The following is a 114,311-nucleotide window of genomic DNA, read 5'->3' as shown; positions in this document are numbered from 1 at the left end:
GCTAATTCTTGCACTCGCTTCACATTGAACACCTCGTTCATGCTATAATTTAGGTGTTCATTTAACTGTTTTTGCTGGGCTATTGCCCGGCCTTTTTTTATGTTCTGATTTCGAAACCTCTTTGGATTTTTCTTTTTCTATATCCTTTAGTTTCATGACAGCTTTATAAAGTACCCCCATCGCTAGGCACCTATCTTCGATTCTTTTTGATCACAGATGATTTCATTATCTCGGACGATGATTGCTTGGTCGAAACGATTGTATAAGTCTCCTGATGTATGTAGACGTTTTATAGCTTGCGTCTCTTCCGCCTCTGAATAGCAGATTGTTTTTGCATGCTGATTTCCGTTTAGAATCCAAATAATAACCGCGTATGGCTTTGGGCCATTAAACCCTACTAGACTAGTCATTGTTTCGCCCCTTTCTTTAATCGCCAGTCTTGGCCTTCCACGTCGCTTATAAATTCTTCGGCTTGCCCTATTAATCTACTAGCTGCAGCATGACCAATCTTATCCGCCAGAGTCCCACGATCTTCGTTAGAATTAAATACTATGGGCTTTTGCTTACGATAACGCTCGTTTATGATGGTGTAATACATTCGCTCTCTTGCCTCTGTCCAATTCATTTTCCCTATGTCATCCCATATGAGAACATCTGCATTAAGAGCGCTTTGAAGGAGTTTATTATAGGTTTCCCCATCATCTTTCATCATTTTGGCTTGCATTAGCTCTTCGACAAAGATGACATCAGAAACTACAAGGACCTTAAACCCGTCTTTAATCAACCGTTTGGCGAGAGATATTTGTAAGTGTGTTTTTCCAACTCCGTAATTGTTGTGCTTTACTTTTACCGTGGATCGTTCTGACATTGGCAGTTCTTTTATTCTCTGTTCTCCAAATACCGCAAGTAAACCAAAATTTTGATAAGGTATTTTCTTTTCCACTTTCCCGTTTTGATCCTTCACAATTTTGAAGTTCTTTAGATAATCGAATGTAAGTTGATACATATCCTCTTGGCTTCGATTATTTCGCTGAAAATTCTCAAAATTAGCATTTGTAAATTCATCCGGAATCATTGCCTTCTTAAACCTTCTTTTCCACGCTTTGCGCTCACGACAGTCACAGACTTTCCCAAATTCGTATGGATATCCATTTGGACCTTCTACCACATAGGAGATAAATTCTGTGTCTTTACACTTAGGACACTCATACTTGATCCCTTCATCCTCCCCATGCTCTCCTGGATGCTTCTGCTTCTCTGATAGCTTGTTCTGCACTTTTTCCTGCAGATGGGCTAATACCTGGTCTATACTTGTGAATCTTTGTTCCGTTTTCACTGTTACCCTCCTCAATGTTCTGCTTCTCAAGATATTTATCTAATATAAAACCTACACAGTAACTTAAACTGTTGATAGTATCTCTAGAATGCTTGGGTACAAAAAAGTCAAAGCGTTGTTCTAAAAGAGAAACTGCATCAGTTAACGGTACTTGCGAAAGAATTTCTTCGGCAGCCTCTTCATCTTTCGGCGAATGTACAAATCCACGTCCTCGAAGTGATATAAATTTTTCAATCAATTCGAATCGTTCAGCAGCTTTCTTTTCTTCTTCTGCTTCTGCTTCTTCTTCTTTTTCTTCTTCTTTTTCTTCTTCTTTTTCTTCTTCTTTTTCTTCTTCTTGTGCCCGTATCGTTGACGTATCGTCAAAATGTTGATTTGTAGGGGTTTCACATTTTTTAACATTTTCAGAGCGAATCGTGAACGAGTCGTATATTTTTTTGATCTCTACCTTTTCGATACGTTCCCCAACAAAGGAGATAAGGTCAATATCTTTAACATTTTTCAGCTCAGATTTCACACAATCTAGTACAGGTTTTCCACCTTTGTTAAAGTTGTACTTACCCCAGTTTTTGATGGCCAATTCCCTTGTTTCATTGTTGTATCGAATTAGACCATGGTGGGTAATAAAACGATCTAGTAAGGCATTGACGCTTTCAATGGAATACCCCATATCAAACGCCATTTGTTTTTTCGTAATTTGATAGATTCCTATTTGAGTCGTGTTAGAGTTCGTTAGTAAGTACAGAAAGAAGTATTTATCTTCCGGTGTCATTTCTTCCACCACTTTTGGATCATCCCAAAAATCGGTGTGAATCATTCTAAATTTTGCCATTTAGTTTCTCCTCCCTTTGGATTTCACAGATTGCTAGGCCTCCAATAACTCCTTTTAAAACATAACCTGGATAACGGTCCAAATATCGTTGAACATTATATTGAAACTGACTTGCCTCCAAGCTCTTACTTTGGTTTAGTAACCAGATAGGAAGAACTACTTTAGATTGTTGGTTATTAAACATCTTCTATGCTCCTATGAAATACAAGATAGGAAGATCAGTTGTCTTTTGTAAAAGAGCCTTAATGCGTTCTGCTTCTTCCTTACAATCTGATACAGACAGAGCCGGGATGATTTCTTGATGAATAACTTTAAAATCTTCCTCATGCTTTACTGTAAAATCAACTTCATATAACATAACTTGTCCACCATCTTCATATACTTTTAGCAGATAATCTTTTGTTGTCTTTTCCGAAAGTAAACAATCTTGTTGTAAACTGACTGTGGATGCCTATTTAACTTTTTAGCTAAGTGATCTGTTGGGTATAAGTCCATATGATGCAATAGGTAGAGTTCTTCCTCTTCATTCCATCTGCCCTTATGAACATCTTCAGGACGTTTATTCTTCTTTCGCTGTAATCGATAATCGTCGCCTATTAGATTGGATGCCAACAACTGTAACTCTTCTCCTACTGGACACAAGGAATTACACATTTGCGCTTGCTCGTGGTATCTTATTGGGCATCCCTTACAATCCTTCTCAATGACCTGATGTATCTTAATGCGTATTTCTCGCTTCTCCTCACGAGTCATCTAAGGTATTCTCCTTTCATGAAAATTCGGTGCGCACCGTAATGACTAGGAACAAAGGGTAGAGGAAAAATGGATACAATTGACGGGGGAAACAAGTGTATCTCTCCTAGTCATTACGGCAAGACCAAATCTTGCCGTATCACAGATAAAGTGATATTCTATTAGTGAATTGATATTTATTTTTAGGCAGTGAGTGTTCCCGCACTTGCTGCTTTTTCTTTGGTTATTTTTGGACCATTTGTCCGTTGAAATTGGATTCGAATACACTCGACCTCTTGAGCCAGTTGGCGATATATTTGAGCTTCTCTATATTTGCCAGATGAACTTAGTACTTTTCCACATTTATTTAGCGCTTGGGCTATATAGATCATTTCCATTCCATCTAACTCAATTTGATTATTCATGGATAATACTTTTTTATAAGCAATATCGAATAATCTTTGGCCGATTCCTTCTAATCCAAGGCGATAGCTTCTCATTGCTGTCTTTATTAGCTCCCTCTGAGCAGGGATTAAGTAGATTGATTGCTTCATAACCTAGTTCCTCCTTTTATTCATACCTAAATCGAATTTTGATTGCTTCAAATGCTAATTTCTTATTGTTATCATCCAATGAGTCCATATCAGACAAGTTAAACTTGTTTCTCTCGTTAAATAAGTGCAGTGCTAGGTTTAGCATGGCTTTTTCAGATGTAGACCAAGGTCCTGCTTTCCGTTTTAATGACTGGATTTTCACTTCTCCGGTCTCTAGATTGAAAAATTGAGTGGTTAATACACTTTTTAACTTTGGCTGTTTCAAAAAAAGATGAAGCATAGACCTCCAGTAGCGATCTTCCATTAGTAGCGCTGGAATCGTATTTGTACTCATGTGCCTTCCCTTCCTTCAACTTCAATTTCAATTAATAATGCTTGTCCTTTTCAGGAAGGCTAAATTCAGCCTGCCTTTTCCTCCTTATTTTCTTTTTCCTTTTGCTTGCGCTCATTCGCCAACCTCTTGGCATCTTCATAAAAACACATTAAGAATTTTCTTGTCTGTTCTGCATTTAACTGAATCTTCTTCATTTGGCACTCCCCCTTATGTGGGATGTATATGCTGCTATAAAAGCTAATATTGATAGACTAGTAACCTACTTCTTCATCTTTTGATGTAGTTTGCTTTATAACGTATATTCTTCTAATTTCTGATTTTCGCGGTAATAAATGACCAGGTTAAATTCGTCTATCTCGTGGGTGTTGTTTCCTTCTAGATCAGCCCTTACATTACCGGGGGCATATTTTTTATTTCCCTTGCGATAACAAAAATGTTTAAATCCGATTTCTGTATCAATGGAGATTTTCATGAATTTTTCCCAATTCCAATTCTCAGTTTGAAAATCCATGCTGTTAAGTTTGTTAAAGTGATGTGTTGATAGAATGATGGAAGATGCTAAGTCTATAAACTTTTTATTACCTTTGAAAAATTTCTTTATTGCTTCTATGGCATCCTCTTTGGTCATTGAGACACTATCTTCAAATTCGATTTTTTCATCTTTGTACATATGAATCTCCTTTACATTGTTTTGCCCTATCTCTTATACCTCCGAGCCTTTAAGCTAACTTGCCAAGTTAAAAACAAATCCTTCATCGAAAATCTATGTTTCTTACAAATGGTTGCTACAAGATTCACCATCGATGCAGCTGCATCTAACGTTTCAAGTAAAGCTTTCCTCAATTGCTCCCTATCATCATCAGAATAGGCTTCAATTGGCTTCGACCAAGTAACCTGTTTTAAGTGATCTAATGCCTCTTGTGTTTCGCTTCTGACTAGGATCAACATGCTCGCTGGATGACGGTCAATGTGTTCTCCGTCAAAATAAGGAATGCTCACATATCCTGTTGTTTCTCCCCATGTTTCAAAATAAAATTCCGGATCATCAATCTTCTGCGTGACAGTTGAATACATTTCTCTTGGCAGTTTCCTTGCTCCGGTTTCGTATTTTGCAATGGATTCGCGTGAGTAGTTGACCTCTTGGCTTAGATCGTGCTGAGTTAACCCCTGGCGTTTTCTTGCCTCGGCCATCGCTTCTCCAATTGCCATCTTCCTCTCCCCTTTCCTGTACCAATGAACTTCTAGGATTGTGACACAAGCTATATTATTCTTGTTTTAACAGCTCAATTAACTCATCAAGCTGTTCTCCTACATTAAGCAAATCAGTAGCTCCTTCTTCTCTCGAATAAGAAGAATCCTGTTGAAGATTAAGAGCAACCAAATATACCTTTGCCAACAACTCGTGACACATGCTTACTTCTGGAAGGTTTTTCACATACTCACCTCCCCAAGTTCGCATTTAGTTAACTCATTACTTAAAAAAATATGGTCAGGGCTAACATTAAATACTTTTGCAATTTTAACCGCATGCTCGTAAGTTAACCGGCGCTTACCATTTTCTATCATCCAGTAGTACTCTTTTGAAATTCCAACTAGATCTGCTACTTGCTTATAAGTTAAATTATCTTTCGTTCTCATTCTCTTGAGTTTTTCTAACTCCATTAAAATTCTCCCCTCCCTGTTAACTTGAAGTTAACTTTATTATAATTAACCACTTGTTAACTTTCAAGTTTTTTTTGAAAAATAATTTCTATTTAGTTAACTCGATGTTTAATCTATTTAAGTTATCTATTTGTTAACTTATAATTTTTATATAAGAAACGAGGTGATTAAAGTGTTGGGGCGACGAATTCTTGAATTAAGAAAGAAGAGTAAAATCACTCAAGAAGAATTGGGAAAAAGAATCAACGTAACTAAAGTCTCTATTTCTGGATATGAGAATGGGAATCGTACACCCGATACTGAAACACTTCAAAAATTAGCAGATTTTTTTGAAGTAACAACAGATTACCTTCTCGGTAGAACAGACAAACCTAATCAAGTGGACTCAGAAGAAGAACTAATGGATCCAAAACTTAATATTTTCTTCAAAGAAATAAAAGAAGATACTCCAGAGAGACAAGAGCAGCTGCGGAAGATCTGGGAGATTATTAAGAACGAAGGAAAGTAATGCACGCTATAATGCGTGTTTTTATTTACATTATCACTGTTAAAATATAACAAAAATGTAAATTTAATTAAGGAGGAGAGGTCTTTGAGAAAACACTATGAGGAAGTCGAAGAATACAGAGTTTACGGCTCAAAAGCCGAAGTCCATAAAGCTGTTAACTCCCTATTGGGAATAATTAGTGGTATAAAGTTTGATGGAGTAGTCACTACAGAGGAGCTTGAGGAAATTACAAATTGGTGCAATCTACATAGACATTTAAAGAAAAAATCCCCATTCTCAGAAATCATTCCCATGATCGATGATGCTTTATTTGATAATGAATTAACAAGTGAAGAGATGGAGGACATACTATGGTTATGTCAACGAGTAATTAAAAGTGATGAATTTGACGATTATTACAACATGATTACTTCATCTATTCAACAACTTGAAGGAATTCTACATGGAATGCTTGCAGATAATGTATTATCTGATGAAGAAATTAGCCAATTATCCAAGTGGATGGAAGATCGCGAATTCTTAAAAGGTTCATACCCTTTTGATGAAATTGACAGTTTACTTGTTAGTGCTAGAAGTGATGGGATTATTAGTCAAGATGAGAGAAACATGCTAACAGCATTTTTTGCTAACTTCATAGATACGAGGATTTCCTACAATATCAATGAATTCGAAATGAAAGCCTTACAAAGTAAATATTCGGTAAACGGAATCTGCGCTGTGTGTCCTGAGATTGCTTTTACGGACAAGACATTCTGTTTTACTGGTACCTCCACTCGAGCAAAACGGAATGAAATCGCACGCATCATTGAGGATATGGGTGGAAGCTTTACGAATACTGTTACCAAAAAGACCGATTACCTAATCGTAGGTGGAGACGGAAACCCTTGCTGGGCCTTCTCATGCTATGGCCGTAAAGTTGAAAAGGCAGTTCAAATGAGAAAAGAAGGCTCTCAAATAATCATTATTCATGAGAATGATTTTTGGGATGAAATTAATTAAATTCTATACAGTAAACTTTTTCGGGAGGAAGTAAAAATGGCTACTACTATTCAGTTTTTCAATTGTTTTTTGACTAGAAACGGCAACAGAACAAATGTATCGATTTCCGATTTTTTGGATGGCGTTATTTCTCTTGATGAGGGTATTAGGTTCATAAATAACAGTTATGGAGCATATTCATTGCTTGAGATGCTTATGCCTAATTTAAATCCCAATAATAACTCTTTAGATAGAATAGTTGGATTTGCAAATTATAGGGATAAAAAGCCCTATCTTGGAAGTAGAGGAACTGACCAACGCAATGAAATTACAGGTGATATTTTGGAATTGACAACTGGTCTTTTTATTCCTACCTATCACTTAGCTATTCTAGAATATAATCATTTTGGGGCAAGACCCAAACATATTGAAAGGTATCTAAACACATTTCTTCCTTCGAACGGAAGAGAGAGTTGGCAATTTGAACTCATTCCAATTGAAACACCTGCTTCTTTTAATGATATCCGGATGTCGGGTGATATAAGGTCAATAGAGTTAAAACTAGATCTTTTATCAAGTGATTCACAACTATTCACAGAACTTCCAGAAGGGCCAGAATCAATTGCATATAGGATGTTAAGTGATTCCCAAGAGGCATACCGTGAAATCGGTGCAAATGTCGCTACTGTTACTTTAGGTCAAGGAAGGTATCGTTCCAATCCAATGGATTTCGATATGTTGATAAATTTATTACAGGTTCTAGATATGGAGAACGACACCTTTGCATCAGCAAAAGTAAAGTATTATAGTCCTACCCAACGTAGGGTAACGACCGCTGATTTAAAAAATGATGGTATACTTAAGAAGGTAATAATGGAGGATAATTCCTATACCGCATTCGAATCCATTGGTATTGGTATTTCTAATTATTATTATGAAGAGTCCAACAGGGTAGCCAACCAAGAATGGAGAAGACATGTAGAACAGCTGGAGAGTGCAGAATTACCAGTTATTGAATTAAATTATCCTACTGAAAATCAATAACTGTTATAATTTTACCTTAAGTTGGATAAAATTATTTTAATAAGGAGGGCGAGCTGTCATTGATAATTCTAAGGAAAATTTAATATGGGATAAGATATTTTATTTTCTCGAAAATAAATTGATCTCAATTGTTATGACAACCCTACTCCTATTAATTACTGTTTTGCAGATTTTATCTTTTACTACTTGGGGCAACGATATATCTCTAATAATCAAACTTAATACATTTTTAATAAAAGATGTTACAACAGTATTTCTTGAAAGAGATAGCACATTAATAACACTTGCTGCAGTTTTTATTGGGATTTATTTCACTGCTTTTACTCTATTGGCAACTATTTCAGTCAAATCTGCGTTCTCTATATTAAAGCGAAAGCAGTTTGAAGCTCTATTGAAATATACAAGAAACGCCTTCCTTGTTTCTTTTTCATATTTGTTAGTTTCATTACTATCTCCTATTTTAAAAATGGTTCCTTGGTTGTACACATCGATTTGCATATTACTACTAACGTATATGTTACTAAGTGCACTTAGATTTGGTCTGCTTATTTACCTAATCCTAAATAGGGACATTGCTTCATACTTAAACAAAGTAAACGATGAAAAACTGGATGGAATAAGAAAAGAGCGTATATTTAATGAATTAGAGAAGTTTTTAGAAGAGCAATCCAACAAAAATGCTCTTACTAAAGCTGATGAAATTAGTAAAATGCTTAAAGAAAGAAAAAATAGGAAACAGAATAATCAATAGTGCCCATTTATTGGGCATTTTCTTTTTATTGTAAAACGGAACATATGTTTGTATAATGGATACGAGGTGAGAAAATTGACATATACTTACACTCCATTAGAGGATTTTGTCAGAGATTTGTACCATAAGCTAAATATGTTTGTTCCTACAGATATTGATATGGTGTACATAGCTGAACAATTTAAAGTGAAATTGCATTTTTATGATGATGGTAGTACAGCCGTCGAAAACGGCGAAGAACTTCACATGTTTATTGATGAACGGCTTACACCGCAAGAGCAGTGGCAAGATTTTGCTCATGAATTATGTCATTTGATTAGACATAACGGAAACCAGTTGTGGTTATCCACAAAATTATCCACAGATTATATTAAGTTACAAGAATCTCAAGCAGAGAATTTTATGTATCACTTCTGTGTTCCTTCTTTCATGTTATTAGACTATCAAGTTATTGATTTTCACACTCTGAATGAAGGTGTCCCTTTTGTAAGCAATGTTTTTAATGTTACAGATGAATTTGCAAAAAAACGTTTAATCATGTTCCTGAATCAAATACAACAAGCTCAGTTAGATGAATTACATCGCAAACAAATGGAGGCTCTTTATCCAAAGGCTCCTCCCTACTCTGCTGAAACCAATCAAATTCTTGCCAAACTATATCATCAGTTAGCAAATAAACATAAGGAGGCACCTGTATATGCCCCAGCAAAGACTATATCATGATTATGTAAATGAACAACTAGTCCCTTATCTTTATGTTTTGACCTTCAAACCCTGTGAGATTAAATGGGACAAGCCAGTCTTTTATTTTGATGTCACAGCCCCTTTTGAACACTTTAACATGGATGAATTCGATGATTCCTTAATCAGCATATCCATTTCCATTAGTGATATCGTTAATAATGCTGCTGTTCCAAACAAACTTGGGATTTGCTTAGAAAGTGTAAAGAATAGAATTTTAAGACATAATGTAGATCCGTATGTGGTTACTCAGTTTGTTGTTCCTACCGGATACATTGGAGAAGTCTTGCAGCTGCTTCCCAATAAAAGAGAAACAAAGTGTTTAATTAACTGCTAGTTTTAGACAAGCTTTCATGGATTTTTGCATAAATTCAAGTAAGGGGTGATTTTATCATGAGATGTGCCATTTATCGACGAGTAAGTACAGATATGCAGGTAGAGGATGGTGTATCCCTAGATAATCAGCTACACCGTTTACACGCCTTTGCTGAATCTCAAGGCTGGTCTATTGTTGGCGAATATGTGGATGAAGGGATTTCTGCTAAAAACATAGAAAATCGTCCTGGCATTCAAACACTTATGAAGGATATTGAAAAGAAGAAATTCGATGTTCTCTTGGTATATAAATTAGATCGCTTAGTACGTCGGGTAAAAGATCTGCATGAGCTCCTTCAACATATGGAACAATATGAGGTCATGTTTAAATCAGCTACTGAACCTTTTGACACAACGACTCCAGCAGGGAAACTGTTTATCACGATGATTGCAGCCATGGCTGAATGGGAAAGAGAAACGATTGCTGAACGTGTGTATGACAATATGAAACATCGGGCTGAGGGTGGATACCGAAATGGAGGCCCCTCTCCTTTCGGCTATGATTATGATGAAAACGGAGACCTCATTATTAATGAAGAAGAAGCTAAATGGGTCCGTTTTATCTTTAAGAAGTATGAAACAAATGGATCTCAAAACATCGCGAAACTATTGAATAAATATGGGGTTAAAACGAAAAAAGGAGTTATGTGGAGTGACTTTTCAGTACGCTTTGTGTTGAAAAATCCCATCTATGCAGGTAAAAACCGTTGGAATTATCGTTCTCCAGTAAAAGGGAAAGCATACACAGGAAATGAAATAATTCAGGATATTAAACAAGATAACTTTGAAGCCATCGTTCCTTATGAACAATTCAAAGAGACTCAATCGATTATTAAACAGCGTAGCAGCATGGCATTCCGTTCAGATAACCACTATCCCTTCTCAGGTATTGCCAAATGTGCAAAGTGCGGAAATAGCCTAACAGGAGCGTATAAAAAGCGTAAGTCTGGTGGAGTCTATCGATACTATAAATGTGCTGGACGTTTTAAATATGGAGTGTGTGACGTACAAACTATTGCAGAAGAAGCCATTGAAGAGTCGTTCTTGAATATGATCTCGTTTGAAGATGTAAATTTAACTTTTGACCAGCAACAATCAGATCTGCTTGAACTTTCCTTTGAAGATGTTCAAAAGCAATTGGAAAAGTTGAATCTGAAAAAGGTACGAATGAAGGAATTGTATATCGATGGTGACTTATGCAAAGATGACTACCAGAAAAGAATGTTAGCGATTCAAGAAGAAGAAAAAGAATTATCAATGTATCTAGAGGAGTATGAACAAGAGGCATCTGTCGAAGAAATAAAGGCAATCATTTTAAACGTAAAAAAGGAATGGCCAAACTTAAGCTTTGAAGCAAAGAAGAAAGCCATTCAATTCTTATTTGAAAGCTTTACAGTAGAGGTTATCAAACCAACAAAACATGGAAAATACCCCGAACCACCTGTATTAGAAACAAAAGACTACCGAATTCGGTAGTCTTCATTTTGAGGGTTACTTATCATATGTACGCATCTTCATGCATCGGACACCCTTTAATACCATATACAGCTCCCCTGTCTGTATGAGAGTATGCTTCAAGCCCTCTCTTCAGCATAGTGACTAGTGTTGACTTTCCTCCGCTTACAGGGCCCATTAATAGGAGAATTCGCTTTCGAACATCTAATCGTTTAGCTGAAGGATGAAAGTATTCCTCTACTAAACGCTCTAATGCTTCCTCTAAACCAAATAGCTGGTTACTAAAAAACTGATATCGTTTTTTGCCATCTACTTCATCAACACCAGCGTCTTTAATCATATTATATACTCGAGAATGTGCGGATTGGGCAATCCATGGTCTTTCTTTGATCATTTCTAAATACTCGCCAAAGGTTCCTACCCATTTTAAATGTTCCTCTTCTTGCCTTTGCATCTCAATTCGTCTTAGGATATCCATATATGTCCTCCCCCTGTCGCAATTTCAGAGACGATTAATATACTCTATGCCCATATTTAGGTGAACATGCGTAAACAAGTGTCAGTTAGGTTGTCCTTTTTTCTTCAAAAAATTGAGCGTACATATCAAAATGAACCATATCATCTGTAAAAAAATATCCACACTTTTCATTCACACAATTTATGATATAGGCTATAATAAGCTTATATCGCTATGAACATTTACTTATGAATTAAGGGAGGTCTACATATAATGGGTACATTACTTATTATCGGTGTTATGGTTGCATTCTTAGCTGCTATTTTCACTGCAGGTTACGAAGATAAGCCAGGTGTGAATAAATAATAAAAAGCTGCTCATTGCAGCTTTTTATTTTTTGTTCAATTTCTTTTCTTCTATAAATTCCTTCATATACATTCTTGCTTGCTTCTCAAGCAACTTCGCCATTTGTCCTGTCCATGATTCTTTCCGGTTTCCGTTTGTTCGCTCCTGATAATAAGAAGAAACGACTTCATTAAATTCAACTAGCTCCTGCTTATACCTTTCCTCATTTTGCTCGTATTCATTTTCATGGTAAATGTGGTTCAAAGAGAGTCTTGGCTTTTGATCTGGCAGCTGATTTGGGTAACCTACGACAAGCCCGAATATCGGAATGACCCGTTCTGGCGTTTTGATGATATCACACACTTCCTTAAGATGATTGCGAATACCCCCGATGTAGCATATACCAAGACCCATTGACTCAGCAGCAATTGCTGCATTTTGTGCAGCTAGCGTGGCATCAATTATTGCAACCATAAATTTCTCCGTACTCTCGATACTCGTTATTACATCCGCCTTCTCCATCCTACCAATTTGATCATGACGGTAAAGATCTGCACAGAAAATAAAGAAATGACCATTCCTTTCAACATACGGCTGATTCCCAGCTAATTCAGCAAGCCTCTTTTTCTTTGATGGATCTGTAACACCAACAATTGAATAGGCTTGTATGTAACTTGAAGTAGAAGCAGCCTGAGCGCTCCTTACAATTAATTCAATTTGTTCCTGTGTTAAAGCTTTGTCTTCAAAACTTCGAATCGAGCGATGGTTTATTAACGTTTCAATAACCTGGTTCATTTTGTATCACCTCATTAGTAGTTTAGCAAAAAGAATAGTCAGCTTTACAACATAATAGACTCCCTTGATAAATACCCACGGGCAAAATCCCCCCTTTTTAATCAAAGAGATAAGGAAAAAACACATAAAAAAAAGACCTAATAGTACTATTAGGCCTAATGGGGCTTACCCTAAACCCGGATAATTCTGCTGACGAAGTGCTTCATAAATTAAGATCGCAGCAGTATTTGATAAATTTAAAGAACGTACATTATCATTCATAGGAATTCGCAAGCTAACCTCTTTATTCTTTTCTATGACATCCTTCGGTAATCCAGTTGTCTCTTTTCCAAAAATAAAATAATGATCTTTCTTAAGGTCACTATAGTCAAATGAAGAATGGGACTTCTGCCCGAACTTGGTTAAATAAAAGAATTCTCCACCCTCATTTTTTTCATAAAATTCATCTAATGAATCGTAATACACTACATTTACATACTCCCAATAATCCAACCCAGCTCTTTTCAGCATTTTATCATCAGTCGAAAAGCCTAACGGACGAATTAAATGAAGGGTTGTGCCTGTTGCTGCACATGTACGTGCAATGTTTCCCGTATTTGCTGGGATTTCTGGTTGATATAAAACGATATGCAATGCCACTAATATTCACCTCTAAAATAAGCTCTATCAGCTATTATACCATTCTTCTTTTATCAAGCAAGATTTCTACAATCTCGGTTATTCATCATCCACTATCGTAAAGAACTTATATTTAATTTGATCTGTGTAGGCTGTCGAGTCTTCGTACGCCCAATACCTCATTCGGCTATTATACGTATGGCTATTGACTAAAGGCATTCCATCTTGGTCCTTTTTCGTAACTATTGTCGTATGATCGAATCGTCCATCTCCTTGAAAGTCATAGCATATTACATCACCAAGCTGCAGCTCTTCAGGATGATCGACCTCTCTTGCCCTTAATCCACTCTTAGCTCCTGGTAAATACCATCTCATCGAATTTGCCACCGTCCAACTAAAACTCCAATTGTGCTGCTTCATCCACCATCCTTTTGCCCGATTTGATGAAATACTCATAGGAGCACCTCCGGCATGTAAGCATTGTGAAATATAATTCGTACAATCCACATCAAATTTTTCATAAGCTGGATTGTAATCATTCCACCATCTTTCCGCGTATTGTACAGCCTTTAAACGATCGTATTTGAATAATTGGCGCTCTTCAATGAAGGAATCATCACCTACTTGAATTGCTTTACTCTCTGCCTGTCTGTCACTATATGGGTTGATCTCGATATCTTCGACAAGAATCCCCTTATAAAATTCAGCCTCTCTCATCTCGATCTCTTCTTCCACATATAAACCTGACTTGTGCTTTATCAAATACTGTGAGTGAACTTGGTAGCGGACCTTCCCCATTTCCTTATCCTCGATCGTATCGATAATCTTTCCTAGTCCTTTCACTTTTACAATTTCTCTCGATGATTTTTGAAGTCCTTCTATTTTTCGCTTTATTTTTGGACAAGTAATATGGGATGAACGCTCATTGGATACACATTGATGTATTCTTTTCTCTAAATGCTGATGTAGTTGATTTCTCATTTATGCCACTCCCTTCATATCATACATATGAGAAAAGCGGTAATTCAAAACAAAAAAGAGGAGAATTTTCTCCTCTTTCACTTAAAAAAACCTAAGCCCTTTTCAATTTCTAATTGTACCGATTCATCCTTTTCCGACCTTTGAGCTTTTAATAATGCATCTTTAGCTGAATTGCCACCAATCTTACCTAAAGCCCATGCTGCTGTTCCGCGAATAACTGGTCTTGGATCATCTATTAAAACGAATTTCAATTCATCAATGGCAGTATCATCTTTATAATGAGCAAGAGCAATTATAGCATTGCGCTGAATCGGTTTTTTCCCTCTCCATGAACCGGATATATGACCGAATTTTTCTTTAAACTCACGGTTGCTCATCCTTAATAAAGGCTTTAGCAAAGGCTTTGCAATCTCAGGGTCAGGCTCCATTTCTACATGAAGGTGATAATCCATTCCCTTATTTTTAGGGCAGACCGTTTGACATGTATCACATCCATAAATACGATTCCCTAGCTTTCCGCGAAATTCATCTGGAAGAAACCCTTTCGTTTGTGTCAAAAAAGCGATGCACTTTTGCGCATTTAACTGTCCACCTTGCACGAGCGCACCGGTTGGACAAATGTCCACACACTTATTACAAGTACCACAGAGATCTTCCATTGGAGTATCTGGTTCAAATGGTATATTCGTAATCATTTCTCCTAAGTAAACGTAAGAACCAAATTCAGGTGTAATAATGGAACAATTCTTTCCGCTCCAGCCAATTCCAGCTCGCTGGGCAACCGCCCGATCAACAAGCTCTCCAGTATCTACCATGGATTTCAATGTGGCATTAGGGATACGTGAAAGAATATATTTCTCAAGCTTTTTCAATCGGTCCCTTAATATGACATGATAATCAGTTCCCCAAGAGGCTCTACAAAAAATCCCTCTTCGTTCTCCCTTTTTACTCACGACGCGGACTTTCATTTTTGAGGGATAGGCTAATGCAATAGATATAATCGACCTAGGCTCATCCATTAAAAGCGAAGGGTCAACCCGCTTGTCGATATCCGGTTCTTCAAAACCAGAATGATACTGCAACCTCTGCTGATGAAGTAATCTTATTTTCATTTCATCAAATGTCGTAGAAGTCGTAAACCCTATTTTGTCTATTCCAATTGTCTTACTATATTCAATTACATCCAGCTTAAATTTCTGCCAATTCACCCCTAATCCCTCCTTTCTTATCTGCTAATAATAATCTATCTCCAATCATTCATCTATTCCAACATGTTCGTCCTTCTAACAAGTTTATGATAAACTATTTCCAATCATATTTGGAGGTGAAAGAAATGGATTTGACGATTCATCCTACTATTTGTTCACTTATCCCAGATTTTAAAATCGGGATGATTACTTACAGTGGTATTCAAGTATCAGACTCTCCTCAAATGCTCAAAGGGCGTTTACAAATGTTTCAAGAATCTATATTCTTTGATCTTGAATCAAAGAATGTAACAGATTTTCCTGGAATTGATGAATGGCGTGGAATCTTTAAAAAAATCGGCAAAGACCCTAATCGATATCGCCATTCTGCAGAAGCGCTATACCGAAGAGTGAAAAAAAATAACTTTGTTCCATCCGTTCACAGCGCTACAGACCTGAACAATTTCTTTTCTCTTCAATACAGGGTTCCCATTGGCATATATGACCTAGACAAACTCAGTGGTACAATCGAGATGCGTATAGGAGCTACAGGAGAAGTGTACGAAGGATTAAATGGAAGAGAAAATTCATTGGAACATCTCTTGATTACAGCTGATGAATCCGGCCCGTTTGGAACACCTTTTGTAGATTCACAAAGGTCAGCCGTCACAGTAGAAACGACCAACGCACTTCAAATTGTATATTTAAGACCTTCCTTGACCTCCGAAGAAAGTACTAAGCTAATAGAGTCCCTAATGAATATGTTTACCCAAATTCATGGAGGAGAAAGTCAATTTCAAGTAAAAGGATGCTAAGGAGCATCCTTTTTTTGTATTCATTAGGTCAGAACAAAGAAAAAACGCAATACCACGTTATGTTTCAAACGAGATACTGCGTTGTGACCTAATATGTATGGAGCGGGTGATGGGAATCGAACCCACGACATCAGCTTGGAAGGCTGAGGTTTTACCATTAAACTACACCCGCGTTGCAAAATTACTCAGAATTTGTCGAAGCTTATGCAAAAAATAAAACAGGAAAACCTGTTATGAGAGATACCGGTGGTCGGGGTCGAACCGACACTCCAGAAGGAACACGATTTTGAGTCGTGCGCGTCTGCCAATTCCGCCACACCGGCATATCAAGTTACTATTAAGTGGTGCCGAGGACCGGAATCGAACCGGTACGGTAGTCACCTACCGCAGGATTTTAAGTCCTGTGCGTCTGCCAGTTCCGCCACCCCGGCATTTATCGTAAGGCTTGTCCAAGTGTGTAAAAAAAAGATGGAGGCGGCAACCGGATTCGAACCGGTGGTAAAGGTTTTGCAGACCTCTGCCTTACCACTTGGCTATGCCGCCGAAAAAATATGGAGCGGAAGACGGGATTCGAACCCGCGACCCCCACCTTGGCAAGGTGGTGTTCTACCACTGAACTACTTCCGCAAATGGCTGGGCTAGCAGGATTCGAACCTACGCATGACGGAGTCAAAGTCCGTTGCCTTACCGCTTGGCTATAGCCCAATGAATGAACGATCACTATTTTTTAATTTTTATGATGACAATACTTAATATATGCAATTGAATATGAGATGTTACTAAAAATGGGGCGACTGATGGGAATCGAACCCACGAGTGTCGGAGCCACAATCCGATGCGTTAACCACTTCGCCACAGCCGCCATAATGAATATTAAGTTTGGTTGGCAGGGGCAGTAGGAATCGAACCCACACCGGAGGTTTTGGAGACCTCTGTTCTACCGTTAAACTATGCCCCTATTTAATGGTGGAGGGGGACGGATTCGAACCGCCGAACCCGAAGGAGCGGATTTACAGTCCGCCGCGTTTAGCCACTTCGCTACCCCTCCAGTAATATGAATGATTATAACATATAAATAACACTTATAGTATTCCTATAGTGTCATAATAGTACATAAAATGGTGGCTCAGGACGGAATCGAACCGCCGACACAAGGATTTTCAGTCCTTTGCTCTACCAACTGAGCTACTGAGCCAAATGAAATGGCGGTCCGGACGGGACTCGAACCCGCGACCTCCTGCGTGACAGGCAGGCATTCTAACCAACTGAACTACCGGACCAAATTGCGGGGACAGGATTTGAACCTGCGACCTTCGGGTTATGAGCCCGACGAGCTACCAGACTGCTCCACCCCGCGATAATAGTATATAATGGTGGAGGATGACGGGATCGAACCGCCGACCCCCTGCTTGTAAGGCAGGTGCTCTCCCAGCTGAGCTAATCCTCCATATTAAAGTGGTGACCCGTACGGGATTCGAACCCGTGTTACCGCCGTGAAAGGGCGGTGTCTTAACCGCTTGACCAACGGGCCAGTATATAATGGCGGAGAGCAAGGGATTTGAACCCTTGAGACAGGTTTTGCCCGCCTACACGATTTCCAATCGTGCTCCTTCGGCCACTCGGACAGCTCTCCTAAATGGCTCCGCAGGTAGGACTCGAACCTACGACCGTTCGGTTAACAGCCGAATGCTCTACCACTGAGCTACTGCGGAATAATAATTATAACAGCTTGGCGACGTCCTACTCTCACAAGGGGACAGCCCCTAACTACCATCGGCGCTGAGAAGCTTAACTTCCGTGTTCGGCATGGGAACGGGTGTGACCTTCTCGCTATCGCCACCAAACTATTTAGAAAGACAAATAGTATTATATAAAATATACTAATGTTTTTCAAGAGGTTTTTAATATTTGATCCCTCAAAACTAGATAATGTATAGAAGAAGAAAGAATATCGGTAATGCCATTTTCATAACTAGTCCAGCTACGGCTCCTACCTTCTATCGAAGTTGTACAGTCGCCTTCGCTTTCTTATTTGGTTAAGTCCTCGATCGATTAGTATCAGTCAGCTCCACATGTCACCATGCTTCCACCTCTGACCTATCAACCTGATCATCTTTCAGGGATCTTACTAGCTTGCGCTATGGGAAATCTCATCTTGAGGGGGGCTTCATGCTTAGATGCTTTCAGCACTTATCCCTTCCGCACATAGCTACCCAGCGATGCCTTTGGCAAGACAACTGGTACACCAGCGGTGCGTCCATCCCGGTCCTCTCGTACTAAGGACAGCTCCTCTCAAATTTCCTACGCCCACGACGGATAGGGACCGAACTGTCTCACGACGTTCTGAACCCAGCTCGCGTACCGCTTTAATGGGCGAACAGCCCAACCCTTGGGACCGACTACAGCCCCAGGATGCGATGAGCCGACATCGAGGTGCCAAACCTCCCCGTCGATGTGGACTCTTGGGGGAGATAAGCCTGTTATCCCCGGGGTAGCTTTTATCCGTTGAGCGATGGCCCTTCCATGCGGAACCACCGGATCACTAAGCCCGACTTTCGTCCCTGCTCGACTTGTAGGTCTCGCAGTCAAGCTCCCTTGTGCCTTTACACTCTACGAATGATTTCCAACCATTCTGAGGGAACCTTTGGGCGCCTCCGTTACTCTTTAGGAGGCGACCGCCCCAGTCAAACTGCCCACCTGACACTGTCTCCCGCCCCGATCAGGGGCGTGGGTTAGAATTTCAATACAGCCAGGGTAGTATCCCACCAATGCCTCCACCGAAGCTGGCGCTCCGGCTTCCAAGGCTCCTACCTATCCTGTACAAGCTGTACCAAAATTCAATATCAGGCTACAGTAAAGCTCCACGGGGTCTTTCCGTCCTGTCGCGGGTAACCTGCATCTTCACAGGTACTATAATTTCACCGAGTCTCTCGTTGAGACAGTGCCCAGATCGTTACGCCTTTCGTGCGGGTCGGAACTTACCCGACAAGGAATTTCGCTACCTTAGGACCGTTATAGTTACGGCCGCCGTTTACTGGGGCTTCGATTCAGAGCTTCGCTTACGCTAACCCCTCCTCTTAACCTTCCAGCACCGGGCAGGCGTCAGCCCCTATACTTCGCCTTGCGGCTTTGCAGAGACCTGTGTTTTTGCTAAACAGTCGCCTGGGCCTATTCACTGCGGCTTTTCAGGGCTATTCACCCTAAAAAGCACCCCTTCTCCCGAAGTTACGGGGTCATTTTGCCGAGTTCCTTAACGAGAGTTCTCTCGCTCACCTTAGGATTCTCTCCTCGCCTACCTGTGTCGGTTTGCGGTACGGGCACCTTTTTCCTCGCTAGAGGCTTTTCTTGGCAGTGTGGAATCAGGAACTTCGGTACTTTATTTCCCTCGCCATCACAGCTCCGCCTTATGGTAACGGGATTTGCCTCGTTACCGGCCTAACTGCTTGGACGCGCATATCCAACAGCGCGCTTACCCTATCCTCCTGCGTCCCCCCATTGCTCAAACGGAAAAGAGGTGGTACAGGAATATCAACCTGTTGTCCATCGCCTACGCTTTTCAGCCTCGGCTTAGGTCCCGACTAACCCTGAGCGGACGAGCCTTCCTCAGGAAACCTTAGGCATTCGGTGGATGGGATTCTCACCCATCTTTCGCTACTCATACCGGCATTCTCACTTCTAAGCGCTCCACCAGTCCTTGCGGTCTAGCTTCAACGCCCTTAGAACGCTCTCCTACCACTGACATCGTAGATGTCAATCCACAGCTTCGGTGATACGTTTAGCCCCGGTACATTTTCGGCGCGGAGTCACTCGACCAGTGAGCTATTACGCACTCTTTAAATGGTGGCTGCTTCTAAGCCAACATCCTGGTTGTCTAAGCAACTCCACATCCTTTTCCACTTAACGTATACTTTGGGACCTTAGCTGGTGGTCTGGGCTGTTTCCCTTTCGACTACGGATCTTATCACTCGCAGTCTGACTCCCATGGATAAGTCTTTGGCATTCGGAGTTTATCTGAATTCGGTAACCCGATGGGGGCCCCTAGTCCAAACAGTGCTCTACCTCCAAGACTCTTACTACATGAGGCTAGCCCTAAAGCTATTTCGGAGAGAACCAGCTATCTCCAAGTTCGATTGGAATTTCTCCGCTACCCACACCTCATCCCCGCACTTTTCAACGTGCGTGGGTTCGGGCCTCCATCCAGTGTTACCTGGACTTCACCCTGGACATGGGTAGATCACCTGGTTTCGGGTCTACGACCACATACTCATTCGCCCTATTCAGACTCGCTTTCGCTACGGCTCCGTCTATCCAACTTAACCTTGCATGTAATCGTAACTCGCCGGTTCATTCTACAAAAGGCACGCTATCACCCATTAACGGGCTCTAACTACTTGTAGGCACACGGTTTCAGGATCTTTTTCACTCCCCTTCCGGGGTGCTTTTCACCTTTCCCTCACGGTACTGGTTCACTATCGGTCACTAGGGAGTATTTAGCCTTGGGAGATGGTCCTCCCAGCTTCCGACGGGATTTCACGTGTCCCGCCGTACTCAGGATCCACTCAAGAGGGAACGAAGTTTCAACTACAGGGTTGTTACCTTCTCTGACCAGCCTTTCCAGGCTTGTTCGTTTACTCCGTTCCTTTGTAACTCCGTATAGAGTGTCCTACAACCCCAAGAGGCAAGCCTCTTGGTTTGGGCTAATCCCGTTTCGCTCGCCGCTACTCAGGGAATCGCATTTGCTTTCTCTTCCTCCGGGTACTTAGATGTTTCAGTTCCCCGGGTCTGCCTTCCATATCCTATGTATTCAGATAAGGATTCCATCCCATTACGGATAGAGGGTTTCCCCATTCGGAAATCTCCGGATCAAAGCTTACTTACAGCTCCCCGAAGCATATCGGTGTTAGTACCGTCCTTCATCGGCTCCTAGTGCCAAGGCATTCACCGTGCGCCCTTTCTAACTTAACCTATAAGCTTTCAATACACATCGCATCTCTTCGTCAGCTTCCTTCGCTCCGCTCCTCATGTACGTAAGTACATTCCGGTGCTCACTCAGTTGCTTCCTCGACCTGCTCGCGTCTTGAAACCTTCTAATTTCTTGTTTAGAGAAAATCTTAAGATTGGCGATTACTCGGTAATTCTTTTTTCTTCTATATTTCATTATCTAGTTTTCAAGGAACAAGTTCACTTTCTTCTATAATAAGAAGAGAGTTTGTTATAGAGAGATTGCTCTCTCAAAACTAAACGAACCATAAGCGTCAACTTTCATGTAAATATCCTTAGAAAGGAGGTGATCCAGCCGCACCTTCCGATACGGCTACCTTGTTACGACTTCACCCCAATCATCTGTCCCACCTTAGGCGGCTGGCTCCAAAAGGTTACCCCACCGACTTCGGGTGTTACAAACTCTCGTGGTGTGACGGGCGGTGTGTACAAGGCCCGGGAACGTATTCACCGCGGCATGCTGATCCGCGATTACTAGCGATTCCGGCTTCATGCAGGCGAGTTGCAGCCTGCAATCCGAACTGAGAATGGTTTTATGGGATTGGCTAAACCTCGCGGTCTTGCAGCCCTTTGTACCATCCATTGTAGCACGTGTGTAGCCCAGGTCATAAGGGGCATGATGATTTGACGTCATCCCCACCTTCCTCCGGTTTGTCACCGGCAGTCACCTTAGAGTGCCCAACTGAATGCTGGCAACTAAGATCAAGGGTTGCGCTCGTTGCGGGACTTAACCCAACATCTCACGACACGAGCTGACGACAACCATGCACCACCTGTCATCCTGTCCCCCGAAGGGGAACGCCCTATCTCTAGGGTTGTCAGGAGATGTCAAGACCTGGTAAGGTTCTTCGCGTTGCTTCGAATTAAACCACATGCTCCACCGCTTGTGCGGGCCCCCGTCAATTCCTTTGAGTTTCAGTCTTGCGACCGTACTCCCCAGGCGGAGTGCTTAATGCGTTAGCTGCAGCACTAAAGGGCGGAAACCCTCTAACACTTAGCACTCATCGTTTACGGCGTGGACTACCAGGGTATCTAATCCTGTTCGCTCCCCACGCTTTCGCGCCTCAGCGTCAGTTACAGACCAGAGAGTCGCCTTCGCCACTGGTGTTCCTCCACATCTCTACGCATTTCACCGCTACACGTGGAATTCCACTCTCCTCTTCTGCACTCAAGTTCCCCAGTTTCCAATGACCCTCCACGGTTGAGCCGTGGGCTTTCACATCAGACTTAAGGAACCGCCTGCGCGCGCTTTACGCCCAATAATTCCGGACAACGCTTGCCACCTACGTATTACCGCGGCTGCTGGCACGTAGTTAGCCGTGGCTTTCTGGTTAGGTACCGTCAAGGTACCGCCCTATTCGAACGGTACTTGTTCTTCCCTAACAACAGAGTTTTACGATCCGAAAACCTTCATCACTCACGCGGCGTTGCTCCGTCAGACTTTCGTCCATTGCGGAAGATTCCCTACTGCTGCCTCCCGTAGGAGTCTGGGCCGTGTCTCAGTCCCAGTGTGGCCGATCACCCTCTCAGGTCGGCTACGCATCGTTGCCTTGGTGAGCCGTTACCTCACCAACTAGCTAATGCGCCGCGGGCCCATCTATAAGTGATAGCCGAAGCCATCTTTCAGAATCCTAACATGTGTTAGGAGCCATTATCCGGTATTAGCCCCGGTTTCCCGGAGTTATCCCAGTCTTATAGGCAGGTTGCCCACGTGTTACTCACCCGTCCGCCGCTAATCTTTAAAAGCAAGCTTTTAAAGATCCGCTCGACTTGCATGTATTAGGCACGCCGCCAGCGTTCGTCCTGAGCCAGGATCAAACTCTCCATTAAAGAGTATTGATTAGCTCAATAGTTAAAACAAATTAAAACGTTGACGTTATGGTTCGTTTAGTTTTCAAAGAACAATCATCGTCGCCGAGAAGCGACTTTATTAATATAACATTTATCAGTTGTTATTGTCAACAACTTTTTTAATTTTTAATCCGTCAGCTGCAAGCCTTAAAGCAACTGTTTCGCAGCGACGGATATAAATATAACAAGTATTTTTTAAATGGTCAATACTTTTTCAAAAAAATTATTCTATCGCTCTATAATATCTATGATAAATTCCTTGACCCTTTGTTTCTACTTCTACAACACCTATTACTTTTTTATCAATCAGATATTCTACTAACATTCCTAGATCAACCGAATAATAGCTTAATTCGGGATGAAGCATCATCTCATTGAAGGTCCATTGTTCTTTTTCCTTTAGGACATCAATTAAATGAACAATGGCTGATTTCGTTCTCGAATGAATTAAAAATTCACTTGCTAAAAACAATAATTCTAATCTCTTTTCAATTTCTTCCTCACTATTAACTAGTTCCTCATAAAATTTGAAGATTTCAGGCTCAATTTGCTTCACTTGATTCCAAACTGTTACTTCTGGATGGAATCCATTTTCAATCACAGCTAATCTAGCTAAATGATGAAGTGAATGAACCACATGGTTATAAGCATCTAAATTATTCCCGTTCTCAAAAAAGGCTTTCCCATCCATATATCGTCTAATTAGTTTAGCAAACTCTAGCCCCATTTTGATTTTTCTTCCATAGAAAGGGAAATCACGTAGTTCAACCTTCAGCTCACTAATGTATTCATTTCGATCAAATACAATCTTCCCATTGTAAATCCAATCAATGATTCTACGGTTCGTACCTAATAGGAGCCACTCTTTTAATTGCGTTTCAGAGACAATTTGTAAAGCAGCTTTCTTTTCTTTGTACGTATAATGCTTAACAAAAACCGGCTGCTCTAGCTCTTTAACGATAATTAACAATACAACATCAAATGTATCCGTAAGCGAAATCGCTTTTTCTCTTTTTTCTATAATTAGAACACCTAGAGTATTAGGTTGACTTGCCCGTTCCTGGTATAAGGGACGAAGAATGTCCTCCATAATCATTCCTCCATTTTATTGATAGGTTATTACCTTCGACAATTATAATAAAAATCCTGCTAAAACATAAGACAATTTTCGACAAACACAAGCATTATCTTATAACAATTTTTATGATATAGTAATGCTTTAGGAGGGAATTTAAATGGCTAAATATTCAAGTAAAATAAATAAAATTCGTAGCTTTGCATTAAGTTTGATATTTATTGGCTTTATCGTTATGTATGGAGGAATATTCTTTAAGAATTCCCCCATATTAATGGTCATATTTATGATCTTAGGTTTACTATTTATTGTCGCAAGCACGGTCGTTTACTTTTGGATTGGAATGCTTTCGACGAAAACTGTCCAAGTTGAGTGTCCGAATTGCGGAAGACACACAAAAATGCTAGGTCGAGTGGATATGTGTATGTATTGTAACGAGCCATTAACTCTAGACCGCAACTTAGAAGGTAAAGAGTTTGATGAAAAATACAATCGAAAAAAGGAAATTTAGATAGGCTTGGCATAACCGCCAGGCTTTTTTACTTAATTCATACGTTTCCACATCACACACATACAAGTTATGAGCGATTTTCTATACTTAATCTTCGAAAGTTTGCCATATCCGAGCGATTTCTTATTATTTTGGAGCGAAAATTAAAAAATGAGAGCGAAAACCGAAGCATTTAGAGCGAACGCTCAAAAAAGGAGCGTTCGCTCACAAACTCCCCTCAACAGAAGCAGCCATACTTCAAACATCTGCAGTTCCTATTATTATAGCCTTGACTTCCCTAGAAATATCCATATTCCCTCACCCTCACATACTTATGGGCGTGTTCCTTTTAACAACAAAAAAACCGATAGTTATTTAACTATCAGTTTCATACGCTTTAGTGCGTTTCTTTGACGGTACAATTCGGACATGTTCCATAGATCTCCATGCGATGATGACTTACTTTAAACCCTGTAACATGGGAAGCTAGATGCTCTACTTCGTCTAGACCTGGGTAATGGAAGTCGACAATCTTCCCGCAATCTTCACATATCACATGATAATGATCGGTAGTGATGAGATCAAATCGGCTAGAAGCATCCCCGTATGTTAATTCCTTTACAAGGCCAACTTCACGGAATACTCTTAAATTATTGTAAACTGTTGCCACACTCATATTCGGGAACTTCCCTTCAAGAGCCTTATAAATATCATCTGCGGTTGGATGTGACATTGAGTTTATTAAAAATTCAAGTATCGCATGACGTTGCGGGGTAATCCGGACGCCCGTCTGTTTCAAGGTATCTAAAGCTTCTTTCAAGTTCACTTGCGACACCGCCATGCACCTCTTTTCTTCTAAAAAGAATTCTTACTTTATAATCTTTATAAATAGTGTACTAATTTCTTACTACTTTTGTCAATATAACAAACTCCGTAATAGCAACAAAGCCACTGATTTATTCGTGAAGTGTCTTCTCCTCTGCGCCAAGATGCAAATTAACAAACCTTGCTGCTACAAACAATAGATCAGATAATCTATTTAAGTATGACAACACAAGGGGATTAACATCCTCCCCTAATGCTACCGCACATCTTTCCGCTCTCCGTACAATGGTCCTAGCTAGATGAAAGGATGCCCCCGATGGATGACCTCCTGGCAAAATAAAATTCGTTAGAGCAGGGAGTGCACTCTCCCACTTATCAATTGTCTGTTCAAGCATTTCAATTTCCTTTTCCTCTAACATCCACTTCACCTGCTTCCCCTTCGGTGTAGCAAGTTCTGCTCCTACATGGAATAAAGTCGTCTGCACTTTATGGAACACTTCGTCTACCGAGTCCTTCCCATCAAAGAATTCGCCTTTTAAATACCCTAAAGCAAGACCAATCATAGAATTAGCTTCATCACATGTACCGTAAGCTTCCACCTTGAGATCATTTTTTACAACACGTTCACCATAGATCAAGGAAGTTGTCCCTTTATCACCTGTTTTTGTATAGATTTTCATCCTTAATACCCCCTTTTATAGTCAATTACATTTTGGTATCCATCTTTATTATTCATATATATATGCAGGTTATGTTTAAAAATATCAAAGGATCTAGGTAAGTATTCCTTTGTAATACTAGAAAGATGGGGTGTAACCGTTACTTCGTCCATCTTCCAAAATGGACTACCCTCGCTCAGAGGCTCTTGGTTAAAAACATCTAAATACGCATGTGCAATGAGCTTTTGTTCAAACACTTGCAAAAGAACCTCTTCTTCCACAAGATCTCCTCGGCCAATATTAATAAATACTGCTGACCTTTTCATTTGCTCAAAATCAGCAAGCTTCAGCAAGTGCTTTGTCTCCTTTGTACTTGGCAGAACCGATACAATAAAATCCGCTTTTGGAAGTGCCACTGTGAGATCATCTATTTTATAAAGCTCATCTACGTAGTCCACTTTACCACCACTTCGGTTAATCCCAATTGTATTCATGCGGAATGCTTTCCCCAAACGAGCAATTTCTCCACCGATTGCCCCTGCTCCAACAATTAATAGAGTCTTTCCGCACAATTCACCCATTGGCAACTTTCGATTCCAAAAATATTTCTGTTCGTTATTCCTTAAAGCATTTACTTGTTTTACATGCTGCAGCATACAACTTAAAGTGAATTCAGCCATTGGAATTTTATGTACTCCGCGAGCATTTGTGACAAGAATTTCTTTTTCTTCACAGATAGTTAAAGGCATTTGGTCCAGTCCAGCTGACATCACCATAATCCATTTTAACTGACTAGCTTTTTCAATATCCTTCTCATTAAGATCTTCTCCGTATGTAATGAAAACCTCTGCCTCGTAAAATGCTTCTTTTGCTGCCTCAAAACCTTTAAAAAATTGAAAGTTCACTCCAGGGAACTGCTCTTGAACCTCATTTTGAATAAAATCTGGCGGCATAATCGATGACACAATTCTCATATCCCTTTCCCTCCCGTTATATGCTACTTAATAAAGTATATATTCTAATAATTCTCTCGGCAATCAAGTGAGTATTCGTATGGTTTCTATAATTGAGCTTTACAAAAAAAGAAGCAGGCCACTATTGACCTGCGGAAAAATTTATCTGAGGAGGTATGCCCTAATAAAATGATATTCAATCCTTGTTTAAACGAATGGACACATGCCTTGTGTTTAGAAAAATAGGCTTAAAGATTTTCTTTAATATAAGTGAGAGCTTCCTCCACATGGCCTTTCACTTTGACCTTGCGCCATTCTTTAATTAGCTTCCCATCCCTGTCGATTAGAAAGGTGGATCGCTCAATCCCCATATATTCTTTACCAAAGTTTTTCTTTAACTTCCAAACATCATATGCTTCTGCGAGTTGATGGTCCTCATCTGAAAGTAGTAAAAACGGAAGACCATGCTTTTCAATAAATTTATCATGACGGTTTAACGGATCTGGGCTAACCCCAAGGATGACTGCATTCACTTCTTTAAAGCTTTCATGCTGATCACGAAAGTCACAAGCCTGTGTAGTGCACCCTGGCGTCATATCTTTTGGATAGAAATACAACACGACATTTTTTCCGCGAAAATCAGATAATTTAACCTTTTCTCCATTGCTAGCTTCCACCTCGAAATCTGGTGCTAATTCTCCGATATCAAAAGCCATCATAATCCCTCCAGCTAAACAGTATTCTACTGTAAGCCTATCCAATTTCTCAAAAAAAGACAAATACTAATGCTTATTTTCCATATCAAACACCGCTCTTGCGACAAAAGCAGCCGGTATGGTATACCCTATTAGGGCCTCAAGAACAGCTATTAACCTCCCAATGCCAATGGGAGAAATATCCCCATAGCCTACAGAAAACAAGGTGATAGCGCTAAAATATAGTCCCGTTTCTAATCTATTCAAAAAGCTTCCCACCATATTTTGCCCACCTTCAATTAAAACGACATACCCGTATAACTCTAGGATGATATAAATTAATCCAAACCCAATAAGTACAGTTAAGTAGACAAAAGCAAGAAAGATAAAATTCTCAAAAGAAACTCGTTTACCTTTAATTTTATGAGGAATAAATAACATCCGTAGACTCATCCCAATGCAAAGACAAATAAATAATAAAATGATCAACAATGCCATTTACTTCCCTCTTCCATCAAAAGCTATACCCCATTATACGCTTGTACGATGTTGAGTATGTCAGGTAGACATGAGAAAAACCCAAGCATAGATATAGGCGCTTGGGTTTCTTCCTATTCTTTTATACCGTTGAGTGTTGATTTTTAATTACCTGCTCCTCGGTATCTTTTTACACCTTCATTCCATAGGAGGACAGCTGCTACAAAGAAAATTATGCCAATAAAAGGAGTTAAAAAAGCATATATATACCACTCTTCTTTTCCTAGGAAATAGGCAGAGGGGTACACTCCAACAAAAGCAAAAGGAAGAATCCACGTGAGCACAAACCGAATGATTTTATTATAAATATCAACTGGGTATCGACCATAATTTCCGATGTTATACATCATCGGCATAATTGATGTTCTTGCATCTGCCCAAAAGCTGACACAAGCAAGCATAATAAAGATTCCCGCATACACTAGCACCCCACCTAAAACAAAGATAAGAAATATCAACGGATCATACCAATGAAGTTCTAACCCTAAAAGGCTACCAGCATAGGCCATAACAGCAATTCCTGTAATCGTTCCAAACAAGGATTCAAGTTCCATACGTTCTAATATCACTTGAAACAAGCTATGAACGGGGCGCGTAAGGATCCGGTCAAGTTCTCCTTTTACAATATATCTCTCGTTAAAATCCCATATATTAAAGAATGAAGTAAATACCGCATAGGGGACTAGGAAAAAACCGTAGATAAATATGATTTCTTCTCTGTTCCATCCACTCAGAAAATTGGTATGACCAAAGACAACGAGGATAAATATCAAGTTCACGGCTTGAAATAATAAATCTGAAATCACTTCGACAAACAAATCCGCTCGGTATTGAAGGCGGGTTTTCATATATTGGGCGACATAGTGAAAAAAGATATGAACATAAAACATACTCGTCACCCTCCTTGTATAACCAGTTGTTTTTTAGCGATATTCCAAAGAAATTGAATCGGGATAAAGAGGATAATAACCCAAACCCCTTGCAATATAATGGCTTCCAGCGCTTCAGCTTCAGAAAATCCATTAGTAAAAATCATACTCGGCACATAGCTGATCCCTTGAAATGGCAAAAAGCGAAATACTTCCTGAGCCCATAAAGGAAAGAAGCTAATTGGAAGCAGTAACCCTGAAAATAGATCAATGACCATTCGCTTCGCACGGATCAGCCCGGTATTATTATATAAGAAGAAAGTTGTAATCCCAGTAAGTAAATTAATCTGTGTATTAATTAAGAAGCTAAGCAAAATCGATAAGCTAAACAATCCCCATGTGGACAAATCGGACGAAATCCTTAGCGGGAAAAGGAATGAAACAATGACCATACCAGGAACAGAGAAGAAAAGCAGTCTGAAAACCCCTTCCCCCAGACCCTGCATCGTTTTCATTCCCAAATAATTATAGGGACGAATCAATTCAACAGCCACTTTTCCTTCCTTAATTTCCGCCGCCATCTCACGATCAATATTATTAAAATAAAAAGCCCTTGCCATCCACGCAACGGCAACATATGTTGTCATTTGAATAACGGACAGCCCTTCGATTTCTTCCTTCCCGCCATATATGGCTTTCCATAAAAAATAGTACGCACCAATGTTAATACTATAAATAAGAATGCCTGTATAATAATTGGTTCGGTAAGCAAGCATCATTAAGAAGCGAATCCGAATCATTTCAATATATTTTTCCAATAGATTTCACCTCTTACACAGCACCTTTATCATAAATATTGCGAATGATTTCTTCCGTTGACGTTTCTTTGATTTTGATGTCCTTGATTTTAAATGCTGCTACTACCTTCGCAATTAACGTCGATATCGTTTCATCATCATCCTCTGTCAATGCTTGATATACTTGCCCTTTTTCTCCTTTTTCCCATTTCACATCAAGACCCTTTGTAAGAGCTATAAGACCTAGTAATTCGACAGGTTCTAAAAATTCAAATTGAATGGCTTTTCCTTCTCCCCACTTTTCCTTCAAGCTTTGTAAAGCGCCATCGTAAATGATTTTCCCTTCATCTAGCATGACCACCCGCTCACAAAGGGCTTCAATATCGGAAAGATCATGTGTGGTAAGTAAAATAGTTGTGTTGTACTTCGCGTTAATTTCTTTTAAAAATTCTCTAATTTTCAGCTTTACCAATACATCCAACCCAATAGTAGGTTCATCTAGAAACAATAATGGTGGATTATGAATAAGTGACGCCGCCAGCTCGCAGCGCATCCGTTGCCCTAATGATAGCTTTCGAACGGGCTTATCCAATAATGGCTCAATATCTAACGTTCGAATGACATGACCCATATGTTCGTTATACTGTTCATCAGACACTTTATACACTTTTTTTAATAATCGGAATGACTCTTGAACAGCAATGTCCCACCATAGCTGCGATCGCTGACCGAATACAACACCAATCGTCTGAACAAAGCGCTCTCTGTCTTGATGCGGATTCATTCCGTTAACCGTAACTTCACCAGCTGTAGGTGTGAGAATACCCGTGAGCATTTTAATCGTCGTCGATTTTCCTGCTCCATTTTCACCTATATAGCCAACCATTTCTCCCTGCTTCACTTGAAAGCTAATATCATTAACCGCAGGTACAATTTTATAATTACGCGTAAAGAGGTCACGAAAAGCACCCTTCAATCCTTCTCTACTTGAATAGGACTGAAACTCCTTACGTAAGTCCTTTACAACTATTGCATCCTCCATGTTGTTCTCCTCCTAGTTTCCATGCACTAACAAATTAGTTTATCGAAACAATTAGCACAACTCAACTTTGATGCACCCATCTTAAAAAATTCGTACAATAGGCTTCTTCTCTGAAAACATGATAGAATAATACTTGCAATTAATCCTAAGGAGGATCGTTATGCAATTCACTAATTCTGAACGATTACATACAGAAGCATCAGAACATATTGTAGGGGGAGTAAACAGCCCTTCGAGATCTTATAAAGCTGTTGGCGGGGGAGCCCCTGTCGTCATGGAGCGAGCACAAGGAGCCTATTTTTGGGATGTAGATGGCAATCAATACATTGATTATTTAGCAGCCTATGGTCCAATTATAACAGGTCATGCTCACCCACATATTACAGAAGCCATTAAGAAAGCAGCTGAAACAGGTATTCTTTATGGTACACCCACTCCACATGAAGTGAAATTTGCCAAAATGTTAAAAGATGCAATGCCAGGCCTTGAAAAGGTACGCTTTGTAAACTCTGGAACAGAAGCGGTCATGACAACGATTCGTGTCGCACGTGCCTATACAGGAAGAGATAAAATCATTAAATTCGCTGGATGTTACCACGGTCATTCAGACCTCGTTCTTGTTGCGGCCGGTTCAGGGCCCTCTACATTAGGTACACCAGACTCAGCTGGCGTCCCAAAGAGCATCGCTCAAGAAGTGATTACTGTACCATTTAACGATATCGAACCATTTAAAGAAGCACTTGAAAAATGGGGAGATCAAATTGCGGCTGTACTCGTTGAACCGATTGTTGGAAACTTTGGGATTGTTGAGCCATTTTCAGGGTTTCTAGAACAGGTAAACGAGCTTACCCACCAAGCAGGTGCCCTCGTTATTTATGACGAGGTTATTACCGCCTTCCGGTTTATGTATGGCGGAGCACAGGATATGCTTGGAATCCAACCCGATTTAACCGCTATGGGGAAAATCATTGGTGGCGGCCTTCCAATTGGTGCCTATGGCGGCAAAAAAGAAATCATGGAGAAAGTCGCACCCCTCGGTCCAGCATATCAAGCAGGAACAATGGCAGGGAACCCCGCTTCCATCTTAGCAGGAATAGCTTGTTTAGAAGTATTAAAACAAGATGGTGTTTATGATTATTTAGATCGATTAGGAGCTATGCTTGAAGAAGGAATTTCTCAATCTGCTCTAAAGCATCAAATCCCTATTACGATCAATCGTCTAAAAGGTGCACTGACCATCTACTTTACTACTGAAAAGGTAGTCAATTACGAACAAGCAGAGAATACAGACGGAGACATGTTTGCTAAATTCTTTAAACTCATGCTACACCAAGGTATTAACTTAGCACCTTCTAAATATGAAGCATGGTTTGTGACGATTGCTCATACTCAAGAAGACATTGAATCCACCCTCCAAGCAGTTGACCATGCATTTGAAGCACTGAAAACAGAATAAATATTCATTTTTTATACAACCTGAGTCACTTGCATAGACTCAGGTTTTTATATCATCACTTATGAAAACGTTTACATTATAGGTTTTATTAGAGATAGAAACAAACTCTCACCCCAATTACCCATCCAACTTTTTGTATATTTAATTGATTTCAGAAAATTCTTATGATATGATGTAACTACTACTTTTGAAAAAAATCCATATATTCATTACACATCAATAGTAAACCATTCGTCTTTCCACATTATTTTCTTAAATCCATTCTTTTCGAATTTTATATAGGAGGTGAAACGGCTGAGAGGGAATTCCCCTTGTTGAAGCCGATCGTTATGACACAACCTTGGAGTCCTTCAAAGTTTTCAGAGTTTTACCGCGAGGAACATGATGCTTGCGGAATTGTTTCGTGTATGGAGAAAAAGAACATCCCCACTCGAGAGAATATTTTCAGCTGTATTGATGCGCTTGTCACGATGAACCACCGTGCTGGTTTTATTAATGGAGAAGGGGATGGAGTTGGTATTCACATCGATATCCCTAAAGCATTATGGAGAGAAAAATTAACACAGGTAGGAGTTAATCCTGCATTCGTTGATCAATCTGGCTTTGTTGTCGGTCATGTATTTATCTCTCGTAAAGCAAATGTCTCAGAGATCCAAACAGATATCCTCTCCATGCTTGAAGCTGCTGGTCTAGCTGTTCAATTTCAGGCAACTGATGTAACGAACTCTTCTGCCCTTGGTCCAATTGCTATTCAGGAGAATCCAGTATTTTGGCAGTTCGCTTGTGTATCCTCTGAAGAATCACAAGTCCTTTCAAAAAAACTATTTGAATTGACGATTGAGTTCGAAAAAAATCTAGCTGTTCATGTCGCTTCTCTTAGCTCCCATCACGCAGTTTATAAAGTAATGGGTGCTGGTGATATTCTACCAAAATATTATCACGACTTAGCGAGCCCACTCGTAGCATCAACGATGACACTTGGGCATAACCGCTATTCTACAAATACATTATCGAGTTTTTTCCGTGTACAACCTTTTAGTATCCTTGGGCACAATGGGGAAATTAATACGATCGCCAAGCTTCGCGATGAGGCTAAGATGCTTGGTGTACCACTTGTAAAAGATGGAAGCGATTCACAGGACCTTAGCCGTACACTTGAGACGTTTATTTGTCGAGACGGTTTATCTTTGTTCGAAGCAATGGATATTATGTTCCCGCCAATTATTAATGAAATCAAGTCCTACTCGGAACATTTACAAGACTTATATACTTATATGCGTGAGGCTTGGGGGCATTTTGCCCAAGGACCAGCCGGGATCATCTCCCGTTTCGGTGACGAAGCCGTATTTAGCGTGGATGCCCTCGGTTTAAGACCATTATGGATGCTTGAAACTGAAAGCTCTTATTTATTTTCCTCTGAGCCTGGAATCATTCCATCTACTGAATATATCAATGATCCAAAGCCTTTAGCTCCTGGAGAAAAGGTTGGCTTAAAGTGGAATAACGATACTCTTGAAGTGTTCGAGCATTCTAGCTACCAGCAAGAAGTTTACAGTCGTTTTTCACAACGAGTAGACGTGACAAATACGCGAAAAAACCTCGTTGCACCAGCATTAGACAAGATTATCACGATGACATACCCTACTAAAATTCATAATGGACAATATAAATCCTTTGGCTGGGAACGAGACCATGTTCAGCTCGTTGAACAAATGGCGGACAAAGGAATCGAGCCGATTCGATCCCTTGGCCATGATGCACCGTTAGCCGCTTTAAATACAGAACGAAAGAACATTGCTGATTTCATAAAAGAAAGTGTAGCAGTCGTTACCAACCCTGCGATTGACCGAGATCGAGAAACCGAGCACTTCTCTACAAGAACGATTATTGGGAAACGCCCTTCCCTTTTGGAGAATAAAGAAACGAACTCACCGATTCTTGAACTCACGTCTCCTATCCTACTAGAAGGCAAGCATGGCTATGATTCTTCATTACAGCTTGCTCAGCCAAGCTACGATCAAGTACTACAAGTGTTCCAAGCAGATAATCTAGTAAGCTATATTTCTAGTACATTTAAACAAAACGAATCCATCAAAGATGCATTAACGCGCATTTCAAATCAAACGATTGAGGAAGTGAAAGCTGGTAAAACGCTCATCGTATTAGATGATGGAAAAGCTCATCAGCACGATCATTTCTTTATTGATCCGCATCTGGTAATTTCAGCTGTAGATCAAGCACTTGTTGAGGAGGAACTTAGAAGAGAATGTTCCCTATTATTACGTTCAGCTGCGATTAGATCTCTCCATGATTTGATTGTCGCATTTGGATTAGGTGCAGATATCCTAAGCCCTTATTATATGTTCACAACCGTATTAGACGAATCTACCGAGCCATTAGTGAACCTCTATAGTGCTTTAACAAAAGGATTAGAGAAGGTCATTTCCACAATTGGGATTCATGAGCTTAGAGGGTACGGCCGTCTCTTCTCTTCTATCGGATTAAATGAAGAAGTTGCTGATTATGTAAAAACTGTAAACTTCTTTGGTTCAAAAGAGCTCAAATATAATTTTCAAATGATGAAGGAAGATGCCTTTTTGCGTGCAGAGGATTTCCACAACGAGAAAGAACGCATTGGGAAAACCTTTCACCTCTTCCCGCGTATCTGGAAGGCCATCGGAGAGGTTGCCCAATCAGGAGATTATGCTGGTTATCGTGAAAAAATTACTGAGCAGGAAGACCAAAATCCTACAACCATTCGCCATTTAACCGGTATTCGCAAAGCCAACCGTGCTCTTTCACCAGATGATGTGAATTTATCAGTTGGCGAACATAGTTATCCATTTGTTATTGCTTCGATGTCATTCGGTTCACAGAATGAAATTGCTTTTAGAGCATATGCTGAAGGAGCTAATCGTCTGAATATGATTAGCTTAAATGGCGAAGGTGGAGAAATGAAGGATATGCTCGGAAAATATCCAAAAACAAGAGGCCAACAAATTGCGTCCGGCCGTTTTGGTGTAAATGCTGAGCTGTTGAACTCTTCCAACCTATTAGAGATCAAAATTGGGCAAGGGGCAAAGCCAGGGGAAGGCGGACACCTACCAGGATCAAAGGTAACTGCCAAAATAGCAGAAGCTCGAAATGCTACGATTGGTTCCGATTTAATTTCGCCATCTAATAACCATGATATCTATTCAATTGAAGACTTAGCCCAAATGATCCATGAATTGAAAACAGCTAATGATAAAGCAAAAGTAGCGGTTAAGGTACCTGTCGTTCCGAACATCGGTACGATCGCTGTCGGAATTGCCAAAGCTGGAGCAGATATTATAACATTAAGTGGATTTGATGGCGGAACTGGTGCCGCACGAATTCACGCAATCCAAAACGTCGGACTCCCTGTTGAAATAGGAATTAAAGCCGCACACAATGCATTATTGGAAGCAGGTCTTCGCGATGGGGTTGAGCTTTGGGCTGACGGCGGAATTAAGAGTGTATCAGATGTATTAAAAGTGATGTTACTTGGTGCAAACCGAATTGGGTTTGGAACCCTATCTATGCTTGCCATTGGATGTACTACCTGCAGGGGCTGTCATTTAGATACATGTCATGTTGGTATCGCTACACAAATTGATTCAGAAGCTCAAGCAAAAGAACATGGGTTACGACGATTTGTTCCGCGTCAATATGATCTTGCCGTACAAGGGATCGTTAATCTATTCACTGCCTTCGCTAACGAACTGAAGCAATTAGCAGCGGAAGCGGGTATTAAGAATCTTCAACAAGCAGTTGGGCGCTCCGACCTTCTTGAGCAAATAAAAGGCAACGATCAATTAGACCTGTCCTATCTATTAAAAACACTCGACATCGGTCAATTGCATCAACAGGATGCTACTGCTTCCATTCATGAAGCGAAATTGCAGCTTGCTGTAGGAGCAGAATATTTAGACTCTGAAGTGGAAACTTTACACGAATCTCGCGAATTCCACCGCATTACTTCGGAACAGCGTGTATTAGGGAGTCGCGTCTCTTGCCACCGTGTGCGCGGTCGTCTAGACGGATCTTATCAATCATTAGCACCTGTTGAATTAAAATATATGAACGGGTCTATTCCTGGAAACGGACTAGGAGCTTATAATAGCAGAGGAATTGATATAGAAGTAAGCGGTGGTGCCCAAGATGGTGTTGGAAAAACAGCATTTGGCGGCAAAATTGCTATCTTTAAATCTCCTGGAAAGGATGGAAAGCTCTATAATGGTTCTGTCGGAAAAGGCTTTGGCTATGGGGCACAACAAGGCTTGCTAATCGCTCAAGGAAATGCGGATGCACGAGCAGGAATTCGACTTTCTGGAGCTGATATGATAATCGGTGGTCAACTAAAGAAACCACTTCCTAACGCAGAGCATGGCAATATTGGTGCGAATGCCAATATTAAAGGTTTCGCTTTTGAATATATGACCAACGGACGAGGACTTGTTCTTGGAGATCCAGGCCCATGGATTTGCGCAGGAATGACAGGAGGTACTGTCTATCTTCGCCACCAGCCTGAAATGGGCTTAACAAAGGAAGCCTTGCAGCGAAGAATCGCAAAAGGAGCTAAGGTATCGGTAAATCCTCTTTCAGAGAAAGGAATCGCGGATATTACAGAGCTTCTTGAAAGCTATATCCAGCTTCTAGAACTTCAACAGCAACAAACGGAAGCGGCTGAATTAAGGTCCTTGCTAGTGGCTCCTGAAAAGAACTTCCTTCAAGTCGTCCCAGTTAAAGAACAAGCAGATCCTTCCGTTTCAACGGAGTGAGAAGTTTTAACACTAAGAGAGGCATCGGTTATTGCAACCGGTGCCTTATATTTTGAACAAAAGGGACCAGGAACACTCTTAGGTCCTTTTATCATTCTATTAATTAATAAGAATGGATGAGAGAATGGTGATTTCCGCTCCAAGCACTTGCTTCACGGGGGTCCTCGTCCATGGCCTGGGGTCTTATCTGTAACAATATTCCCCAAGAGTCACTTCCATCACCTAATTTGGCTTTTAAAATTTAATTATAAAAAATCGTTTCGTATAGCTGAGAAAAAAATCAACAGCTACTTTAATCCTACCTTGAAGAATATATTAATGTACTAATTGATAGATTTTCATTTTTCACAATGGGAAAGTGTCTCATTGTTACTTTCATCACTTCCACCCTATGAAGTAACGAAAAATAGCTCTTGAACTTCCCAATTAATCCATGTATAGTACAATATTGTTTAACAAATACTCAATCGGTTAAAAGTATGTATAATAGTGAACACGTATATGAATATAATAGTTTAGAAAACCTTTGTCATTAGTTATTTATTTGTAGGAAAGGATTATATCCGTATGAAGCTTGGTGCCCGCATTTTAAAAACGGGAGTCGCAATTATGTTAGCCTTGTTTTTGGCTAAACTCTTTCAATTACCAACCCCTGTCTTTGCTGGAATTGCTGCGATTTTCGCTTTACAACCAACTATTTATCGCTCCTATCTTTCCATAATCGAGCAGATTCAAGGGAATATCTTTGGAGCAATTATTGCAGTTGTGTTTGTCCTGTTATTAGGGAACAGTGTCATTACCATTGGTGTTGCAGCTATCGTTCTCATTATCTTAAATCTTAAGCTAAAAATTGAAAACACCATTCCCCTATCACTTGTAACGCTAATTGCCATAATGGAAACACCTGGAGATACATTTATCCAATTTGCGTTAATTCGCTTTTCAACCATTATTCTAGGTGTATTGTCTGCTTTTATTGTCAATCTCGTCTTTTTACCACCTAAATATGAAACAAAATTATTTTATAAAATATCGGACGTTACCGAAGAGATTACGAAATGGATAAGGTTAAATACAAGACATGCCTCTGAACATATGCTATTGAAAAATGATATTGAAAAACTAAAAGATAGTCTGATTAAAGTAGAACAGCTATATCTTATGTACAAGGAAGAACGGAACTACTTTAAGAGAAATGATTCTGTTAAAGCTCGAAAGCTCGTGATCTACCGCCAGATGATTTCTACTTCAAAGAAAGCTCTAGATACATTGAAGAGACTCCATAGGTATGAGCATGAGCTAAGCCATACATCAGATGAGTTTCAACAGACCATTCAACATCAATTAGATGGTTTAATTAGCCACCATGAACAGGTCATGCTTGTATTTGTTGGAAAAATCAAACCAAAGACTCCTATAGAAGAACAAAGTCAGTGTATAAACAGAGAGAATTTGTTCAACTTATTCTTAACACAACAAAATCAATTAAATGAAGAAGATGAAACATGCTTGTATCACAGCATGCAGGTTGTATCTGCCATCATTGAATACGACGAGCACGTAGAACATTTAGACCTTCTTGTTAATAGCTTTCACTCCTATCACCAAGAAGAAAACGAAGTCGTGTTGGAAGAAGAAGAATAACCATATCCATACTAGGAGTTGGGACATAACTATACGACTCCTTCTCAAAGACGAACAATGACTTTTTTTAAATAGTTAGGTTGTAAAAACAAGTTCGTTCCACTGCGCTGCAGACACGTGCTTTCCGCAGGGAGGAAGCTGAGCCTCCTCCCTGCGCTTTGGTGTCTCAGCCCTTCCTCTATTTCCCTTAGAAGTAGAGTGTCTTCCGCTCCATTCCACTATTTTTATAAATTTGTTTTCCAAACAAACAAAAATACCCAAACTAGTAAAAGGAGATTACTCCTGATTGTTCTGAAATATCATTGACTGATACACTTATGTCCCAGCCTCTATTCATATTTTTATACAAGAAGATCCTTCCCAATTAGTCAGATATCCCCCACATTTAATATAGATACCGACCTTCTTTTTTCCTGCTTCTAAAGAACTAATATTCACATTCTTTTACACTCTATTAACCTTTTTCAGGAACAAAAATGGTAAGATGAGTTGTAACTACTTTCTACAATTTACGACAAAAACCAACAAAGTTAGGGGAAAAAGGAATGATAAAAAAGGGGAATAAAAGTAAGTCAACTGGCACGAATAGCTTACTGGTTAAGATGCTTTCTGCTTTCGTGCCTCTTACTCTAATCGCCATGCTTTCAGTTTCAACTATAAGCCTATATGTTGCCTATCAAAATATTGCAACAGATTCTAAGGTTTGGCTAAAGACCTATGCAGAAGAAATGTTAAAGGAGATTCAAAGGGAATTTATCGGACATCAACGGTTAGCAGAAACGATTAGTGAAACGGTTGGGGTCAATGGGTTATCAATGACGGCAAAGGAATATGAAGAACTGCTAAAAAGACAAGTCCAATTGAATGAGTCAACTTCTGGCAGTGGGGTTTGGTTTGAACCAAACACATATGACCAAGCAATTAAATACTTCGGGCCATATGTTTATAAAGACGGGGACCAATTAATCTATACAGAAGAGTATGGGACAGATGAATACGACTATCCGAAACAGCCCTGGTACACGATTGGCAAAGAAGGAATCGCTTGGACTGATCCTTATTACGATGAAACAACTGACATTACGATGGTGACCACAACTGTTCCGATTAAAAATAGTGCAGACAAATTTATTGGAACGGTAACGGCTGATATTAACCTACAAACGATTAAAGAAAAGGTTCAATCAATTAAGGTGAAGGAATCTGGCTTTGCATTTTTAATCGATAATAACGGCTTCTTCATCTCCCATCCTGATGAAGATAAAATTATGAAAACGAAGCTCGAGGACGATCAAGAACTTGGAGAGCTATCAAAGAGCTTTAGCCATTCCAATGGACAGGTCCAGCTGTCCACATCTAGTGAAACTATGAATATCTATTATTTAACCATCCCTGAAACAGGTTGGAAACTAGCGGTTGCAGTTCCTCAAATTGAGCTATATGCATCCCTGTACAATTTAGCTGTTAAAGTACTTGCAGCTACAATTGTAGTGCTTATCCTTGTCATTTCATTTATCTATTTCTTTAGTAAAAAGCATACGAAGGAAATCAACATTATTAATTCAGCAATGGAAAAATTAGCAGCTGGTGACCTAACCTCCAAGGCAACCGTAAAATCGAAGGATGAACTAGGAAACCTTGCCCATCGGTTAAATGAGACAGTCGATACGATTAAGAAAATGGTCTTATCAATCTATGAAAATGCTCATACACTTGCATCTACTTCTGCACAGTTAAGCGTCTCTTCAGAGGAGACAAATAAAGCTATTCATGAGGTAGCTACTTCCATTCAATACGCAGCTCAAATCACAAATGATGAAGTGCAGCAAATGGCTACTCTAATGCAAGTATATGAGGAAGTTTCAGAACTTGTCGGGATGATCGCTCAAGATGTTCAAAAGCTGCAAGGAAGCACAGATGAAACCAATCTACTTGCAAAAGAAGGAAATGAGTCGATTCTAAGCTTTATTCAAAATATGAAAACAATTGAAAATACAGGAGATCTTGTATCGACTCGAATCAACGGTTTAAGCAAGACAAGTGAACAAATTGAAGGAATGATTAACCTTATTGACGAAATTGCTGATCAAACAAATTTACTTGCATTAAACGCTAGTATTGAAGCAGCTAGAGCAGGCGAGCATGGAAAAGGCTTTGCTGTAGTGGCTGAAGAGGTTAGAAAGCTGGCAAACGAATCACGTGATGCTTCTTCGAATATTAAAGATCTCATTCATGAAGTTCAAAGTCATATCAATGGGGTTGTTGTTCAAATGGATGACAATATGAAGGCGATTAAAGATGGCATTATTCAGGTTGAGGAATCTGGTGAGAAATTTAATACTATTTCGACTAATGTTCAGACAGTTGTTGCAACATCTCACCAAACAAGTAAAGGCATCCAGGATATAGAACAGCATATGCATAAGCTTCAGGAAATTGTTCAAGAAGTTAACCATTTGATTGAAAAAACAAATGACTACATTCAGCATGTTTCAGCTGCTTCAGAGGAACAATCTGCATCAGTAGATGAAATTACGTCATCCTCTGAACTACTATCACAACGAGCACTCGACCTCGAAGCAAACGTTTCGAAGTTTAAGTTGGATTAACAAAACCTGATTTTTCAAGTATATAGCATACATTCTATATGAAAACCGTTGAGTGTTGTGAAAGGAGCTTGCGACGAGACTCACCGTCAGACCCGCTGAAGGCCGAGTGCCTGTAACTGAAATCAAAACCCTGATTTCATACCACAATAAATAAGGAGCACCTTTTGAAAAATTAAGCAGCTGAGTTATTTCAGCTGCTTTTTTGTCTTTATCTCATATTAATTTTTCATGCGCGGGTCTAACGCATCCCTTAACCCGTCCCCCATGAGGTTAAACCCTAAGACCGTTAGCATGATCGCGATTCCTGGGAATATCATCGTCCACGGAGCTTGAATCAGAAATGACTTTGAATCAGCAAGCATTTTACCCCACTCTGGGTTTGGTGCTGCCGCTCCTAAGCCGAGGAACCCTAACGCTGCCGCTTCAATAATAGCCGTCGCGATTGCTAGTGTACCTTGTACAATGATTGGTGCCATACTGTTTGGAAGGACGTGTTGAAAGAGAATTCGCCGATTCTTCATTCCGATTGCTTTCGCCGCCATGATATATTCCTCCTCCTTCACACTTAAAACCTTCGAACGAATTAACCTTCCAAAGTTCGGAACATTAATAATTGCGATCGCAATCAAGGCATTTTGTAAGGATGGCCCTAGAACAGCTACAATCCCAATCGCTAAGAGAATACTAGGAAAAGCAAGCATAATATCAAAAAACCTTGAAATAATCGTATCTACCCACTTGCCATAGTACCCTGCTACAATTCCAAGGAAGCAACCTACTACCATTGAGCCTATAACAGACAACAGTCCTACCCATAACGATATTCTAGCACCGAAAATGACACGTGAGAAAATATCTCTTCCAAAATCATCTGTTCCAAACCAATGCTCACTCGATGGGGCTTGCAAGCGGTCAGCAAGCTTCTGCTCATTAATTCCTTCTGGAGCGATGAGTGGTGCACAAATCGCTAATGTAATAAAAAATATTACGATAAATGCCCCAACGACAGCTAATTTATTTTTCCTAAATGTTCTCCAAGCTTCAAGCCAAGGAGAAACTACTACATCTTTTTGTACGACTTCATTCTTAATCGCCTCCAACGTTTCTCCTCCTTTATTGATACTTGATTCTAGGATCAATTGCCGCATATAGTAGGTCGACAACAAGGTTAATCATGACAAAAATAAGGGCAATGATAAGGATGCCTGATTGAATAACAGGATAATCACGATAATTGATGGCATCGTATATATAGCGCCCTATCCCTGGCCAACTAAAAATCGTCTCTGTCAAAATGGCGCCACCTAACAATAAACCCGTTTGTAACCCTATGACCGTCAGCACTGGAATGATTGCATTCTTCAAAGAATGCTTGTAAACTACCCAGAACATTCTTAGTCCCTTTGCTCGAGCTGTTCGGATAAAGTCGGAGCGCATTACCTCAAGCATCGTTGAACGGGTGATTCGCGCAATAATGGCCATCGGAATGGTAGCAAGTGCAAAGCTTGGCAGAACCAAATGCTTTACCACATCCCATGTTTGTTCAAACTTTCCTTGTAAAAGGGTATCAATGACATACAAGTGTGTGATAGCTTCTACTGGATTTCTAACATTTTCACGACCAGAAGTTGGCAGCCATTCTAAGTTAATCGCAAATACCCATTGCTCCATTAGCCCTAACCAAAAGATCGGCATGGATACACCAACTAGTGCAAACACCATTGCTACATAATCAAACCAAGAATTTTGAAACCAAGCACTAATAATTCCTGCGTTAACCCCAATCACGATTGCGATAAACATCGCGCAAAAAGATAACTCCATTGTCGCCGCTAAATAGGGCCATATTTCTTCACTAATAGCTGCTTTTGTCTTTAACGATTCCCCTAAATCTCCAGTCAACAATCCCCCTAAATAGTGAAAGTACTGTGTATACCAAGGCTGATCTAAGCCAAGCTCCCTCGTCAGCTGGGCAATTGCTTCTTTCGTTGCAAGCTGCCCTAAAATAATCTGTGCAGGGTCACCAGGAATTGCGCGGATCATGAAAAATACAATCAGCGATAACCCGAAAAGGACCGGCACGAGCATAAATAACCTTCTAAATGTATAGGCAAGCAAATCGATCACCTTCCTTTTTTACGGTAGAGGTTGTCCGTATTTTCGTAAGAGAAAAGGGAGTCGATAGATAAACTCCCTTTGTCTCCTTCATGCTATATTTATTTAAATTCTACGTTTGCTAACAGGTCAGATCCTGTTGGATGCGGTAAAAATCCATTAATGTTTGCTTTCCCTGCTAATGCTGGCTGAGAGTGAACTAAAGGAATCCAAGGTGCATCCTCATGAATTAATTCCTGAGCCTGCTTGTAAAGCTTTTCACGCTCACCTTGATCCGCTAGCGTTTGTGCCTTTGTTAATAATGCATGAACCTCTTCGTTTTTGTAGTACGCATAGTTATTACTTCCAATGCTATCTTGATCTAAAAGCACATATAGGAAGTTGTCTGCATCTCCATTGTCTCCTGTCCAGCCTAATAAGAAGGTATCTGCTTCTCCTTTACGCGCCTTGTCTAAATACGTCCCCCATTCATAAGAGACAATTTTCGCTTTGACACCAATATCCGCAAAATTTGCTTGTAATGCTTCCGCTACCTTTTGACCATCTGGCATATATGGTCTTGGTACTGGCATAGCCCATAGCTCCATTTCAAAGCCATCTTCAAAGCCTGCTTCCTTCAGCAATTCCTTCGCTTTTTCTGGATTATACTCGTACCCTTCCACATCATCATTATAGCCAGCAATCATTGGTGGCATTGGATTTTTCGCCGGCTCTGCTGCACCAGCATAGAATGCATCAATAATGGACTGCTTATCAACAGCATAGTTTAATGCTTGGCGAACCTTTTTATCTTGAAGTGGTCCACGAGTATTTGTTAACCCAACGTACCCTACGTTCATTGAAGGACGGTTGAATACCTGTAGATCTGCATTGCTCTTAATAGAATCGAGATCACTATAGTTTACACCATCAATTAGATCGACTTCACCCGTAGCTAGCGCGTTCAGTCTTGCTGAGTTCTCAGGGATGGCTCTAAAAATAACCTGCTGAAGCTTTGGCTTTCCTTCTTCCCAGTAGTTCTCATTCTTTTCAAGAACGATGCGGTCATTTCGCTTCCACTCCTTGAAAACAAACGGACCAGTTCCCACTGGATTTTCCATAAATTTATCGCCATGCTTTTCAATGGCTGCTGGACTTGCAATGGCAAATGGTGACATCGCTAAGTTTTTATAAAAAGGAGCAATCGGTGTGTTCAGCTTAAATTCAACCGTGTACTCATCCACAGCGGCAACCTCATCCACTTTGTCTCCAAATTGTGATTTATAGTAGTAGTAAGGAACCTTGTCTTCACTTGCCCCACTATTACCTGTTTTCCAACGATTAAAGTTGTACACAACCGCCTCTGCATTAAAGTCTGTTCCATCATGGAACTTGACACCTTCTCGAAGCTTAAGCGTATATGTTAAGCCATCCTCTGTGTTTGACCAATCAATTGCTAAACCTTTTTGGATTTCCGTGTCCTGATCCCCAAACTCAATTAACGTTTCATAGATATTTTTTGTCACCTTAAACGATTCGCCTTCAGTTGTAGCAGCAGGGTCTAAAGATGTAGAGTCTCCCCCGCGCCCAAAGATCAACGTGTCATTCACTGTTTCTTCTTGTTTATCCGTGTCTGTTCCCTTGTCCTCTTCTTTCCCTTCGTCTTTCTCATTGCTGCATCCAACCAATAGCATGGAAAGCAGCAAAGCAAACGTCAATAGAAATCTCAAATTACGCTTTAGCATTCCTTTTCCCCCTTTATCATTTTGCTGTTTTCGTAAGCTTCACTGTTTTAGCAACGAGCTTCTTTCGTATCAAAAACAGGTTGATCGAAAACCGCTTTTTTTATCAGCTCTGTTCTTAAGATTTGGTTGATTCATGTGGAAGTAGGATTTCTTCTAGCGATTCAACCTCCCTTGTTTCTCAGAGCTTTGCACCTTTCAATGTAGGTACTTTATCTCTATCCCTACTTTTATGCACGTTCATAGCTTGACATGCCTGTTTTTTATATAAATCTTTTTTTATAGACCCACAAATGACTACCGGACGTTCTCTAGTACCAAGCATTTTTACATATAAGTTTTCTATCAACCATACAAATGGCATGCCCCAAAATGACCTGGGGCTAATTCCTTAAATGCTGGGCGTTCAGTTTTACAAATGTCCATACACTCATTGCAACGCGTATGAAATGCACACCCTTTTGGCGGATTTGCTGGACTTGGCAGATCTCCACTTAAGAGAATTCGCTCCCTTTTCACATCCGGTTCTGGAACGGGAACGGCTGAAAGCAGTGCTTTGGTGTAAGGGTGAAGCGGGTTGGCGTATAATTCCTCTGCACTCGTCAGCTCTACTAATCTCCCTAAATACATCACACCGATCCGGTCACTTATATGCTTTATGACCCCTAGATCATGGGCGATAAAAAGATAGGTTAATTGAAATTCTCTTTGCAAATCTGCCATTAAATTTAACACCTGGGATTGAATCGATACATCGAGTGCTGAAACTGGCTCATCAGCAATAATAAGTTTTGGCCTAGTCATTAAGGCTCGAGCAATTCCAATGCGCTGCCTCTGTCCTCCACTGAATTGATGAGGATACCGCTTGGCATGATAGCTACTTAAACCGACTATTTCAAGAATCTCTTTTACTTTGTCTTTTCGCTCTTTTGCCGCTCCCCCTCCATGAACAATTAGGGGTTCTTCTAGTATTTTTTCAATGGTATGTCGTGGGTTTAATGAGGCAAATGGATCCTGAAAAACCATCTGCATATCCTTACGAACCTTTCTCATTTCGTTCGTAGACAAGCTCGTTAGCTCCTTTCCATCGAAGTAGACCTCACCTGAAGTTGGTTCGATCAGACGGAGTAGCATTCTTCCAGTTGTCGATTTGCCGCAGCCAGATTCTCCTACAAGCCCTAGCGTCTCCCCTTTTTCAAGCGAAAAGCTAATGTCATCAACGGCCTTCACCTCCCCCATTTTTTTGCCTAGCAATCCACCGGTTATAGGAAAGTATTTTTTGAGATTGGTTATCTTTAATAATGGCTCAGTCATTCTCTTCCCCCTCTATCAAAACGGCCTCCTCTTGTAAAAAACATCTAACTAAATGCTTCTCTTCTGCTTCATAGAGTGCGGGATCCTCTTCTTTACAGCGTTCTATGCGTTTGTTACAACGATCATAGAATCGGCAGCCAACCATTATGGAACCTGGCTTCGGTACATTTCCAGGGATAGAAAATAGTCTTTCTTTTTTATCACGGATGTCAGGTACCGATTGAAGCAATCCAATCGTATAAGGATGCTTTGGGTTCTTGAAAATCGCTGAAACAGGTCCTTCCTCAACAATTTTCCCCGCATACATAACGATCACTCGTTGACAAAGCTCCGCAACAACGCCTAAATCGTGTGTAATCATCATAACGGCTGTATCAAGCTTCTCATTTAAACTTTTCATCAAGTCGAGAATTTGCGCCTGAATGGTTACATCTAAAGCAGTGGTTGGCTCGTCCGCTATGAGAAGCTTCGGATGACAAGACAATGCCATGGCAATCATGACACGTTGCCTCATTCCCCCAGATAGCTGGTGAGGATATTCTTTGATTATTTCCTCCACTCTAGGAAGACCTACTAGTTTCAGCATTTCGATTGCTTGTTGGACCGCTTCTTTCTTGCTAAATTTTTTGTGAGTTAAGATGGCTTCGATTAGTTGATTTCCAATCGTAAATAGCGGGTTTAAGGAAGTCATTGGTTCCTGGAAAATCATAGCCACTTCATTTCCACGCAAATCTCTCATTCTTTTTTCTGTTGCCAGTGCAAGATTTTCCCCTTCTAGTAAAATTTCACCTCCGACAATTTTCCCAGGAGGTTCAGGTATGAGCCTCATTATTGACAGGGATGTCACACTTTTCCCACAGCCTGACTCTCCTACAATCCCAAGGATTTCACCTTTTCGTATGTGAAAGGTTACATCATCCACAGCCGGAATTTCTCCATCGCTTGTAAAAAAAGACGTCCTCAGATGGTTCACCTGTAAAACGGGAACTTCCATGAAATCACCTCATTTCTGTTAAATTAGCTTACGTTATCTTATGTGATAGAAAAAAAATAGATGACTAGTTTTCTATTATTTTTTTGTACAAAAAAAGAGACACACTCAAGTAGAGTATGTCTCTTAAAATGGTAGCAACTCGTCTAGTTGCCACTTTAGCTTTCAAGCTGTTGAACTTGAAAGAGTTTATAGTAATTTCCTTGCTTCTTCATCAGTTCTTCATGGCTTCCAGTCTCGACAATCTCACCATGCTCAATTAATACAATCCGGTCGGCATGGGTTATCGTAGAAAGGCGATGTGCCACGATAAATGTGGTACGTTCCTTTGCCAGCGTTTCGAGTGCTTCCTGGATTAAATGTTCACTTTCTAAATCCAGAGCTGAAGTTGCTTCATCTAAAATCAAAATTGGTGGATTTTTCAAGAATACGCGGGCAATCGCGATCCGCTGCTTTTGTCCACCTGACAGTTTGACGCCTCGTTCCCCTACCTTAGTGTCATATCCTTCTGGTAAATTCATGATGAAATCATGGGCATTTGCAGCCTTTGCAGCCGCTATCACTTGTTCATCCATTGCATCTGGCTTCCCTAACAAAATATTCGTCTTGACTGACTCGCTAAAGAGAATGTTATCCTGCAACACCATGCCAATTTTGTCTCGCAATGACCTTACCTTAAACTGACGGATATCCTGTCCATCTAGTAGCACTCGACCAGACGAGACATCGTAGAAACGTGGAATTAAGCTAACAAGCGAGGATTTTCCTCCTCCACTCATTCCAACAAGGGCAATTGTCTCTCCCTGCTGAACATCTAGAGAAAGGTTCTTTAGCACGTTCGCTTCTTTTTCGTCATAGGAAAAATGAACCTGTTCAAATTGAATATGACCTTTTACATGCTTGCATTCAATTGCGTCTTCTGTATCATCAATATCATATTTTTCATCCACAAATTCAAATACTCGGTCCATTGAAGCAATTGCTTGTGTTAACGTAGTCGATGAATTAACAAGTCTTCTAAGTGGATTATATAGTCGGTCAATATACGTAATAAACGCCATCATTGTTCCAATCGTCAGCTGTCCTTGTACAACCAGATACCCAGAGTATCCAATGACAATTAGCGGCGCAATATCTGTAATGGTGTTCACTACAGCAAATGCCTTTGCATTCCATTTCGTATGATCAAGCGCTTTGACTAGAAAATTTCGGTTCTGCTTATCGAACTGCTTTTGCTCATAATCTTCAATGGCAAAGCTTTTAACAACCGCCATTCCCTGAACCCGTTCATGTAAATAGCCTTGTACCTCTGCCAATGCCTGCGATCGGACTCTTGTTAAGCTTCGGAGATTCCCAAAAAAGTACCGCACTGAGAAGGCATAGAATGGAAAGAGAATTAACGAAACAATTGTCAGCGTGACATCCATTTGCAGCATAATGATAACTGCAATAATAATGGTTGCCACATCGAGCCATAAGTTCATTAACCCCGTCACGACAAAAGTCTTTGTTTGCTCCACATCATTGATGACTCTTGAAATAACTTCACCTGCTCGGTTATTTGAATAGTATTTAAAGCTTAACTTTTGAATATGATGGAACAGCTGGTCCCTAATATCGTAAAGAATTTTACTAGCTGTCCATTGGGCAAAATATTGCCGGTAATATTCAATAGGAGGTCTAGCAACAGCAAATACCACAATCATGATACTCATAATGAGAATCAATTGATCTGTTTTTTCTCCTTGCGATAAGGTATCGCTACCAATAATATCATCGATTACATATTTAATTAATAATGGAATGAGTAACGGAATGCTAAACTTAATTACTCCAATAATAATTGTCCCAATTATTTGTAAGCGATACGGCTTTACAAATGCTAAATATCTACGAATACTGCCCATTTCCACCCCTCCTTTTTATCTTTATTAACCGTTCGAATGCAACATAAAAACCTGTTGAAAGTGAATCAACAGGTTAGCTTTTAGATGCCTATTGAATTTCTCTAATTACTAGGATTAGAATGATTCACACCCATTAGCGTCTGTATGTTAGGTACCGCTCATACCAAATATCGATAAAGTCAGGAGCAAATGGTCCTTTTTTCTGTCGAATCCAACGAATAAGCTTGTCCACATTCGCCTTTAATATTTGATCAATGACATCTGGATAATTCATTTCCTTACGATGACGCTCATACTCGTCCTCATCCAATAAATTAAAGGTCATATCTGGAAACACTTTAATATCTAAATCGTAATCTATGTATTTTAATGCTTCACCATCATAAATAAAAGGTGAACTTAAATTGCAGTAATAGTACACACCATCTTCGCGGATCATTCCAATAATATTGAACCAATGTTGTGCATGGAAATAACAGATGGCTGGCTCTCTTGTAATCCACGTTCGCCCATCTGATTCCGTCACAATTGTTCGATCATTTCCGCCGATCACTAAATTTTGCGTTCCCTTTAGTACGGTCGTTTCTTCCCAAACGCGGTGGATATGCCCATTATGTTTATAGCTATGAATTTGCATTGGCTCTCCTTCGACGGGTACGCCCATTTCTTCTCCCCTACTTTCATTCTTAAAACGCTTTGTAACCTAAAAGCTTTATTCCCACAGACAAAGGCAACAAAGAACATTTTCCTATTTTCTACTATTATAACGATTATACGTACAATTTAAAACAAAGAGCCATTGAATTTTCAATGACTCTTCCGAAAAACTTATATTTGGGTGGTTTTATTATCGATTAGTAACAAGTGGCCATCGAATTTTGATAAGATTGGATGACTTCTTCCGTTTGCAATTCAAATACTTGATGAATTTCTCGAAGCTCCTCCTTCATGCGATAAATCTCCAATTGAACACTCTCCAACTTCACTTCCTCCTGCAGCTCCTTTAACTGTTGCTCAATACTCTGACAGCGCTCCAGCTCATCTTGCAAAAACAATAGCTTTTCCATCGTATGCATTTGCTCAGAAACTAAACGGTTAAATTCCTTCATACACAACACCGTCCCATACAATATTTGAATACCTAACCATTTCGCCAAAAAGCAAACCATCCCTTTGACTACTTATGTAGAGGACAAGGAAGTTTTGTCGAATCGAAAAGCGGAAGCGACCGTTTAGCACCGTATAAACTGGAGGCCTTCTGTATGAGATAAAGGAAACACGAAGAGCGGAAGCGATTCGATGTTGACTTATCGCAAGGAAGGAGGCTGAAGTTTACTAGGGGCTGGGCGCTGCAGCTAGACACCACTCCATCTTTAAAGCAGTTTCTACCTATTAAACAGAAAAGCGGAAGCGCCCGTTTAGCACCGTATAAAGAAAGAGAAGACACCCTCGATGAAGGGTGCCTTCTTGTTGATGTATTACTGTTGGCCGTATTGACCACCAGAGTTTTTAGCTTTGTTTGCTTCAGCTTGTTGGTTTTGTTGTTTTACATGTTGCACGTCAGTTTCACTACCAAATTCAGTGCCGTATTGACCTTGACCTTGTGCAGCTTGTGCGTTTTGTTGCTTCACATGCTGAATGCTTGTACCAGAATGAGTTTTGTTTGGTTGTTTTGCCATTGTAATCACCTCCACGAAGATTAATTTGTCCGTGGAAAGTACAAAATATCCAAACTTTTTTTCATGAAACAATTACCAATTTATACTAAAAGAGAAATGCCACCATCAACAATAATTGTTTGACCTCGAATCATACTTGACTCATCACTTAGAAGGAACATAACGGCATTTACCATATCTTCGATTTCAACCATCCGACCTGCTGGAGTCTTTGACTTTGCTTCATCCAATAACTCCTGACGGTTTGGAAAATGTTTTAATGCCTCTGTATCAACTGCTCCACCAGAAATTGCATTTACGATAATATTTTTAGGAGATAATTCTACTGCTAGGTAGCGAGTTAATGCTTCAAGAGCAGCTTTCGAAACTCCAACAGTTGTGTAGTTTTCAAGATAACGGATGGAGCCAAGTGAACTGATGCTGACAATTTTCCCCCCGCCAGTTTTCTCCATTAGCTTGGCCGCTTCTTGCGCGCAGAATAATAGTGCTTTACTGTTGATGTTCATGGTCCAATCCCAATGAGATTCTTCCAGCTCCATCGCTGGTCGTAGCACGCCAGAGGCTGCATTATTAACAAAAATGTCAAGGCGGCCGAACTCCCGGTCAATTTCTTCAAAGAGATGCTTGATTTTCTCAACATCTCCAACATTTGCTTTAACAACTAAAGCTTTTCGACCCAATGCTTCTACCTGCTCTGCTGTTTCTTGGGCAGACTTCTTGCTGCGGGCATAGTTGATAACCAGATCATACCCCTGTTCAGCTAAACGAATCGCCGTTGCTTTTCCAATCCCTCTACTACTTCCTGTAACTAAAGCGACTTTTTGTGACATGTGAATCCCCTTTCCTACCTGCATTTTCCCTTTATTTTAGCTTTTCCTTGTATAGATAGCAACGAGTATTCAGAAACTAAGGAGGATGAAATCCCACATTGAAAGGAAGTTACAACATGTATGTAGGTAGAGATATGACAGAACTTTCGATGATGTCAAAAACAGAATGGAAAAACAGCGAACTCGCTTTCTTTCATCATTCACTTCAGCAAGTTGTCCCGTACTTAAATGCGGAGGGACAAGCAATCCATCGTGAAATCGTAAAAGAAATCGAAAACCGTGGTGGCCTCAAACGGCAGGAAGCAGATTGGACACATGGAACAGAGGTTAGTTACGATTAAGATTAAGCTAACCCCTCGGCAAACTATGGAGACTTTAGAGATATACCCAAACGATGCTAACGCTTTAGGTAGAAATTATAAAAAGCTTCATCAAGATAAAGGTCTTGATGAAGCTTTTACAATTTCGCTGAGCTATATTTGGTTTCGCTGATATATCTTGATATTTCACTAATATACCTGATTTCCGCTAGCTTTCGGTTCCCGTTGATAGCACTCCTTTGCCTAATATCTAATATGCCTATCTCGTTTTATATATAGTGAACTTTGCTGATATCATGCTATTCTCGCTGATTTTCACTGACTTTCCGCACTCAGCTATTTAATTGAAATAGTTTAATCATTTTTTGGTGGGAGACCGGAAAAGCAAACTCTGATAGTTCTTCGAGCGTAACTAGCTTTAAATCACTCTTTTCTTCTACAGGTCCTTGTAAGACGCCTTTATACACGTTGATGTTCCATATGAGATGGGAAAATACATGTTCAATTCCGCCTAGCATTTCCATTTGATCAAACTGAATCCCATACTCCTTCTCAAGACTGTCATTCAGCTGATCCTTTTGTGAAATGTACGAGAGGTTGATTTCAACACTTGGAAATTCCCATAGATTTGCGAGTAAACCTTTATTGGGACGTTTATGAATCAACACCCGACCATGTTCATCTGCTAAAATGATGGATGCAAGCTGAACTTGTCGTTGTTTTTTGTTTTTGGTCTTAATTGGTAGCTCTCGCTCATTTCCCTCATGAAAGGCATGGCAATGCTCTCTTACAGGGCAAAGTAAGCAGGATGGAGAAGTAGGTGTACAAACTAATGCCCCAAGCTCCATTAATGCTTGATTGAAATAAGACGGATTTTCATGAGAAATTAACGAAGTCACGGCCTCTTCAAAGATTTTCCGATTGGATGCTTTCGCTATGTCAGCCCAAATGGATAATATCCGGGACATCACCCTCATTACATTTCCATCTACAGCATGTTCGGGCACTCCATAGGCAATGCTCAAGATGGCACCGGCTGTATATGGCCCGACTCCCTTCAGTTGAGAAATTTCTTTTCTCGTATTTGGGACAACACCACCATATGATCCATAGACTTCCCTAACAGCTGCTTGCAGATTTCGAACTCTCGAGTAATATCCTAATCCCTCCCATGCTTTTAAAACCTTCTCTTCATCTGCTACTGATAATGCTTCTATCGTAGGAAATTGCTCAATAAAGTTGTTGAAATAAGGAATTACCGTGTCCACCCTTGTTTGTTGGAGCATAATTTCCGAAACCCATACTTTGTATGGATCTTGATCCTTTCTCCAAGGTAGGTCTCTTTGCTCTTCTTCAAACCAACTGATTAGATCAGATTGAAACTGTTGTCGATCGATTTTTTCTATATTTTTCAGATGTTCTTTCACTTTTGTTCCTCCAAGATGTTAAACATTTAACAATACGGGAATACTATATTATAAGTGTTTTTTAAGTGCGCAGCATTCCATTTGCTGCAATCCCCCATGTATTAATTCATCAAGTGAACCAAATACAGAATGAGATTTATTTTTACGCAGCTTTTTTAACGCATAATAATGAGATTCGGTTGGTACCATATAGGTTTCAATAATTTTCGATGGATCGGATTCTGAATAACTATACTGAAACTCCTGCGCGTCAAAGGTTGGAAGCTTCTTTATAATGTCATTTATAGCTTGTTGATATTGATGGACGAAGGCATCTTTTATATGGTATTGGACAATCATTTGTATATCGTTTTTCATTTCCAGAACTCCTTTCAATTAAAACATTTATTTCTATTAATACAAGCGATTTATTGATAAAATTTAAGTAAGAACTAGGTTTAAATCTTCCTACAAAGGAGGGATTTCCCTTTTGGATACTGGGACACATGTTGTAATGGGTATTGCATTAGGTGGTCTAGCTACACTAGATCCCGTTGTAGCTGAAAGCTCCGCTACCGCTACTAGTGTCATGATTGCAACCATTGTTGGTTCACAAGCTCCTGATATTGATACTGTTTTAAAGCTTAGAAATAACGCTGTTTATATAAGAAATCATCGAGGAATTACTCACTCAATACCGGCTGTGTTATTATGGCCCATTTTAATTTTAGCTGTACTTTATCCATTCTTTCCAGAGGCCAATCTTCTCCATTTATGGATTTGGACATTTGTTGCTGTTTTCCTGCATGTATTTGTCGACATCTTTAATGCTTATGGAACACAGGCCCTTAGGCCAATTACGTCGAAATGGATCGCTTTAGGGATTATTAACACGTTTGATCCATATATTTTTGGATTTCATGTCGTAGGATTGATTTTTTGGGCCTTCGGTGCAAATCCTGGATATACATTTTTAGCGATTTATGCGGTGATAATTGCCTATTATGTAATCCGCTTTAAGGCACAACGAAGAGTGAAGAACGAAGTAATGGAACTAATTCCTGATGCGACTGAGATTATTATCTCGCCGACAATGAAGTTCCATCATTGGCGAATTGCAGTCATCAATGACCATCAATTCTTCGTGGGACGTGCAGAGAGAAACAAGGTCAATATTCTAGATCAATTTAATCGTGTACCCGTGCCAGAGACACCTGTTCTCGATGCAGCAAAGAAAGATAAAAACCTTTCCGCTTTTCTATCCTTTTCACCTGTTTATCGCTGGGAAATTGATGAATATGATGACTATATTGAGGTACGCTATATCGACTTAAGGTACCGTAGTAATGGGCATTACCCATTTGTCGCGGTTGTTCAGCTAGATAATGAATTACAAATCTTATCCTCTTATACAGGATGGATATTCAGTGAAGAAAAGCTACGAAAAAAATTAGATATCATCCCAAATTAAAAACGATGTCTTTTCATAAGACATCGTTCTTTAATGAAGAGGCTTCTCACTCATATCAAAGTACTTTTGATACTTAGGGTTACGTTCTACAAAATCATGAAGCTTATCTCCATATTGCTCAATCCATTGGCGAACGATCCGCTCAGTTAATTCTTTCCCGCGATATTGTCTTCCTGCTTTAGCATAAGTCGCTTCAAAATCTTCCCATAATAGCTCTACCCATGTTCTTGCTTGTTCATAAGTAAGATCCCGGTTTTTATCTAATAATAGCTTAACTAAAACATCTTGATATTCGTTCATACACCGTTACTCCTTCCATTTATTAAAGGCACATGTATCACATATGTTTTTGTGAAAAAATCCATAATAGTAATACGTGATTGACATTGTCAATACCCCTTGTTTTTCACGTTCTTCTCAAACACGATTTAGGAGGTTTTTGGATGCGAAACAAGGCAAGAAATTTCCCAAATCAAAACAATGAAAAGTTTGAGGGTGAACCTCGAGCGAAGGCAGAGTATAGTTCACAACGTGCAAATGGTACAATTAATACTCATCCACAAGAAAGAATGCGTGCCTCATCCCATCGTGATGGGGATACAAATCAATTATTTTTCAAATAAAGAGGAGGGCTTGAACATGGGAAATTCAAAAAAGTTCTTACAGGGAAATCCTTACTCCAGTCCATTTACAGCTCCTTGGTACCGTCCAAAGAAAGCTCATTCTCAAGTAAATGGTGAGACCCAACAAACCCAAGACCTCATTATTTTAGAAAAGCAAACAAGAAAAAGATCATAATAACGTGACGGGAATCAGAGCTCGCTCTGGTTCCCTTCTCATTTTTTTAACATAGCGATTGGAAGTGCCTCTTCTTCTTTTCCCGTCAATCTTGACCCCCAAGCAAATACTCCATTCATATAATCAATTTTAAAATAAGCTCCCGGATCACCTTCAATTTCATATAGCTCTCCTGGAAGAAAACTCTTCGGATCTAATAAGTATGACTTCGCCATAATGGCTTTTCTCTCCAAAACAGCGTACTCATTTACCATTCCCATTTGTTCTGCTTTTCTAGCTTTATCATTTAATGTGGCAATTTCCTGCTGTAGCTCATATTTGGTCATTTCACTATATCTTTTCTCCTGCTGAATATCCAATTTACCTTGTCCCCCCTGTTTTTATTTTATACTCCCATATAGTATATTGAATTATTATGGAGAAATAAAGAAACACGTTAAAGGAGGAGAACAGCAACATGAAATCAATCATCGTTACAGGTGCTGGTTCTGGGTTAGGAAAAGAGCTTTCTTTAAAGCTCGCAAAAGAAGGTTACCATATAATAGTAGCAGGTAGAAATTTATCGAAGCTACAGAAGGTCCAACATGAAATAGGCGAAGAACATGCACATGCTGTCACCATTGACATTCAGGATTTACGTTCGGTAAAAGATGCAATTGATGAGCTTTCGAAATCATTCGAAATTCATGGACTTGTTAATAATGCTGGAGTGGGATATTTTGGGCCATTTATTGAGCAACAAGAAAAAGATATTCAAGAAATGCTCCAAACAAATATCGCTGGAACGATGTACATGACACAAGCAGTATTGCCGATTTTATCAAAAAACAAAAAGGGCTTTCTTATGAATATTATTTCTACAGCTGGTTTAAGAGGAAAAGTGAATGAAGCAGTCTATGTAGCCAGCAAATTTGCTGTTAGAGGGTTTACAGAGAGCATTCAAAAGGAATATGAGCAACAAGGTATTCACATATCAGCTGTTTACATGGGTGGAATGAATACCCCTTTTTGGGATCACAACGACCATATTGCTGACCGAACAAGACTTCGATCACCAGAAGAAGTGGCAGAAATAATTTTGGCTAATCGCAGTGAGCCATCAATTATTATCGAGTCCTCGAAACCATAAGACTGAATGAGATGAGCCTTACTTAAGGGAGCTACACTAAGAGACAAGTGCTATATCTGAATAAAACAAGCATGGCGTGTTGACCATGCTTGTTATTCTTCTTCTATTTCAGCCAGGAACCTTTCAATTAGTTCAATGGAAAAGCCTTTCCGATAGAGTGTTTGTTTCATTTTTTGTGAATATTCATAACCGGTTAGGTGAGCATTTTTTCGGTGAGCTTTTGCACCTTGAAAACGCAATGCCTCCATTTCTTCATTATCATGATCAGTACCGTCTTCAACTTCTTCAATGGCAATGGAAATGACTTGATAGCTATACCCTTTTCGTACTAACATGCTTTCTAGCTTTTGCTCAAGAACTCGCTTGGAATCTTTATTGTTTTTCTGAATATACTTTTGGCAGAGCTGAACCGCTTTTTCGAGCTGCTCCTCGAATAAGTATTCACTCATTACCTGTTCTATAATTGCCTCAGAAATCCCCTTTTCCATTAGTTCTCTTTTGGCTAACACGGGCCCTTTATCTGTCGTATTTTTTTGGGTACGAACAAAAGCGAAAGCAAATTCTTCATCATTTAGAAACTGATAGTTATAAAGCTTATGTATGGCCTCCTGAATAATTGGTTCATCGATTTCTTTTTGCTTTAAATAGTCTCTAACCTCTGTCTCGGATCTCATTCTTCGGGACAAATAATGGATACTTAAGTTGTAGGCTTTCTGAATATCGTCTTGAAAACCAATTTCACTCAGCAACAGCTCATCAATTTCCTTGCCCTTTTTCAGATGGAACTTTATAAGCGTATCTTCATCTACACTAAAGCTATATTTTTCGCCATTCCCATCATCGGTAAAAATATTATATCGATCTTTATTTTTCTGTTGAACGGTGATTTTCGTAATAACATTCATCATACTTCACCTCATTTTATACTCTAACACATTGAAAAAAGGATTTTTAGTGAAAAAAGCATACAATAAAAAGAAAAGTTATTGGAACAAGAGAAAGAAAATTATGAGAAATAATTGAAATGGAGGAATCTCCTTTGAAAATTGCAATTGCTGGAGGAACTGGATTTGTTGGAAAGGCATTAACCAGAGAATTGTTAAACCGCGGAGATGAAGTTTATATCCTCACTCGAAATACAAGTAACAAAACGAGCACCCAACCGAATCTACACTATGTTCAATGGCTTAACAATAATGACAAGCCAGAAGAGCAATTATATCATACAGACGTGTTAATCAATCTTGCCGGTGAATCGATCAATAATCGTTGGACAGCTGAAAATAAAGCCAAAATTGTAGAGAGCCGTCAGCGGGCTACTTCTGAAATGATCTCGATCATACAAAAAATGGACAAGAAGCCTGCGGTATTAATTAATGCCAGTGCCGTTGGTTATTACGGAACCTCTCTATCCGAAGTTTTTACTGAGGAGACAACTACCTCAGGGGATGATTTTTTAGCGAAAACGGTTAACCAATGGGAGGAGCACGCGCTACTTGCTGAAAATGAAGATGTTAGAACAGTGTTATGCCGCTTTGGTATCATCTTAGATGCTGATGCAGGGGCACTTCCTAAAATGGCCTTGCCCTACCAATTTTTTATCGGTGGAAGGGTCGGAAAAGGCAGTCAATGGGTTTCTTGGATTCATCTTGATGATGTGGTACATGGAATAATATTCGCAATAGAACATGGCGAACTCAGCGGTCCTATAAACTTTACTTCACCAACCCCTACCCCAATGAATGAATTCGGTAAGACACTCAGCAACGTTTTAAACCGTCCTCATTGGATTCCAGCACCAAACTTTGCGCTAAAGACTTTATTAGGTGAAATGAGTATTCTCGTGTTAGAAGGTCAAAAGGTTCTGCCGAACAAACTGATTTCTGCAGGATACTCTTTTCGTTACAAGCATCTGCAAGAAGCATTAGAAAACATATACAAATAAGGAGTATGATTCCTCCATCTCAAGGGAAAAATAGACGAAGATATGATATTAGATTAGGAAAGGATGTTATAGAATTGGATAAAAAGAAAAAGGATAAGTCTAAGAGTACCTTATCAAGCATGCAGGAGGTCACATACTCTCGAGAGTTTAAACGCGCTGATCAGGCAGGTGGATTCACTAAGAAACAAGCTCATCATTAATTTACCAGCCATAAATAGGTTTACTTTGTACAAAATAATGTACGGGAACACTTGCTGTTTCCGTACTTTATTTATTTTAGGGGGAATGGCTACATGGGTCGAGGACACCAAAATGGAAAAAATCGTGCTAAAAACTCCAAAACACTTCCACAAACACCGAAAAACTTAAAATCAGACGGAGTAGATGTAGAATTCAACAAGGAGCTCGCCGACCGTGATGATTTGGAGGCAATGGCTCGTGCAAATGCCGCTGATCAAAGAGCAAATAACCGTCAAAAATAATAATTAGAAAGAAGCAGGAGGTTTCCCCTGCTTCTCCCTTCTTTAATGATTGTGAATATGTTTGTTAGAATTTCCTAATTTGTTTCCTTTATTATTCATTCGTTCTTTCATATATGGAAGGATGATACGATCTCCACCCCAATAATAGCTTCCACTTCCTGCAAATAATAGAATGATTGCCACAGTATATAACATAGGATTTGTACTAGTAGTCCCTGCTAATAAGAAGTTAAGATTCATAAATGCTCCTGCTAACAATGCTGGGATTGTTGCAACCCCAATAATTAATCCAATCCCTACTAAAAACTCGCCCCATGGTATTAAAAAGTTAAATAATCCAACATTCGGTACTGCGAAATTTTCTAAGAAGCCCGCATACCAGCTTTGTACAGCTGGATGTTCTCCTGTAGCTTTAGCAATGGATCCTTGTAAAAACCCACCTGCATCAAAGCCATCCACAATTTTATGCCAACCCGCTTCCACCCACTGAATGCCAAGCCATATTCTTAGTACTGTCCAAGCTATAGCTGCTTGAGGAGTTTTCCACCATTTCATAGTAATCGTCTCCTTTATCATGTGAGCTTTCTCACAAAAAATAGTTTAAATAAGAAAGTTGGCCAACTTTTTCGAAAGAGTTTGTGACTTTTTTCACTTTCTCTCTACACTTTTACTATATGCCATTTCCAATAATACGTAAATAGACTTCACTATTTCTTCACATTGTGTACAAGTATTATCCACAATCCCGTGAATTTTGTGCATATCTTTTCTTAACATGCAATTTACAAAGAATTTACTTGAAGTTATTTGTGGATATACTCTCTGTGGATAACTATAGATTTTGTTGTGGATAATGTGTATAAGTCTGTGGAATACTATAAAATCAAGCTTTTTCTTGTTCATAACTCTATGGATAAGTGACTGCAATCCTTTTCCGGTCATTCTATTGTAAAACTAGCGACTAAAAAACCATAGAATGTAAAAATGGATTGGGTTAGTCTTGAAGCATACTTGAAGACGATTATGATTTGGACAAACTTTTCTTGGACTTGTCCGAATTCTTCAGGGCTTAGGACAATTGCGTCGCTTATTCTTGGTTTGTTGTCTTAGCTCTCTCTCTCTCTTCGGACAGCCGTACCGCTTTTTCTCGATTTTCTGTCCGAAGTCCACCCCTCTTCGGACAGCCTTACCCCTTTTTTTCACTTTTCTTGTCCGAAGTCCACCTCTCTTCGGACAGCCTTACCGCTTTTTTTCACTTTCCTGTCCGAAGTCCACCCCTCTTCGGACAGCCTTACCGCTTTTTCTCACTTTTCTGTCCGAAGTCCACCTCTCTTCGGACTGCCGTACCGCTTTTTTTCACTTTCCTGTCCAAAGTCCACCTCTCTTCGGACTGCCGTACCCCTTTTTTTCACTTTTCTTGTCCGAAGTCCACCTCTCTTCGGACTGCCTTACCGCTTTTTCTCACTTTTCTGTCCGAAGTCCACCCCTCTTCGGACTGCCGTACCGCTTTTTCTCACTTTTCTGTCCGAAGTCCACCCCTCTTCGGACAGCCTTACTTACCGCTTTTTTTCACTTTCCTGTCCATAGTCAACCTCTCTTCGGACTGCCGTACCGCTTTTTCTCGATTTTCTGTCCAAAGTCCACCTCTCTTCGGACTGCCGTTCCTCTTTTTTTCACTTTCCTGTCCAAAGTCCACCTCTCTTCGGACAGCCTTACCGCTTTTTCTCACTTTTCTGTCCGAAGTCTACCAACTCTCCCCAAATCCAGCTAATAAAACTTTCAAGAATCTCCAACCTCACGAAAATCTACATTAGCTAATAATCGGTATATTCTTTTGGTGTACCCAATCCATGATGAATGGGTTTTGTCTAGGGTTGAGATTATTGGGGAGTTCTGTCTTATGGAAAAATCGATGCTCGTTACTTTCTATATCCTTTTGCTTTAGAATTCCCGTATATTTCTTCGAGAGAAAAATCACTTGAACACTAAACACTTTATCTCCATTAGGGTATTCGACAAAACAACTATCCCCCGAATAGATACCAAACAAATTTAATTCTGATACTCTCAGACCTGTTTCTTCAAAGGTTTCTCTTTTTGCTGCCTCCTCAAAGGTTTCTCCTATTTCGAGCATTCCTCCTGGGATACACCAATTATCTTCATCTGTGCGATGTTGTAATAAGATTTTCCCTTCTTTCTCTAAAATAATCCCACACCCGACCGTCAATAACGTCTCGTTACCAATATGCTTTCTCATGTCTACTATGTATTGATTCATCTTATCCTCCATAACACTTTATTTTCATATTCTAACTCTGCTCACATACATTATTTTCTCTAACTAAGATTTCTCCTCAAAAAAAAGACGCCGTCCCAAACAGCGTCTTTCCCTCTTTTATGCGGGGTGATTCATTTCTAATATGTGTCCGATTTTAATGGAGCTGGGCTTTAGTCGATATTCGTAGGCTTTCTTTACGAATAGCTCCTCAATGGCTTTTTCTTGTGTTTCTGCGCGAACTAGGCTTCTGCCTTCTAACACCGATTCATCCTCTAACACTGCATACCAAGAAAGGCGAAAATTTTTCATCCTCAACACCTCACGAGAGTCTCTCTAGCTGGTAAATATTCCATACATTCATTTTACTGCTATTCCCTTTTTTATGTAATAGGGTTTCTTCATATTTTTAGTAAAGATTTTTTGAATGTGCTGCCTAGAAAACAGCTGCCGAATCTGATCGGCAGCTTACACTAGCTGTTGTAATCTCTGATATCGTTCATTTTCTTCTAGAAGCGTTTGATGGGTTCCAGCTAGCTTGATTTTTCCTTTTTCTAAAAACAATACCTGGTCGTGATCATCAATCCCAACAAAGTGATGGGTGATAAAGATGATCGTTCTTCCTTTTAGGACATTAAACATTTGATGAATGAGGTTCATTTCGGTTTTGGGATCCAAGCCAATCGTCGGCTCGTCTAAAATGATGACCGGATTATTTTGTAGTAGAATTCTCGCGAGGGCAATACGCTGCCTTTGCCCACCCGATAAGCGAAAGCCTGATTCGTGAAGTGGCGTATGAAAGCCAAACGGTAAGCTTTGAATAAAGTCATACATCTCCACCTGCTTGGCTGCCCAGTACACCTCTTCGTCACTAGCCTCTGGCTGGCCGAGACGAATATTATTTAGAATCGTCGTATCAAATAGATGGGGCTGCTGGTTTAATACTGATACGACATGAGCGATTTGCTCTACCAGTTCTTCTGAATTCACTCCATTTAACCGCACATTTCCAGAAGTCGGTTGAATGACTCCTTGTATTAGCTTTAGAATCGTCGATTTCCCTGAGCCGCTCGGTCCTAAGAGAACCAGCTTTTCACCTGGCTCTACTTGAAACGATACATCACTAAGAACCTCCTTCTCCTTTTTATAAGAAAAAGAAACATCTTCTAATACAATCCTTACCTTTTCATTTACAAATGGCTCTTTTCGAATAGAACCTTTTTTCTTAGGTATGCTTTGTGTTTCCATTCCTTCAAGTCTGTTCAATGAATCTTCATAGGTTGGCAACTGGCTGACCGCATCGCCTAACGGCAGAAACGCTTCAGTCAGCGGAAAGACAACTAAGACAAACGCAGCAATGAACGTCGCCTCGAGCGACCCCAATTCAACTTGTTTTGCCGCCCAATTGATGAGAATGAATACGAGGCCAGCCACCATCATCTGGCTGGCGAAGTTCCGAAGATGAACAAAGCTACGGCGTTTTCGTTCATCTTCTAAAATAACTTCTTCTTTTTCTTCAAACTGCTTGATAAAGCTCACTTGTCTGCCGCTAAACATCCACTCACTAATACCTAAGACGGCATCCGTTAAGTGACGGTACAGCTCACTTCTCCCCTGCTTCACTCTGACTAGCTTTGCCCTCGTTACAAGCAAGGAAACAAGCGGGAATACAAAAACGAGAATAAATAGGTAGACTGCCACTATTAGTGCGATTGACCATGAAAACAATCCAAGTACAAGAACACTAATAAGATACACGATACATCCAACTATACTTGGAAAAATCGTTTTTATATACACATCCTGAAGATGCTCAATATCATCTGATAAGGCTCCTAATACATCACCTGTTTGAAGCCTTGAATGAAGAACGAGAATAGTTGGCTCAATCGCTTGATATAAGCGCAGTCGCATTTGTGACAATATGGTTAAGATGACATGATGGCTTACTAATCTTTCGACATATCTTAGGACTGCTCGCAAAATTCCAAAAGTACGCACCGCTACAATCGGAACATAGACAAGTAAGATCGTTTCTGGCAGCGTGGCCGATTTCGAAATCAAATACCCTGAAGCAAACATAAGGGCGGCAGACGCCAAAACAGCTAGCAGTCCGAGGAGAACTACACTCCAAATGAGCTTACGATTTTCCTTTAAATATGGAAGCACCCAGCTGTTTTTCTTCATCCTCTTTCCCCCCTTTGTATTTGCACTAGCTCAGCGTATTTTCCTTGCTTCGCAAGTAGGCTTTCATGTGTACCTGTCTCAACTATTCTTCCGTCATGTAGGACAATGATTTCATCCATCTCCTTCATCCAGTGAAGGCGATGGGTAGCTAAAAGCACCAGTTTACCCTTAAATAACGGCAGCATCTTCTCTTTTACGGACATTTCTGTTTCCACATCGAGATGGGCGGTCGGCTCATCTAATAACAGGATCGGACGATTCTCTAGAAACGCACGAGCTATGGCTACGCGCTGTGACTGTCCTCCACTTAGCTCCCTTCCCGAATCCCCAATCTTTTCTTCTAATCCATTTGGAAGCTCTTCGATTAAAGCGTGTAACCCTGCATGAACTGCAGCTTGTCTCACCTCTTCATCAGAGGCTGAAGGTTGATAAAAACGAATATTGTTAGCAATAGTATCTGAAAAAATATACGGTTGCTGTGAAATATAAAGAAGCTGCTTCTGCCATTCCTCTTTTTGTAGATGGGAACAACCTGTTCCGTTGACAAAGATAGAAGGTGTACTTCCTCCAATAAACCCGCCTATTAAGTCAATGAAAGTAGATTTCCCTGCTCCACTTTCTCCAACAATCCCAATCTTTCTTTTTCCTTTTAAGGTAAAGGACAACTCTTTCAAAATGGGCGCTGATCCCTGATCTAAAATAACGCTTGTATGCTGTAACTCTAGTTGATCATTTGCTGCCCAGTTTGCAAGTTTAAGAGGTTCTTCTTCTGTCAATAGCGGCTCAGATAAAATGGTCCGCATATCCTTCCCTGCTTCCTGTCCATTTAAGGTGGCATGATAATCAGTCCCTATTTCTCTCACTGGCAGAAAGAATTCAGGGGCTAAAATAAGAATCGTGAGGGCAGGCTGTAGCATTATTTTCCCGTCTATTAAACCGAGTCCGAGAAAAACAGCAACCGTCGCAACCGAGAGCATTGTGAAAAAATCCATCGCAAAGGAAGAAAGGAAAGCAATTCGAAGCGTACCCATTGTCGCCTTTTGATAGTCTTCGCTGACAGCTACAATTTTCGATTGATGCTTCCGACTTAGACCTAGAAACTTTAACGTCTCGAGCCCACGTAGAGAATCAACAAAGTGATTCGATAAGACTCGATACGTTTGCCATTGCTTGCCTACTTTGACCTTGGCCGCAAGTCCTAACAAAATCATAAATCCAATTAAAATGGGCATCGTGAGAATTAAAACAACACTAGACTTGATATTTAACGAGAAGACATAGAGAGCAATCATTGCTGGGAGCACCACAACCGCGACAAGCTTTGGTAAGAACAGCTCTAAATACGTTCTTACTTGCAAAACTCCCTCCATCACTAATGTCACAAGCTTTCCGGTTCCTAGCTTTTTGGCATATCTCGGACCTAGCTGAAAAAGTCTGGTCAACACGTCTTGTCGCAGGACAACAGTTATTTTTTCTGCATATGACTCAATTAACAGATTTTTCAACCATTGCAAAGCATATCTTCCAATGAAAGCAGCCATAAACAAGACCAGAGACTGAGAATATGTGGAATTTAGACCATGATAAAAAAGGAGAGCGACCCCTTCTGCAAGAAATATGGCCTGCAGAAGGATGGTCACTCCTTGAAGAATGGTAATCATAGTTAGTGCAGACAGTATACGCTTTATGCCTGCATATCGAAAGAGATCTTTTCCCATTAATAAATCATTCCCTTGCCATCCACTCGTTTTCGGAAAACATAATAACTCCATATTTGATAGCCTAAAACGAAGGGCAGTAGCGAAATGGCGACATATGTCATGATTTTCAACGAATATGCACCTGATGCTGCATTGTATACCGTTAAGTCAAAGTCACTTCCAAGTGAGCTAATCATGACTCTTGGGAAGAGGGCGACAAAGATAAGCCCTATTGTCAATGCAATCCCTAAACCAGATAAAGTAAAGCTTAGTCCATCCTTACTTTTTCTAAGAGAAAGGATTACCGCTCCAAAGCTTACTACGATCGCTGCAATGATTGGCAGCGTTACTAGTGGCCGAACCGTGAACAAATCTGTCTCCACATAACTTACAATTACAAGAACAACCAATGAGCCTAACACAGGATAGACAACCTTTTTAGCCATTTTCCGAGCACGTTCTTGGAGAGAGCCCACTGTTTTTAATGTAATGAACAGTAATCCATGGAGATAGCAAAGCAATGTAACCGTCACTCCTCCAATGACTGAATAGATATTCACATAATCTGTGAAGCCAGCATACATGTTCATGTGTTCATCGATTGGCATTCCACGAAGAATACTGGTAAACAACACGCCGAACAAAAAAGGTGGAAGAATACTTCCGAAAAAAATGACCCAATCCCAGGTTTTCGTCCACTTGTGATGACTCACTTTCCCTCTAAATTCAAAGGCCACACCTCGGCCAATTAATGCAAGCAACACAAACACAAATGGAATATAATAACCGCTGAACATCGTTGCATACCAGTGCGGGAAGGCTGCAAAAATTGCTCCTCCACCTGTTAACAACCACACTTCATTCGCATCCCAGAATGGCCCAATTGTATTAATGAGCATTCTCCGCTCCAGATCATTCGTTGCTAGGAATCGCGTAGCCATTCCCACGCCGAAATCAAAGCCTTCTAAAAAGAAGAACCCAATAAATAAAACTGCAACTAGTACAAACCAAAGCTCACTTAGCTCCATTATTGATAAGCCCCCTTATCAAACGGGTCAACTGAAACCGTTACTTCATGGTTTTCACTATGGTCATGGTCAGCACCCTTTTTAATTTCACGGATAAACAAGTATACAAGTACAACTGCTAAAATCGCATAAATGACGGTAAAAGAAATGAATGAGAATAACAACGCTTCTTTAGACACATTTGGGGAGACTGAAGCAGCTGTTGTCATTAAGCCGAACACCGTCCATGGCTGCCTACCAATCTCGGTCATGATCCAGCCCGCTGTGTTTGCAATAAACGGGAAAGAGATCAACCACACCATTGTGCGAAGATACCATTTGCTTGTATCGAGCTTGTTGCGATAGCTTAGCCATAGCCCTAACGCTGAAAAACCAATCATGACCATTCCTGCTAACACCATAATACGAAAGCTCCAAAATGTTTCATTGACTGGAGGAATATAATTGCCTTCTCCATATTTCTCTTCATACTCCGCTTGAAGTGTATTCATCCCAGGAACACTGCCTTCAAACTTTTCGTACGTTAAATAGCTTAATGCATAAGGAATCTTAATCTCGAAGGAATTCTCCTGTTTTTCTTCATCAATAATAGAGAAAACCGTCCAAGGTGCAGGGTCTTCACTATCCTCCCATAACCCCTCACTTGCCGCCATCTTCATTGGCTGTGACTCCATTAAATGTTGTGCTTGCGAATGCCCACTAAGGGCAATTCCCATACCTGAAATTAGCCCGACAACCATAGCTAATTGAAAGGATTTATTAAAAATAACTAGCTCTTTCTTTCGCCAAATCTTATAAGCACTAACGCCACCAATAAAGAAAGCACCTGTAGCAAACGCTCCAAACACTACATGGGGAAATTCCACTAAAAACTGTGGGTTCGTTAATAGAGCAAAGAAATCATTCATTTCCGCTCGTCCGTTCTGAATCACAATACCGACTGGCTCTTGCATAAAGGAGTTAGCCGCTAAAATCCACATCGCTGAAATCATTGTGCCAATGGAAACCAGCCAAATACACATTAAATGAACCTTCTTTGATAACCGATCCCATCCGAAAATCCAAAGACCGATGAACGTGGATTCCATGAAGAATGCGAGCAATGCTTCAATCGCAAGCGGGGCTCCGAACACATCTCCAACAAACCGACTATACTCAGACCAGTTCATTCCAAACTGAAACTCCTGTATAATTCCCGTTACAACACCAACTGCAAAGTTAATTAAAAATAAATGCCCCCAAAACTTAGTCATTTTCAAATATACTTCATCCTTTTTGAAAACATACAATGTCTCCATTAAGGCAACGATAAATGCTAAACCAATTGACATTGGCACGAATAAAAAGTGAAATATCGTTGTTGAGCCAAACTGAAGTCTAGCCAATAGTAACTCATCCATTTAAGAACCTCCTACTCATATTTCTCACAAATACATCTCCCCATTGTACCCCGTATCGTATGAAACAATATGAGTGTACCACCGGGATATGATTATATTGTGATAACATTTTTACGGATCTGTGACAGGCGTAATTCTTCATAATTTAGACAAAAATAAAGAAATTGCTTTCAATATTGAGTAAAAAATATTATTTGAATATATCTAATATTGAGTGATATATTTACTAGCACTTCTTACATCCCTCACAAAGATTCCTTTCAAACTTCATCTGATTTTCATTCATGTCACACAACTATCCGCTATTCTCTTACTTAGAAAATAAATTGGAGGAATGTACTTTGGCTTGGAAATGGAACAAAAATATTCATTTGTATATTGGACTCTTATGTAGTGTGATGATTCTATTACTTTCATTAACAGGATTAGTTATTAACAATAAGTTTCTATTCATGGGATCTCAGGTAATCACTTATCAAAATCCCGATTTAGGAAAAAAATTGCATTCTAACTCGCATAGCCATGATGCTCCTGTTCAATCCGATTCAAATTTTTCCATTACAGAAATAGTAGATAAAGCAGCAAGGACTGGAAAGTTTCAATTAAACGAAGTAAAAACGGTCTCACTCATGGATCATGGCTTTGGCCCATCTTATTACATTGGGTTAAACGATGATAAGCAAACACAGGTTGTTGTTAATACAGAAGGAGTCATTTCGAAAATTTATTATAACCCCGTAACACAAACAGCTCACGATTGGCATATTGGATTATTCGGCGGGGAACGCTATACAAATTTAATTAACTTCGCGACAATTGGCATGATTATCTTAACTGGTACAGGAGTATTCCTTTCTATTCGCACATTGGCTGGACAAGCAAAAGCAAGGAGAATAAGACGAGCGAGGAAGGAAGTATCAAGTAAGGTAGCCTGATTGATTTCCAATCCATTCGTTTGCTTTCTTGAAAGCGTTCGCTATGACTGCAACAGGTTCGACGAAGATAGCTCAAATAAAATAGGCTATAGACAAACTCAAATTGCTTCAAGTTTGTCTATAGCCTAAATCATGTAGGATTAGTCTTTCATTCCATATAAATCCATCGATACACGAAAGCTTGACACATGGATCCATAGCATGCAAATCCGTCAATTACTAACTACGTCTGATCCTCTAAGAGAATTCTGTTATTATAATGATTTCACTAGTAATAGTTCATCTCGAATTGGAATGCCATTGTCTGCATAGAGCGGTATCTCTGGTTTAAGGAGCCTCGCTTGTTCAACCGCATTTGAAAGTACCTCTACCAACTGATAGCCTCTCTTTTGATAGAAAGCAAGGGCATGAAGATTGTCATTTGTTGTTATTAGCTTTATTTCCTTGCAGTTCTCCTTCTTCGCTTTCCTTTCAATGGCTGTCAATAACCTAGAGCCAACCCCTTTATTCACGACCTTGCTATCTAACGAAATAATTTCACATTCACGACCTTCGATAATATATGTAAGAAGACCAATAATGGATTTCTGCTGGTCTACAACCGCATATCCGTCTAACGTATCGCATTGAAAAATCCCACTAGAAATAACCATCTGTGAAGTTCCCCAATGCTCGACAAAGAAGGTTGTGACCTCTGAATAATCTAATACGTCAGTAGAAACCACTTCTAAGGAAGCTCTAGCCTTTAGACGATGGATTAACTCTTCAGTTTGTACTAGCTTTACAAGCTCTTCGAGGGAAAAATGCCCTAATAAATACGAAATTACTTCTTTATATAACCGATAGGTAGCATCTTGGTCTTCTTCAATGATTTTCCAAACTTCTTGCTCAGATAATTGATTTGGTTCTGTCGTAAATTGATCTGCTGCATGAAGAGCAAAACCTTCAAAAAACCACTTCGGCCCCATCTTCTCTTCTTCTCCATTTAACACTCGAATATGTAATTCATGAGCAAACTCATGAGCTATTAACTTTTCATAAAAAGCCTCTTCCTCCCCTAGAGGATAGAGCTCCAAATACAAGTCAGGAGAAACGATAAGAAGTTCTCCATTTGCAACAATGGCTGAAGCTGTTCTTGGAACCACTGTACTTTCATCCAATTGAAAGGCAAAACGAACTGCATCATCAAAGGCTACTTTCGAATCGAAGAAGCGAACACCTTTCACAAATGGATCGATAGCATATGCACCCCATTGATGGGCTTCGGCAAAAGCTGTCATTCTGTTCTGAGCTGCTGCAACGGTCTGTCTAAACGTTTCTCTTTGGTCTTCCAGGGAAGGAGCTAGTTTCATCTCACATAATAATGTTTCCATCTTCTTCAGTCCTTTTCTCTAGTATTCTATTTCCCAAGCCCAAACAAGATGAGACTTAATAAAACGGGAGTCGCAAACATGCCAATAATTAAATAAACTCCATTTTCAACTTCTATTTCTCGGTTCAGCCATTCCGATTTTTTCGCCAGGGATTTAAGTCCAAATAGACATAGTAGCAATAAGCTTGCGGCTGCAACAGATTCTACTCCTTCAATGAACGAGATTCGATCAAAAATAAATATACTTACTCCAGTGATAACAATGATAACTGCTGCTTCCATGACAGATAAAATTTTCATTATCTTCACTCCATTTCTTCTATATCTATACTTTTCTACCACCACTCAAAACAACTTTCAAGGTGAACAATTCCCTCAGTTACAGCTAGTGATTAGAAGAATTATGGTGTTTTAGCCATTTGAAATGAAATTACGCCGAGAATTCCATTTCGTATACGCTTCTTGACGTTCCTCCATACCCCAACTCTTTTACAATTATTTACTGAAAAGTATAACATCCTCCGAAACAGTATGCCTAGTATGTATTCATAATTGTAACAACATTCCGTCTTCTTACGACTAATAAGTGTAAAGGGGGGAAATCCAATTGAAGAAGCGACTATTTATCTTTTTGCTAACTCTTGGAATCATGACAGGTTGTACAAATGATGTGAAAGATTCTTCAGATAATGCTCACGATGAAACGCGTTTAGCTGACTCACTTGCCATCACAAGGGCCACACTTGATCAAGTACAGCAAATGTACGCCCATCACACTACTCTTTCACTTAAGGAAACAGACGTGAACGAAAAATCAGTGACATTAACATTTGAAGCACACTCTGTATCCACTCAAGAACAACTGGAACAAGGAGTTAAGGATGTTCTAATGGAAATCAGTAAGCATACCGTCGACAGTGAACCCATATCTGACGGGATTGCTACGGTATACGACCATTACAATGTCTACATCATCGTTAATGATGATGTAAAGGAAATATCCAAAGCGACAATAAAAAAAGCAGAACAGCAAATTACCTGGGGTTCGATTATTAATTAAAGTGTTTATAGCAATCACTATCTAGCGAAATGAAAACCATCAGTATAAGGCTTGACTTTGATGACTGTGGACATTTTTGAGTGTTTGCAGTTTTTTATTATGAAAAATAGGAAAGTAAATAGTTCGTTCAGATAACATACGAAATGTACTTCCCTTTTATTTTCCACATAACCATTGTAATACGATGTACTTCGTATTACAATGGTTAATACAGCATTTCATAAGGAGGGATACCATGGATAAGGAAATGATGAAGGGAAGTATCGATTTACTTCTATTGTCACTTATAGCAAAGAAGGAAATGTATGGTTATGAAATCACGAAAGTATTAAAACAGTTAAGTAATGATCAATATGCGATGAGCGAGGGTACTCTTTACTCGGCATTGAAGCGTCTTGAGAAAAAACTTTGGATTGAGTCCTACTGGGTAGATACTGAGTCGGGAAGAAGGAAGTACTACAGGATGACTGATGGCGGCATGATCGAGCTGAAGCAAAAGCAAAAGGATTGGGGATTTATAGAAAGTTTAATTCGAAAAAGCTCAGAGGGCCTTCTATGAAATCTCCTTTAGAGCAGTACGTAAAACGGATTGTTCAGCATACTGAAGGCAGCGAAGAAGAGAAGGAAGATTTGTTCGAAGAGTTGCTCGTACATCTTGAGCTATCTACTGAACAATTTATGGAAGAAGGCTTTAGCCAAGTGGAAGCTGAAAAAAAAGCGATGGAACAATTCGGTTCGGAAGGAGAAATTGGATCGCAAATTCAACAATCTCTCTTCCCCTACCGAAAAGAAATGATGCTTTCACTAGCCATATCCTCCATCCTATTTTCAATTAGCCTGTACACAATCCAACTAATAAGCAATGGAGAAGCGTATATTGGCTGGCTTGTATTAAGCATGTTCACAAGTACGATGATTCTCATCATTCCACTTAATCACTATTTTCATATTAATCGAAAGCGTTGGATGAACGGCTTACTGGTCGTTCATATTCTCACTTATCTCTATGGATATGCGATTGCCACGTATATGGAGCATCCGCTTTCTGTTGGATTTTCGATTTGGGATATTCTCAATATTGGGTTAGCGTTGATTCTCATTTACCGCACAACCCTTTATGATTTCAGTGTGAAAGATAAGTCAACTAAAATTCTGCACGGCATAAATATTACATCTGGGATCTTCATTATCGGTGCTTCGTTATTTTTAATTTGGGGCGGACTAATAATGATCGGAGAATGGCAGCCAATTATGCTATTGTTCGCGAGCCCTATCTTCATATGGTCAGGCCTGTATTTTGTCCAAATCAAGCTAGCGAAAAAGAACCGAAGAATCGCTTTTATCCTTGGTAGCATACCGGCCATAGGTGCCATGGCTGTGCTACTAACTTTACTGTTTTTTATGCTCGTCTAAGATTGGAGTTTTCCTAAATGAAAAAAACACCGCTAATGATTATTGTTGTGATGCTAACTTCGATAACTGCTACACTCGCAATCGCAGGTCTGATGTTTCAAAAAGAGGACAACGAGAAGCAAAATGGGCTCTCCCATCACTTCGATATATCCTCTCAAGGTACGATAGCATATGTTTCCTATCAAAAAGGGAAGCCTCAGCTACATCTTTACAATGAAAAGCTAGGCATCTCTGATCAAGCATATGAACTTGATAATGAACATACCATTGTTGACCCTAGCTTTTCACAGGATGGCTCGACTCTAGCCTTCGTGGCGTTTCCGAAGGACCTTGAAGAAGAAAAGAAGATGACAAGTAAGGTATATTTACTAGATCTTAGAACAAAGGAAGTGACAGAGGCTTTTTCAAAGGAAGGAATTATTATGGAGGTAGAATATTCTTCGGTAAAGCCTATCTTATTCTATCTTTCTGCCAATACGTATACCAATTATTCACCAATTGCTAGCAAACGCCCCCATGGACTGGACATATTTCAATATGACTTGGAAACAAATGACCACCAACAAGTAACTGAGCTAGAGAAATATTCGATGAGTTCCTTAACCGTTTCACCTAATGGGGAAAAAGTGTATGTGCAAATGGATGACGATGATGGAGTAGAGACAGCAGAGGACTCGTTCAATGTTCATCAGCGAATTTTTGAAATCCCTCTAGACAATCCTACCCATGCGCGCATCGTAACGAATCCAAATCGAGAAGTAGATATATTCACATTTAATTTAACACCAACTGGGTCTGATTTAATTTTCCAATCGATTGCAAACGCAGAGGAAGGCGGTACTTTCGAATATGAGCTTTACCAGTTCCATATGAATACGAATGAAGAAACCCAGCTAACAAACCTAGGAGAATATACAACGAACCCAGTCGTCACCGCCGATGGAAAGGAAATCTATTTTGTCGTTGATAAGAAGTTCGGTCAAAATGGAGAAGAAAACCATTTGTATAAGATGTCCATTGATGGAAAAGGCATCGAAGAAGTCATGCTTTTCGAAGACTGATAGTTGGATGAAAATGTGTGAGATCCCCTCCTCCTAGGTCTCGAGTCTGATAAGAAATTAAACCTCTGGAACAATTTTCTTCCAATGATTTGTTCCATAAAATAATACTAGAGAATCCTGCTGCTGAACGAGGAGGGAATACCATGAATCATCAAAAGGAGCGGAAAGTTTATCTTGTTTTAACAGATACAGGAACGATTTTTACTAGATTAATAAGATTATATACGAAGCAAACATATAACCATTCTTCTCTGTCACTGGATCTGCAGCTGGAGAATCTATACAGCTTTGGGAGAAAACAGCCCTGGAACCCTTTCATTGGAGGTTTTGTTAAGGAACAAGTTGGCGAAGGACTTTTCAAAAAAGCCACTTGTGAGATTTACTGCCTTAATATTACAGAAGAGCAGTTTCAGCATATCCAACAACAAATTCAGCAATTTGAAGATAAGCAGCATGAATATAAATATAATTTACTAGGCTTATTCGCTCTTATGTTTCGAAAACCATTAGATAGGGAAAATGCGTTCTTCTGCTCTGAATTTGTAAGTACGCTATTAACTAGAAGTAGGGCAGTGGCGTTTAATAAACCGACCTGTTTTGTCACCCCATCCGATCTGGGACAGCTTGAAGATGTGGAATACATATATCAGGGTTCAATTAGAGACTACTCACATACACCGACTAAAAAGGTTTTAATCCCTATTCTTTTAAATGGATAACAGCAATTGTCCAATTATTATGCTATAGTTATTATATCTGAATATTTAAATAACAATGTTTCTAGGAGGATTTTAATGACTGTAGAACAATTATCTTTGACTGACTGGCATAAAAAGCAGGCAGTACATAATTTTAATGCGACCTGGGACCTTATGGAAAAGGAAAACCGTACACAAGAAGAAGACTTTCAGATGATTCACACAGCCCATGCATCTCGGTTTCACTGGGGAGAAATTGGCACCCCTCTTGAATTCAGTAGAGGAGAATGGCAGATTTCAAGAGTGTACTCCCTATTAGGCATGTTTCAAAGTGCACAATCCCATGCCCAGTACTGTCTGGAGCTTTGCGAACTCAACCAAATCGGGGATTTTGATTATGCTTTTGCCCATGAGGCATTAGCACGGGCATATAAGGCAGGAAATGACCTCTCTTCTATGGAAAAGCATCTAAAGCTAGCATACAAGGCAGCTGAAGGCATCTCAGAAGAAGGCGACCGAAATTATTTACTTTCTGAGCTGAAAAGTCTAGAAGAATAAAATAAGAAGCTGGCAGATCCATTCTCTGTCAGCTTCTTTTGATTGGCTTCTTTATTTATAAGTTATATAGCTTACTATATTTGTTTTCTAAATAGCGGACGAGATACTGAGAGTTTAACTCTTCACCAGTTACTTTTTGAATAAGCTCAGCTGGTAGATAGAGTGAACCGTGCTGATGGATGTGTTCCCGAAGCCATTCACGTATTCCAAGCAGATTTCCATGGCCAACTTGCCCGTAAAAGTCTGGAATTTGCTTTTCAATCGTATGGAGTAATTGAGCAGCATAAAGATTTCCTAATGAGTACGTATGGAAATAACCAATTGCTCCAAATGACCAATGGACATCCTGCAAAACACCAAGAGAATCTGTTTCTGGTACAATCCCAAGATAATCTTCCATTTTTTCGTTCCAAACTCGTGGTAAATCCTTTACCTCTAAATCTCCAGCAATTAACCCTTTTTCAATTTCATAACGAAGCATGACATGGAGATTGTAGGTAAGCTCATCCGCCTCTACTCGTATAAACGAAGGCTGCACACGATTCACTGCCAGGTGGAATTGATCAACTGACACATCCCCAAGCTGCTGTGGGAACAACCCTTGTAAGTCGCCATATGCTGCTCGCCAAAATTCTTTCGAACGACCAACCATATTCTCTAAAAAGCGCGACTGTGATTCATGGATTCCAAGAGAAGTACCTCTTCTTAGAACCGATCCCTCATAATTTTCATGAACGCCCTGCTCGTATAAAGCATGACCCGCCTCATGAATGGTAGAGAAAATCGCAAACTGTAAATTATTCGTTGAATAGCGGGTTGTAATCCGTACATCATTTTTATTGACTGCCATCGCAAATGGATGTGCTGTCGGATCTAAACGCCCCGCTTCTAAATCATAGCCAAGCTTAGGTAACAGCTTAAGCAAGAACTCCTTTTGAGTCTCGATTGGATACTCTTTTTGTAAAAAAGAAGAATCAGGCTGCGTTCCTGACTTTTTAATCCGCTCTAATAAGTCGATGCTGCTCGCACGTAGGTTCTTAAAGATTTCATCCACTTCTTCTACTGTCGAGCCTGGCTCAAATTCATCCATCAACGCATCATACGGATGCTTCTCGTAGCCATAGTACTCAGCAAATTTCCGCTTAATATCGAACATTTTCTGCAAATATGGCTGATATAAAGAGAAGTTATTTAGAGAGCGAGCATCCTCCCAGGCGTTATTTGCCTCCCCTTGAAGAACACTGTATTCTTTAATCAATTCCTCTGGAATACTCTTACTTCTGGAGTAGGTTTTATGACGAATGCGCACCGCTGCTTTCAGTGCAGGGTCCAATGTTTCATATACATTAGGCTTAGTTAACACATCTAAGCATTCGGCCATATCTTTAGATACAGTCATCTTGAACATTTCAGTTGACACTACTCCCGTTGCTTTAGCAGCAGTAATTCTCCCCTTTTTGGGAGCCTTTACTTTCGCATCCCACCCTGCAAGGCTTAACAAGCTTGAAAACGCACTAATTTTCTCATCTAATGCTCGAAATTGCTTTTTCGCTTCTTCCACATTTAATAAGGTTTGCATAATATCCCCCTATGTAAGAAATTTCAGATAATTACAATTTTTATTATACAGTATATTATTTCGATAGTCGAATGATTTCTTTAACTGATTTCTGTAAAGGAGAAGCGTGGACGGGCTCGTTCTAATATGAGGTTCTTTTTGCGAATTCATTTTGCAAGTGAGAGCGAAATTCCAAAAGTGTGAGCGATTTTTGAATTGCTGCGAGCGAACGCTCACAAGTTGGGCATGGGCAACTTGTTCTCGGTTTCATCGAGAGAGCTACCCTACCTGATATAGTCACCTCTCCCTCAAAAAATCTTCACTTCGTTTAATAAGTATGTTCTTTTCCGTAAAAGCGTATCTACTGGAGTCAATTTCTACGGTACTAAACCCCATTTGGAGCGAAATCTACCTCTTGCCGAGCGAAATCGTGTCCAATGCGAGCGTTCGCTCAAAAAAGGAGCGTTCGCTCACAAGTTGGGCATGGGCAACTTGTTCTCGGTTTCATCGAGAGAGCTACCCTACCTGATAAAGTCACCTCTCCCAAAAAATCTTCACTTCGTTTAATAAATATGTTCTTTTCCGTATAAACGTATCTACTGGAGTCAATTTCTACGGTACTAAACCCCATTTGGAGCGAAATCTACCTCTTGCCGAGCGAAATCGTGTCCAATGCGAGCGATTTTTCGCTGGACGTGAGCGAATTTCCAGAAAAGTGAGCGATTTCCTCCCGGCTGCGAGCGTTCGCTCAAAAAAGAAGCGAACGCTCACAAGTTGGGCATGGGCAACTTGTTCTCGGTTTCATCGAGAGAGCTACCCTACCTGATAAAGTCACCTCTCCCAAAAAATCTTCACTTCGTTTAATAAATATGTTCTTTTCCGTAAAAACGTATCTACTGGAGTCAATTTCTACGGTACTAAATCCCATTTGGAGCGAAATCTATCTCTTGCCGAGCAAAATCGTTTCCAATGCGAGCGATTTTTCGCTGGACGTGAGCGAATTTCCAGAAAAGTGAGCGATTTCCTCCCGGCTGCGAGCGTTCGCTCAAAAAAGGAGCGAACGCTCACAAGTTGGGCATGGGCAACATGTTCTTGGTCCCAACGAGAGAGCTCCCCCACATTATAAAGCCAGCTCTAAAAGGAGCGAACGCTCAATTTTTTCCCCAGCCCTAATCGCCGTCCGAAACTTGACTACAAGCACAATTGTAAAAAGCCCTCTGTCTCCAGAAGGCTTCTAATCTATTCGTTTTTCATTATCCCCTTGATATTTGACCATTTGAACTTTTCTCCGTAGATCATAACCCCTTTTACATATATACGAGAGGCTATCATTGCAATGAGAAGGATTGAAACCACAAGTACGGCACCACTTCCTAGTAACTCTAGCATCGACAATTCGCCCATCACATATTTAGAATAAGCGACAATTGGTGAGAAGAACGGAAAGTACGTTGAAAAGGTAACGAGCGGGCCAGTTGGATCAATCATTGTTTTTATCCCAACCATTAATGCTCCCATTACAAGAATCATTACAGGTCCAATGACGCTCCCTAAGTCTTCTGTTCTTGAAATCATCGATCCTAATGCGGCGAAACAAAGTGCATACACTAAATAACCACATGCAAAGAAAAACACAAAAGCCAAAATAAGTCCTGCATCCACTTGAGAAAGATCAAATGAAAACCCAAAAATACTGAGCTGATCTGTCTCAATCCAGCCCAATAAATAAGCAAGGTAGCCAGATAAGAAGAAAATGGATACTTGAAGTAAACCAGCTACTAAATTGGAAAGTACTTTTGCAAAGAGCATGTAAATGGGCTTAATCTTTGTTATCATGACTTCCATGACTCGGGTTGATTTTTCGCCAGTAATGCTCATCGCAATGGCTTGACCAAACATGAGGATAAATGTGTACATTAAGAAAATAAATACATATACGATCCCTAAACTTCCGTTGTTCTCTGCAACCATTTTTTCTTCAACAGGAATTGTTTGAAGTAATTCAGTCATCACTTCGGCTGAAAGATTATTTTCCCCTGCTACCGTTGTAAAATATTGCTGCTGCAGCTGTGCTGAGAATGCATAGATGACTCTTGCGTTTGGCATTCGATGATAGTAATAGCTCAGAACAGGAAGGGAATTTTTCTCCTTCACTACGATGAAATGATCTAGATCTTGCTCCTTGATCTTGTCGATTTGTTGATTGAGCTTATCCTCTGACGTCGTTTCAATCTTCAGACCAGGAATTTGATCCATTAGCAGATTTTCATCAATCTGATAAGAAGTTGTATTGAGCACCGATATTCGAACCTCTTCGTCCCCTGCAGAAAAATGATTATAAGCAAAAAAGCCTAAAATAATAAGTGACATCACAATCGAAGTAATTCGGAATCCTTTTGAACGGATTTGTTCTTTAAAATGAAAGAAAAAGGCTGTCTGAAAAGCTTGCATCTATGACCCCACCTTATCAATAAATATTTGGTGCAATGTTGGCTGAAGGTAGGTTACTTCAGAAACGTGAACTCCTGCTTCTACAGCTTGTGATAGTACTCTTAAATGATCGTCCTCGTTCGTCAAAGAGAGGATAATTCGTTTCCCGTCCTCTTGGAAGGTATACCCATGCTTTGTAGCGAACTCACTTAGTGTCCTTACATCGCCAAATAGAGAAAGGTACATTAACCCGTATGATTCTTTTACTGCCGCTAGCTCGCCTGCTATAAGGGCCTTTCCATCCTTCATAAGAACCACCTGTTTACAGAATTTCTCGACCTGGTCCATTTGATGGCTAGACATAATGATTACTTTTCCCTTTTGTTTTTCTTCGAGAATGACCTCTGTAAGTAAATTGGTGTTAACGGGATCTAACCCGCTAAACGGTTCATCCAATATAATTAGGTCTGGATTATGTAGTAATGTTGCAGCTAGCTGGACCTTCTGTTGATTTCCTTTTGATAGGTCTCCTGCTAACTTATCCTTATACATCATAATATCGAAGCGGTCCATCCAATACTCTACCGACTGTTTGATTTCACTCTTTTTCATCCCTTCAAGCTTCCCAAAATACATTAGTTGCTCCATCACTTTTGTTTTAGGATAAAGCCCTCTCTCTTCAGGCAAGTAACCGAAGGAAACATGGTTTAACCCCTTCTTTTTCTCCCACTCTACCTGCCCCTGATTAGGTGTAACAAGACCGAGCATCATTTTAATTGTAGTCGTCTTTCCGGCACCATTTCTTCCGAGAAGTCCAAAGACCTCCCCTGGCTCAACTTTAAAGGAAAGTCCGTCAACGGCTACCTTTTCCCCATAATTTTTTGTAAGACTATGAACCTCTAACAATGGAAAACCTCCAATTCTAGTAAAAGTTTCTCTAATCTAATGATTATCTAGCTGTTTTCTACACTTCTCCTCTCCAGGAAAAAAACACTACTTCTATAGTAAATAAAATTTTACATAAATGGTATATTTTTTTATATAAAAAAGATGACCTCACCGAAGTCATCTTTACTTATTCGAACGCTTCTCTAACATCATAATTCTTCAAATCTAATTCAGTTGGCTCTCCGAGGGCAAGCTTGGCAAGTTCCGAACCTAAATAGGGGCCACTAGTTAAGCCAGATGCGCCAAGACCATTTGCAAGAAAAATCCCTTGATGTGCTGGTAACGCTCCAATTATCGGGAGAAAGCCTGGTGTGTACGGGCGAAAGCCAACACGTGTTTCGAGAAACGTGCTGTCAGTGAGCCCAGGTGCGACCTGTAGAGCTTTACCAATAACCTCATTAAGCCCACCAGGGGTGACTCGGTAATCAAAGCCTCTTTCATCTTCATGGGTAGCACCAATAACTACCCGGCCATTTTCAAATGTGAGAATGTATTGGTTATTGGGCGGCATGACTACAGGCCAGTCCGTTGTATCCGTGTTCGATAGCTCGAGGTGTACAATTTGAGCTTTCTGTGGCGTTACACGATAGGTGATTCCGAGTGGCCGAAGAAGCGCTTCATCCCATGCACCGCCTGTGATGATTACCGAATCAGCAAGGAAGCTTTCCCCTTCAACTTGAATACCTGTAATCCGATCTCCTTCTATTAATAAGGTAGCATCTCCTTTGATAAAGGTCGTTCCATGCTTTTTAGCCCCTTGAATGAGCGCATCTCTCATGGCCCTTCCATCTACACGAGCACCCCCGCTTACGTAAACAGAAGAAAATTCATCTGATAAAGGCGGGAAATATTGCTTGGTTTCTTCTGGTGTTAAAATAGTTATTTCACCAATTTCAGGTGCATCTTCTCTTCTTTTTCTCGCCCGTTCTGCCATCTGTGCTAGCTTCTTTTCGTCGGTATGAAGACAGAGTGTTCCTACTTGCCGGTAGCCTGTCTCCGTCTCTCCATCTTCTTCTAATTGCTTTACAAGCGACGGATAGTAGCGTGCCCCTCCTTTAACAAGCTCATACCAGGCTTTATTTCGGCGCTGTGAAAGCCAAGGACAAACGATACCTGCTCCTGCATCAGTTGCTTGACCAAGATCTTTTCTATCAACTACTGTGACGTGAACGCCTGACTTCGCAAGATGATAAGCCGTCGATGCTCCTAGTATTCCTGCTCCAATTACAATCATTTTCTTCATCTATATACACCTTTTCTTTAAAGCTTACTGCCTCCCATTCTAACGAATAAATTCGCTTACTACAATCAGTGGCTTCGACCTATAAGCAAAAGAGAGCCCAGCTGGACTCTCTCCTTATGCTATTCACCTGCTTTTCTTTGTAAAAACTCATCCTTCACTTCTGTTAAAAGTTTTGGGTTGGTAAGAAGCTGTAATCCAGTTAAAGCAAGAGCCTTTGCCCCTCTTACTAATGCTTCATCCCCCTTAGGTGATCTCGCCGCCTCCCTAAATGATACGGTATGTGCAACAAGGTCACTTGGTCCAATTTTGATATAGGGATGTATAGTAGGAACAACCTGACTAATATTCCCAGCATCAGTTGATCCAATGCCTCCTTTCTCTGATACAATAACGGTTTCACCAAGCTCTTCAGCGACCTCTTTATAAATGGCATCAAACGTTTTATTTATTAGGAGGTTATCTACCTCGTTCTGAAAAGCGATGACATTCAATTGTGCCCCTGTAGCCAATGCAGCCCCCTCAGCAATTGCCTTCACCTTTTTTGTGACCTCATTAAGTTCTGTTCTCGTTTTTGCACGGATGAAAAAGCGTGCCTTTGCATACTCGGGAATAATATTTGGCGCGTCTCCCCCATGTGTAATAATGCCATGAATTCGCACATCCTCTTTTAATTGCTGGCGAAGAGCATTTATCCCATTAAATAATTGGATCACTGCATCTAGCGCATTTATCCCTTCGTGGGGAGAGGCAGCAGCATGAGCAGGCTTTCCGGTATATTCGAAGTCTAAAGGATCGACGGCTAGTGAATGGCTCGTTAGCCGGGTTTCATTTGATGGATGAACCATTAGAGCAGCATCAATATCATCGAGGAGTCCATGCTTTACAAAGCTCCCTTTCGCACTGCCATTTGGACCCCCTTCCTCCGCAGGCGTGCCTAACACGACTACTTCACCACCTGTGTCCTCAATCGCTTTGCTGACCGCAATTCCTGCTGCTACACTAGTAGTTCCAATGATATTGTGTCCGCAAGCGTGACCAAGACCTGGCAATGCATCGTATTCAGCGAGGAATGCAATCGCTGGTCCTGGCTTTGCGGCTCTTTTTCTAGCAAAAAATGCCGTCTTATGACCTGCCACACCTTTTTCGACCGTGAAGCCTTCTGTTTCAAGTAGGGAGATTAATAGACGAGAAGCAAAAAATTCTTCATTTCCAATCTCAGGTTTATCATGTATTTGATGACTAGTAGATATATAAAGCTCCTTTTTACTATCCACATCGTCAGTTATTGCTTTTTTCTGCAAATGATACGTATTTGCAATTGTTGTCATCTTTCTTCAACCTCCCTCGTTTTTCGTAAGCATGGTAACAACTAATCATTCTCCAATCTCACTAAGTGGAACAAAGGTAGGAATCACATTCCCTTTGTACTCCTTCTCAATAAATTCAGCCACATCATCTTGTTGATAGAGTTCAGCTAGCTTCTTCAATGACTCGTTATCCTGATCCTCCGCTCGAACAGCAATAATATTAATGTAAGGGGTTGCCGTTGCACTTTCATGGAAAATCGAGTCATTAACAGGACTGAACCCCGCATCTACTGCGATTCCATTATTAATTATGCTTGCAGCAACATCCGGTAATACTCGCGGTGTTTGCCCTGCTACAACTGGAACAATCTCAAGATTCTTTGGATTTTCAACGATTTGATCTAGAGAACCATTCCCATCGAAGTCATCTGGTAGCTTGATTAAGCCCGCCTCTTGCAGGAGCAAGAATGCACGGCCCATATTGGTTGCTTCATTTGGAACAGCAATCTTTCCACCTTCTGGGATTTCATCAACAGACTTGTATTTCTCTGAATAAATTCCCATCGGTGCAATAACGGTCGTCGCAATTGGAACAAGATCCAGATTATGCTCCTTTTTAAACGCATTGAAATATGAAATTGTTTGAAAAGCATTTGCATCAAGTTCTTCCTCTGCTAACGCAATATTGGGCTGAACATAATCAGAGAACCGAACAATCTCCACCTGAATGCCCTCCTTCTTTGCTTTTTCCGAAACATAGTCCCAAATTCGATTGTCAGAACCACTTACTCCTACCTTAATAGTAACTTCCTCTTCCTTGCCGCTCGTTTTCGATGAGCATGCTGTACTAAAGACCAATAATGCTAGAACAATAACGAATAATCCAATTTTTTTCATGATGAAATTCCTCCTTTTTATCTTCTTCTAATTTTTTTCGATAAAATATTGCCAAAGGATTGAAGCCCTTGAACCATGACAACTAAGATCCCAACGGTAATTAGCATGACCGTAGTATCAAACCGCTGATACCCATACGTAATCGCAAGATCCCCAAGTCCACCTCCACCAACAGCCCCAGCCATAGCAGATGCACCAACAAGACCGACAGTTGCTATTGTAATGGACAGCACGAGTGAGCTTAGTGCCTCTGGTATGAGAAATCGAACAATGATTTGCCAAGGTGTAGCTCCCATCGCCTCTGCTGCTTCAATTACCCCAGGGTCAACCTCTAATAGGGAATTTTCAATTAATCTAGCAATATACGGCCCTGCATAAAATACAAGCGGAACCACAGCAGCTGCAGTACCAATCGAAGTTCCGACGATAAGTCGAGTAATTGGAATAATTGCCACCATCAAAATAATGAAGGGCACAGAACGAAAAATGTTAATTATTCCATTTAAACAATTGAACACAACCTTATTTTCAAGAAGATGTCCCTTTCTCGTTACAACGAGTAGAATCCCGAGTGGCAAGCCCAATAAGGTGGAGAATAACAGGGATGCAGCTACCATTTGAATTGTTTCAAGAAGGGCATCGATAATTTGTTGCTGATCAACTAGCATGTGTGGTCACTTCCTTTATTAAAACTTCTTGCTGATTGATGTACATTAGTGCTCGATTGATTTCTTTCTCCTCCCCTTGAAATTCCACAATTAAATTGCCATATGGAATCCCTTGAAGCTCTGTAATATTCCCAAAAAGAACATTTACGTGAAGATCAAACTTCTTGGCTAGTTTGGAAAAAAGAGGCTCACCCGCCGATTCTCCTACAAAGTGAATTCGGTACACTCTCTGTATTCCTTCTACATTTTCAACCAATCTCTTCACCGCCTCTGGTAATTGATCATTCATCACAGAGCTAACAAAGCTTCGGGCTGTTTCTGTTTTAGGAGAAGAGAACACTTGAAAGACTGTTCCTTCTTCAATAATCTTGCCTCCTTCAATCACTGCTACCCGATTGCAGATCTCTCGGATGACAGACATTTCATGGGTAATGATAAGGATGGTAATTTTATATTCCTCATTGATTTTTTTCAGAAGCTGTAGAATCGCACGAGTCGTTTGGGGATCGAGGGCTGATGTCGCTTCATCACATAATAGAATCGATGGCTTTGTTGCTAGTGCCCTCGCAATTCCAACTCGCTGCTTTTGCCCTCCAGAAAGCTGATCCGGGTAATTATTTGCCTTTTCATTTAGACCGACAAATTCCAGTAGCTCCATTACCCTTGTTGTAATCTCCTGCTTGGAAACTTTCGCCAAGCGAAGAGGGATCGCCACATTGTCAAAAACCGTTTTCGAATTGAGGAGATTAAAGTGTTGAAAAATCATCCCAATATCTTTCTTCGCTTCTCTCACCTGTTTGGTCGATAACGATAGTAAATCTTTCCCATCGACGATCACCTTCCCACTCGTCGGTCGTTCAAGTAAGTTGACGCAGCGAATTAACGAGCTTTTCCCTGCTCCACTAAATCCAATAACACCAAAGATATCCCCCTTCTTGATATGAAGGTCCACTCCATTTAACGCGTGAACCTGTTCTCCGCTACTTTCATATACTTTTCGAACATCCTGAAATAAAATCATCGTTTGTCACTCCTTTTTCATTTTTTATTAAACAGGGATGATACTTTTTCTGATTTTGAATGAGTTACTGTCATGATTAACTGTAAAATGTACCAACAAAAAACCCTCTTCAGACAAGAAGAGGGGTCTACATTGTAGAGCTCTTCTTATCTTTACAAGCTATATCGCTTGCTGGATTTGGCACAGTACTAATTATTAGTCCGCTGCCGAGGCTTCATTGGGCCATTTCCCTCTACCTCTCTTGATAAGAAATACATTATTAACCTATCGGATTACTATGTTTTAATATAAAAAAGACTCTTGTTTTCAATCTCCTTTCCTTTTTTCAGGAATGAAAAAAACCTCTTCTCGATAAGAAGAGGTTCACCTAAACATATGTATGTTTCCTCTTCTTATCTTTCAAGTCATATGACTTGCTGGATTTGGCACAGTACTTGTAATCAGTCCGCTGCCGAGGTTTCATTGGGCCAGTCCCTCTACCTCTCTCGATAAGAATCACGATTTTTATTCAATTATTTCCTGTGAGATACACTTTACAATGATTCGTTAACTGTGTCAATTCTTATTTTTATTTTTTTCGAAGGTGTGCTGTAAGTATCCTTTCATTCGCTAATTGAAAAAAATGATAAAATATTCTGCTAAATACCCATTATTCCGGTAATTTATGGTAATATAAATTGGTGCTTTTTTCTAAATTTTGAACTTCTAGAGAGAGGAAGTCATCCCATTGATACAGTCTGTGTTATCCAACTTTGCTCTTTTGTTATTGTTGCACTTATGTATTAATATGATTTTCCATTACAAGCCATGTATTCCGAAAAGAGCCGGGGAATTTCTAATCATTTTCTTCGGTATAGCTGCGACGATTTCTATGTTCTACTTACCGATTCGCTTTGAGGAATATTTTCTCGATTTACGGCTCATCCCATTATTATTTTTAGCCATTATGAGAGGATGGAATACAGCCCTTCCTGTCTTATTTGTTGCTTCGATTTGGCGGCTGATTATGGGAGGTCCTGGAGCAGTCCCAGGAACCCTATTTGGTATGATTTTCCCTACAATCGTTGGCCTTTATTTTTTTCAAGGGGAAACTCCCCGCTACCATTTTAAGAAGATTGCGATCGCAACGACTATTGCATGGATTTTATCTGATTTCCCAACACTTTTCTTTTTTTCACTATCTGTGGATGAAGCTCTTCAGCTTTTAACTTTTCGATATGTTTCAATTATAGGTTCATCCTTTATCTTTTATATCTTTATTATTAACGGCATTCAACAAGAGGACCAGCGGCAACGATTAAACCAATTAGCTGATTTCGACCCGTTAACAGGACTCTATAACAAGCGAAAATTTCTTGAAGTCATGTCAGAACAAATCAGTCAAAACCCAAATAACCCTTACTTTCTCGCCTTGCTAGATCTAGACTTTTTTAAAGAAATCAATGACAAGTTTGGCCATCTAACAGGTGATCGTGTACTGATTCAATTTGCCCAGTATCTTAGGCAAAAGCAGACTGACCATATCATGTTCGCACGCTATGGCGGAGAAGAATTCATTGCATTTTGTAGCGGAGATTCGTTAGAAGAAACGGCTTATTACTTTAATGAACTCAGAAGGCATCTACTTCTTGAAAAGTTCAGCTCAGCGTCTGGAGAGATCACTCCAAGCATTTCTGTTTCAATCGGTATATGTCCATTTTATCCAGCCAAAGATGTTCACCAGCAAATTGATGTAGCAGATCAACTCCTATACGAGGCAAAAAGATTGGGAAGAAATCGAGTGTGCTACTAGATGTCCTCACTATTGAAAAGGCATTCAGACGAACTTAAGTCTGAATGCCTTTTTTCGATTTATAACGGGCGTTTGGATCTGACTTCAACCGTAATAGATCCTCCATTTGTGTATGCTTTTAACAGGAAGGGAACTCCTGTCGTATTCTGAAATTGGAAGTCGACTCCTCCCCACGAAACCGTAGCATCTCTCCCTTTAGGTACATACCCCACACCGAGTGAATGATGATGCCTTTCAATATAGCTAACTCCCACTTGGTCAATTGCATTGAATAGAGTAGAAGAAGTCTGGCAGATTCCTCCTCCTATGCCATCAACAAGTTTTTTGTTCACAATTTCCTTCGCTGGCTGATAGCCATGTGCGGCATCACTTGGTCCAATCGTTGTATTAAACGAAAAAATATCTTCTACGCCAATAATTGTATTGTTAATCGAATTAGCAGACAGCTGAATATTAGTCGTTCTTCCCGCTACCACCGGGTCAAAATACGTCGTATAGCTGGCAAGAATTAGATCGTCTAGAGCCGGTACTTCTTCAGGGTCATAGCCACTTTCGGTCACATAAACAGGAAGTTCAACGACTCCACCATTTTGCGAGGCTTCCATAATTCTTTCAACAAGCTCTGTCTCCTCAAGAATAATCTTCGGCTGACCTTTTCTAATTTGTCCTGCTTGATCTATTTTATCAAGGACCATCCTTTGATCATAGCCCCTCTGGTTTCCGTCTCCTCTTGCTAACTCGCGTGCCCACTGTTCGATTTCCATCTGAAACATTTCAGGCTGATTGTAATAATCCATTTCCTTCGGTACAATCTCGCGAATCACCTCCTGCGTGCTCGGGTCTACAACTTTCACAACAACTGGGAGCTCCTTTTCAGCTACCTCATGCTTGCTAACCGCATGTGTTTGTATATTCTCCTCCATTTCGCTCGCATTCCCTGTTTCCTTTGATGCTTTGTCAGAACAACCTACTAACCAAACCAAACTAGCAAACAAGCAAATAGACACCAATTGCTTAAACATTTTTCAAGTCCCCCAACTTTTTTCTAGATATTTTCCAATCTATGTCTCTTACATGCTATTCAAGCCAGCTTATCTATATGCGGCCTCTAGCCCTGTTTAGTAGCTGATTATTTCAATAGATGGACCAGTTGGAGGGGAGTGATCTGCTAAAAGGGAACGAATTTTAGGTGTCTGCGGGCAAATGCTCGTAAAAGGGAGCGTTTGCTCCCTTTTTGGCTCAGGGCAAATTTGGTTGCATGAGCCAGTCTTCTTCAGAAAGCCAGCTTATCTCTTTAAACAATAATTTGATTGTTGATCTTTTCGGTAAAAACCGTAATTAAAGAAGTTTTTTTACTCTGGAAAGCTGTAAAAGGAGCGAAAATCCGCCTTGTCCGAGCGATAATTGGTCGAACGCGAGCGAAACCTAGTCGATTAGGAGCGAAATAGCTGAAAAGTGAGCGATTTTTGGGTATCTGTGAGCGAACGCTCATAATAGGAGCGTTCGCTCACTTTTTGGCTCAGGTCAAATTTCGTGGCAAGAGCCAAACTCTTCGTGGCGTAAACCAAACTCTTTGCGGCATGAACCAGACTTCGTCACAAAGTCAGCTACTTTGACCCCAACCTCAATTCTAGGTCCTAACTCACATTCTAACCCCAAGCACACACTACAGCTCCTAAATACAACGACCACGCACAAAAAAAAAGCTGCCCACCCAGCAAGAACTGAGCAGGCAGCTTCCAAATGGACGGGATTAATCCCCATCGAGCATTCTAAAAATACCACCAAGCATACTACCTTCACCTTTGTCGGCACCGCCTCCTTGAGGGGCAGCAGCAAACACTCGACTAGCTAGTCGGCTAAATGGAAGGGATTGAATCCAGACCGTACCTGGTCCACGTAATGTAGCAAAGAATAGACCTTCACCACCAAATAAAGCTGTTTTCACACCCTTAACCATTTCGATATTGTAATCGACGTCACTGGTCATGGCAACGAGACAGCCCGTATCGACGCGAAGAACTTCTCCAGGTGCTAATACCTTTTGATGGATCGTACCACCTGCATGAACGAAGGCCATTCCGTCTCCTTCAAGCTTCTGCATGATAAAGCCCTCTCCGCCGAAGAAGCCAGCGCCAATTTTGCGCTGAAACTCTACGCCAACTGAAACGCCTTTAGCAGCGGCTAGAAATGCGTCTTTTTGACAAATAATTTTTCCGCCAAGCTCACTTAGATCCATCGGAATGATTTTTCCTGGATATGGGGAAGCAAAGGATACATGCTTTTTCCCGGTACCTTTATTTGTAAAGGTTGTCATGAATAAGCTCTCGCCTGTAAGCATTCGCTTACCTGCACCAAATAGCTTGCCCATCATTCCACCACCACTACTAGACCCATCTCCAAAAATAGTTTCCATATCGATTTGATCTTCCATCATCATTAAACTTCCGGCCTCAGCTACTACCGTTTCTTGTGGATCAAGCTCTACCTCCACAAATTGCATATCATCTCCATAAATCTTATAATCTATCTCATGATTATTCATCTTTTCGCCTCCTACATCTTTTTCCTACTATCTCGTATACGAAATACTTTCCACATAGTTTCATTTAATTATTCGCCAGAAACTTTTTTTCCCCTTTTTCAATAGGGGAAGTTTACTCCACACTTTCAAATTTTCCTTTAAAAACGCATGTAATCTCTTCTGATACTCCTCTTCAGCCACTGTATAGCCCTCCGTATGACCAGCTCCCTTTACAATCCAGATTTCTTTCTGTCCTCCTGCTGCCTCATACAGGCGGTGGACCATTTCTGTTGGAACAAGTTCATCTTGATCGCCATGAATGAAAAAAATCGGTAGGGTTGTCTTTTTCACCTGTTCAACTGCAGAGGTCTAAGTGAAGGAATATCCTGCCTGTATTTGAGTAACTACACTTGTCACTTGCATAATTGGAAAGGCTGGTAAGCGATAGAGATATTTTAATTGATGGGACAGCACTTTATTCACAGACGTGTAGCCGCTATCCGCAATGACTCCTTTTCCTTCTGATGGAAGCTTTTCCCGCTAGTCATAACAACAGTTGATGCGCCCATAGAAAACCCATGCAAAAATATTTTTACTCTCTTTTTTCTCTTTTATTAAAAAGTCGATCCATCCTTGATAATCAGTACGATCATGCCATCCATAGCCAATATATTCTCCTTCACTTTCTCCATGGCCACGGGCATCTGGCTTTAATATATCAAAGCCCATCTCATAATAGTACTTTGTAATGCCAGGCATTTACTTCTTATTCCCCTTATAGCCATGAGCAATAATCACAGCTTTGCCATTTGATTCTGGATTGAGTAAGTAAAGACCTTAAAGCTTAAGGCCATCTTTAGAAGTAATATCTACTTTTTCAAATAGCTGATTCTCAGTCCACTTTAGCACTTCTTCTAGTTTCTTTTGCCTTTCTTCCTCGATCATGACGCTTGTTGTAACGGCATCATTCCCGCCATGCAGCTCCACAGCCTCATGGCTTCGACAAATGGCTACATTGTAAAAGTAGTTCCCACCAGCCACTAGAACGACCATAATAAGTGCGACAATTCCAATAAGGATTTTGATCCACTTGCTCTTCAAGCTCCTTTCCCCCTTGACCCCATATTCTCAAATTCCTTCTTTAAGCATGCTTTTTTAAATCTTTTCCATTTAAATAAGTACTTGAGATCTGTTCGTTGATCATATGAAAGCTGGATATGAAAATAATTAATATATTCTAGTATCCCAAATAAATAAATGCCAGCTGTAAGAACTAGCCCATTTACCGGTAGATCCGGGTACTTATAAAGGATATCTATCATCATACCGATTGGAGAAAAGAGAATTAAAGCAATATTAAGTTTCTCTACCGCTTTCAATCGTTTTAGAACATGCATCGGTGCACGTGCATCTTTTCCTTTCTTCAGTCGTTTCCACTTCGAATACCAATACAATGTCCCCTGTACTAAAATAAATTCCAACAGAAAAAACGAGGACCAAAAAGAGAGCAATGAATATAATTGTAGTTCTGAAAAAGCAATATGTACTAGATAGCTTAATATAGCAAAACTAAAGAGAGAGAAACACTCCCCTGAATACAGATAGGCAAATCGTCTTAATAACTGTTCTCTCATCGTATTCTCCTATTATGATATTCTTTTATTTTACCATTTATTTTTTTGAATATTTAAAATATACCATTAGTGTTTTGGCTGATTTTTCCTCCCTTGATGTGTTATGTTTATACTATCTACGATTAAGGAGTGAAAAAGGTGGAAGATCATAAGCAACGTAAGCAAGAGGTGTTAGAAGCATTTCTCAATCGACATGCGACAAAGGAATTTGATCCAAAGAAGAAGGTTGCCCATGAGGATATGGAATTTATTCTAGAAACCGGCCGGCTATCCCCAAGCTCCTTTGGCTTTGAGCCTTGGAGATTTCTAGTCATTCAGAATTCAGCTCTTCGTGAGAAAATAAAACACACTGCATGGGGTGCATACGGGAAGCTCCCTGATGCCAGTCATTTTGTTATTATCTTAGCTCGATCGAAAAAAGATACAACGTATGACTCAGCTTACTTAGAAGATCATTTCACGAATTTCAAAAAGCTCCCAGCCGATTTTAAAGCCAATTATCTTCAGAGAATTGAAGAATTCCAAAAGGTGGATTTTCAATTACTCGAAAATGACCGCAGACTACATGACTGGGCGTCCAAGCAAACGTATATTGCATTAGCTAATATGATGACCTCTGCAGCCATAATCGGGATTGATTCTTGCCCGATTGAAGGGTTCTCCTACGAAAAAATGAATCAACTGCTAGCTGAAGAGGGATTGCTTGAAGATGGAAGCTTTCATATTTCTGTAATGGTTGCGTTTGGGTATCGAGCGAAAGAACCGAAAGAGAAGACTCGCCGTCCTGCTGAAGATATTATTAAATGGATTGAATAAGGAGTTGCCACTCAAATATTATTTAATAAAGAAGGAAGAGCACATCGTCTCTTCCTTCTTTATTGTTCAATTCGCTTCTTCCCTTTTTCTGTTACGGCCGATTTACGAGTCATTGTTTTAATATGCTCGACCTTCCTAAAACGTAGAGCTGACCAATCTTCATCGATGGCTACCTGTCTTACAGGTTCATATCCTCTGCTAGCAAGCACTTCTGCCACACTTTCACGGCTACAGTCAGACCCTTTATAGGTTTTAGAGGATTTTTTGGGATAACAAATCCACAGAAGGCCATCTTCATTCATAAAGGGTTCTGCTTTTTGAGCTTTTGTTTGGAGCTCTTCATTTGATACGCCAAATACTTGTACAAATGAATAGCCTTCTAATGAAGGTTCTTGATGAACTTCCCCTTTAAATGAAGACATCACCTCATGATATGCACTTGGGGCATTCATTATTAGAACAGCTTGCCCTGCTTCTTTATATTGCAATTTCTTTAAAATAGGGTTCAATTCTTGCAATTAACTCATCCCTTTCTTCGATCTCCCTCTATTTTACATGTTTTTAAAATGATTGCCCACCTCCGTATTTCCCTCCCTATTTTAATATTTTAAGAAAATTTTAATAAATAAAATTACAGCCACTTTTCATCCATTTTTTCGTCAATTATTATACATAATGTAATCGCTTTCTACTATTGTACAAGATAATTATTCGAACTATAATTAAGTTGTGAAATAGTTCACAAAGAGAATATTAGCTCTAATAAATTATTTTTTTATAATAAAATGTGAAATGTTTCACAATTATTTTTTACATCTTAAGGAGATGACGAAGATGCAACAAAACATTAGAAAAGTTGCGATTATAGGAACAGGATTAGTTGGTTCTAGTGCTGCCTACTCCATATTAAACCAAGGCATTTGTGATGAATTATTAATGATTGATATTAATACAGAACGAGCTGTTGGAGAGTGCCTTGATCTTTCCCATTGCATCGACTTTACAAACTCTCGCACAAAAGTTCATACAGCTACTTATCAGGAGCTTGGAGATGTAGATATTGTCGTTATTACAGCTGGCCCGCCACCAAAACCAGGGCAAACAAGATTAGACACAATTGGAATTGGCGCTAAAATTATGGCGGACATCATTCCACAAATTATGGCAAGTGGGTTTAATGGAATTTTCTTAATTGCTTCAAATCCAGTTGATATTATGACATATCATGTATGGAAGCTCTCTGGCCTTCCAAGAAACCAAGTTATCGGAACAGGTACATCTCTTGATTCTAGTAGATTGAAAACTTACTTATCTGAGATTCTTGATGTAGATCCTAGAAGTATCTACGGCTATACAATGGGTGAGCATGGGGATTCACAATTTGCCGCTTGGTCACATGTAACTGTTGGTGGGAAGCCACTTCTGCAAATTATCGAAGAGCAAAAAGACAAGCTAGGTCATATCGACTTAGATCAAATGGTTGAAGATGTGAAGAAGGTAGGCTTTGAAATTCTAAAGCGTAAAGGAACAACTTATTATGGAATAGGTAATGCGATTGCCTTCATCACTAAATCTATCTTAAATGATGACCACAAAATCATCGCTCTATCCTGTGTGTTAGATGGAGAGTATGGGGAAACAGACCTTTGTACTGGTGTACCAGCTATTATTACACGCCAAGGATTAAAGGAAGTAGTAGAACTACACTTAACGGAAGCGGAACAGGAAAAATTTGCACATTCTACTAACGTATTAAGAGACTATATGGCAAGCATCGGCTATGAGAAAAAAGCTTTAGAATTGGTTTAAAAGGGCAAATCAGGACTTTAGCCAACCTCCCATACCATACGATCAAACAACATTCTTATTAAAAGAAAGAAGGCGCTCTATATGAAAGAGTATGTTATGCCTCGTATTTTTAAAGCATCCACAGGGATTGCTCAAGGGATATTCGTTACACTAGGAATTGGACTTTTAATTAAAAATATTGGAACAAGCTTTGGAATAGAAGAACTTGTACAAATTGGGACGATTTCAATCAGCTTAATGGCCCCAGCAGTCGGTGCAGGAATTGCCCTAATGCTGGGAGCAAATGCACTCGTTATTTTCTCAGCTATGATTGCAGCAGCTGTTGGTGCAGGCGCATTATCGATTACTGAAGCAGGCGTGTTAATTAAAGCAGGTGAACCAATTGGTGCCTTGCTAACTGCTACAATCGCTACATTTATTGGGAAAAGAATCAGTGGAAAAACACCACTTGATATGATGCTCATCCCACTAGCAACGATTTTAGTAGCTGGCTTTGCTGGACTTTGGTTATCTACTGTAATTGCACCGATCTTGAATAGTGTTGGAGCCGTGATTAAAGAATCAACAGCTGGAAATCCACTTCTAGCATCTATAATTCTAGCGATGGTATGGGGACTATTCCTCATCTCACCAGCATCATCTGTAGCGTTAGCGATGGCTTTAGATCTAAGTGGAATTGCCGGCGGAGCTGCTCTAGCAGGATGCGCAGCCCATTTCATTGGATTCTCAATAATCTCTTGGAGAGAAAATCAGCTTGGTGGTGTATTAGCTCAAGGTGTTTGTACACCTAAGGTACAGCTCCCTAACATTACGAAGAACCCGTATATTCTCTTGCCGACACTGATCGCCAGTGCCATTGCCGGCCCAATGTCAGCACTTATCTTTAAAATTGAAGCAGGAAAAGAAATTGCCGGAATGGGGTTAAGTTCCTTTGTTGCACCATTACAGCTCTTAACAACATATGATTTCGGCTTTATCTTCCCAGCAATGTTGATCACATATATTCTCGTACCAGCATCTATCTCATATGGTATTTACTACCTTCTGAAGAAAACTGGCAAAATTAAAGAAAACGACTTAAGATTACCGAATTAAGTCTAGGTCTATACAGGCTAGAATTGCCGTCCCCCCGATTCATTCTAGCTGACCATTGCGTTAATGAGTATGACCGTGATTATTAAAAAGTCAGCCGCCTATAGCAGAAACCGATCGAGCTCCCCCCTCAAGCTCTGTCTATGTTTCTCCTAGGTCCGGCTGATTTTTTGTTTATTTTCCCCCTTTAATCGTCTTGATTTTAAAAATAAAATAATAATATTTGTATAGAACGATGACAACGAGAATAAACCTAACGATTAGTTTATCGGTTAGAAGAAAAGCAATAAGAATCATCAGATCTGCAAAGGATGATATCGTCAGCTTTTCTTTAAGTGTCATGCTTCGATTGTTTACAAAGTTCTCTAAATGCTTTTTATACACTTTTGTTCCTTTAAACCAAACCTCGAATCTTTCAGACCCTTTTACAAAACAAAAGGAAGCGAGCAATAATAAAGGTGTTGTTGGAACAACCGGCAAGATGATTCCGATTATCCCAAGACCCAGGCTCAAAAACCCGGCTACAATATAAAGTCCTTTTAATAGATTTCTCATGATAATTTCCTTCCCACTACTTAACATATTGACGGCAAGCTACGAGCATATTATGATAGATGTATAGTTATTTTACTATACTCCAAAGGGGAGTAGCTAACAGTTATGTCGTCATTACGTGATAATCCATCACCGGCCTAACTGGCAACTAACGTTGTTTGCGAGACCTTTGCCAAATTGGTAAAGGGTTATGTGTGCACTTTTCAACCTTTACCGATAAAGCGGTAAAGGTTTTTTTACGGGCTCACTTCCCTTTCCGATGCGTAAAAAAAATGAAACCATGGAGGTCAACACATATGAAGAAGTTTTTTGCATTTTTTCTAACTGCAGCTTTAGTTTTTTCACCAGTAGGTAATGTTGTATTTCAAGATCAACCCGTAACAGTTGAAGCCAAAAAATATAAGTCAGGAAAGAAAAGCTTCAATGTCAACAACAATAACAGTAACTCAGGCACTACGACAAATATCCAAAAGGATAAGCAAAACTCAAATGTAACAAGCAAGTCCTCTACATCTACAGCAAAAGGATTCAAGCCATCTGGTCTAATGAAGGGACTAATGCTCGGTGGACTAGCTGGATTGCTTTTCGGTAGTCTGTTTGCCAATATGGGCTTACTCGGTTCCATTTTAGGATTAATGGTTAACGTGCTTGCCGTTGTTTTCTTAATCTCCATTATCCGTAAAGTGTATCAGTTAATTAAGAAAAAGAGGGAAGAAGCAAACTCATGGAAAAATTCATGATTCCTGAACAAGATATTATTAATGCCTTGTGTGTGTATGTTGCTCGCAAAAAGCAGGTAACTCCCGAGGATGTGGAAGTAGAATTAATGTACGATGATGATTATGGCTTTTCGGCGGAAGTCTACGTAGATGGTCGTCAGCAAATCCTGATCATGCAAAATATTATCGAAGCTCTCCGCCTATGGTTGGAAGAATACCTCCACCGCGATCCATATTCTGGAATCAAACTTGTGTTAGACGATGAAGAAGGAATTATTGCCCATATTAATTAACTCTATTTACTCACCGAAGCAGACGAACTGCTTCGGTTTTTATATGGAGCTTGCTTTCAGCCATTTCTATTTCTTCGATGAATATGATAAATTTAGATTGATACATATAGTAAAGGAGAGTTTTCTATCATGAATGACTTAGAAAAGAAGAATGAAGCATTGCCTCCAAAAACATGTTCTATTGATCGATTAGTAACTGTGCCTGAAGATGTTCAAAAAGTGCTTGAAGGTAAGAAAACCGCTACTCGACGAAATGGTAGATATGCTGATATTGGCGAGGTCATGGAATTAGAAGGAAAGAAATTCAAGGTTCATCGGGTCTATTCTCAGTCTCTTGGAGAACTAACCGATGAACATGCAAAGGATGAAGGCTTTACAACGGTAGATGAATACAAAGAAACCATCCTCTCTTACCATCCGGGAATGCCTTGGCTTCCACAGATGAGAGTTTGGGTGCATGAATTTGCCCTTTTGAATGATTAATAGTCGATGGAATACTCATACAGAATTTTAATCTACATTCATGTGCTAAGTGTCATCGTATCAATCGGCCCTTTCTTTGTATTATTTCCACTTTTAAAAAAGCTGCTTGCCGCTAAGGGAAATGAACTGGAAGCCTATCTAGACACTTTTCGCTTTACCGTTCAATTATCGAAGCATTCAGGGCATGTACTAGTTGGATCTGGGGTCTTACTCGTCATCCTTGGGCCATGGACATGGCAAACGCCTTGGATTGTGATGACTTTAATCATTATGTTTGCCTCCTTATTCTTTCTAGCTCGCGCCTTTTCACCTATACTAAGGAAGTTTCAAGATCCGAGCTACGACCGAGAAGGATTAGTGGCAAAGCTTAGACGAACGATATGGACCTATCTCCTCTTGCTAAGCGCCATGCTTTGGTTCATGGTCGTCAAACCACCACTGTGGTAAGAAGAAACAGCATCAACTCGCTTAGAAAAGCAATAAACGCTAGAGGTTGCGCTGCCCCTAGCGTTTTTCTATTCACTCGGATATAGGTCTGTAAGGAATTTCACTGATTGATGAATCATTTCCTTCAAGACTTCTACATCAATATCCGCAACTTTATTAATGTAGACACATGCTTTTCCAGAGGTATGCTTTCCAAAGCGTGCTAAAACTTCATCACGATTAGAATCTCCTGTTGCAAAGTAGAGACTAATCTTTGCTTTACGAGGCGAGAAACCAACTAATGGAGCATCTCCCTCATGTCCAGTCTCATACTTATAATGATACTTCCCGAAGCCAATAATACTTGGACCCCACATCTTTGCCTGATATCCTGTAGCTTCTGTGAAAATATCTAACAACTTGTATGCATCCTCTCGCTTCTTTGGACTCTGAACATTTTCAATAAACTCGAGAACGCTTCGATCATTTTCCTTTGTCTTTAGCTCGTACGCCATAGCTTGTTCCTTCCTTTCGTTCTTTTTTACTATTAACCATTCTACATGAATGGCATTGTTCCTTTATGAAAATTTGTAAGAAAGGTTTGTCATTCAAATTTTTCAAACCTCTGATAAATGTGTAAAAAATTTTGACACTTGTTAGATCTGAACGATTCAATCAAGTAATTTCTGAACAGAACATAACCCTCACAATGTAGATTAGCCGTTGGCGTAAAGTAAATATGCACGCTAATCAGATGAAATAAACAAATAAAAACTTTTTCGCTAAAATTTACCAAAGAAGTACTTGTTTAAGGGAGTGAGGAGAGTGGCTCATAAAGGCAACCAAACAGTGAAGATAGTTCCTCTCCCTTTTTCACTGCTTACGTCAATTCTTCCTTTGTGCAATTGGACGATGGCTGAGCTTAACGCCATACCTAATCCGAGTCCATTTTCTTTCGTTGAGTAAAATGGAGTAAAGAGCTTTTCAACCGTTTCAGAATCCATGCCTAGTCCATTATCACCAATTACGATTTCAAGGCCGTTATTTTGCAGATCAGCCTCAATTGAAATGGTGATATGCCCTTCATAAAAGATCGCATCGATGGAATTTTGGATAATATTAAGAAGTACCTGCTTCGTCTTATCTCCATCAAGCTGAATTTCTCTTTTAAAAGAAGTAGAAAAATCGATCGTGATTTTCTTATCAGAAAGTTGATTCCTAAATAATGTTACAATATCCTCTACGAGCTCGTTGATATTTACAGCTGCCTTCTTTAGGCCTTCTCGTTCTGGCTTAGCCAATAATACAAATTGGTTTACGAGGTGATTAATCCGCTCTAATTCCGTATTCATAATTCTAAAGTATGGTTGCTGATCTTGGTGTGTGGAGTGTAAGTTTCTTTCAACAAGCTTTAGAAGACCCATGATGGAAGTTAGTGGATTTCTAATTTCGTGCGCTAATCCAGCACTAATCTTCCCAACTGCTGACATTTTCTCATTTTCTAGCACTTTCTTTTCTAACAATAAGCGGTCTGTAATATCCCTAAATTGACCAAAGGCTCCTATTAGCTGTTGATCCTCATCAAAAATAGGGAAGGCATCAAAAAGTAGAATTTGTTCTGCTTGACTAATCTCGATGTCTTCAAATCGACGGTTCCCTGAAAGCACCTGCTCCATATAGCAACCAACCATCTCATTTTCGTGAATTGAACGTCCCTTCATTTCATGCTTCTGATAACCTAATATTTGCTCTGCTAACGGATTTATTTCCACAATTTGTCCGCTTTCGTTCGTAATTACAATTCCATTCTTACTATTCTCAATTATGACTTGATTCAACATTAAGAGTTTCTCATTTTGCAGTTGCATCTGGACCTCTCTCTCAATTGAATCAACTGCGGTGCTTAAAAGCCCTAATTGAAAGGAGCTCGCATTGCTAGCTGCAATCATCATTGAGATTGTTCCACCCATTTGTCCACCATATTGGAAAGGTACTGAAAAGCAAGCACTTTCATGTAGATGAGTGTGAAAGTGATCGTCCCCTATCAATTGAACAGGCTTTTTTATATTTAAGGCAAGTGCAATCCCATTCGTTCCGACCTCTTCTTCAATTAAGCGCACCCCAATCGATAGCCCCAATGAATTGATTTGTCCCTTAATCATTTCATCTCCGTACATTTCTAATATATAGCCATCATGGTCAGTAATAACGACCAAAACGGGGATTCCCTTAAGGTCCTCTATAAACTTCGTCATGAATTTCCTTGAAATAGTTAACAGGGAACCAAGGGTATTTTTTCTAAGCGTCTGCATATTTTGCGTGATGCAAACGCTTGGTATTTTTAATTCATTCGGATCCATCTGGTATGTTTGGATACATCTATTATGAGAATCCATAATCAATTGATCTAGTGTATCTATCATAATTAAGCCTCTCAGTTATCAACGGATTTTAATATGTACATATTGTAATCGAGATAACGATAAAAGTATATTGAAGAATCATGGTAGTAAAGATCATTGTTTATTCTGCATTTCGTATTGAAGGTAATAATCCTTCAGCCATTTTTCACCATAACTTGGAGCAACTACATCTGATGTCATTCCATTATAAAATAACTTCAAAATTCCGTATTGATGTTTGTTTACTATCTTAAGCGTTTGAAGAATGGGAATAAATAGAAAGGCTGGCAGACGCATAGTTTTTGGACTTTTTTTGGCGACTTCAAAAGCTATTTCCACTAGTTGCCTATGCGTATAGGTCTCTGGTCCTCCAATATCGTATATTTGATTCGATTTATTAAAAACGGATACACAATAGGAAGCCAAGTCAGCTCCGTGAATGGGATTTAACTGCTTGCTCCCATCTCCAACTAAGAAGGCCCTTCCCCTTTCAGCCATATGTAAGATTTCCGTTAAGTCGGAAAAAAAGCCTGTTGGTCGAATGATGAGATGCTGTACAGAAGAGTTTATTAGCTCTTGTGCGAATTGCTCCTTCGCTTCTGTAATTGGCCCCTCCCATTTATCTCCTTGAAAGACATGGATGAACATGAATTTTTCTACGCTACTTTTTTCCGCTTCTCTTAATAAATTGAGGTTCCCTTGATAATCAACATCTTGGAAAGTCAAACCATCCTTCTGTCTCGTAATTCCTACTGAAGAGAAGACATAATCAACTCCTTCGCATATGTTGATTAGAGATTCAGGGTCAGTTATTTCTCCTATTCTCACTTCATCTACATCCTCATAAATTGCGGGATCTAAATAGTTTCCCACCCTCTTTAATTTTTCTGCATTTCGGACAAGAACCGCGACAGAGTAGCCTTCCTTCTTTAAAGCCTTGACGACATAACGCCCTAAATAGCCAGTGGCACCAGCCACCAATACATGTTTCATCAAATCAACTCCTTGAAATTATGGTGAGTGGACCAGGGGGACAGGTTCATATCTAGATGAGATGGCAAAAAAAACAGTTCTCACACCATCTATCTGAATACAATTCAGAGGTTCTAGTTAGAAAGCATAGGAAGAGAGAGAATACGGATTAGCAACGAGTGTGAGTGCCTCATGGTGATGTATATGCTAAAGGGTGAATATTAGAAACTGTTTAAGATACAGTCGTAGAGGTTCTAGAGACATCTTACGGAGTTACCCATTAGGAAGTGGGCTTAAATGCTCGTGAACGAGAAGCCATTCATCGAACTCTTTAACAAATACATTAGTGGCCCTCCCTCTCCCGCTTGTATACTCGCCATTTACATACCCTTCATAAAAATACGTATACGTACAGGTCAGGGAGGTGCTTGAAATAAATAACCACTCCACATCATGAGCTTCATAATTTTCTTCCTTTACAAACTCCCAAGCTCGCTCAAAGTAAACTTTAATCTCGTCATGGTTTTTACATGTTTTATTGCTGAAAAAGAAAATCGCATTCGGATGCAATAGCTTTTTCACTTCATCAAAATTATGTGTGTTCGTAGCCTTCATATACCGGTCTAGAATATCCATTCGCCATCACTCCCTCATAGAATAGACTTTGTATTTTATATTCTACAAGAGATGGAGACATACCTTCTCGAACCATAGGCGGGGCGGACCATGGGGACGGGTTCACTGTCCCACTTTTTAAAACTAAGAACATCCAGGTTTCGTCTAACTGAATTTCAACGGAACTCTTTTTTTTATACGGCGCCAATGCATTCTCTGACATTGAAGAGGTTTTTTATCATCAAGAACGTCATAATTAACGCTTCTCCCTCTTTTTTTGTATACTATAGGAAGAGGTGATTGTCTTGACCTTATTGATTTTTTTAACTGCCATCATACCTAGCCTGTGATTGTCTAAGTCATTCTTTGGGAGACGATTACAGGCTGGATCTTTTCCCAAGGAGTGTGATGGCATCAAATGAAGATGCATAAAAAAAATCGAAATCGTTCTTATTATCGATATCACAGAAGTAAGGTGATTCAGCGCAGAGTCAGGCTAGCAGAATTTTTATATTATCATGTGAAATTTAATGGAATATTTGCTAAGGGGAAAATTCATTGCTCCTGCTCCATGTGCGCTGTAAAAACAAATGTAGATGGCTTTCCTCATTCTCAGCGAAAGCAATTGCAAGGCTTACAGCAGCAATTAATCGATTTTGAGAAAGATAACTATTAAGTCTATTTCAGGAAGAGCAGAAAGAGCTGCTCTTTCTTTATTTACTCGAGGTGATTAATATCTGGAATTTAACGAAAGAAAAAAAAGAACGGTTTCTTACTACCCACCTATTACCCATACATGAATCAGATGAAGATTGGGAACGAGCATTAATAAGCGCAAAGGAAGAAGGCGAAGACCTAATTTCTATTTTAAGAGAAGAACTAGATAAGGCTAAAGAGGGGCTACGTCCTATCTTACCTAGCAAGATTGTTCCCTTCTTAGAGGATGGAACATTGAACCAGCCGACTTTGCCAAAAGATGTTCGAGAAGAATATATACAATGGTTAAAAGAATCTGAGAGAGAGTTTGGAGATGTACTAGATGCAGCACATAACCAAACAATGATGGCCATCACCCACTTATCTTCTCCAGTTCAAGATATATTTTCACAAAGCTTGCATGACTCATCAATTGAACGGATTGAACGCGATGGCGACACACTCCACCTCTACATTAATACAGATGGAGGATTTTCAACTATATCCTACGTTCATTTTATCTTTCAGCAAGTCACAGGCGAAAATACGGATAGTCCTTTGCAATTTGGACAGTACATTATTTACTACGAATTGCAAAAAGCAAAAGAGGGATTTTCATTCCGAATACTCTTTGAAAGTCCAGAAACTGAATGGACCATTTCCATGAAAAACTTAGAAGCTACATATTTTTTTCGGCCAAAGGCTTTCACGATTTTAACAGATGAAGCAAAACTTCAAGACACTTCTCTCGAAGACTACCTGTCTCGGTTAAATTTAAATCACCGTTACTGGTTTATTACCCCTGATTCAATAGGAGCAATTGAGAAGCTTTCAAATCCGATTCAACTTGAAAATGGAAGCGCTGAAATTAAAGCGAATGAAACAATAGTGACCATAGATGAAAAAAGCTACTCATACAGCTACGAAGATTATCACCCCATTTGGTTTATATACAGCGATCAATACGAAGATCCCTATGCTCACTTGAATGAACCTGTACCAAAAGAAAATCTTCTAACAGCGGCACTTAGTAAACAGCCAGAACTACAAGTTCGTGCATGGAATACACTCTATACAAATCCGAAAGAGCATGCAGATATTATCCATCAAATACTAGAAAAAATTGAAGTAACAGAAGAAAATGAAATGATGCTATATGTATATGTAAAACACTTCTATCAAGAAGGAATTTTATCAGAGGAAATCATGGAGAAATTCCAGGGACAGTAGTGCCTGGCCCCCTGCCTTTTTAGGGTATGGGACAAGTTGGGACATAGTACCCGGTCCCTCGGCCCACCTCAACCCAGGAGGGGGACATGGTACCCGACCCCTCGACCCTCAAAAATTCACAATGCTTTTCCACATGAGATTAAAGACGGACTCCATTTCTACTTCAGATAACATTCCATTTCGCTGGTTAAAGAGAATGGTTCCTCGAATACTGCTGTAGATCAATTCGCTTAATAACCGGATATCCATTGACACAATGACTTCTTCTTCAATCCCCTTGCGTAGTAGCTGTTGCACAAACGTGAAATTGTTTTTCATCTCTTCCTTGTTTAATTGATGAACGTAAGGAGAATTGGAAAATAATTCTAGAAACTTAAATTTTTGTTCATGTTCGCTTCCCCAAATCACCCACTTCATCCAAAGCTCTCGAATGCTCTTCTTAAGTGATACAACTTGCTCAATCTCTATTCCTAACACATCATAAAGTTCTTCTTTCGTGGCAACATATATAGCAGTGATTAAATCCTCTTTCGTTTTAAAATAGTAAAAAAACGTACCATTCGAAACTCCAGCCGATTTTATAAGCTTTGTGATCGGTGCTCCATGAAATCCAAATTCTACAAAGACTTCAAGTGACTTGTTGATAATCATCTCTCTTTTATTCATCTATATCTCCTTTTTATACAACTAGAGTATTCACTCTAATTATTCCTCCATTATTTTCTCTCATTTAGCAGAATTTTAACTGATTATAAACGAAAATAACAGCTATAAATAGTAATCGTTTAAAAATCTAGCGATTAACATAAATATTGACTTTCTTTCATCTAATCTATATATTCAAAATAGAGTGTTTACTCTATTAGGAATCCAACGAACTATTGAAAGGAGAAAGAATGATGCAAAAAGTGGTATTAATTACAGGTGCGTCAACTGGTTTAGGATACGAGGCTTCACTTTTATTAGCTGAAAAGGGATATAAAGTTTATGCTACGATGAGAAATCTGGCGAAAAAAGACCGTTTACTAGAAGCAGCACAAGCAAAAAACCTCGAACTATTCATTAAAGAATTAGATGTAACAATTAGCGAAAGTGTAAATAAATGTGTACAGGAAATTTTAGATGTAGAAGGTAAAATAGATATTTTGGTAAACAATGCTGGAGCTGGTTTTATCCGTACAACGGAACAAGCTTCAGAAGAAGAAATCATGTGGCAATTTGATCTGAACTTAATGGGGGTCATCCGTACGACCAAAGCGGTATTGCCTAGCATGAGAGAACAACGAAGCGGACATATCATAAATATTACGTCTGTTGGAGGGCTCGTTGGCCAACCATTTAATGAATTTTACTGTGCAGCGAAATTCGCTGTAGAAGGGTATACCGAATCACTTGCGAGCTATGTCCAACCACATTTTAACATTAAGTTTACTGCTATCGAACCCGGTGGCATTCAATCTGAATTTGCCAATAACGCCCTGTCACAATTTCAAACGGGCGGCGGTATGATCGATGACGAATACAAGCCGTTATTAGAAAAATATATTGGTGGAGCTCAAAATCGATCAGCTGATGGAATCTACCAAACCTCTGAAGAAGTGGCAAATGTCATTTTAACCTCAATTGAAATGGAGGAGCCCCCAGTACGTATGAGAACATCCGAATGGTCTGAACGTTTCACACAGTTAAAAACACAAGCAGACCCTACAGGGAAATTACAGCAAGAAGCAGTAGCTCAACTAATAAAGTAAGCAAGTCCAAGGGGGCTGGTTCACCGTCTCATTATCACTGGGATAAGGAACTCGTCCCCTTGTCCCCACTTGTCCCCTCTCCTTAACTCTTCAAAGTCAACAAATGTTCACTTCTATAATGTTAAAGAAGGTGTATAATTTTTTGTGTAATACTTCACAAACTTTTGAAGGGATATGATTTGAATGGGCTTTTATAGTCCGCAAGAAATTGCCAATTACACCGTCACATCAGGCAAGAAAAAAGTCAATTTACCCGTACTAGAATCTAGTATTCTAGGATTTCAGGCAGGAGCCTTCATTGCATTAGGTTTTCTATTATATATCCGCGTAACTGCCAGTATGCCCGCAGAGTGGGGAAGCTTTTCTAATTTTGTTGGAGCAGCTTTATTCCCTGTCGGACTAATTTTAACTCTAATTGCTGGTGGAGAGCTTGTGACTGGAAATATGATGGCTGTTCCTCTTTCCCGTATGGTTAAAATTATAAATACTCGACAGGTTTTGCTAAATCTACTTATTATTACAACTACCAATTTTTTTGGTGCCTTATTTGTCGCTTACTTTTTTGGGCATATTGTTGGTCTGACAGAAACAGGTTCCTATTTAACGAAAACAATTGACGTTGCTGAACACAAGCTAGAGGCGAACTTTGTGCAGGCTTTTGTATCTGGCATAGGCTGTAATTGGCTAGTTGCATCAGCCGTTTGGCTTAGTTACGGTGCGAAAGATATCGTTGGAAAAGTGTTAGGTATCTGGTTTCCAACGATGGCTTTCGTTGCGATCGGCTTCCAACACGTCGTCGCAAATATGTTTATTATCCCTGCTGCGATTTTTGCAGGTCACTTCACATGGATTGAATACGTCCAAAACTTTGTGCCTGTGTTACTCGGAAATACAGTCGGCGGCACCTTATTTGTTGCTGGAACCTACTGGATCGCTTACCTGAGAAAATGAAGGACCGAGGGGGTCTCGTCTCTTTTCCCTCGTATTAGGGACGAGGAACCCGTCCCCCTGTCCCTCCCCCTGTCTCTCCTTCTTTGATCTGTTCGATTCGCTTTTTCCCCCAGTCGTACATCATTTCTACAATCGGCAATAGGGTCATTCCTAGTTCTGTCATGGAATATTCGACTTTTGGAGGAACTACTGGGTACACCTCTCTATGAACGATTCCATCTTCCATTAGTTCACGCAATTGGTTTGTTAAGATCTTATGAGATATTTTCGGAAAAAGCTTTTGAAGCTCACTGAAACGATGTGGTCCTTCTACACCTAAATGCCATAAAATAACGACCTTCCATTTTCCGCTAATAATGGATAACGTCAGTTCTTTTTCACAGTGATAATCATTGTTTACTATTCTCTGTTTTATTTCTTCTCTTAATTTGTCAGACATAAAGTAAACTCCTTTTGGATAATAAGTTACCTTTAGGTAACCTCCGCACAAAAAAGTGCATTCTTCACATTGTTGAAAACTGTAAGTAGAATGAAGGTAGTCATCTAAGACCCTTATTCCTCTATTTTAGACAAAAGAACATGTACAGCGTTATTCATTTTACCACCAAAAGTAAGGATCAACCTCACTTTTGATTATTCGATATATATTTAATACACTTGAATACGTCTAAAGTAAATCTAGCTCATTAAAGGAGAGAAAAACATGCAAGCAATCTCAGGAAAAGTAGCATTAATCACAGGAGCAGGACGTGGCATTGGACGAGCGACTGCTATTGCATTTGCAAAAGAAGGAATTCACGTAGGACTTGTAGGTCGCACGATTGAAAATTTACAAGCTGTAGCAGAGGAGCTTAAGCAATATGACGTGAAGGTGGCAATTGCTTCAGCAAACGTCGCTGAGCTAGATTCAATTTCCACAGCCGTTGAATCCATTCGCAAAGAGCTTGGTGCAATTGATATTTTAGTAAACAATGCAGGCATTTCAAAGTTCGGTGGGTTTATGGATTTGACACCTGAAGAATGGACAAATATTATCGATGTCAACGTAAAAGGTGTCTACTACACTACTCGCGCCGTATTACCCGAAATGCTTGAGCGCAACACTGGGGATATTATTAATATTTCATCCACTGCTGGTCAAAAAGGAGCTCCAATTACGAGCGCATATTCTGCTTCCAAAGCAGCCGTTATCGGACTGAGCGAATCATTAATGCTTGAAGTACGCAAGAAAGACATTCGCGTATCAACGTTAACACCAAGCACAGTTGCAACAGATATGGCAGTAGAATTAAACCTAACAGACGGCAATCCTGAAAAAGTGATGCAGGCAGAAGATCTAGCAGACTTAATGGTAGCACAGCTCAAGCTTCATCCTCGAGTAGTGTTAAAACATGCTGGACTGTGGTCAACAAACCCATAGAAAAAAACAGTGCCTACCCCTTATGTACTCGGGTAGGCAATTTTTATATTACGTTTTCTTTCCTACAACAGAAATTAAATTCATAAACCTTCCATTATCAACTGCGACCATCGCTCGGTCTTCAATCGCATATGGATTCTCTGTTCCTAACCAATCCTTCCATGCTTCATCAAAGCCTTCCATTTCGCTTATTTGTGTTAAAGAGAAGGATTCGGATACGGCAAAGGTTTTCTTCCACCATTCAATCGATTGCCACATGGCAAGTGCTTCCTCCGGCCAATACGGCTTCATATCCGCTGGAATATTTTCATGAATCTCGTGCTTCATCCCTGGGAAAGCGATGGCAACAATAGCCTCTTCTTTTAAAAACTTGGACAAGTATTTATCAAAGTACTGATCATTGTTGCCAAAGTAATGATAGGCGTCAATGCTTATCACCGCATCAAAATAATTTTCAGGAAATGGAAGAGCCTTTGCATCCGCATGTATTGGAATAATGGTGTGATCAAGCCCCATACTCTTAAAACGTTTATCATTTTCAGTTGCTGAAATCCATAGATCTACTGCAAAAACTTGGACACCATATTCTTTTGCTAAAAATACTGACGTTAATCCGGTGCCACAGCCTAGATCTAACACACGCATCCCACTTTTTAATGAAACATTCTCAAGCAACTCCTCCAATATTTTCATACTGTTTGGACCCATCATATTCTCATTTATAAAGTTTTTATCATATGTTTCTGATTTCAGATATCTCATTTCTATCTCCTTGAGCAGATTTATTTTATTGTCCACTCAACTAATTATAGTTTATCCAAGATTGGCAGGACAACGACCCCCGTCCCACAAAAAAACTGACCCTAAGCACGGAAAAGTGTCACCGTACCTGGGGTCAGCCATACAAACTGGGACAATGAACCCGTCCCTCTGTCCCGCTTTAATTTTTAAATACACCAAATGGTTTGCCCACTGGTAATACAATTTGTCCATAGTGCGCATTAAGAACTGCCGCTGCGGAGCCATAGAATGAAAGTAACGCAATCAGTAATTCTGAGATGGCCGCTAGCATATGAGAAAACTCATACATAATATCAAATGAGCTTAATGACAATCCGATAAATAAGAAATCGATTAACACAAAGATAAAGAATAATACCTTATGGGTTCCCATAGCTCCGACCGTCATGAATAGGCTGAAGATTAGATAGCCTACGAAAGCTACACCTAACTGTTTCGCATCTGCCATAGCTAGTAAGCTTTCACCGAATGCTCCTGATTGAATCAGCCAGCTTGTCCCAACACCGAACCAAAATAGACCAAATGCTCCAAATGCTGTCGTTCCGAATACATTATTATGCTTAGAATCTAGGATCGCTGCGATTAATTGTGCCAGACCGCCTAGAAAGATCGCCCATGGCAAAATTAACGCCGTTCCTTCTGTTATTCCTAATTTTTGTGATGATGCGACAAGAGTTACCATCGCCAATCCAAACAATCCTAATGCAGATGGATCAGCAGTTACCACTTTTACTGATGTATGATTTTGCTGAATATTCATATGATGTATAATTCCTCCTTGGTCATTTAACTTACTAAGGTTACAAAAAATATATTCTTTTGTCTACATGTGAAATCGTTAACAAAAAAATTTTTTCATACCAAAATAAAACAGTGCCTGACCGCTAATTGGTCAGGCACCAAACCTTAAGGCTTTGGATATAATCAGCCGAGTTTGTTTCCTCGTCAAATCGATAAACGCATGATAGGCCACTTTAAACAACCACGGTTTTATATTACTGATGCCATCTTCTAGCAGCTGTAGATACGCTCGGTAAAACGTTTCCTGGACTAGATCCTCTGCCGTATGGTGATTTTTTGAAAGGGAATACAAATAACGGTATAAATCATCTACATATGCTTCGAATATCCTATCTAATTCCACCGCTTTCCCCCTTACCAATCCACGTTTCAGTTTAATAAAAAGTTGCAAAACCCGCAGATATTTTTTCCATTTTTCCCAAATTGATCATAGCAAATAAATTTGTACCCTATCAATCTTCGAATAAATCCCATCTAGAATAAGCCCGTAGTTTGCCTTCCAAACCTCCTATTTTTACACTCTTTGGATAATGCAGTTATTGAAAATTCCTTTGTCTTATTGAAGACTGAACTTGTTATCTACAGATGTTGGATAATATTGGGCTTTTTGAAAAAGAATTAGAAGTCTGTATTCACTAGTACAATCACAAACGAATAAAGGCAAAATTAAAAAACCTAAGTCCGGTAAAATACCGAACTCAGGTCCTAAATGTAGCCTAAAATATTTGTCTAACTTTATTGGGTCAATCACTGTAGGTCAGGCTTTGTTTAACTTTCACTTTGGGCGGGAACATTTTTCCCATCAAGATTTTTTGCTTGAAACACATCAAGTAATTCACGAACTTCATTTGTTGACTCTGTGTTCATTAGTTGATTTCTTAATTCGCTTGCTCCCCAAAATCCTTTTACGTAAATCTTAAAGAAGCGATGTAGCGCCTTAAATGGTCGCAGCTCTAATTCTGAATATTTATCATGAAGATCCATATGCAGTCTTAGGAGATCGAGCAATTCTTCACTGCTATGATCTTTCGGCTCTTTTTCAAAAGCGAATGGATTATGGAAAATGCCTCGTCCAATCATAACACCATCCACACCATATCGAAGAGCAAGCTCCATACCCATTTGACGGTCAGGAATATCTCCATTAATCGTCAAGAGAGTATTCGGTGCAACATCATCTCGAAGCTTCTTGATCTCTGGAATCAGCTCCCAATGGGCAGCTACTTTGCTCATTTCCTCTCTTGTGCGCAAATGGATAGAAAGATTGGCAATATCCTGTTCCAAAATATGTCTCAGCCAACCATGCCATTCATCAACATGCGTGTAACCAAGTCTTGTCTTTACACTTACGGGCAAGCCTCCTGCTTTGGCCGCTTGAATTAATTCAGCTGCAACATCTGGGCGAAGAATTAAGCCACTTCCCTTTCCATGCCGGGCAACATTCGGTACAGGGCATCCCATATTAATATCTATTCCTTTAAAGCCCATTTCCGCCATCCCAATGCTCATTTGCCGGAAATATTCAGGCTTATCCCCCCAAATATGAGCTACAATCGGTTGTTCATCCTCCGTAAACGTTAAACGGCCACGTACACTCTTGATTCCCTCCGGATGGCAATAGCTATCACTGTTCGTAAACTCTGTAAAAAACACATCCGGTCTAGCCGCTTCACTAACCACATGTCGGAAAACAACATCCGTAACCTCTTCCATTGGTGCTAATATAAAAAATGGTCGTGGTAGATCACGCCAAAAGTTTTCTTTCGTCATTCCATTCAAATCCTCTCATCACGGGATAGAAGAAAACCTTTATCCCAACATTCAACAGCAGAACATTCCCGCTTCCCTTACACTTATACCATGTGAAAGCACTTTTTATCAAACGGATAATAATAACAGAGCATGACTTCCAAGTAATAGTATATAGATTCATGCAGTTTGCTGAGGCATTATTATCTAGCTACGGTACCCTCTATAAAGATCGCTTCTTCCTTACCCATGTGTGCCTGTGGACAATACTCTTCGCAAAATGTATTTGCTTTTTCGTAGCTTCTTCCACCTACATAGATTTTTAACGATGTTTTCCTATATAATTGTTGAGCGATGCTTCCTCCTACTTTTCCATATCCACCTATAATCAAAACCGTTTTTAACATGGCGTATTTCCTTTAATTGCAACAAAAGCTTCCACAAAATAACTCTTAAAATAGGGTATAACCTGAAAAAAATCTTCTTCTTTTAACCATTGATGTAGCAATTCAGTTGAAACGGGATGGGTCGTTTTCCCTAACGATGATTGAAACTGATCTATAGCTTCGTTTGGTACTCTGTTATTTCGTAAATGCTGCTGCCAAAAACGATTCGTCGATTGACTTTCTTCTTCAGCTATAATTGAAGAAATAAAGCAAAGTCCACCAGGTTTTAACCTATTACTAACATCTCTGATAAAATTTTTCTGTTCTTTTAAAAAGTGAAGCATTAAGTGACAAGTGATTACATCATAATTCACCTGCTCAGTCACTTCTCGTAACTCTGTTACGTACCAATTTATTCGTAAAGACGGATTGCTGAGCCTCGCTTTAGCCAAATTGATCATTTGTATAGAAGGATCTAATGCTGTGTACCTAACATTAGGAAATACGGTACTAAGAGTAACAAGTTCTTGCCCCCCTCCTGCTCCTACAACTAGGATGTCCTCTGGTTTTTTGGTTGCCTTAATAATAGCTACCATTTGTTCATATATCAGATCATAACCAGGTATTTTATATCGAATAGTCTGTTGATAGTCTAGTGCATCTTTTCTATCCCAATTTGTACTCATCTTTTTGCCCCTTAATCAATTGGATTATGTTACTTTTTACATTTTTTTCATTAATTGAAAACTCTCCAATAATTGTTACAGGACTACCGCCTAAAACAATAATTCGTGTACTGAAAACGAGTGCTTCTTCAATGTCATGCGTAACCTTCAGTACCGTGGATTGATAATTGTAAAGTACAACCTTCAACCACTTCATTAATTCAATCTTCTATTGATTACCAACCCAACAACATTAATTAATAAAAATATTCATACCATTTCTATAAGTCTCTTCATTTTTTTAGATCTCCTTGTTATAATTTGAAACAATAATCATTCTCAATTGTATAGTTATTTCATTTATTAACCATCCCATAAACAAGGGGGTATCATATGCATAAAGTTACTTCTCGGTACTGGAAGCATGTTTCTGATACTTTACAAAAAAAACACAAAGATTCTTATCAGTATCGAAAGGATTTGATACATAAATTAAGAGAAGTCATTGAATTCGACGCTTATTGCTGCACTGTCATTAATCCAGATACGCTTACATCTGTAGGAGCTGTTACAGAAAGCTCGCTGGAAGATATTCATCATAAACTATTAACTTGTGAGTATTTAGGGAATGATGTACACCTATATGAAGATCTAATTGTCTGCACTTCAAAGGTTGGTAGATTAAGTGATACATTTGGAAAGGTTAAAAGCAGGAGATATGAAACAATATTAAAGCCTCTTCATTTTTCGGATGAAGTACGTGTAGCGTTGATGGATCGAAGTAAATGCTATGGTTTTCTTACATTATTCAGAAAAAAGAATCAGCCCTATTTTTCAGATGAAGCTGTTCAATTGTTAGAGAATCTTTCAGCAATTGCTGGGCAGGCACTTAGAGCATATTACCACTCCCTTTTAGACCAAACTGAAGACAGAAGAATGATAGAGTCAGGAGTTATCATTTTAACAAATAAGCTTCAAATTCAATCAATGAATGACTTAGGATTACAGTGTCTCAACCAATTATGGCAACTTGAAGGTTCTGACAGCCAAGAAACATTGCCAATACCTTTGCAAGCCATCTGTACAAAATTACTTGTCAAAGGGGAAAACTCCTCCCCGTTTTTCATCCCAATAACGGAAAATATGCTTATTACGGCTTCAGCAACTTTTCTATATACAGATCAATCAAAGGATCATACTATTGCCATCACATTAAACAGAGCAACGTCTAAAGATATGCTCTTTTATCTCATGGAAGCATACCAGTTAACATTTCGGGAACAACAGGTTGTCCTAGAATGCTTAAAAGGGTCTTTATCCAAGGAAATAGCGCATCAACTCAATATTTCTTATTATACAGTACAAGATCATTTCAAGGTTATTTTTCAAAAAATAGGGGTTTCTTCACGCAACGAATTAGTTTGGAAGCTTTACAGTAAGTATCATTAAAGTATAAATAAATGAGTTTAAAAAGGGGTAAAAATGCGAAAGCCTTAAGAGCCTTGGCAACGAAGCGATGTAAACTATGTATTTAAGATTTTCACACATTAAAAATTTCGTACTTTGGAGAGCATTCTCACTTCGGAATGCTTCTTTTTGATTTACAAAAAATGTTTACGAATGTTCGAAGTCATAGAACCCCTTTTCCATTTATTAAGTGGATGTGGAAAAGGATTCTAAAATTTGATATTAGCCTATAAAAATATTGTTGATAGGAACCAAAAGATCCCGTTAACTTTCTAACATTCTCTTTATCAAATGATATTAATTTTCATTATTATGAAATATATAATATTGATTATCAAACACTACCTTTTTGGAGGAGCCTATGTTTCAATCGAAAAACACCAAAACCCTTACTACCCTTGCTTTGTTGTCCTCTTTAGCCATTGCACTCATGAGTATCCATGCCATGTTAATGATGCTAATCTATAAGGTCTAAACGTTGGTACTTGAACCAAAGAAATCCATTATTATTGGGATTATTATCGGAAGCATCTCGTTTATAACAACTGGTAAGATTTTTGCGACAGCTAACATCATTATTTTACCTGTCT

Annotated in this window: 123 protein-coding genes, 16 tRNA genes, 3 rRNA genes, 2 pseudogenes and 2 riboswitches (2 of these 146 running past the window's edge); of the genes and pseudogenes, 44 read left to right on the top strand and 100 right to left on the bottom strand. The window is 39.7% G+C overall.

The annotated features are described in order from the left end of the window. The 14 genes from LS684_RS04290 to LS684_RS04230 all read right to left on the bottom strand — a co-directional run. Positions 1 to 23, bottom strand: partial view of an XtrA/YqaO family protein gene (locus tag LS684_RS04290; protein ID WP_432418793.1) — the start only. The gene continues 184 nt to the left of window position 1, outside the view; the window shows 23 of its 207 coding nt (coding positions 1–23); its start codon is at positions 21 to 23; its stop codon lies beyond the left edge, outside the window. Positions 24 to 182: 159 nt separating this feature from the next. Further along, positions 183 to 410 (bottom strand): hypothetical protein, encoded by a 228-nt coding sequence (locus LS684_RS04285; RefSeq protein WP_233810233.1) that lies wholly within the window; start codon positions 408 to 410, stop codon positions 183 to 185. Further along, positions 407 to 1,336: an ATP-binding protein gene (locus LS684_RS04280; protein ID WP_233810230.1), complete on the bottom strand. Its 930-nt coding sequence runs from the start codon at positions 1,334 to 1,336 to the stop codon at positions 407 to 409. The genes LS684_RS04285 and LS684_RS04280 overlap by 4 nt, the downstream gene beginning before the upstream one ends. Beyond that, positions 1,221 to 2,168 (bottom strand): hypothetical protein, encoded by a 948-nt coding sequence (locus tag LS684_RS04275; protein ID WP_233810228.1) that lies wholly within the window; start codon positions 2,166 to 2,168, stop codon positions 1,221 to 1,223. The genes LS684_RS04280 and LS684_RS04275 overlap by 116 nt, the downstream gene beginning before the upstream one ends. Then, positions 2,155 to 2,352, bottom strand: a complete 198-nt coding sequence (locus LS684_RS04270) for a hypothetical protein (protein ID WP_233810226.1) — start codon at positions 2,350 to 2,352, stop codon at positions 2,155 to 2,157. Before LS684_RS04270 ends, LS684_RS04275 begins: the two co-directional genes overlap by 14 nt. 3 nt (positions 2,353 to 2,355) lie before the next feature. Beyond that, positions 2,356 to 2,526 carry a hypothetical protein gene (locus LS684_RS04265; protein WP_233810224.1) on the bottom strand — a complete coding sequence of 57 codons (171 nt, stop codon included), beginning with the start codon at positions 2,524 to 2,526 and terminating at the stop codon, positions 2,356 to 2,358. A gap of 26 nt (positions 2,527 to 2,552) precedes the next feature. After that, complete coding sequence (locus LS684_RS04260; protein ID WP_233810222.1) at positions 2,553 to 2,921, bottom strand: hypothetical protein; 369 nt, start codon at positions 2,919 to 2,921, stop codon at positions 2,553 to 2,555. 182 nt (positions 2,922 to 3,103) lie between these two features. Beyond that, positions 3,104 to 3,454, bottom strand: coding sequence for a hypothetical protein (locus LS684_RS04255; protein WP_233810220.1), 351 nt, complete (start codon positions 3,452 to 3,454; stop codon positions 3,104 to 3,106). A gap of 16 nt (positions 3,455 to 3,470) precedes the next feature. Further along, entirely contained in the window at positions 3,471 to 3,788 is a 318-nt protein-coding gene (locus tag LS684_RS04250; protein WP_233810218.1) for a hypothetical protein, read from the bottom strand. Between the two features lie 65 nt (positions 3,789 to 3,853). Continuing rightward, positions 3,854 to 3,982: a hypothetical protein gene (locus tag LS684_RS24080; protein ID WP_267930366.1), complete on the bottom strand. Its 129-nt coding sequence runs from the start codon at positions 3,980 to 3,982 to the stop codon at positions 3,854 to 3,856. Between the two features lie 95 nt (positions 3,983 to 4,077). Then, a complete protein-coding gene (locus LS684_RS04245) occupies positions 4,078 to 4,458 on the bottom strand; it encodes a hypothetical protein (RefSeq protein ID WP_233810216.1) in 381 nt (126 codons plus the stop codon). A gap of 26 nt (positions 4,459 to 4,484) precedes the next feature. Continuing rightward, complete coding sequence (locus LS684_RS04240) at positions 4,485 to 4,997, bottom strand: helix-turn-helix domain-containing protein (protein WP_233810214.1); 513 nt, start codon at positions 4,995 to 4,997, stop codon at positions 4,485 to 4,487. Positions 4,998 to 5,052: 55 nt separating this feature from the next. Beyond that, complete coding sequence (locus LS684_RS04235; protein ID WP_233810212.1) at positions 5,053 to 5,223, bottom strand: hypothetical protein; 171 nt, start codon at positions 5,221 to 5,223, stop codon at positions 5,053 to 5,055. Beyond that, on the bottom strand, positions 5,220 to 5,450 hold the full coding sequence (locus LS684_RS04230; protein WP_233810210.1) for a helix-turn-helix transcriptional regulator: 231 nt from the start codon (positions 5,448 to 5,450) through the stop codon (positions 5,220 to 5,222). The genes LS684_RS04235 and LS684_RS04230 overlap by 4 nt, the downstream gene beginning before the upstream one ends. A 172-nt stretch (positions 5,451 to 5,622) precedes the next feature. On the opposite strand from LS684_RS04230, the gene LS684_RS04225 reads away from it, so the two are divergent. The 7 genes from LS684_RS04225 (at position 5,623) to LS684_RS04195 (ending at position 11,323) form a co-directional block, all read left to right on the top strand. Beyond that, a complete protein-coding gene (locus LS684_RS04225; protein WP_233810208.1) occupies positions 5,623 to 5,958 on the top strand; it encodes a helix-turn-helix domain-containing protein in 336 nt (111 codons plus the stop codon). 84 nt (positions 5,959 to 6,042) lie between these two features. After that, positions 6,043 to 6,957, top strand: a complete 915-nt coding sequence (locus LS684_RS04220; RefSeq protein ID WP_233810206.1) for a BRCT domain-containing protein — start codon at positions 6,043 to 6,045, stop codon at positions 6,955 to 6,957. 36 nt (positions 6,958 to 6,993) lie between these two features. After that, positions 6,994 to 7,980, top strand: coding sequence for a DUF6731 family protein (locus tag LS684_RS04215; RefSeq protein ID WP_233810204.1), 987 nt, complete (start codon positions 6,994 to 6,996; stop codon positions 7,978 to 7,980). 133 nt (positions 7,981 to 8,113) lie between these two features. Further along, positions 8,114 to 8,731, top strand: coding sequence for a hypothetical protein (locus tag LS684_RS04210; RefSeq protein ID WP_233810202.1), 618 nt, complete (start codon positions 8,114 to 8,116; stop codon positions 8,729 to 8,731). Between the two features lie 75 nt (positions 8,732 to 8,806). Further along, complete coding sequence (locus LS684_RS04205; RefSeq protein WP_233810200.1) at positions 8,807 to 9,454, top strand: ImmA/IrrE family metallo-endopeptidase; 648 nt, start codon at positions 8,807 to 8,809, stop codon at positions 9,452 to 9,454. Further along, positions 9,429 to 9,809 (top strand): hypothetical protein, encoded by a 381-nt coding sequence (locus LS684_RS04200; protein WP_233810198.1) that lies wholly within the window; start codon positions 9,429 to 9,431, stop codon positions 9,807 to 9,809. Before LS684_RS04205 ends, LS684_RS04200 begins: the two co-directional genes overlap by 26 nt. 56 nt (positions 9,810 to 9,865) lie before the next feature. Beyond that, positions 9,866 to 11,323 carry a recombinase family protein gene (locus LS684_RS04195; protein WP_233810196.1) on the top strand — a complete coding sequence of 486 codons (1,458 nt, stop codon included), beginning with the start codon at positions 9,866 to 9,868 and terminating at the stop codon, positions 11,321 to 11,323. A gap of 34 nt (positions 11,324 to 11,357) precedes the next feature. Here the strand turns inward: LS684_RS04195 and LS684_RS04190 are convergent. The 5 genes and pseudogenes from LS684_RS04190 to queG all read right to left on the bottom strand — a co-directional run. After that, positions 11,358 to 11,780 (bottom strand): annotated as a pseudogene (locus LS684_RS04190) (protein prkA); the annotation flags it as partial. 369 nt (positions 11,781 to 12,149) lie between these two features. Beyond that, the gene (nfsA, locus tag LS684_RS04185) at positions 12,150 to 12,899 is read right to left on the bottom strand and encodes an oxygen-insensitive NADPH nitroreductase (RefSeq protein WP_233810194.1); all 750 of its coding nucleotides are present in this window, start codon (positions 12,897 to 12,899) and stop codon (positions 12,150 to 12,152) included. Positions 12,900 to 13,064: 165 nt separating this feature from the next. Then, complete coding sequence (gene trmL, locus LS684_RS04180) at positions 13,065 to 13,538, bottom strand: tRNA (uridine(34)/cytosine(34)/5-carboxymethylaminomethyluridine(34)-2'-O)-methyltransferase TrmL (RefSeq protein WP_233810192.1); 474 nt, start codon at positions 13,536 to 13,538, stop codon at positions 13,065 to 13,067. A gap of 78 nt (positions 13,539 to 13,616) precedes the next feature. Next, positions 13,617 to 14,498, bottom strand: coding sequence for an amidase domain-containing protein (locus tag LS684_RS04175; RefSeq protein ID WP_233810190.1), 882 nt, complete (start codon positions 14,496 to 14,498; stop codon positions 13,617 to 13,619). Between the two features lie 77 nt (positions 14,499 to 14,575). After that, positions 14,576 to 15,706, bottom strand: coding sequence for a tRNA epoxyqueuosine(34) reductase QueG (gene queG / locus LS684_RS04170; RefSeq protein WP_233810188.1), 1,131 nt, complete (start codon positions 15,704 to 15,706; stop codon positions 14,576 to 14,578). Between the two features lie 125 nt (positions 15,707 to 15,831). On the opposite strand from queG, the gene LS684_RS04165 reads away from it, so the two are divergent. Next, complete coding sequence (locus LS684_RS04165; protein WP_233810186.1) at positions 15,832 to 16,500, top strand: B3/B4 domain-containing protein; 669 nt, start codon at positions 15,832 to 15,834, stop codon at positions 16,498 to 16,500. Positions 16,501 to 16,598: 98 nt separating this feature from the next. On the opposite strand, the gene LS684_RS04160 is transcribed toward LS684_RS04165, so the two are convergent. The 20 genes from LS684_RS04160 to LS684_RS04065 all read right to left on the bottom strand — a co-directional run bounded on the left by LS684_RS04160 (position 16,599) and on the right by LS684_RS04065 (position 24,442). Next, positions 16,599 to 16,672 (bottom strand) — tRNA-Gly (locus LS684_RS04160). A gap of 69 nt (positions 16,673 to 16,741) precedes the next feature. Then, a tRNA-Leu gene (locus LS684_RS04155) sits at positions 16,742 to 16,823 on the bottom strand. 19 nt (positions 16,824 to 16,842) lie between these two features. Further along, a tRNA-Leu gene (locus LS684_RS04150) sits at positions 16,843 to 16,931 on the bottom strand. A 38-nt stretch (positions 16,932 to 16,969) separates the two neighbouring features. Further along, positions 16,970 to 17,043, bottom strand: a tRNA-Cys gene (locus LS684_RS04145). A gap of 9 nt (positions 17,044 to 17,052) precedes the next feature. Further along, positions 17,053 to 17,127, bottom strand: a tRNA-Gly gene (locus LS684_RS04140). 3 nt (positions 17,128 to 17,130) lie between these two features. Further along, a tRNA-Gln gene (locus LS684_RS04135) sits at positions 17,131 to 17,205 on the bottom strand. Between the two features lie 81 nt (positions 17,206 to 17,286). After that, positions 17,287 to 17,362, bottom strand: a tRNA-His gene (locus LS684_RS04130). A gap of 22 nt (positions 17,363 to 17,384) precedes the next feature. Beyond that, positions 17,385 to 17,458 (bottom strand) — tRNA-Trp (locus LS684_RS04125). A 6-nt stretch (positions 17,459 to 17,464) separates the two neighbouring features. Then, positions 17,465 to 17,548 (bottom strand) — tRNA-Tyr (locus LS684_RS04120). Between the two features lie 71 nt (positions 17,549 to 17,619). Continuing rightward, a tRNA-Phe gene (locus tag LS684_RS04115) sits at positions 17,620 to 17,695 on the bottom strand. Positions 17,696 to 17,703: 8 nt separating this feature from the next. Next, positions 17,704 to 17,780 (bottom strand) — tRNA-Asp (locus LS684_RS04110). A 3-nt stretch (positions 17,781 to 17,783) separates the two neighbouring features. Next, positions 17,784 to 17,857 (bottom strand) — tRNA-Met (locus LS684_RS04105). Between the two features lie 14 nt (positions 17,858 to 17,871). Beyond that, positions 17,872 to 17,947: transfer RNA gene (locus LS684_RS04100), tRNA-Val, on the bottom strand. A 9-nt stretch (positions 17,948 to 17,956) separates the two neighbouring features. Continuing rightward, positions 17,957 to 18,031 (bottom strand) — tRNA-Glu (locus tag LS684_RS04095). A gap of 9 nt (positions 18,032 to 18,040) precedes the next feature. Continuing rightward, positions 18,041 to 18,133 (bottom strand) — tRNA-Ser (locus tag LS684_RS04090). Positions 18,134 to 18,137: 4 nt separating this feature from the next. Continuing rightward, a tRNA-Asn gene (locus LS684_RS04085) sits at positions 18,138 to 18,212 on the bottom strand. A gap of 15 nt (positions 18,213 to 18,227) precedes the next feature. Further along, positions 18,228 to 18,344: ribosomal RNA gene (gene rrf, locus LS684_RS04080) — 5S ribosomal RNA — on the bottom strand. A gap of 188 nt (positions 18,345 to 18,532) precedes the next feature. Then, positions 18,533 to 21,465: ribosomal RNA gene (locus LS684_RS04075) — 23S ribosomal RNA — on the bottom strand. A gap of 315 nt (positions 21,466 to 21,780) precedes the next feature. Further along, positions 21,781 to 23,331, bottom strand: a 16S ribosomal RNA gene (locus tag LS684_RS04070). The 16S, 23S and 5S rRNA genes sit together here with 16 tRNA genes alongside, the layout of an rRNA operon. A 244-nt stretch (positions 23,332 to 23,575) precedes the next feature. After that, on the bottom strand, positions 23,576 to 24,442 hold the full coding sequence (locus LS684_RS04065) for a nucleotidyltransferase-like protein (RefSeq protein WP_233810184.1): 867 nt from the start codon (positions 24,440 to 24,442) through the stop codon (positions 23,576 to 23,578). A gap of 145 nt (positions 24,443 to 24,587) precedes the next feature. Between LS684_RS04065 and LS684_RS04060 the strand changes: the two genes are divergently transcribed. Then, positions 24,588 to 24,938: a YgzB family protein gene (locus LS684_RS04060; protein ID WP_233810182.1), complete on the top strand. Its 351-nt coding sequence runs from the start codon at positions 24,588 to 24,590 to the stop codon at positions 24,936 to 24,938. A 376-nt stretch (positions 24,939 to 25,314) separates the two neighbouring features. Here LS684_RS04060 and perR read toward each other — a convergent pair whose 3' ends face one another. The 8 genes from perR to LS684_RS04020 form a co-directional block, all read right to left on the bottom strand. Then, positions 25,315 to 25,758 carry a peroxide-responsive transcriptional repressor PerR gene (perR, locus tag LS684_RS04055; protein WP_432418792.1) on the bottom strand — a complete coding sequence of 148 codons (444 nt, stop codon included), beginning with the start codon at positions 25,756 to 25,758 and terminating at the stop codon, positions 25,315 to 25,317. A 115-nt stretch (positions 25,759 to 25,873) separates the two neighbouring features. Then, on the bottom strand, positions 25,874 to 26,422 hold the full coding sequence (locus LS684_RS04050; RefSeq protein ID WP_233810178.1) for a cob(I)yrinic acid a,c-diamide adenosyltransferase: 549 nt from the start codon (positions 26,420 to 26,422) through the stop codon (positions 25,874 to 25,876). 2 nt (positions 26,423 to 26,424) lie between these two features. Next, on the bottom strand, positions 26,425 to 27,375 hold the full coding sequence (locus LS684_RS04045) for a D-2-hydroxyacid dehydrogenase (RefSeq protein WP_233810176.1): 951 nt from the start codon (positions 27,373 to 27,375) through the stop codon (positions 26,425 to 26,427). 227 nt (positions 27,376 to 27,602) lie between these two features. Continuing rightward, positions 27,603 to 28,070 carry a thioredoxin-dependent thiol peroxidase gene (gene bcp / locus LS684_RS04040; RefSeq protein WP_233811540.1) on the bottom strand — a complete coding sequence of 156 codons (468 nt, stop codon included), beginning with the start codon at positions 28,068 to 28,070 and terminating at the stop codon, positions 27,603 to 27,605. Between the two features lie 66 nt (positions 28,071 to 28,136). Continuing rightward, positions 28,137 to 28,547: a potassium channel family protein gene (locus tag LS684_RS04035; RefSeq protein ID WP_233810174.1), complete on the bottom strand. Its 411-nt coding sequence runs from the start codon at positions 28,545 to 28,547 to the stop codon at positions 28,137 to 28,139. A gap of 143 nt (positions 28,548 to 28,690) precedes the next feature. Continuing rightward, positions 28,691 to 29,476, bottom strand: a complete 786-nt coding sequence (locus LS684_RS04030; RefSeq protein ID WP_233810172.1) for an ABC transporter permease — start codon at positions 29,474 to 29,476, stop codon at positions 28,691 to 28,693. A 5-nt stretch (positions 29,477 to 29,481) separates the two neighbouring features. After that, positions 29,482 to 30,273 carry an ABC transporter permease gene (locus tag LS684_RS04025; protein ID WP_233810170.1) on the bottom strand — a complete coding sequence of 264 codons (792 nt, stop codon included), beginning with the start codon at positions 30,271 to 30,273 and terminating at the stop codon, positions 29,482 to 29,484. A gap of 13 nt (positions 30,274 to 30,286) precedes the next feature. Further along, positions 30,287 to 31,294, bottom strand: coding sequence for an ABC transporter ATP-binding protein (locus tag LS684_RS04020; RefSeq protein ID WP_233810168.1), 1,008 nt, complete (start codon positions 31,292 to 31,294; stop codon positions 30,287 to 30,289). Between the two features lie 160 nt (positions 31,295 to 31,454). On the opposite strand from LS684_RS04020, the gene LS684_RS04015 reads away from it, so the two are divergent. The 4 genes from LS684_RS04015 to LS684_RS04000 all read left to right on the top strand — a co-directional run bounded on the left by LS684_RS04015 (position 31,455) and on the right by LS684_RS04000 (position 41,805). After that, positions 31,455 to 32,750 (top strand): glutamate-1-semialdehyde 2,1-aminomutase, encoded by a 1,296-nt coding sequence (locus tag LS684_RS04015; RefSeq protein WP_284701580.1) that lies wholly within the window; start codon positions 31,455 to 31,457, stop codon positions 32,748 to 32,750. 329 nt (positions 32,751 to 33,079) lie between these two features. Continuing rightward, positions 33,080 to 37,552 (top strand): glutamate synthase-related protein, encoded by a 4,473-nt coding sequence (locus LS684_RS04010; protein ID WP_233811538.1) that lies wholly within the window; start codon positions 33,080 to 33,082, stop codon positions 37,550 to 37,552. 567 nt (positions 37,553 to 38,119) lie between these two features. Then, positions 38,120 to 39,196, top strand: a complete 1,077-nt coding sequence (locus LS684_RS04005) for an FUSC family protein (protein ID WP_233810166.1) — start codon at positions 38,120 to 38,122, stop codon at positions 39,194 to 39,196. 545 nt (positions 39,197 to 39,741) lie between these two features. After that, complete coding sequence (locus tag LS684_RS04000; protein ID WP_233810164.1) at positions 39,742 to 41,805, top strand: methyl-accepting chemotaxis protein; 2,064 nt, start codon at positions 39,742 to 39,744, stop codon at positions 41,803 to 41,805. 218 nt (positions 41,806 to 42,023) lie between these two features. On the opposite strand, the gene LS684_RS03995 is transcribed toward LS684_RS04000, so the two are convergent. The 10 genes from LS684_RS03995 to fabL all read right to left on the bottom strand — a co-directional run bounded on the left by LS684_RS03995 (position 42,024) and on the right by fabL (position 52,362). Beyond that, positions 42,024 to 42,953 carry an ABC transporter permease gene (locus tag LS684_RS03995; RefSeq protein WP_233810162.1) on the bottom strand — a complete coding sequence of 310 codons (930 nt, stop codon included), beginning with the start codon at positions 42,951 to 42,953 and terminating at the stop codon, positions 42,024 to 42,026. Beyond that, on the bottom strand, positions 42,919 to 43,923 hold the full coding sequence (locus LS684_RS03990) for an ABC transporter permease (RefSeq protein ID WP_233810160.1): 1,005 nt from the start codon (positions 43,921 to 43,923) through the stop codon (positions 42,919 to 42,921). The genes LS684_RS03995 and LS684_RS03990 overlap by 35 nt, the downstream gene beginning before the upstream one ends. A 98-nt stretch (positions 43,924 to 44,021) precedes the next feature. Further along, the gene (locus LS684_RS03985; RefSeq protein WP_233810158.1) at positions 44,022 to 45,644 is read right to left on the bottom strand and encodes an ABC transporter substrate-binding protein; all 1,623 of its coding nucleotides are present in this window, start codon (positions 45,642 to 45,644) and stop codon (positions 44,022 to 44,024) included. A gap of 342 nt (positions 45,645 to 45,986) precedes the next feature. Further along, complete coding sequence (locus tag LS684_RS03980; RefSeq protein WP_233810156.1) at positions 45,987 to 46,955, bottom strand: ABC transporter ATP-binding protein; 969 nt, start codon at positions 46,953 to 46,955, stop codon at positions 45,987 to 45,989. Then, positions 46,948 to 47,949: an ABC transporter ATP-binding protein gene (locus LS684_RS03975; protein ID WP_233810154.1), complete on the bottom strand. Its 1,002-nt coding sequence runs from the start codon at positions 47,947 to 47,949 to the stop codon at positions 46,948 to 46,950. The genes LS684_RS03980 and LS684_RS03975 overlap by 8 nt, the downstream gene beginning before the upstream one ends. Before the next feature lie 155 nt (positions 47,950 to 48,104). Beyond that, positions 48,105 to 49,853, bottom strand: a complete 1,749-nt coding sequence (locus LS684_RS03970; RefSeq protein ID WP_233810152.1) for an ABC transporter ATP-binding protein — start codon at positions 49,851 to 49,853, stop codon at positions 48,105 to 48,107. 133 nt (positions 49,854 to 49,986) lie between these two features. Beyond that, positions 49,987 to 50,517 (bottom strand): nucleoside tri-diphosphate phosphatase, encoded by a 531-nt coding sequence (gene ntdP, locus LS684_RS03965; RefSeq protein ID WP_233810150.1) that lies wholly within the window; start codon positions 50,515 to 50,517, stop codon positions 49,987 to 49,989. 190 nt (positions 50,518 to 50,707) lie between these two features. Further along, complete coding sequence (locus LS684_RS03960; protein WP_233811537.1) at positions 50,708 to 50,962, bottom strand: YgaB family protein; 255 nt, start codon at positions 50,960 to 50,962, stop codon at positions 50,708 to 50,710. Between the two features lie 369 nt (positions 50,963 to 51,331). Continuing rightward, entirely contained in the window at positions 51,332 to 51,532 is a 201-nt protein-coding gene (locus LS684_RS03955) for a gamma-type small acid-soluble spore protein (RefSeq protein ID WP_233810148.1), read from the bottom strand. A gap of 80 nt (positions 51,533 to 51,612) precedes the next feature. Further along, positions 51,613 to 52,362, bottom strand: coding sequence for an enoyl-[acyl-carrier-protein] reductase FabL (fabL, locus tag LS684_RS03950; RefSeq protein WP_233810146.1), 750 nt, complete (start codon positions 52,360 to 52,362; stop codon positions 51,613 to 51,615). Between the two features lie 116 nt (positions 52,363 to 52,478). On the opposite strand from fabL, the gene LS684_RS03945 reads away from it, so the two are divergent. Then, entirely contained in the window at positions 52,479 to 52,703 is a 225-nt protein-coding gene (locus tag LS684_RS03945) for a hypothetical protein (RefSeq protein ID WP_233810144.1), read from the top strand. 311 nt (positions 52,704 to 53,014) lie between these two features. Here the strand turns inward: LS684_RS03945 and mutY are convergent, their stop codons facing one another. Beyond that, positions 53,015 to 54,109, bottom strand: a complete 1,095-nt coding sequence (gene mutY / locus LS684_RS03940) for an A/G-specific adenine glycosylase (RefSeq protein ID WP_233810142.1) — start codon at positions 54,107 to 54,109, stop codon at positions 53,015 to 53,017. 48 nt (positions 54,110 to 54,157) lie between these two features. Further along, complete coding sequence (locus LS684_RS03935) at positions 54,158 to 54,466, bottom strand: hypothetical protein (RefSeq protein ID WP_233810140.1); 309 nt, start codon at positions 54,464 to 54,466, stop codon at positions 54,158 to 54,160. Positions 54,467 to 54,578: 112 nt separating this feature from the next. Here LS684_RS03935 and LS684_RS03930 point away from each other — a divergent pair, with 112 nt between their 5' ends. After that, positions 54,579 to 55,559, top strand: coding sequence for a metal-dependent hydrolase (locus LS684_RS03930; protein WP_233810138.1), 981 nt, complete (start codon positions 54,579 to 54,581; stop codon positions 55,557 to 55,559). A gap of 30 nt (positions 55,560 to 55,589) precedes the next feature. Here the strand turns inward: LS684_RS03930 and LS684_RS03925 are convergent, their stop codons facing one another. Then, the gene (locus LS684_RS03925; RefSeq protein ID WP_233810136.1) at positions 55,590 to 55,859 is read right to left on the bottom strand and encodes a YfhJ family protein; all 270 of its coding nucleotides are present in this window, start codon (positions 55,857 to 55,859) and stop codon (positions 55,590 to 55,592) included. A gap of 143 nt (positions 55,860 to 56,002) precedes the next feature. Between LS684_RS03925 and LS684_RS03920 the strand changes: the two genes are divergently transcribed. Together LS684_RS03920 and LS684_RS03915 are read left to right on the top strand one after the other, a co-directional pair. Further along, complete coding sequence (locus tag LS684_RS03920; protein WP_233810134.1) at positions 56,003 to 56,182, top strand: small, acid-soluble spore protein K; 180 nt, start codon at positions 56,003 to 56,005, stop codon at positions 56,180 to 56,182. Between the two features lie 16 nt (positions 56,183 to 56,198). Beyond that, a complete protein-coding gene (locus tag LS684_RS03915; RefSeq protein ID WP_233810132.1) occupies positions 56,199 to 56,357 on the top strand; it encodes a YpzG family protein in 159 nt (52 codons plus the stop codon). A gap of 38 nt (positions 56,358 to 56,395) precedes the next feature. On the opposite strand, the gene LS684_RS03910 is transcribed toward LS684_RS03915, so the two are convergent. Beyond that, positions 56,396 to 56,710: a YfhH family protein gene (locus LS684_RS03910; protein WP_267930410.1), complete on the bottom strand. Its 315-nt coding sequence runs from the start codon at positions 56,708 to 56,710 to the stop codon at positions 56,396 to 56,398. 104 nt (positions 56,711 to 56,814) lie between these two features. Here LS684_RS03910 and LS684_RS03905 point away from each other — a divergent pair, with 104 nt between their 5' ends. Further along, on the top strand, positions 56,815 to 57,486 hold the full coding sequence (locus tag LS684_RS03905) for an SDR family oxidoreductase (RefSeq protein WP_233810130.1): 672 nt from the start codon (positions 56,815 to 56,817) through the stop codon (positions 57,484 to 57,486). 92 nt (positions 57,487 to 57,578) lie between these two features. Here LS684_RS03905 and recX read toward each other — a convergent pair whose 3' ends face one another. Then, on the bottom strand, positions 57,579 to 58,391 hold the full coding sequence (gene recX / locus LS684_RS03900; RefSeq protein ID WP_233811535.1) for a recombination regulator RecX: 813 nt from the start codon (positions 58,389 to 58,391) through the stop codon (positions 57,579 to 57,581). 134 nt (positions 58,392 to 58,525) lie between these two features. Here recX and LS684_RS03895 point away from each other — a divergent pair, with 134 nt between their 5' ends. The 3 genes from LS684_RS03895 (at position 58,526) to LS684_RS03885 (ending at position 59,913) form a co-directional block, all read left to right on the top strand. Next, positions 58,526 to 59,431 carry a TIGR01777 family oxidoreductase gene (locus LS684_RS03895; protein WP_233810129.1) on the top strand — a complete coding sequence of 302 codons (906 nt, stop codon included), beginning with the start codon at positions 58,526 to 58,528 and terminating at the stop codon, positions 59,429 to 59,431. A gap of 74 nt (positions 59,432 to 59,505) precedes the next feature. Then, positions 59,506 to 59,631 (top strand): YfhE family protein, encoded by a 126-nt coding sequence (locus tag LS684_RS03890; RefSeq protein WP_233810128.1) that lies wholly within the window; start codon positions 59,506 to 59,508, stop codon positions 59,629 to 59,631. A gap of 93 nt (positions 59,632 to 59,724) precedes the next feature. Next, a complete protein-coding gene (locus LS684_RS03885) occupies positions 59,725 to 59,913 on the top strand; it encodes a YfhD family protein (protein WP_233810127.1) in 189 nt (62 codons plus the stop codon). Between the two features lie 42 nt (positions 59,914 to 59,955). On the opposite strand, the gene LS684_RS03880 is transcribed toward LS684_RS03885, so the two are convergent. The 7 genes from LS684_RS03880 to LS684_RS03850 form a co-directional block, all read right to left on the bottom strand. Next, complete coding sequence (locus LS684_RS03880) at positions 59,956 to 60,468, bottom strand: DoxX family protein (RefSeq protein WP_233810126.1); 513 nt, start codon at positions 60,466 to 60,468, stop codon at positions 59,956 to 59,958. Between the two features lie 1,255 nt (positions 60,469 to 61,723). Continuing rightward, on the bottom strand, positions 61,724 to 62,191 hold the full coding sequence (locus LS684_RS03875; RefSeq protein ID WP_233810125.1) for an NUDIX hydrolase: 468 nt from the start codon (positions 62,189 to 62,191) through the stop codon (positions 61,724 to 61,726). Positions 62,192 to 62,308: 117 nt separating this feature from the next. Beyond that, complete coding sequence (locus tag LS684_RS03870) at positions 62,309 to 62,500, bottom strand: hypothetical protein (protein ID WP_233810124.1); 192 nt, start codon at positions 62,498 to 62,500, stop codon at positions 62,309 to 62,311. A 156-nt stretch (positions 62,501 to 62,656) separates the two neighbouring features. Continuing rightward, the gene (gene cydC / locus LS684_RS03865; RefSeq protein ID WP_233810123.1) at positions 62,657 to 64,375 is read right to left on the bottom strand and encodes a thiol reductant ABC exporter subunit CydC; all 1,719 of its coding nucleotides are present in this window, start codon (positions 64,373 to 64,375) and stop codon (positions 62,657 to 62,659) included. Then, entirely contained in the window at positions 64,372 to 66,093 is a 1,722-nt protein-coding gene (gene cydD, locus LS684_RS03860; RefSeq protein WP_233810122.1) for a thiol reductant ABC exporter subunit CydD, read from the bottom strand. Before cydD ends, cydC begins: the two co-directional genes overlap by 4 nt. Further along, complete coding sequence (gene cydB, locus LS684_RS03855) at positions 66,093 to 67,103, bottom strand: cytochrome d ubiquinol oxidase subunit II (protein WP_233810121.1); 1,011 nt, start codon at positions 67,101 to 67,103, stop codon at positions 66,093 to 66,095. Before cydB ends, cydD begins: the two co-directional genes overlap by 1 nt. Continuing rightward, entirely contained in the window at positions 67,103 to 68,503 is a 1,401-nt protein-coding gene (locus tag LS684_RS03850; RefSeq protein ID WP_233810120.1) for a cytochrome ubiquinol oxidase subunit I, read from the bottom strand. Before LS684_RS03850 ends, cydB begins: the two co-directional genes overlap by 1 nt. A gap of 341 nt (positions 68,504 to 68,844) precedes the next feature. Here LS684_RS03850 and LS684_RS03845 point away from each other — a divergent pair, with 341 nt between their 5' ends. Then, positions 68,845 to 69,438, top strand: a complete 594-nt coding sequence (locus LS684_RS03845; RefSeq protein WP_233810119.1) for a PepSY-associated TM helix domain-containing protein — start codon at positions 68,845 to 68,847, stop codon at positions 69,436 to 69,438. Positions 69,439 to 69,692: 254 nt separating this feature from the next. Here LS684_RS03845 and LS684_RS03840 read toward each other — a convergent pair whose 3' ends face one another. Beyond that, positions 69,693 to 70,196, bottom strand: a complete 504-nt coding sequence (locus tag LS684_RS03840; protein WP_432418815.1) for a GNAT family N-acetyltransferase — start codon at positions 70,194 to 70,196, stop codon at positions 69,693 to 69,695. Positions 70,197 to 70,837: 641 nt separating this feature from the next. Beyond that, on the bottom strand, positions 70,838 to 71,110 hold the full coding sequence (locus tag LS684_RS03835) for a hypothetical protein (protein WP_233810118.1): 273 nt from the start codon (positions 71,108 to 71,110) through the stop codon (positions 70,838 to 70,840). Positions 71,111 to 71,417: 307 nt separating this feature from the next. Here LS684_RS03835 and LS684_RS03830 point away from each other — a divergent pair, with 307 nt between their 5' ends. The 6 genes from LS684_RS03830 to LS684_RS03805 all read left to right on the top strand — a co-directional run bounded on the left by LS684_RS03830 (position 71,418) and on the right by LS684_RS03805 (position 75,600). After that, positions 71,418 to 71,870, top strand: coding sequence for a hypothetical protein (locus LS684_RS03830; RefSeq protein WP_233810117.1), 453 nt, complete (start codon positions 71,418 to 71,420; stop codon positions 71,868 to 71,870). A gap of 235 nt (positions 71,871 to 72,105) precedes the next feature. Then, positions 72,106 to 72,429 carry a PadR family transcriptional regulator gene (locus LS684_RS03825; RefSeq protein ID WP_233810116.1) on the top strand — a complete coding sequence of 108 codons (324 nt, stop codon included), beginning with the start codon at positions 72,106 to 72,108 and terminating at the stop codon, positions 72,427 to 72,429. Beyond that, on the top strand, positions 72,426 to 73,283 hold the full coding sequence (locus LS684_RS03820; protein ID WP_233810114.1) for a permease prefix domain 1-containing protein: 858 nt from the start codon (positions 72,426 to 72,428) through the stop codon (positions 73,281 to 73,283). The genes LS684_RS03825 and LS684_RS03820 overlap by 4 nt, the downstream gene beginning before the upstream one ends. A 17-nt stretch (positions 73,284 to 73,300) precedes the next feature. Beyond that, complete coding sequence (locus LS684_RS03815) at positions 73,301 to 74,344, top strand: TolB family protein (protein ID WP_233810112.1); 1,044 nt, start codon at positions 73,301 to 73,303, stop codon at positions 74,342 to 74,344. A gap of 143 nt (positions 74,345 to 74,487) precedes the next feature. After that, on the top strand, positions 74,488 to 75,063 hold the full coding sequence (locus tag LS684_RS03810) for a hypothetical protein (protein ID WP_233810110.1): 576 nt from the start codon (positions 74,488 to 74,490) through the stop codon (positions 75,061 to 75,063). A gap of 75 nt (positions 75,064 to 75,138) precedes the next feature. Further along, the gene (locus LS684_RS03805; RefSeq protein ID WP_233810108.1) at positions 75,139 to 75,600 is read left to right on the top strand and encodes a hypothetical protein; all 462 of its coding nucleotides are present in this window, start codon (positions 75,139 to 75,141) and stop codon (positions 75,598 to 75,600) included. A gap of 55 nt (positions 75,601 to 75,655) precedes the next feature. Here the strand turns inward: LS684_RS03805 and LS684_RS03800 are convergent, their stop codons facing one another. The 8 genes from LS684_RS03800 to LS684_RS03765 form a co-directional block, all read right to left on the bottom strand. Beyond that, positions 75,656 to 77,179, bottom strand: coding sequence for a carboxypeptidase M32 (locus LS684_RS03800; protein WP_233810106.1), 1,524 nt, complete (start codon positions 77,177 to 77,179; stop codon positions 75,656 to 75,658). Positions 77,180 to 78,397: 1,218 nt separating this feature from the next. Then, entirely contained in the window at positions 78,398 to 79,609 is a 1,212-nt protein-coding gene (locus LS684_RS03795; protein ID WP_233810104.1) for an ABC transporter permease, read from the bottom strand. Continuing rightward, positions 79,610 to 80,494: an ABC transporter ATP-binding protein gene (locus tag LS684_RS03790; protein ID WP_233810102.1), complete on the bottom strand. Its 885-nt coding sequence runs from the start codon at positions 80,492 to 80,494 to the stop codon at positions 79,610 to 79,612. 169 nt (positions 80,495 to 80,663) lie between these two features. Then, positions 80,664 to 81,779 (bottom strand): NAD(P)/FAD-dependent oxidoreductase, encoded by a 1,116-nt coding sequence (locus LS684_RS03785; protein WP_233810100.1) that lies wholly within the window; start codon positions 81,777 to 81,779, stop codon positions 80,664 to 80,666. Between the two features lie 119 nt (positions 81,780 to 81,898). Beyond that, positions 81,899 to 83,107, bottom strand: coding sequence for a M20 family metallopeptidase (locus tag LS684_RS03780; RefSeq protein ID WP_233810098.1), 1,209 nt, complete (start codon positions 83,105 to 83,107; stop codon positions 81,899 to 81,901). A 45-nt stretch (positions 83,108 to 83,152) separates the two neighbouring features. Next, complete coding sequence (locus LS684_RS03775; RefSeq protein ID WP_233810096.1) at positions 83,153 to 83,983, bottom strand: MetQ/NlpA family ABC transporter substrate-binding protein; 831 nt, start codon at positions 83,981 to 83,983, stop codon at positions 83,153 to 83,155. Positions 83,984 to 84,000: 17 nt separating this feature from the next. Next, on the bottom strand, positions 84,001 to 84,651 hold the full coding sequence (locus LS684_RS03770) for a methionine ABC transporter permease (RefSeq protein ID WP_233810094.1): 651 nt from the start codon (positions 84,649 to 84,651) through the stop codon (positions 84,001 to 84,003). Next, the gene (locus LS684_RS03765) at positions 84,641 to 85,672 is read right to left on the bottom strand and encodes a methionine ABC transporter ATP-binding protein (protein WP_233810092.1); all 1,032 of its coding nucleotides are present in this window, start codon (positions 85,670 to 85,672) and stop codon (positions 84,641 to 84,643) included. The genes LS684_RS03770 and LS684_RS03765 overlap by 11 nt, the downstream gene beginning before the upstream one ends. A gap of 143 nt (positions 85,673 to 85,815) precedes the next feature. Further along, positions 85,816 to 85,923: riboswitch (SAM riboswitch) on the bottom strand. 138 nt (positions 85,924 to 86,061) lie between these two features. Further along, positions 86,062 to 86,167, bottom strand: a riboswitch (SAM riboswitch). 232 nt (positions 86,168 to 86,399) lie between these two features. On the opposite strand from LS684_RS03765, the gene LS684_RS03760 reads away from it, so the two are divergent. Beyond that, positions 86,400 to 87,464, top strand: coding sequence for a GGDEF domain-containing protein (locus tag LS684_RS03760; RefSeq protein WP_233810090.1), 1,065 nt, complete (start codon positions 86,400 to 86,402; stop codon positions 87,462 to 87,464). A gap of 59 nt (positions 87,465 to 87,523) precedes the next feature. On the opposite strand, the gene LS684_RS03755 is transcribed toward LS684_RS03760, so the two are convergent. The 6 genes from LS684_RS03755 to LS684_RS03730 form a co-directional block, all read right to left on the bottom strand. Continuing rightward, positions 87,524 to 88,486 (bottom strand): VanW family protein, encoded by a 963-nt coding sequence (locus LS684_RS03755; protein ID WP_233810088.1) that lies wholly within the window; start codon positions 88,484 to 88,486, stop codon positions 87,524 to 87,526. A gap of 731 nt (positions 88,487 to 89,217) precedes the next feature. Next, the gene (locus LS684_RS03750; protein WP_233810086.1) at positions 89,218 to 90,009 is read right to left on the bottom strand and encodes a TIGR00266 family protein; all 792 of its coding nucleotides are present in this window, start codon (positions 90,007 to 90,009) and stop codon (positions 89,218 to 89,220) included. 60 nt (positions 90,010 to 90,069) lie between these two features. Continuing rightward, a complete protein-coding gene (locus LS684_RS03745; protein ID WP_233810084.1) occupies positions 90,070 to 90,339 on the bottom strand; it encodes an alpha/beta hydrolase in 270 nt (89 codons plus the stop codon). Between the two features lie 189 nt (positions 90,340 to 90,528). Continuing rightward, positions 90,529 to 90,747: an alpha/beta hydrolase family protein gene (locus tag LS684_RS03740; protein ID WP_233810082.1), complete on the bottom strand. Its 219-nt coding sequence runs from the start codon at positions 90,745 to 90,747 to the stop codon at positions 90,529 to 90,531. A gap of 78 nt (positions 90,748 to 90,825) precedes the next feature. Beyond that, positions 90,826 to 91,089, bottom strand: coding sequence for a hypothetical protein (locus LS684_RS03735; RefSeq protein WP_233810080.1), 264 nt, complete (start codon positions 91,087 to 91,089; stop codon positions 90,826 to 90,828). After that, entirely contained in the window at positions 91,086 to 91,622 is a 537-nt protein-coding gene (locus tag LS684_RS03730; protein ID WP_233810078.1) for a general stress protein, read from the bottom strand. The genes LS684_RS03735 and LS684_RS03730 overlap by 4 nt, the downstream gene beginning before the upstream one ends. 138 nt (positions 91,623 to 91,760) lie before the next feature. Between LS684_RS03730 and LS684_RS03725 the strand changes: the two genes are divergently transcribed. Then, a complete protein-coding gene (locus LS684_RS03725) occupies positions 91,761 to 92,438 on the top strand; it encodes an NAD(P)H-dependent oxidoreductase (RefSeq protein ID WP_233810076.1) in 678 nt (225 codons plus the stop codon). A 59-nt stretch (positions 92,439 to 92,497) separates the two neighbouring features. On the opposite strand, the gene LS684_RS03720 is transcribed toward LS684_RS03725, so the two are convergent. Then, positions 92,498 to 92,956, bottom strand: coding sequence for a DUF3052 domain-containing protein (locus LS684_RS03720; RefSeq protein ID WP_233810074.1), 459 nt, complete (start codon positions 92,954 to 92,956; stop codon positions 92,498 to 92,500). Positions 92,957 to 93,272: 316 nt separating this feature from the next. On the opposite strand from LS684_RS03720, the gene LS684_RS03715 reads away from it, so the two are divergent. After that, positions 93,273 to 94,247, top strand: a complete 975-nt coding sequence (locus LS684_RS03715) for an L-lactate dehydrogenase (RefSeq protein WP_233810073.1) — start codon at positions 93,273 to 93,275, stop codon at positions 94,245 to 94,247. A gap of 81 nt (positions 94,248 to 94,328) precedes the next feature. Continuing rightward, positions 94,329 to 95,342 carry a PTS sugar transporter subunit IIC gene (locus LS684_RS03710; protein WP_233810071.1) on the top strand — a complete coding sequence of 338 codons (1,014 nt, stop codon included), beginning with the start codon at positions 94,329 to 94,331 and terminating at the stop codon, positions 95,340 to 95,342. A gap of 171 nt (positions 95,343 to 95,513) precedes the next feature. On the opposite strand, the gene LS684_RS03705 is transcribed toward LS684_RS03710, so the two are convergent. After that, entirely contained in the window at positions 95,514 to 95,894 is a 381-nt protein-coding gene (locus LS684_RS03705; RefSeq protein WP_233810069.1) for a YbaN family protein, read from the bottom strand. 296 nt (positions 95,895 to 96,190) lie between these two features. On the opposite strand from LS684_RS03705, the gene LS684_RS03700 reads away from it, so the two are divergent. The 4 genes from LS684_RS03700 (at position 96,191) to LS684_RS03685 (ending at position 97,836) form a co-directional block, all read left to right on the top strand. Then, entirely contained in the window at positions 96,191 to 96,634 is a 444-nt protein-coding gene (locus LS684_RS03700; RefSeq protein WP_233810067.1) for a hypothetical protein, read from the top strand. Next, a complete protein-coding gene (locus LS684_RS03695; RefSeq protein WP_233810065.1) occupies positions 96,619 to 96,906 on the top strand; it encodes a YxcD family protein in 288 nt (95 codons plus the stop codon). Before LS684_RS03700 ends, LS684_RS03695 begins: the two co-directional genes overlap by 16 nt. A 129-nt stretch (positions 96,907 to 97,035) precedes the next feature. Further along, the gene (locus LS684_RS03690; RefSeq protein ID WP_233810063.1) at positions 97,036 to 97,389 is read left to right on the top strand and encodes an ASCH domain-containing protein; all 354 of its coding nucleotides are present in this window, start codon (positions 97,036 to 97,038) and stop codon (positions 97,387 to 97,389) included. A 6-nt stretch (positions 97,390 to 97,395) separates the two neighbouring features. After that, the gene (locus tag LS684_RS03685) at positions 97,396 to 97,836 is read left to right on the top strand and encodes a hypothetical protein (protein WP_233810061.1); all 441 of its coding nucleotides are present in this window, start codon (positions 97,396 to 97,398) and stop codon (positions 97,834 to 97,836) included. Between the two features lie 68 nt (positions 97,837 to 97,904). Here the strand turns inward: LS684_RS03685 and LS684_RS03680 are convergent, their stop codons facing one another. The 4 genes from LS684_RS03680 to LS684_RS03665 form a co-directional block, all read right to left on the bottom strand. Then, entirely contained in the window at positions 97,905 to 98,330 is a 426-nt protein-coding gene (locus tag LS684_RS03680; RefSeq protein WP_233810059.1) for a DUF1801 domain-containing protein, read from the bottom strand. Positions 98,331 to 98,645: 315 nt separating this feature from the next. Next, positions 98,646 to 100,238, bottom strand: a complete 1,593-nt coding sequence (locus LS684_RS03675; protein WP_233810057.1) for an ATP-binding protein — start codon at positions 100,236 to 100,238, stop codon at positions 98,646 to 98,648. A gap of 93 nt (positions 100,239 to 100,331) precedes the next feature. Beyond that, positions 100,332 to 101,210, bottom strand: a complete 879-nt coding sequence (locus LS684_RS03670; protein ID WP_233810055.1) for an SDR family oxidoreductase — start codon at positions 101,208 to 101,210, stop codon at positions 100,332 to 100,334. A gap of 252 nt (positions 101,211 to 101,462) precedes the next feature. Continuing rightward, positions 101,463 to 101,825, bottom strand: a complete 363-nt coding sequence (locus LS684_RS03665) for a YybH family protein (RefSeq protein WP_233810052.1) — start codon at positions 101,823 to 101,825, stop codon at positions 101,463 to 101,465. Between the two features lie 397 nt (positions 101,826 to 102,222). Between LS684_RS03665 and LS684_RS03660 the strand changes: the two genes are divergently transcribed. After that, positions 102,223 to 102,480, top strand: a complete 258-nt coding sequence (locus LS684_RS03660) for a hypothetical protein (RefSeq protein ID WP_233810050.1) — start codon at positions 102,223 to 102,225, stop codon at positions 102,478 to 102,480. Positions 102,481 to 102,530: 50 nt separating this feature from the next. Further along, positions 102,531 to 103,730 carry a DUF4085 family protein gene (locus LS684_RS03655; protein WP_233810048.1) on the top strand — a complete coding sequence of 400 codons (1,200 nt, stop codon included), beginning with the start codon at positions 102,531 to 102,533 and terminating at the stop codon, positions 103,728 to 103,730. 108 nt (positions 103,731 to 103,838) lie between these two features. On the opposite strand, the gene LS684_RS03650 is transcribed toward LS684_RS03655, so the two are convergent. Continuing rightward, a complete protein-coding gene (locus LS684_RS03650; protein ID WP_233810046.1) occupies positions 103,839 to 104,396 on the bottom strand; it encodes a TetR/AcrR family transcriptional regulator in 558 nt (185 codons plus the stop codon). A gap of 230 nt (positions 104,397 to 104,626) precedes the next feature. On the opposite strand from LS684_RS03650, the gene LS684_RS03645 reads away from it, so the two are divergent. After that, entirely contained in the window at positions 104,627 to 105,481 is an 855-nt protein-coding gene (locus tag LS684_RS03645; protein ID WP_233810044.1) for an SDR family oxidoreductase, read from the top strand. Between the two features lie 183 nt (positions 105,482 to 105,664). Further along, positions 105,665 to 106,432: a formate/nitrite transporter family protein gene (locus tag LS684_RS03640; protein ID WP_233810042.1), complete on the top strand. Its 768-nt coding sequence runs from the start codon at positions 105,665 to 105,667 to the stop codon at positions 106,430 to 106,432. A 34-nt stretch (positions 106,433 to 106,466) separates the two neighbouring features. Here LS684_RS03640 and LS684_RS03635 read toward each other — a convergent pair whose 3' ends face one another. After that, on the bottom strand, positions 106,467 to 106,871 hold the full coding sequence (locus LS684_RS03635; RefSeq protein WP_233810040.1) for a winged helix-turn-helix transcriptional regulator: 405 nt from the start codon (positions 106,869 to 106,871) through the stop codon (positions 106,467 to 106,469). Between the two features lie 264 nt (positions 106,872 to 107,135). Between LS684_RS03635 and LS684_RS03630 the strand changes: the two genes are divergently transcribed. Next, the gene (locus tag LS684_RS03630; protein WP_233810038.1) at positions 107,136 to 107,852 is read left to right on the top strand and encodes a 3-ketoacyl-ACP reductase; all 717 of its coding nucleotides are present in this window, start codon (positions 107,136 to 107,138) and stop codon (positions 107,850 to 107,852) included. Between the two features lie 48 nt (positions 107,853 to 107,900). Here the strand turns inward: LS684_RS03630 and LS684_RS03625 are convergent, their stop codons facing one another. The 3 genes from LS684_RS03625 to LS684_RS03615 all read right to left on the bottom strand — a co-directional run bounded on the left by LS684_RS03625 (position 107,901) and on the right by LS684_RS03615 (position 109,797). Further along, positions 107,901 to 108,614, bottom strand: a complete 714-nt coding sequence (locus LS684_RS03625; RefSeq protein ID WP_233810036.1) for an SAM-dependent methyltransferase — start codon at positions 108,612 to 108,614, stop codon at positions 107,901 to 107,903. A gap of 178 nt (positions 108,615 to 108,792) precedes the next feature. Continuing rightward, positions 108,793 to 109,413, bottom strand: coding sequence for an acetate uptake transporter (locus LS684_RS03620; RefSeq protein WP_233810034.1), 621 nt, complete (start codon positions 109,411 to 109,413; stop codon positions 108,793 to 108,795). A 132-nt stretch (positions 109,414 to 109,545) separates the two neighbouring features. Next, positions 109,546 to 109,797 carry a sigma factor gene (locus tag LS684_RS03615; protein WP_233810032.1) on the bottom strand — a complete coding sequence of 84 codons (252 nt, stop codon included), beginning with the start codon at positions 109,795 to 109,797 and terminating at the stop codon, positions 109,546 to 109,548. 180 nt (positions 109,798 to 109,977) lie between these two features. Here LS684_RS03615 and LS684_RS03610 point away from each other — a divergent pair. After that, positions 109,978 to 110,174 (top strand): annotated as a pseudogene (locus tag LS684_RS03610) (IS3 family transposase); the annotation flags it as partial. Between the two features lie 48 nt (positions 110,175 to 110,222). On the opposite strand, the gene LS684_RS03605 reads toward LS684_RS03610, so the two are convergent. The 4 genes from LS684_RS03605 to LS684_RS03590 all read right to left on the bottom strand — a co-directional run bounded on the left by LS684_RS03605 (position 110,223) and on the right by LS684_RS03590 (position 112,471). Continuing rightward, entirely contained in the window at positions 110,223 to 111,224 is a 1,002-nt protein-coding gene (locus tag LS684_RS03605) for a tRNA dihydrouridine synthase (protein ID WP_233810030.1), read from the bottom strand. A 182-nt stretch (positions 111,225 to 111,406) separates the two neighbouring features. After that, positions 111,407 to 111,610, bottom strand: coding sequence for an NAD(P)-binding domain-containing protein (locus tag LS684_RS03600; protein WP_233810028.1), 204 nt, complete (start codon positions 111,608 to 111,610; stop codon positions 111,407 to 111,409). Then, positions 111,604 to 112,275: a class I SAM-dependent methyltransferase gene (locus tag LS684_RS03595; RefSeq protein ID WP_233810026.1), complete on the bottom strand. Its 672-nt coding sequence runs from the start codon at positions 112,273 to 112,275 to the stop codon at positions 111,604 to 111,606. Before LS684_RS03595 ends, LS684_RS03600 begins: the two co-directional genes overlap by 7 nt. Next, positions 112,256 to 112,471, bottom strand: coding sequence for a P-loop NTPase family protein (locus LS684_RS03590; RefSeq protein ID WP_233810024.1), 216 nt, complete (start codon positions 112,469 to 112,471; stop codon positions 112,256 to 112,258). Before LS684_RS03590 ends, LS684_RS03595 begins: the two co-directional genes overlap by 20 nt. Before the next feature lie 176 nt (positions 112,472 to 112,647). On the opposite strand from LS684_RS03590, the gene LS684_RS03585 reads away from it, so the two are divergent. Both LS684_RS03585 and LS684_RS03580 read left to right on the top strand, forming a co-directional pair. Beyond that, entirely contained in the window at positions 112,648 to 113,703 is a 1,056-nt protein-coding gene (locus tag LS684_RS03585; protein WP_233810022.1) for a helix-turn-helix transcriptional regulator, read from the top strand. A gap of 496 nt (positions 113,704 to 114,199) precedes the next feature. Further along, positions 114,200 to 114,311 carry the 5' portion of a hypothetical protein gene (locus LS684_RS03580; protein ID WP_233810020.1) on the top strand. 47 nt of this gene lie beyond the right edge of the window, so only the first 112 of its 159 coding nucleotides appear in the window; it begins with the start codon at positions 114,200 to 114,202; its stop codon lies beyond the right edge, outside the window.

It is taken from the genome of Cytobacillus spongiae (genome assembly GCF_021390075.1).
Note: the sequence above shows the minus strand (reverse complement) of the source record. Positions and strands in the feature narration are given on the sequence as shown.

Coding starts and splice junctions, on each gene's coding strand:
- recX (WP_233811535.1), bottom strand. CDS start 58,391: ATGAATGTTATTACGAAAATCACCGTTCAACAGAAAAATAAAGATCGA.
- LS684_RS04230 (WP_233810210.1), bottom strand. CDS start 5,450: ATGGAGTTAGAAAAACTCAAGAGAATGAGAACGAAAGATAATTTAACT.
- LS684_RS03680 (WP_233810059.1), bottom strand. CDS start 98,330: ATGGCGTACGAGCTAAAGACAAAGGAAAATGATCGAAGCGTTCTCGAG.
- cydD (WP_233810122.1), bottom strand. CDS start 66,093: ATGGGAAAAGATCTCTTTCGATATGCAGGCATAAAGCGTATACTGTCT.
- LS684_RS03675 (WP_233810057.1), bottom strand. CDS start 100,238: ATGATAGATACACTAGATCAATTGATTATGGATTCTCATAATAGATGT.
- LS684_RS03660 (WP_233810050.1), top strand. CDS start 102,223: ATGAAGATGCATAAAAAAAATCGAAATCGTTCTTATTATCGATATCAC.
- LS684_RS03835 (WP_233810118.1), bottom strand. CDS start 71,110: ATGAAAATTTTATCTGTCATGGAAGCAGCAGTTATCATTGTTATCACT.
- LS684_RS03750 (WP_233810086.1), bottom strand. CDS start 90,009: ATGAATAATCATGAGATAGATTATAAGATTTATGGAGATGATATGCAA.
- LS684_RS03850 (WP_233810120.1), bottom strand. CDS start 68,503: ATGGATGAGTTACTATTGGCTAGACTTCAGTTTGGCTCAACAACGATA.
- LS684_RS03885 (WP_233810127.1), top strand. CDS start 59,725: ATGGGTCGAGGACACCAAAATGGAAAAAATCGTGCTAAAAACTCCAAA.
- LS684_RS03975 (WP_233810154.1), bottom strand. CDS start 47,949: ATGGAAGTTCCCGTTTTACAGGTGAACCATCTGAGGACGTCTTTTTTT.
- LS684_RS03630 (WP_233810038.1), top strand. CDS start 107,136: ATGCAAGCAATCTCAGGAAAAGTAGCATTAATCACAGGAGCAGGACGT.
- LS684_RS04005 (WP_233810166.1), top strand. CDS start 38,120: ATGAAGCTTGGTGCCCGCATTTTAAAAACGGGAGTCGCAATTATGTTA.
- LS684_RS04275 (WP_233810228.1), bottom strand. CDS start 2,168: ATGGCAAAATTTAGAATGATTCACACCGATTTTTGGGATGATCCAAAA.
- LS684_RS03640 (WP_233810042.1), top strand. CDS start 105,665: ATGGGCTTTTATAGTCCGCAAGAAATTGCCAATTACACCGTCACATCA.
- LS684_RS03805 (WP_233810108.1), top strand. CDS start 75,139: ATGACTGTAGAACAATTATCTTTGACTGACTGGCATAAAAAGCAGGCA.
- LS684_RS03970 (WP_233810152.1), bottom strand. CDS start 49,853: ATGGGCAGTATTCGTAGATATTTAGCATTTGTAAAGCCGTATCGCTTA.
- LS684_RS03915 (WP_233810132.1), top strand. CDS start 56,199: ATGGGAAATTCAAAAAAGTTCTTACAGGGAAATCCTTACTCCAGTCCA.
- LS684_RS04270 (WP_233810226.1), bottom strand. CDS start 2,352: ATGTTTAATAACCAACAATCTAAAGTAGTTCTTCCTATCTGGTTACTA.
- LS684_RS04175 (WP_233810190.1), bottom strand. CDS start 14,498: ATGAGAAATCAACTACATCAGCATTTAGAGAAAAGAATACATCAATGT.
- LS684_RS03765 (WP_233810092.1), bottom strand. CDS start 85,672: ATGATTTTATTTCAGGATGTTCGAAAAGTATATGAAAGTAGCGGAGAA.
- LS684_RS03880 (WP_233810126.1), bottom strand. CDS start 60,468: ATGAAATGGTGGAAAACTCCTCAAGCAGCTATAGCTTGGACAGTACTA.
- LS684_RS03690 (WP_233810063.1), top strand. CDS start 97,036: ATGAATGACTTAGAAAAGAAGAATGAAGCATTGCCTCCAAAAACATGT.
- LS684_RS04030 (WP_233810172.1), bottom strand. CDS start 29,476: ATGTTTTATGTTCATATCTTTTTTCACTATGTCGCCCAATATATGAAA.
- LS684_RS03945 (WP_233810144.1), top strand. CDS start 52,479: ATGTATGTAGGTAGAGATATGACAGAACTTTCGATGATGTCAAAAACA.
- LS684_RS03925 (WP_233810136.1), bottom strand. CDS start 55,859: ATGAACGAATATCAAGATGTTTTAGTTAAGCTATTATTAGATAAAAAC.
- LS684_RS03650 (WP_233810046.1), bottom strand. CDS start 104,396: ATGAATAAAAGAGAGATGATTATCAACAAGTCACTTGAAGTCTTTGTA.
- LS684_RS03625 (WP_233810036.1), bottom strand. CDS start 108,614: ATGAGATATCTGAAATCAGAAACATATGATAAAAACTTTATAAATGAG.
- LS684_RS03795 (WP_233810104.1), bottom strand. CDS start 79,609: ATGCAAGCTTTTCAGACAGCCTTTTTCTTTCATTTTAAAGAACAAATC.
- LS684_RS03665 (WP_233810052.1), bottom strand. CDS start 101,825: ATGGATATTCTAGACCGGTATATGAAGGCTACGAACACACATAATTTT.
- LS684_RS03755 (WP_233810088.1), bottom strand. CDS start 88,486: ATGTTTAAGCAATTGGTGTCTATTTGCTTGTTTGCTAGTTTGGTTTGG.
- LS684_RS04265 (WP_233810224.1), bottom strand. CDS start 2,526: ATGTTATATGAAGTTGATTTTACAGTAAAGCATGAGGAAGATTTTAAA.
- LS684_RS03715 (WP_233810073.1), top strand. CDS start 93,273: ATGCAACAAAACATTAGAAAAGTTGCGATTATAGGAACAGGATTAGTT.
- LS684_RS03585 (WP_233810022.1), top strand. CDS start 112,648: ATGCATAAAGTTACTTCTCGGTACTGGAAGCATGTTTCTGATACTTTA.
- LS684_RS04065 (WP_233810184.1), bottom strand. CDS start 24,442: ATGGAGGACATTCTTCGTCCCTTATACCAGGAACGGGCAAGTCAACCT.
- LS684_RS03770 (WP_233810094.1), bottom strand. CDS start 84,651: ATGCTAGTTGATCAGCAACAAATTATCGATGCCCTTCTTGAAACAATT.
- cydC (WP_233810123.1), bottom strand. CDS start 64,375: ATGAAGAAAAACAGCTGGGTGCTTCCATATTTAAAGGAAAATCGTAAG.
- LS684_RS03985 (WP_233810158.1), bottom strand. CDS start 45,644: ATGCTAAAGCGTAATTTGAGATTTCTATTGACGTTTGCTTTGCTGCTT.
- LS684_RS04245 (WP_233810216.1), bottom strand. CDS start 4,458: ATGTACAAAGATGAAAAAATCGAATTTGAAGATAGTGTCTCAATGACC.
- LS684_RS04035 (WP_233810174.1), bottom strand. CDS start 28,547: ATGGCATTGTTGATCATTTTATTATTTATTTGTCTTTGCATTGGGATG.
- LS684_RS03980 (WP_233810156.1), bottom strand. CDS start 46,955: ATGACTGAGCCATTATTAAAGATAACCAATCTCAAAAAATACTTTCCT.
- LS684_RS04165 (WP_233810186.1), top strand. CDS start 15,832: ATGGATTTGACGATTCATCCTACTATTTGTTCACTTATCCCAGATTTT.
- LS684_RS04255 (WP_233810220.1), bottom strand. CDS start 3,454: ATGAAGCAATCAATCTACTTAATCCCTGCTCAGAGGGAGCTAATAAAG.
- LS684_RS04210 (WP_233810202.1), top strand. CDS start 8,114: ATGACAACCCTACTCCTATTAATTACTGTTTTGCAGATTTTATCTTTT.
- LS684_RS04240 (WP_233810214.1), bottom strand. CDS start 4,997: ATGGCAATTGGAGAAGCGATGGCCGAGGCAAGAAAACGCCAGGGGTTA.
- LS684_RS03825 (WP_233810116.1), top strand. CDS start 72,106: ATGGATAAGGAAATGATGAAGGGAAGTATCGATTTACTTCTATTGTCA.
- LS684_RS03670 (WP_233810055.1), bottom strand. CDS start 101,210: ATGAAACATGTATTGGTGGCTGGTGCCACTGGCTATTTAGGGCGTTAT.
- LS684_RS03780 (WP_233810098.1), bottom strand. CDS start 83,107: ATGACAACAATTGCAAATACGTATCATTTGCAGAAAAAAGCAATAACT.
- LS684_RS04050 (WP_233810178.1), bottom strand. CDS start 26,422: ATGAAAATCTATACAAAAACAGGTGATAAAGGGACAACTTCCTTGATC.
- LS684_RS03905 (WP_233810130.1), top strand. CDS start 56,815: ATGAAATCAATCATCGTTACAGGTGCTGGTTCTGGGTTAGGAAAAGAG.
- LS684_RS03820 (WP_233810114.1), top strand. CDS start 72,426: ATGAAATCTCCTTTAGAGCAGTACGTAAAACGGATTGTTCAGCATACT.
- LS684_RS04215 (WP_233810204.1), top strand. CDS start 6,994: ATGGCTACTACTATTCAGTTTTTCAATTGTTTTTTGACTAGAAACGGC.
- nfsA (WP_233810194.1), bottom strand. CDS start 12,899: ATGAACCAGGTTATTGAAACGTTAATAAACCATCGCTCGATTCGAAGT.
- LS684_RS03700 (WP_233810067.1), top strand. CDS start 96,191: ATGAAGAAGTTTTTTGCATTTTTTCTAACTGCAGCTTTAGTTTTTTCA.
- LS684_RS03955 (WP_233810148.1), bottom strand. CDS start 51,532: ATGGCAAAACAACCAAACAAAACTCATTCTGGTACAAGCATTCAGCAT.
- LS684_RS03600 (WP_233810028.1), bottom strand. CDS start 111,610: ATGTTAAAAACGGTTTTGATTATAGGTGGATATGGAAAAGTAGGAGGA.
- LS684_RS03785 (WP_233810100.1), bottom strand. CDS start 81,779: ATGAAGAAAATGATTGTAATTGGAGCAGGAATACTAGGAGCATCGACG.
- LS684_RS03620 (WP_233810034.1), bottom strand. CDS start 109,413: ATGAATATTCAGCAAAATCATACATCAGTAAAAGTGGTAACTGCTGAT.
- LS684_RS03810 (WP_233810110.1), top strand. CDS start 74,488: ATGAATCATCAAAAGGAGCGGAAAGTTTATCTTGTTTTAACAGATACA.
- LS684_RS04020 (WP_233810168.1), bottom strand. CDS start 31,294: ATGGAGGATGCAATAGTTGTAAAGGACTTACGTAAGGAGTTTCAGTCC.
- LS684_RS03995 (WP_233810162.1), bottom strand. CDS start 42,953: ATGCGGCAATTGATCCTAGAATCAAGTATCAATAAAGGAGGAGAAACG.
- LS684_RS03875 (WP_233810125.1), bottom strand. CDS start 62,191: ATGAATCAATACATAGTAGACATGAGAAAGCATATTGGTAACGAGACG.
- LS684_RS03710 (WP_233810071.1), top strand. CDS start 94,329: ATGAAAGAGTATGTTATGCCTCGTATTTTTAAAGCATCCACAGGGATT.
- LS684_RS03705 (WP_233810069.1), bottom strand. CDS start 95,894: ATGAGAAATCTATTAAAAGGACTTTATATTGTAGCCGGGTTTTTGAGC.
- LS684_RS04260 (WP_233810222.1), bottom strand. CDS start 2,921: ATGACTCGTGAGGAGAAGCGAGAAATACGCATTAAGATACATCAGGTC.
- perR (WP_432418792.1), bottom strand. CDS start 25,758: ATGGCGGTGTCGCAAGTGAACTTGAAAGAAGCTTTAGATACCTTGAAA.
- LS684_RS04195 (WP_233810196.1), top strand. CDS start 9,866: ATGAGATGTGCCATTTATCGACGAGTAAGTACAGATATGCAGGTAGAG.
- LS684_RS24080 (WP_267930366.1), bottom strand. CDS start 3,982: ATGAAGAAGATTCAGTTAAATGCAGAACAGACAAGAAAATTCTTAATG.
- LS684_RS03730 (WP_233810078.1), bottom strand. CDS start 91,622: ATGAGAGAACAGTTATTAAGACGATTTGCCTATCTGTATTCAGGGGAG.
- LS684_RS03870 (WP_233810124.1), bottom strand. CDS start 62,500: ATGAAAAATTTTCGCCTTTCTTGGTATGCAGTGTTAGAGGATGAATCG.
- LS684_RS03645 (WP_233810044.1), top strand. CDS start 104,627: ATGATGCAAAAAGTGGTATTAATTACAGGTGCGTCAACTGGTTTAGGA.
- bcp (WP_233811540.1), bottom strand. CDS start 28,070: ATGGCTTTTGATATCGGAGAATTAGCACCAGATTTCGAGGTGGAAGCT.
- LS684_RS04000 (WP_233810164.1), top strand. CDS start 39,742: ATGATAAAAAAGGGGAATAAAAGTAAGTCAACTGGCACGAATAGCTTA.
- LS684_RS03635 (WP_233810040.1), bottom strand. CDS start 106,871: ATGTCTGACAAATTAAGAGAAGAAATAAAACAGAGAATAGTAAACAAT.
- LS684_RS03590 (WP_233810024.1), bottom strand. CDS start 112,471: ATGAAGTGGTTGAAGGTTGTACTTTACAATTATCAATCCACGGTACTG.
- LS684_RS03595 (WP_233810026.1), bottom strand. CDS start 112,275: ATGAGTACAAATTGGGATAGAAAAGATGCACTAGACTATCAACAGACT.
- LS684_RS04045 (WP_233810176.1), bottom strand. CDS start 27,375: ATGAGAATTGTGTCATCGATTATGCCGCCAGATTTTATTCAAAATGAG.
- LS684_RS03740 (WP_233810082.1), bottom strand. CDS start 90,747: ATGCCTGGCATTACAAAGTACTATTATGAGATGGGCTTTGATATATTA.
- LS684_RS03800 (WP_233810106.1), bottom strand. CDS start 77,179: ATGCAAACCTTATTAAATGTGGAAGAAGCGAAAAAGCAATTTCGAGCA.
- LS684_RS04250 (WP_233810218.1), bottom strand. CDS start 3,788: ATGAGTACAAATACGATTCCAGCGCTACTAATGGAAGATCGCTACTGG.
- cydB (WP_233810121.1), bottom strand. CDS start 67,103: ATGGAGCTAAGTGAGCTTTGGTTTGTACTAGTTGCAGTTTTATTTATT.
- LS684_RS04010 (WP_233811538.1), top strand. CDS start 33,080: ATGACACAACCTTGGAGTCCTTCAAAGTTTTCAGAGTTTTACCGCGAG.
- LS684_RS03920 (WP_233810134.1), top strand. CDS start 56,003: ATGCGAAACAAGGCAAGAAATTTCCCAAATCAAAACAATGAAAAGTTT.
- LS684_RS03815 (WP_233810112.1), top strand. CDS start 73,301: ATGAAAAAAACACCGCTAATGATTATTGTTGTGATGCTAACTTCGATA.
- LS684_RS03685 (WP_233810061.1), top strand. CDS start 97,396: ATGGAATACTCATACAGAATTTTAATCTACATTCATGTGCTAAGTGTC.
- LS684_RS03775 (WP_233810096.1), bottom strand. CDS start 83,983: ATGAAAAAAATTGGATTATTCGTTATTGTTCTAGCATTATTGGTCTTT.
- LS684_RS03695 (WP_233810065.1), top strand. CDS start 96,619: ATGGAAAAATTCATGATTCCTGAACAAGATATTATTAATGCCTTGTGT.
- LS684_RS04200 (WP_233810198.1), top strand. CDS start 9,429: ATGCCCCAGCAAAGACTATATCATGATTATGTAAATGAACAACTAGTC.
- LS684_RS04285 (WP_233810233.1), bottom strand. CDS start 410: ATGACTAGTCTAGTAGGGTTTAATGGCCCAAAGCCATACGCGGTTATT.
- LS684_RS04015 (WP_284701580.1), top strand. CDS start 31,455: ATGCAATTCACTAATTCTGAACGATTACATACAGAAGCATCAGAACAT.
- ntdP (WP_233810150.1), bottom strand. CDS start 50,517: ATGGGCGTACCCGTCGAAGGAGAGCCAATGCAAATTCATAGCTATAAA.
- LS684_RS04060 (WP_233810182.1), top strand. CDS start 24,588: ATGGCTAAATATTCAAGTAAAATAAATAAAATTCGTAGCTTTGCATTA.
- LS684_RS03960 (WP_233811537.1), bottom strand. CDS start 50,962: ATGAAGGAATTTAACCGTTTAGTTTCTGAGCAAATGCATACGATGGAA.
- fabL (WP_233810146.1), bottom strand. CDS start 52,362: ATGTCACAAAAAGTCGCTTTAGTTACAGGAAGTAGTAGAGGGATTGGA.
- LS684_RS03935 (WP_233810140.1), bottom strand. CDS start 54,466: ATGAAAAACGATATACAAATGATTGTCCAATACCATATAAAAGATGCC.
- LS684_RS03605 (WP_233810030.1), bottom strand. CDS start 111,224: ATGACGAAAGAAAACTTTTGGCGTGATCTACCACGACCATTTTTTATA.